Source organism: Pseudozobellia thermophila (assembly GCF_900141855.1).
GTDB classification, from domain to species: Bacteria; Bacteroidota; Bacteroidia; order Flavobacteriales; family Flavobacteriaceae; genus Pseudozobellia; species Pseudozobellia thermophila.
Map to the genome: position 1 here is coordinate 749,729 of NZ_FQYU01000001.1, position 115,343 is coordinate 865,071.

At 47.4% G+C, this 115,343-nt stretch carries 81 protein-coding genes and 1 tRNA gene (2 of these 82 running past the window's edge); 52 read left to right on the plus strand and 30 right to left on the minus strand.

The features are described from left to right. From BUB37_RS03255 to aspS, 3 genes are all read right to left on the minus strand, one after another. A protein-coding gene (locus BUB37_RS03255) for a hypothetical protein (RefSeq protein WP_072988411.1) crosses the window boundary here: on the minus strand, positions 1-85 show its 5' portion. 173 nt of this gene lie to the left of the window's left edge; only the first 85 of its 258 coding nucleotides appear in the window; its start codon is at positions 83-85; the stop codon falls past the left edge of the window. A 63-nt stretch (positions 86-148) separates the two neighbouring features. Then, positions 149-1,849: a chloride channel protein gene (locus tag BUB37_RS03260; protein WP_244526710.1), complete on the minus strand. Its 1,701-nt coding sequence runs from the start codon at positions 1,847-1,849 to the stop codon at positions 149-151. A gap of 139 nt (positions 1,850-1,988) precedes the next feature. Further along, a complete protein-coding gene (aspS, locus tag BUB37_RS03265) occupies positions 1,989-3,743 on the minus strand; it encodes an aspartate--tRNA ligase (protein WP_072988418.1) in 1,755 nt (584 codons plus the stop codon). Between the two features lie 190 nt (positions 3,744-3,933). Here aspS and BUB37_RS03270 point away from each other — a divergent pair, with 190 nt between their 5' ends. The 3 genes from BUB37_RS03270 to BUB37_RS03280 all read left to right on the plus strand — a co-directional run bounded on the left by BUB37_RS03270 (position 3,934) and on the right by BUB37_RS03280 (position 9,181). Further along, positions 3,934-6,909: a SusC/RagA family TonB-linked outer membrane protein gene (locus BUB37_RS03270; protein ID WP_244526711.1), complete on the plus strand. Its 2,976-nt coding sequence runs from the start codon at positions 3,934-3,936 to the stop codon at positions 6,907-6,909. A 10-nt stretch (positions 6,910-6,919) separates the two neighbouring features. Beyond that, positions 6,920-8,248 carry a RagB/SusD family nutrient uptake outer membrane protein gene (locus BUB37_RS03275; RefSeq protein WP_072988425.1) on the plus strand — a complete coding sequence of 443 codons (1,329 nt, stop codon included), beginning with the start codon at positions 6,920-6,922 and terminating at the stop codon, positions 8,246-8,248. A gap of 156 nt (positions 8,249-8,404) precedes the next feature. Next, positions 8,405-9,181 (plus strand): DUF4184 family protein, encoded by a 777-nt coding sequence (locus BUB37_RS03280; protein ID WP_072988429.1) that lies wholly within the window; start codon positions 8,405-8,407, stop codon positions 9,179-9,181. Positions 9,182-9,308: 127 nt separating this feature from the next. Here the strand turns inward: BUB37_RS03280 and BUB37_RS03285 are convergent, their stop codons facing one another. The 6 genes from BUB37_RS03285 to BUB37_RS03310 all read right to left on the minus strand — a co-directional run bounded on the left by BUB37_RS03285 (position 9,309) and on the right by BUB37_RS03310 (position 17,019). After that, positions 9,309-12,806, minus strand: a complete 3,498-nt coding sequence (locus BUB37_RS03285; protein ID WP_072988433.1) for an efflux RND transporter permease subunit — start codon at positions 12,804-12,806, stop codon at positions 9,309-9,311. 6 nt (positions 12,807-12,812) lie between these two features. Then, positions 12,813-13,979 (minus strand): efflux RND transporter periplasmic adaptor subunit, encoded by a 1,167-nt coding sequence (locus BUB37_RS03290; protein ID WP_072988437.1) that lies wholly within the window; start codon positions 13,977-13,979, stop codon positions 12,813-12,815. Positions 13,980-14,001: 22 nt separating this feature from the next. Further along, a complete protein-coding gene (locus BUB37_RS03295) occupies positions 14,002-15,360 on the minus strand; it encodes a TolC family protein (RefSeq protein ID WP_072988440.1) in 1,359 nt (452 codons plus the stop codon). A gap of 1 nt (position 15,361) precedes the next feature. After that, a complete protein-coding gene (locus tag BUB37_RS03300; protein WP_072989739.1) occupies positions 15,362-15,967 on the minus strand; it encodes a TetR/AcrR family transcriptional regulator in 606 nt (201 codons plus the stop codon). Between the two features lie 66 nt (positions 15,968-16,033). After that, positions 16,034-16,468, minus strand: a complete 435-nt coding sequence (locus BUB37_RS03305; protein WP_072988443.1) for a magnesium transporter — start codon at positions 16,466-16,468, stop codon at positions 16,034-16,036. An 11-nt stretch (positions 16,469-16,479) separates the two neighbouring features. Continuing rightward, positions 16,480-17,019, minus strand: coding sequence for an RNA polymerase sigma factor (locus BUB37_RS03310; RefSeq protein WP_072988446.1), 540 nt, complete (start codon positions 17,017-17,019; stop codon positions 16,480-16,482). Positions 17,020-17,166: 147 nt separating this feature from the next. Here BUB37_RS03310 and BUB37_RS03315 point away from each other — a divergent pair, with 147 nt between their 5' ends. Continuing rightward, on the plus strand, positions 17,167-18,141 hold the full coding sequence (locus BUB37_RS03315; RefSeq protein WP_072988448.1) for a polyprenyl synthetase family protein: 975 nt from the start codon (positions 17,167-17,169) through the stop codon (positions 18,139-18,141). Between the two features lie 117 nt (positions 18,142-18,258). On the opposite strand, the gene BUB37_RS03320 is transcribed toward BUB37_RS03315, so the two are convergent. Both BUB37_RS03320 and BUB37_RS03325 read right to left on the minus strand, forming a co-directional pair. Next, on the minus strand, positions 18,259-19,416 hold the full coding sequence (locus BUB37_RS03320; protein ID WP_072988451.1) for a lycopene cyclase family protein: 1,158 nt from the start codon (positions 19,414-19,416) through the stop codon (positions 18,259-18,261). 56 nt (positions 19,417-19,472) lie between these two features. After that, positions 19,473-21,740, minus strand: coding sequence for a TonB-dependent receptor (locus BUB37_RS03325; protein WP_072988454.1), 2,268 nt, complete (start codon positions 21,738-21,740; stop codon positions 19,473-19,475). Positions 21,741-21,841: 101 nt separating this feature from the next. Here BUB37_RS03325 and BUB37_RS03330 point away from each other — a divergent pair, with 101 nt between their 5' ends. The 3 genes from BUB37_RS03330 to BUB37_RS03340 all read left to right on the plus strand — a co-directional run bounded on the left by BUB37_RS03330 (position 21,842) and on the right by BUB37_RS03340 (position 24,748). Further along, the gene (locus BUB37_RS03330; RefSeq protein ID WP_072988457.1) at positions 21,842-22,498 is read left to right on the plus strand and encodes a metal-dependent transcriptional regulator; all 657 of its coding nucleotides are present in this window, start codon (positions 21,842-21,844) and stop codon (positions 22,496-22,498) included. Position 22,499: 1 nt separating this feature from the next. After that, a complete protein-coding gene (locus BUB37_RS03335) occupies positions 22,500-23,321 on the plus strand; it encodes a ZIP family metal transporter (RefSeq protein ID WP_072988461.1) in 822 nt (273 codons plus the stop codon). Between the two features lie 197 nt (positions 23,322-23,518). Beyond that, positions 23,519-24,748 carry a sensor histidine kinase gene (locus BUB37_RS03340; RefSeq protein WP_072988465.1) on the plus strand — a complete coding sequence of 410 codons (1,230 nt, stop codon included), beginning with the start codon at positions 23,519-23,521 and terminating at the stop codon, positions 24,746-24,748. A gap of 20 nt (positions 24,749-24,768) precedes the next feature. On the opposite strand, the gene BUB37_RS03345 is transcribed toward BUB37_RS03340, so the two are convergent. Continuing rightward, positions 24,769-27,402: an MGH1-like glycoside hydrolase domain-containing protein gene (locus tag BUB37_RS03345; protein WP_072988468.1), complete on the minus strand. Its 2,634-nt coding sequence runs from the start codon at positions 27,400-27,402 to the stop codon at positions 24,769-24,771. A gap of 193 nt (positions 27,403-27,595) precedes the next feature. Here BUB37_RS03345 and BUB37_RS03350 point away from each other — a divergent pair, with 193 nt between their 5' ends. From BUB37_RS03350 to BUB37_RS03360, 3 genes are all read left to right on the plus strand, one after another. Continuing rightward, positions 27,596-28,027, plus strand: coding sequence for a hypothetical protein (locus BUB37_RS03350; protein ID WP_072988471.1), 432 nt, complete (start codon positions 27,596-27,598; stop codon positions 28,025-28,027). A gap of 115 nt (positions 28,028-28,142) precedes the next feature. Further along, positions 28,143-28,505 (plus strand): nuclear transport factor 2 family protein, encoded by a 363-nt coding sequence (locus BUB37_RS03355; RefSeq protein ID WP_072988474.1) that lies wholly within the window; start codon positions 28,143-28,145, stop codon positions 28,503-28,505. 91 nt (positions 28,506-28,596) lie between these two features. Then, on the plus strand, positions 28,597-28,983 hold the full coding sequence (locus tag BUB37_RS03360) for a DUF423 domain-containing protein (protein WP_072988478.1): 387 nt from the start codon (positions 28,597-28,599) through the stop codon (positions 28,981-28,983). On the opposite strand, the gene BUB37_RS03365 is transcribed toward BUB37_RS03360, so the two are convergent. From BUB37_RS03365 to BUB37_RS03380, 4 genes are all read right to left on the minus strand, one after another. Then, on the minus strand, positions 28,980-30,533 hold the full coding sequence (locus BUB37_RS03365) for a carboxypeptidase-like regulatory domain-containing protein (RefSeq protein ID WP_244526712.1): 1,554 nt from the start codon (positions 30,531-30,533) through the stop codon (positions 28,980-28,982). The two genes, BUB37_RS03360 and BUB37_RS03365, sit on opposite strands and share 4 nt — an antisense overlap. Before the next feature lie 331 nt (positions 30,534-30,864). Continuing rightward, the gene (feoB, locus tag BUB37_RS03370; RefSeq protein WP_072988481.1) at positions 30,865-33,102 is read right to left on the minus strand and encodes a ferrous iron transport protein B; all 2,238 of its coding nucleotides are present in this window, start codon (positions 33,100-33,102) and stop codon (positions 30,865-30,867) included. Further along, positions 33,099-33,344: a FeoA family protein gene (locus BUB37_RS03375; RefSeq protein WP_072988484.1), complete on the minus strand. Its 246-nt coding sequence runs from the start codon at positions 33,342-33,344 to the stop codon at positions 33,099-33,101. The genes feoB and BUB37_RS03375 overlap by 4 nt, the downstream gene beginning before the upstream one ends. A gap of 147 nt (positions 33,345-33,491) precedes the next feature. After that, positions 33,492-34,166, minus strand: a complete 675-nt coding sequence (locus tag BUB37_RS03380; RefSeq protein ID WP_072988487.1) for an SCO family protein — start codon at positions 34,164-34,166, stop codon at positions 33,492-33,494. A gap of 159 nt (positions 34,167-34,325) precedes the next feature. On the opposite strand from BUB37_RS03380, the gene rseP reads away from it, so the two are divergent. From rseP to BUB37_RS03405, 5 genes are all read left to right on the plus strand, one after another. Further along, on the plus strand, positions 34,326-35,681 hold the full coding sequence (rseP, locus tag BUB37_RS03385) for an RIP metalloprotease RseP (RefSeq protein WP_072988490.1): 1,356 nt from the start codon (positions 34,326-34,328) through the stop codon (positions 35,679-35,681). A 78-nt stretch (positions 35,682-35,759) separates the two neighbouring features. After that, a tRNA-Asn gene (locus BUB37_RS03390) sits at positions 35,760-35,833 on the plus strand. A gap of 234 nt (positions 35,834-36,067) precedes the next feature. Then, positions 36,068-36,964 carry an ATP-binding protein gene (locus BUB37_RS03395; protein ID WP_072988493.1) on the plus strand — a complete coding sequence of 299 codons (897 nt, stop codon included), beginning with the start codon at positions 36,068-36,070 and terminating at the stop codon, positions 36,962-36,964. Between the two features lie 65 nt (positions 36,965-37,029). Then, positions 37,030-37,308: an STAS-like domain-containing protein gene (locus BUB37_RS03400; RefSeq protein ID WP_072988497.1), complete on the plus strand. Its 279-nt coding sequence runs from the start codon at positions 37,030-37,032 to the stop codon at positions 37,306-37,308. A gap of 471 nt (positions 37,309-37,779) precedes the next feature. Then, positions 37,780-38,163, plus strand: coding sequence for a hypothetical protein (locus tag BUB37_RS03405; protein WP_139278061.1), 384 nt, complete (start codon positions 37,780-37,782; stop codon positions 38,161-38,163). 237 nt (positions 38,164-38,400) lie between these two features. Here the strand turns inward: BUB37_RS03405 and BUB37_RS03410 are convergent, their stop codons facing one another. Next, positions 38,401-39,789, minus strand: coding sequence for a tetratricopeptide repeat protein (locus tag BUB37_RS03410; RefSeq protein WP_072988503.1), 1,389 nt, complete (start codon positions 39,787-39,789; stop codon positions 38,401-38,403). Then, a complete protein-coding gene (locus BUB37_RS03415) occupies positions 39,789-40,526 on the minus strand; it encodes a beta-ketoacyl-ACP reductase (protein ID WP_072988507.1) in 738 nt (245 codons plus the stop codon). The genes BUB37_RS03410 and BUB37_RS03415 overlap by 1 nt, the downstream gene beginning before the upstream one ends. A gap of 482 nt (positions 40,527-41,008) precedes the next feature. Here BUB37_RS03415 and BUB37_RS03420 point away from each other — a divergent pair, with 482 nt between their 5' ends. From BUB37_RS03420 to BUB37_RS03445, 6 genes are all read left to right on the plus strand, one after another. Beyond that, positions 41,009-42,511: a sodium:solute symporter family transporter gene (locus BUB37_RS03420; RefSeq protein ID WP_072988511.1), complete on the plus strand. Its 1,503-nt coding sequence runs from the start codon at positions 41,009-41,011 to the stop codon at positions 42,509-42,511. Then, the gene (locus BUB37_RS03425) at positions 42,501-43,427 is read left to right on the plus strand and encodes an alpha/beta fold hydrolase (protein ID WP_072988515.1); all 927 of its coding nucleotides are present in this window, start codon (positions 42,501-42,503) and stop codon (positions 43,425-43,427) included. Before BUB37_RS03420 ends, BUB37_RS03425 begins: the two co-directional genes overlap by 11 nt. Positions 43,428-43,487: 60 nt before the next feature. Then, the gene (locus tag BUB37_RS03430) at positions 43,488-45,944 is read left to right on the plus strand and encodes a TonB-dependent receptor (RefSeq protein WP_072988518.1); all 2,457 of its coding nucleotides are present in this window, start codon (positions 43,488-43,490) and stop codon (positions 45,942-45,944) included. A 20-nt stretch (positions 45,945-45,964) separates the two neighbouring features. Then, positions 45,965-46,951, plus strand: coding sequence for a 3-oxoacyl-ACP synthase III family protein (locus BUB37_RS03435; RefSeq protein ID WP_072988522.1), 987 nt, complete (start codon positions 45,965-45,967; stop codon positions 46,949-46,951). A gap of 8 nt (positions 46,952-46,959) precedes the next feature. Then, entirely contained in the window at positions 46,960-48,453 is a 1,494-nt protein-coding gene (gene menE / locus BUB37_RS03440; protein ID WP_072988525.1) for an o-succinylbenzoate--CoA ligase, read from the plus strand. A gap of 142 nt (positions 48,454-48,595) precedes the next feature. Beyond that, on the plus strand, positions 48,596-49,258 hold the full coding sequence (locus tag BUB37_RS03445) for a hypothetical protein (protein ID WP_072988528.1): 663 nt from the start codon (positions 48,596-48,598) through the stop codon (positions 49,256-49,258). Between the two features lie 73 nt (positions 49,259-49,331). On the opposite strand, the gene BUB37_RS03450 is transcribed toward BUB37_RS03445, so the two are convergent. Further along, the gene (locus BUB37_RS03450) at positions 49,332-50,360 is read right to left on the minus strand and encodes a LacI family DNA-binding transcriptional regulator (protein WP_072989743.1); all 1,029 of its coding nucleotides are present in this window, start codon (positions 50,358-50,360) and stop codon (positions 49,332-49,334) included. Positions 50,361-50,529: 169 nt separating this feature from the next. Here BUB37_RS03450 and BUB37_RS03455 point away from each other — a divergent pair, with 169 nt between their 5' ends. From BUB37_RS03455 to BUB37_RS03470, 4 genes are all read left to right on the plus strand, one after another. Then, positions 50,530-53,205 carry a TonB-dependent receptor gene (locus tag BUB37_RS03455; RefSeq protein ID WP_072988531.1) on the plus strand — a complete coding sequence of 892 codons (2,676 nt, stop codon included), beginning with the start codon at positions 50,530-50,532 and terminating at the stop codon, positions 53,203-53,205. Positions 53,206-53,291: 86 nt separating this feature from the next. Next, positions 53,292-54,602 carry an amylo-alpha-1,6-glucosidase gene (locus BUB37_RS03460; RefSeq protein ID WP_072989745.1) on the plus strand — a complete coding sequence of 437 codons (1,311 nt, stop codon included), beginning with the start codon at positions 53,292-53,294 and terminating at the stop codon, positions 54,600-54,602. Positions 54,603-54,692: 90 nt separating this feature from the next. Further along, positions 54,693-56,297 carry a sodium:solute symporter family protein gene (locus tag BUB37_RS03465; RefSeq protein ID WP_072988534.1) on the plus strand — a complete coding sequence of 535 codons (1,605 nt, stop codon included), beginning with the start codon at positions 54,693-54,695 and terminating at the stop codon, positions 56,295-56,297. 8 nt (positions 56,298-56,305) lie between these two features. Continuing rightward, positions 56,306-57,436 carry a glycerate kinase gene (locus tag BUB37_RS03470; protein ID WP_072988538.1) on the plus strand — a complete coding sequence of 377 codons (1,131 nt, stop codon included), beginning with the start codon at positions 56,306-56,308 and terminating at the stop codon, positions 57,434-57,436. Positions 57,437-57,485: 49 nt separating this feature from the next. Here the strand turns inward: BUB37_RS03470 and BUB37_RS03475 are convergent, their stop codons facing one another. The 6 genes from BUB37_RS03475 to BUB37_RS03500 all read right to left on the minus strand — a co-directional run bounded on the left by BUB37_RS03475 (position 57,486) and on the right by BUB37_RS03500 (position 67,616). Further along, positions 57,486-59,294: a prolyl oligopeptidase family serine peptidase gene (locus tag BUB37_RS03475; protein ID WP_244526713.1), complete on the minus strand. Its 1,809-nt coding sequence runs from the start codon at positions 59,292-59,294 to the stop codon at positions 57,486-57,488. A 184-nt stretch (positions 59,295-59,478) separates the two neighbouring features. Continuing rightward, positions 59,479-60,756 carry a mechanosensitive ion channel family protein gene (locus tag BUB37_RS03480; protein ID WP_072988542.1) on the minus strand — a complete coding sequence of 426 codons (1,278 nt, stop codon included), beginning with the start codon at positions 60,754-60,756 and terminating at the stop codon, positions 59,479-59,481. 158 nt (positions 60,757-60,914) lie between these two features. Further along, positions 60,915-62,033 carry a glycoside hydrolase family 88/105 protein gene (locus tag BUB37_RS03485; RefSeq protein ID WP_072988545.1) on the minus strand — a complete coding sequence of 373 codons (1,119 nt, stop codon included), beginning with the start codon at positions 62,031-62,033 and terminating at the stop codon, positions 60,915-60,917. An 11-nt stretch (positions 62,034-62,044) separates the two neighbouring features. Then, on the minus strand, positions 62,045-64,801 hold the full coding sequence (locus tag BUB37_RS03490) for a glycosyl hydrolase (protein WP_072988548.1): 2,757 nt from the start codon (positions 64,799-64,801) through the stop codon (positions 62,045-62,047). Positions 64,802-64,994: 193 nt separating this feature from the next. Continuing rightward, positions 64,995-66,494: a rhamnogalacturonan acetylesterase gene (locus tag BUB37_RS03495; RefSeq protein ID WP_072988551.1), complete on the minus strand. Its 1,500-nt coding sequence runs from the start codon at positions 66,492-66,494 to the stop codon at positions 64,995-64,997. A gap of 75 nt (positions 66,495-66,569) precedes the next feature. Next, positions 66,570-67,616, minus strand: coding sequence for a GntR family transcriptional regulator (locus BUB37_RS03500; RefSeq protein WP_072988554.1), 1,047 nt, complete (start codon positions 67,614-67,616; stop codon positions 66,570-66,572). 247 nt (positions 67,617-67,863) lie between these two features. Between BUB37_RS03500 and BUB37_RS03505 the strand changes: the two genes are divergently transcribed. From BUB37_RS03505 to BUB37_RS03540, 8 genes are all read left to right on the plus strand, one after another. Beyond that, positions 67,864-69,960, plus strand: coding sequence for a bifunctional aldolase/short-chain dehydrogenase (locus tag BUB37_RS03505; protein WP_072988557.1), 2,097 nt, complete (start codon positions 67,864-67,866; stop codon positions 69,958-69,960). A gap of 27 nt (positions 69,961-69,987) precedes the next feature. Beyond that, positions 69,988-71,268, plus strand: a complete 1,281-nt coding sequence (locus BUB37_RS03510) for a sugar isomerase (protein ID WP_072988560.1) — start codon at positions 69,988-69,990, stop codon at positions 71,266-71,268. Positions 71,269-71,284: 16 nt separating this feature from the next. Further along, complete coding sequence (locus BUB37_RS03515) at positions 71,285-72,664, plus strand: FGGY-family carbohydrate kinase (protein ID WP_072988563.1); 1,380 nt, start codon at positions 71,285-71,287, stop codon at positions 72,662-72,664. Beyond that, the gene (locus tag BUB37_RS03520; RefSeq protein WP_072988566.1) at positions 72,654-73,811 is read left to right on the plus strand and encodes an alpha-hydroxy acid oxidase; all 1,158 of its coding nucleotides are present in this window, start codon (positions 72,654-72,656) and stop codon (positions 73,809-73,811) included. The genes BUB37_RS03515 and BUB37_RS03520 overlap by 11 nt, the downstream gene beginning before the upstream one ends. A gap of 3 nt (positions 73,812-73,814) precedes the next feature. After that, a complete protein-coding gene (locus BUB37_RS03525) occupies positions 73,815-75,233 on the plus strand; it encodes a purine-cytosine permease family protein (protein ID WP_072988569.1) in 1,419 nt (472 codons plus the stop codon). Between the two features lie 205 nt (positions 75,234-75,438). Further along, positions 75,439-76,272, plus strand: coding sequence for a 5-dehydro-4-deoxy-D-glucuronate isomerase (gene kduI, locus BUB37_RS03530; RefSeq protein WP_072988572.1), 834 nt, complete (start codon positions 75,439-75,441; stop codon positions 76,270-76,272). Positions 76,273-76,348: 76 nt separating this feature from the next. After that, positions 76,349-77,815, plus strand: coding sequence for a tagaturonate reductase (locus BUB37_RS03535; RefSeq protein ID WP_072988576.1), 1,467 nt, complete (start codon positions 76,349-76,351; stop codon positions 77,813-77,815). Then, the gene (locus tag BUB37_RS03540; protein ID WP_072988580.1) at positions 77,805-79,421 is read left to right on the plus strand and encodes a UxaA family hydrolase; all 1,617 of its coding nucleotides are present in this window, start codon (positions 77,805-77,807) and stop codon (positions 79,419-79,421) included. The genes BUB37_RS03535 and BUB37_RS03540 overlap by 11 nt, the downstream gene beginning before the upstream one ends. 9 nt (positions 79,422-79,430) lie before the next feature. Here BUB37_RS03540 and BUB37_RS03545 read toward each other — a convergent pair whose 3' ends face one another. From BUB37_RS03545 to BUB37_RS03560, 4 genes are all read right to left on the minus strand, one after another. Beyond that, positions 79,431-80,450, minus strand: a complete 1,020-nt coding sequence (locus BUB37_RS03545; protein WP_072988583.1) for a LacI family DNA-binding transcriptional regulator — start codon at positions 80,448-80,450, stop codon at positions 79,431-79,433. A 521-nt stretch (positions 80,451-80,971) separates the two neighbouring features. After that, positions 80,972-83,092, minus strand: a complete 2,121-nt coding sequence (locus tag BUB37_RS03550; RefSeq protein ID WP_072988586.1) for a RagB/SusD family nutrient uptake outer membrane protein — start codon at positions 83,090-83,092, stop codon at positions 80,972-80,974. Positions 83,093-83,112: 20 nt separating this feature from the next. Further along, on the minus strand, positions 83,113-86,409 hold the full coding sequence (locus BUB37_RS03555; RefSeq protein WP_072988590.1) for a SusC/RagA family TonB-linked outer membrane protein: 3,297 nt from the start codon (positions 86,407-86,409) through the stop codon (positions 83,113-83,115). A gap of 913 nt (positions 86,410-87,322) precedes the next feature. Next, a complete protein-coding gene (locus BUB37_RS03560) occupies positions 87,323-88,345 on the minus strand; it encodes a LacI family DNA-binding transcriptional regulator (RefSeq protein ID WP_072988593.1) in 1,023 nt (340 codons plus the stop codon). Positions 88,346-88,809: 464 nt separating this feature from the next. Between BUB37_RS03560 and BUB37_RS03565 the strand changes: the two genes are divergently transcribed. The 7 genes from BUB37_RS03565 (at position 88,810) to BUB37_RS03595 (ending at position 98,908) form a co-directional block, all read left to right on the plus strand. Then, a complete protein-coding gene (locus BUB37_RS03565; RefSeq protein WP_072988597.1) occupies positions 88,810-91,932 on the plus strand; it encodes a SusC/RagA family TonB-linked outer membrane protein in 3,123 nt (1,040 codons plus the stop codon). Between the two features lie 11 nt (positions 91,933-91,943). Beyond that, a complete protein-coding gene (locus BUB37_RS03570) occupies positions 91,944-93,599 on the plus strand; it encodes a RagB/SusD family nutrient uptake outer membrane protein (protein ID WP_072988601.1) in 1,656 nt (551 codons plus the stop codon). 156 nt (positions 93,600-93,755) lie between these two features. Then, positions 93,756-94,751 carry a DUF4861 family protein gene (locus BUB37_RS03575; RefSeq protein WP_072988605.1) on the plus strand — a complete coding sequence of 332 codons (996 nt, stop codon included), beginning with the start codon at positions 93,756-93,758 and terminating at the stop codon, positions 94,749-94,751. Positions 94,752-94,781: 30 nt separating this feature from the next. Next, the gene (locus BUB37_RS03580) at positions 94,782-96,023 is read left to right on the plus strand and encodes a glycoside hydrolase family 88/105 protein (RefSeq protein WP_072988608.1); all 1,242 of its coding nucleotides are present in this window, start codon (positions 94,782-94,784) and stop codon (positions 96,021-96,023) included. 128 nt (positions 96,024-96,151) lie between these two features. After that, on the plus strand, positions 96,152-97,153 hold the full coding sequence (locus BUB37_RS03585) for a pectinesterase family protein (RefSeq protein WP_212635247.1): 1,002 nt from the start codon (positions 96,152-96,154) through the stop codon (positions 97,151-97,153). 1 nt (position 97,154) lies between these two features. Continuing rightward, positions 97,155-97,895: a rhamnogalacturonan acetylesterase gene (locus tag BUB37_RS03590; RefSeq protein ID WP_072988617.1), complete on the plus strand. Its 741-nt coding sequence runs from the start codon at positions 97,155-97,157 to the stop codon at positions 97,893-97,895. Continuing rightward, the gene (locus BUB37_RS03595) at positions 97,892-98,908 is read left to right on the plus strand and encodes an alpha/beta hydrolase (RefSeq protein ID WP_244526715.1); all 1,017 of its coding nucleotides are present in this window, start codon (positions 97,892-97,894) and stop codon (positions 98,906-98,908) included. The genes BUB37_RS03590 and BUB37_RS03595 overlap by 4 nt, the downstream gene beginning before the upstream one ends. 54 nt (positions 98,909-98,962) lie before the next feature. Here BUB37_RS03595 and BUB37_RS03600 read toward each other — a convergent pair whose 3' ends face one another. After that, the gene (locus tag BUB37_RS03600; RefSeq protein ID WP_072988620.1) at positions 98,963-100,264 is read right to left on the minus strand and encodes a nucleoside hydrolase-like domain-containing protein; all 1,302 of its coding nucleotides are present in this window, start codon (positions 100,262-100,264) and stop codon (positions 98,963-98,965) included. Between the two features lie 287 nt (positions 100,265-100,551). Here BUB37_RS03600 and BUB37_RS03605 point away from each other — a divergent pair, with 287 nt between their 5' ends. From BUB37_RS03605 to BUB37_RS03665, 12 genes are all read left to right on the plus strand, one after another. Continuing rightward, positions 100,552-101,997, plus strand: a complete 1,446-nt coding sequence (locus tag BUB37_RS03605; protein ID WP_244526717.1) for a DUF1593 domain-containing protein — start codon at positions 100,552-100,554, stop codon at positions 101,995-101,997. 6 nt (positions 101,998-102,003) lie between these two features. Beyond that, the gene (locus BUB37_RS03610; RefSeq protein ID WP_094766510.1) at positions 102,004-103,467 is read left to right on the plus strand and encodes a DUF1593 domain-containing protein; all 1,464 of its coding nucleotides are present in this window, start codon (positions 102,004-102,006) and stop codon (positions 103,465-103,467) included. Positions 103,468-103,486: 19 nt separating this feature from the next. After that, entirely contained in the window at positions 103,487-104,950 is a 1,464-nt protein-coding gene (locus tag BUB37_RS03615) for a glycoside hydrolase family 140 protein (RefSeq protein ID WP_072988623.1), read from the plus strand. Positions 104,951-104,982: 32 nt separating this feature from the next. Next, positions 104,983-107,484 carry an exo-alpha-sialidase gene (locus BUB37_RS21570; RefSeq protein ID WP_170863106.1) on the plus strand — a complete coding sequence of 834 codons (2,502 nt, stop codon included), beginning with the start codon at positions 104,983-104,985 and terminating at the stop codon, positions 107,482-107,484. Between the two features lie 81 nt (positions 107,485-107,565). Continuing rightward, positions 107,566-108,900, plus strand: a complete 1,335-nt coding sequence (locus BUB37_RS03630) for a pectate lyase family protein (protein WP_072988626.1) — start codon at positions 107,566-107,568, stop codon at positions 108,898-108,900. Between the two features lie 284 nt (positions 108,901-109,184). Beyond that, positions 109,185-109,952: a DeoR/GlpR family DNA-binding transcription regulator gene (locus BUB37_RS03635; RefSeq protein ID WP_072988630.1), complete on the plus strand. Its 768-nt coding sequence runs from the start codon at positions 109,185-109,187 to the stop codon at positions 109,950-109,952. Positions 109,953-109,987: 35 nt separating this feature from the next. Then, on the plus strand, positions 109,988-111,406 hold the full coding sequence (locus BUB37_RS03640) for an L-fucose/L-arabinose isomerase family protein (RefSeq protein ID WP_072988634.1): 1,419 nt from the start codon (positions 109,988-109,990) through the stop codon (positions 111,404-111,406). A gap of 1 nt (position 111,407) precedes the next feature. Continuing rightward, on the plus strand, positions 111,408-112,232 hold the full coding sequence (locus tag BUB37_RS03645) for a transketolase (protein WP_072988637.1): 825 nt from the start codon (positions 111,408-111,410) through the stop codon (positions 112,230-112,232). A 6-nt stretch (positions 112,233-112,238) separates the two neighbouring features. Next, a complete protein-coding gene (locus BUB37_RS03650; RefSeq protein ID WP_072988641.1) occupies positions 112,239-113,207 on the plus strand; it encodes a transketolase family protein in 969 nt (322 codons plus the stop codon). Positions 113,208-113,217: 10 nt separating this feature from the next. Then, on the plus strand, positions 113,218-114,180 hold the full coding sequence (locus BUB37_RS03655) for a D-ribose ABC transporter substrate-binding protein (protein WP_212635249.1): 963 nt from the start codon (positions 113,218-113,220) through the stop codon (positions 114,178-114,180). A gap of 10 nt (positions 114,181-114,190) precedes the next feature. After that, entirely contained in the window at positions 114,191-114,802 is a 612-nt protein-coding gene (locus BUB37_RS03660; protein WP_170863107.1) for a DUF2291 family protein, read from the plus strand. A 4-nt stretch (positions 114,803-114,806) separates the two neighbouring features. Continuing rightward, on the plus strand, positions 114,807-115,343 hold the start of the coding sequence (locus BUB37_RS03665) for a sugar ABC transporter ATP-binding protein (protein WP_212635250.1). 981 nt of this gene lie beyond the right edge of the window; the window shows 537 of its 1,518 coding nt (coding positions 1-537); its start codon is at positions 114,807-114,809; the stop codon falls past the right edge of the window.

The window sequence follows — 115,343 nt, forward strand, 5'->3', positions numbered from 1 at the left end:
AGGGGGGGTCTTCCCCTTGAATGCTAAATCCATAAACTATAGACGCGAATGAGGCGGCGACTATAAATAGGATGAGGTATTTCATATGACGTTTTGTTTTAATTTATAAATAGAAGATGTAGGTCGACACATGATGTCGCGGTATACATCAGCCGGTAAAGTTAATCAACTGCCGGCGGTAGGCGGTCAACAATTTCGATTTCGAGATAAAACCGATGTATTTCCCGTTTTTGATAACCGGAAGGTTCCATGCACCACTGTCCTGAAATTTTTGCATTACCTCTTTCATGCTGTCCGTTTCATAAAAGATATGCTCGGGGGCATTGTGCATAAAGGTCTCGACCTTGGTACTGTCGTAAAGGGAGGTGTCGAACATAAACTCCCTGATGTCGTCGAGCAAGACAATACCGACCAAAGCTTGTTTCTCGTTTACCACGGGAAAAATATTTCTTGTTGATTTGGCCACCGAACGGTGCAACATGTCCCCTAAAGTCATATCCGGACGCACCTTTTTAAAGTTGGTCTCCAAAACGTCGTCCAGGCGCATCAGGGTTAGTACCGATTGGTCTTTATTGTGGGTCAGCAAGGCCCCGCTTTTGGCGAGTTCGCGGGTGTAGATGGTGTAGTCTAGGGCATTTCTTGCAATCAAATACGATATGGAAGCCGTTATCATCAAGGGGACGAAGAGTTCGTATCCGCCCGTTATTTCGGCAATCAGGAAAATGGCGGTCAGGGGGGCGTGCAGTACCCCCGCGATAAGGCCTGCCATGCCGATTAGGGTAAAGTTGCTTTCGGAAACGGCAAAACCGAGTCCGCTGTTGTTGATTACCTTGGCCATTACGTTGCCTAGGGCACTTCCCATTACCATGGTGGGTATGAATATGCCGCCCGCCCCGCCGGCGGCCAAGGTAGTGGTCATCGCCACCGCTTTGAAGATGGTAATGCCAAAAAGAAGGGCGATTACCACCCAGATATTCGACGTGTACGTGTCAAAGGGTGTTTTGCCCAGGGCCTTGATGTGGTCGCCGTGCAACAGGTTGTTGATAAAGCTGAAACCCTCGCCATAGAGGGGCGGAATAAAGTACAGCATGATCCCAATGGCCAGACCACCTACCAGTAACCTGTATTTTGGACTTTTGAGCGGTTCGAAGAGTTTTAGGATTTTGTAGTACATTTTTGTAAAATAGATGGAGGCAAAGGCGGTCCCAACGCCTAAAACAATATAGAACAAAGTGTCCTTGACTTCGAAGTTTTGGGTGATGGTAAAGTTGAAGAGCACCTCGTTGCCCAGAAAAAAATAGGAGGTAAGGACACCGGAAATGCTTGCCAATAAAAGAGGGAGCATCGAAAGCATCGTAAAATCAAGGCTAAAGACCTCTACCGCAAACACAATAGCGGCGATCGGCGATTGGAATATCGAAGCTATGGCCCCCGCAGAGGCACATGCGATCAGCAACGACCTGGTTTTGGGGTTGACATGTAGAAAACGCCCCAAATTGGAACTGATGGCGGCCCCCGAGGCAACGGCGGGCCCCAGCAGTCCGGTAGACCCCCCGAAACCAACGGTCAGGGGGGCGGCGATCAACTGGGTGTAGATATGTTTGGGCTCTATGATGCCCTTCTTTTTTGAAAGGGCGTACAATATGGCCGATACGGCATGGCCCAATTTTTCCTTATGGATAAACTTTACATATAAATATACCAAGGTAAGGCCTATAATGGGCAGGATAAAATAAAGGCCATAATTGGAAATCAGGACACCCCGTTCCAATGATGACTCAATAAAATACACAATGTTCTTAAGGGTAACCGATGCGAGCCCCGCCAACAATCCCACCACAACGCTCATAATGTGCGTAAAGGTTTTGTTGGAGATATTTTTATATCGCCATTTTAAAAATTTGGTAGATATACGTGTTAATCGATTGGGCATCTAATGACAATCCTATTAATGGAATTAAAAAAAGCCCTCTCGCCTTACCTATGGGTTAAGAGGGCTTGTTCAATTTAAGGTTCAACTCATCAAGTTGTTCTTGGTCTATCGGCGCCGGGGCATCGATCATTACGTCGCGGCCACTGTTGTTCTTCGGAAAAGCGATAAAGTCGCGAATGGTTTCCTGTCCGCCCAAGATGGCGACCAATCGGTCTAGCCCGAAGGCGATACCCCCGTGTGGCGGGGCGCCATATTGAAATGCATCCATAAGGAAGCCGAACTGCTCCCTGGCCTCTTCGGGGGTAAAGCCCAAGTGTTTGAACATGGTGGCCTGTACTTCCTTATCGTGGATACGGATCGAACCGCCCCCTATTTCGTTGCCGTTCAGCACCAGGTCATAGGCATTGGCCCTCACCGCCCCGGGATCGGTTTCCAAAAGTTCGAGCTGTCCGGGTTTTGGCGATGTAAAGGGGTGGTGCATGGCATGGTAGTTTCCGGTTTCCTCGTCGAGTTCCAACAAGGGGAAATCCACGACCCAAAGCGGGGCGAATTCGTCGGGCTTCCGCAGGCCCAGACGATTGGCCATTTCCATGCGAAGGGCACTCATCTGGGTTCTGGTCTTGTCCTTGTCACCCGAAAGCACACAAATCAGGTCGCCGGGCTTGGCACCCGTGGCCTCGGCCCATTTGGCGAGGTCTTCTTGGTCGTAGAACTTGTCGACCGAAGATTTATAGCTGCCATCTTCATTGCATTTTACATAGACCATGCCCTTGGCTCCGACCTGGGGCCGCCTTACCCAGTCGATAAGGGCATCGATTTCCTTCCGCGAATAACCGGCCGCCCCGGGTACGGCAATCGCCACTACGAGTTCCGAAGAATTGAAAACCTGAAAATCTTTGTGCTGGGCAATGGCGTTAAGCTCGGCAAACTCCATTCCGAAACGGATGTCCGGTTTGTCGTTGCCGTAGATACGCATGGCGTCATCGTATGTTATTCGGGGAAAAGCCGATATTTCAACTCCCTTGATTTCTTTGAGCAGGTGCTTCGTGAGTCCTTCAAAGACATCTAGAATGTCTTCTTGTTCCACAAAGGACATTTCGCAATCTATTTGGGTGAATTCGGGTTGGCGGTCGGCCCTTAGGTCTTCGTCGCGAAAGCATTTGACAATCTGAAAATACTTGTCCATTCCCCCTACCATCAAGAGTTGCTTGAAGGTCTGCGGTGATTGGGGCAGGGCGTAAAACTGGCCCTCGTTCATCCGGCTTGGAACCACAAAGTCGCGGGCCCCCTCGGGTGTCGATTTTATAAGGTAGGGGGTCTCTACCTCGATAAACCCGTTGTCCGACAGATATTTGCGGACTTCCATGGTTACCTTGCTCCTAAAGATAAGGTTGTTCTTTACCGGATTTCTGCGGATGTCGAGGTACCGGTACCTCATACGAAGGTCTTCGCCCCCGTCGGTATCGTTTTCTATGGTAAAAGGAGGTGTTATGGATTCGTTGAGAACGGTAAGCTTTTCTACCAGAACTTCTATGCTCCCAGTGGGTATCTTGGGGTTTTTCGAGGTTCTTTCGATTACCTCGCCCTCTACTTGTACCACAAACTCACGGCCAAGGTGTCTAGCCTGTTCTAGAAGCTTTGAAGAGGTTCTGTCTTCGTCGAACACCAATTGGGTCAGGCCATATCTATCACGTAGGTCTACCCAAACGACAAAGCCTTTGTCCCTCGTTTTTTGTACCCATCCCGCCAGGGTAACCTTAGTATTTATATCCGATTCGCGCAGTTCTCCGCAAGTATGACTTCTATACATCGTAATGTTAAATTTTAAAGAGCAAATGTAAGAAGATAACATGGTTTCATCTAACTATTCGCTGAAATCGACGGTTTTTAGACCGCCTTGAAAACATTTCTTAAAGACATTAAAATTTAACATAAAATTTAAGAATGTGATATTTATTGTATAAATTGCTTTTCAAATAGCTAATTCAACACTTATGAAAATGAAACGTGCAATACTTAGGGGGACATATTTTTTTATGTTTCTTTTGGTTCCGATTGTGGCTGTTTCCCAAGAAACGGTCAGTGGAGTTATATCGGACAACAACGATCTGCCAGTGCCCGGTGCCAACGTGGTGATAAAGGGTACGACGAACGGAAGCACTTCCGATTTTGATGGTAACTACGAAATTGTGGTCAACGAATTTCCGGCGACTTTGGTCTTTTCCTCACTCGGCTACACGACAAAAGAAGTTCAGGTAACCGGCGGGACGATCTTGAACGTAACCATGGAAGAATCGGTCACCGGCCTTGAGGAAGTAGTGGTCACGGGTTTGGCCACTACCATAAAAAGAACCAATGCGGCGAACGCCGTTGCATCGATATCGGCCGAGGCACTTACAGGAACCACACCGCCCCCGACCTTGGACGGGGCCCTATACGGCAAATTTGCCGGGGCCATAGTCAATTCCAATTCAGGGGCACCGGGAGGAGGAATCTCCGTAAAGCTCCGGGGTGCCACATCGTTACAGGGAAATGTGCAACCCTTATACATAATCGATGGGGTCTATGTCGACAATTCGGCAACGGCGGCAGGCTTGAACGTGGTTTCCGGCGCTGCGGGGCAGGGCAGTTCGTCCAATCAAGACAATCCTTCGAACCGTATCGCCGACCTTAATCCCGAGGATATTGCCAATATTGAGATCCTGAAAGGAGCTTCGGCTGCCGCAATCTACGGGTCCCGTGCCGCCGCGGGTGTGGTAATCATAACCACAAAGAGAGGTAAGGCGGGCAAAACCAAATTTAAGTTTTCGCAATCGACGGGTTGGTCGCAGGCCATTAACCTCTTGGGGGTTAGGGATTACAACGAACAAAGGGTTCGCGATACCTTCGGCGATGCGGCCGCCGATGAATATAATGCCGCCTTGAGCTCGGGGAATCTGGTCGACTATGAAGATGAGATTTATGGCGAGAACGGTGTAATAAGCATTACCAATTTCAGTATGAGCGGTGGTGGCGACAAGACCAAGTTCTATGCCGGGGTAACCCATAACAATGAAGATGGCATCGTTAAGAATACCGGTTATGAAAAAACTTCGGTACGATTGAACCTAGACCACAGACCGGCCGATTTTGTTCGGTTCTCCTTAAGTTCGAACTACATCTATTCGTCTGCCGATCGGGGTTTCTTTAATAACGACAACACGGGTACCACTATCGGTATCGCCCTAACCGCTACCCGGCCTTGGGACAAATTGTATCCCAATGAAGACGGAATTTACCCTGACCATCCCAACAACACTTCGAACCCGTTGCAAACCCGCGATTTGATAACCAATAACGAGAAGATCAACAGGATCATCATGGGAGGGACAACCAATTTGGACATATACCGAAGCGACAGGTCGAACCTCGAACTTATATTAAGGGGCGGATTGGATTTTTACGGGCAGCAGACGCGGGCTATTTTTCCCAAACCACTCCAGTTTCAGAAAATAGCCAACGGAGGACTGAACGGTGTGTCGTCCCAAGGCGATATACAGAACAAAAACTACAACCTCTCCGCATTTTTGGTACACGGGTATACCACCGAAAACAACCTGAACTTTAGGACCCAGGTGGGCATTACAAGGGAGTATTTTGACCAAAACGTGGAACTGATTACCGCTACCGGGCTAGTGGCCTCTGAAACCAACGTAGACCAAGCGGCCAATACGGGGGTCAATCAGACCAGGCTCCTGCAACAGGATTCCGGTTTTTTTGCTCAGGAAGAGCTGAATTACCAAGACAAAGTTATTGCTACCGTCGGCGTGAGGGGAGATAAAAGCTCCAACAACGGTGATGCCAACAAGCTTTCGTACTACCCCAAAGCCTCCTTGGCGTTGAGCCTCAACGAATTTGGTTTTTGGAAGCAAGATTCGGTATGGGACCAATTCAAGTTGAGAATTGCTTATGGCGAAGCCGGAAACTTCCCACCGTTTGGGGCCTTGTTTACCTCCTACAACGCGTTTTCCACTGATGGAACGCTGGGGATCAGTTTAATAGGTGTTCGGGGCGATGCCGATCTGGAATCCGAAAGGCAGAAGGAACTTGAATTCGGAACCGACCTTTCCTTTTTCGATAGAAGACTGAACCTTTCGGCAACCTATTATATCAAGAACATAGACAACCTGATCCTGCAGGCGGCACTTGAACCCTCCACGGGCTTTACCCAGCAGTTCGTCAATGCCGGGGAGCTACAGAACAAGGGAATTGAACTGTCGTTGGATGCCATACCCGTTCAAACCGAAAACCTCAGTTGGAACCTGGGCATCAATTTCTTCAAAAATACTTCCGAGATCACAAGGCTCGATATCCCGGCTTTTAATATCGGCGCCTTTGGTGCAACCTTGGGTACCTTTAGAATTGAGGAGGGTTCGAGTCCGACCCAAATCGTGGGGATCGGTCCAAATCCAGGGCCTAACGGATTTCAAACCTTCGGAAACTCCGAGGCCGACTTTCAAATGGGTTTCAATAGCAACTTAAAGTATAAAAACATCGATTTTTCAATGGTCTGGCAGTGGAAGCAGGGAGGTGACAATATCAACCTTACCACTTTGTTGTCCGATTTGAACGGTACTAGCCACGATTACGATACCATCGACCTTGATCCCGATGGGGTATTGGGCAACGGTGACTACAGGGTGAGCCAGTTAGGACAATCGGCACGGGTCTTTGTGGAAGATGCCGGCTACGTAAGGTTACGGGAATTAGGAGTGTACTATACCTTAACATCGGAAATGCTGTCAAATGTTATAGGTGGGGGAATCGACTCGATACGTCTAGGATTCTCCGGTACGAACCTCATCAATATTTTTGACTATAATAGCTATGATCCGGAGATATCGAATTTCGGGGGGAATACAATTTTTACCGGGGTCGAGGTAACCCCCTTTCCGTCCTCCAAGCGATTTTTGTTTAATGTAGCCGTTAATTTTTAAAATTCACACCATGAAAGAATATATATATAAATTTTTGGTTTTTGCCTCGGTTGCCGCCGTAATGGTATCGTGTGAGGTACAAGAATTCTCAGACCTGAACAATGCCGAGGTCGATGCCTTTGAGGACAATCTCACCAGGGGCGATCTGCAAGACCTGGTCGGGGGGCTTTTTTACAGCTCTCGCGTGAATATCGGAACTTACTTGGACGATACCGGTGTCATCGGTAGGGAGTGGTTTCGTTTCTCCGGTTCGGATCCGCGTTTCACTACGGATCTGCTGGGCGGGGGCAGTGCTATCTTGGATAACAATACCTTCTATATCACCAATCCGTGGAGTGCACGTTACCGAACGGTAAAGAACGGCAATTTAATACTCGATTTTTTGGGTTCGCAAGACCTTTCGGCTCAGTTTACCGATCAGGAGGTGTCCGCCGCCAGGGGCTTGGCCAAGACCTTTATTGCCTATGAATTATTGTTGAACCTTAATTTGACCGATGAAAATGGAATTCGCCTTGACGTCTCGGATGCCAACAATTTGGGGCCCTTCGTTTCCAAAACTGAGGCCTTGGCCGGTATCCGTTCTTTTCTCGAGGAGGGAGCGACCGACCTTGCCAATGGGGGGGAAGCCTTTTCCTTTATATTTCCATCGGGGTTCGCGGGCTTTGATACGCCTTCCACTTTTTTACAGGTGAACAATGCCATAGCCGCCCGGGTGGCGGCCTATCAAGGAGACAATGAGGCGGTACTGTCCTTTCTCGAGGATTCTTTCCTGAACTTGGACCCGCAAGATATGGATACGGGAGTCTATTACAACTTTAGTGAAGATCAGAATAGCCTCGTAAACCCCATGTTTATTTCGGCGAACGGAACTACGGCGGCCCAGGCACGTATCGTGGAGCCTTCATTTATTTCCGATGCAATGGCCGGGGATGGCCGTCTTTCGAAAATCGTACAACTGGAAGCTCCCGTAACCTTGGACGATTTGGTGGGCGACCATATCGTGTTCAGGTATCAATCGAATTCGGACGTCATACCCATTATCAGAAACGAGGAGCTGATTTTACTGTATGCCGAGGCCAATATTGCCGTTGATCCGACGGAAGCGGTGAATGCCCTGAACATTATCAGGGAAAGTGCCGGTTTGGGGGCCTATACCGGGGCAACGGATGAAAATTCATTGACCGACGAAATGTTGATGCAAAGAAGGTATTCGCTCTTTGCCGAAGGCCATCGTTGGATCGATATGCGCAGGTTCGATAGGCTCGACGAACTACCACTGGCACGACCCGATGACGATGTCTTCGCGATGTTCCCGATTCCCTTGACAGAGAACCAATAATTAAAAGGGCAGACCTCAAGCTGACGGCCTCAATAGACCGGATAAGGGCGTTTTAGTTCTTAATTTTTTAATAAAGATAGCTTTCTGCATATTAATTTTGGAATACCTAACGTTGTAGTCTTGACAATGTTAGGTATTCTTGATTAATTTAATGCTATGCCCTTTACTGGATCACATCCCGCACTGATTATTCCGCTTCTGAAAAATCGTTATTTTTCGGCATCGGGACTCATTATGGGAAGTATGGTTCCTGATTTTGAGTTCATTCTTTTGATGAAGACCAGCGTAGTATATGGCCATGACATTTCATCCATGTTCTGGTTGAACCTGCCCTTGTCCATTGGCCTCCTGTTCCTGTTTCACAATGTCGTAAGAAAGAGCATGATCTTGAATCTGCCGGGGTATTTTGAAAAACGCCTGAGGTCTTACCTGTACTTTAATTGGAACGGGTATTTTAGAAAAAATATCGTCAAGGTAATGCTCTCGATCCTGTTGGGCAACCTCGGCCACTTGTTCTGGGATGCCTTTACCCACCAACACGGTATTTTCGTTGAATGGATAGGCTTTCTCGCAACCCCGGTAATGGGCGTTCCCCTGTACCATGTCTTGCAGTATGGCTTTAGCCTTTTGGGCGCTTGGGCCCTATGGCTCTTCTTTCGAAAATTGCCCTTTAAAGACCTTTATCCCTCCGATAAAAGGAAGATGGCCTATTGGGCGATAGTGGGGGCCGTAGCCGTCGTTGTTTTGTTCTTTAGGTTTAGGGAAGTTCAGCGATTCTATTTCGAAGAATGGGTGGTGTGCTCCTTAAGCGCATTTATGATTGGCTTGGTGGCGGCCTCAGTTCTTGACAGGTTGAATGCATTTAACAAAGGTAGGGCGCGTCAGGTGAAGCCGGTAAACGTAGAAGTAGGGCACCACAGTGGCAAGCGGTAAAAAGCTCGGTAGTTGGCCCCCGCCTAAAAATTGGACGAACTTCGGTCAGCTTACCTTTAAGGTCTGGTCCAGAAGCGAAAAAGCCCCGAAGTTAACTTCGGGGCTTTTTCGTGGATTTGCATCCCGTTTAAACGACAGCTTCCACGGGTTCTTCTTTAGGACCTTCTTTTTTGGTGCCCCTAAGGGCTATCTTGATCCGGTATACAATGTTGAAAAGTACGGGTACTATGATCAAGGTAAGGAACGTGGCCACCAATAGGCCAAAAATGACCGTCCACGCCAAGGGGCCCCAGAACACGACATTGTCTCCTCCCATATAAATATGGGGGTTGAATTCGGAAAAGAGCGAAAAGAAATCGATGTTCAGCCCAATGGCCAACGGAATCAGGCCTAAAACGGTGGTAATGGCGGTCAATATTACGGGTCGCAACCTCGCTTTGCCTCCCCTGACAATGGTATCGGTAACCTCATCGAGGCTGAGTAGGTCGCTGTCGTCCATACCGAGCTTCACCTTTTTACGGTCTACCAAGATCTGGGTATAGTCCAACAAGACCACCCCGTTGTTCACCACGATTCCGGCGAGGGAGATTATGCCCATCATGGTCATCATGATAACAAAGGACCAACCTGTAATCATCAATCCACCAAAAACACCGATGAAACTCAAGAAAATGGCGATCATGATGATGAGTGGCTTGGATATGCCCCCGAACTGAAAGATCAATATCAACATGATTAGTCCCAAGCCCGAGAAAAACGCCCCGATCAAGAACATTTGCTGTTTGTTCTGTTCCTCCAATTGACCGGTATAGTCGATTTTAATGGATTGGGGCAGCCCGCTAAAGTTTTCCATTTCTTTCTGGATCTCGGAAACAATGGCCCCGGCATCGGTAAAGCCGGGCTTGAGTCCCGAATAGACGGTAACGACCCTTTTGCCGTCCCTGTGTTTTATGGCGCTGAAGGCCGAGGTGTTTTTCTCGATGGCCACGGCGGAAACGGGTATTTCCTTGATTTGTCCGGTGGCCGCATCCCTAAAGATGATGTTCTGGTTGAACAGCGCACTTTTGTTGTACCTCAGTTTTTCATTAAATCGGACGTTTATGTCGTAGTCGTCGCCATCCTCCTTGTACACCCCGGCTTTTTCACCGAACAAGGAGCGCCTTAATTGGCTCCCTACCTGGCCCACGGAGACCCCGAGCTCGCCCGCCTTTTTCCTGTCGACGACGACCTCCATCGAAGGTTTGCCCTTGTTTACATCGATCTTCAACTCTTCGATGCCCGCAATGTTCTTGGTGTTGATAAAGTTCCTGATGTTTTCTGCGGTGTTGATCAGTTCGTCGTAATCGTTTCCTTCGAGTTCGATGTTGATGGGATAGCCCGCTGGCGGGCCGTTTACGTCTTTTTCGACCGAAATGGCCACCCCGGGGTAAATGCCCTCCAAGGCAGACTGAACCTCGGCACGGATGTCCTCGGTATTGATGCCTTCGCGGTATTTGTATTCGCTAAAGTTGACGGTGAGTTTTCCCTTATGCGGCATTTCCGCCGATGAACCCCCGTCGGTCAAGGGGTTTCCTGCTCCTTCACCGACTACCGACACGGCCGAGGTGACCATAAAGTTTTTCCCGTTCTTCTTGTAGCTCGGGTCGTCCAAAACCTCGTAGACCCGGTTTTCTATTTCCTTGGTAATCTCGTTGGTTTTTTCAATAGAGGTTCCTTGCGGGTATTCGATATACACATAAATTTCGTTGGGCTTGTTGTCGGGGAAAAACTCAACCTTTGTGCGGCCGCTTCCAAGAGACCCGCCGAACAGCATAAATACCCCGATGAGCATTAAAAACGTAAGGCCAAAATACCAGTAGACATTGCTGCCCCTTAAGGCGTGCTTGAGCCTCTTTTCATACCAATTCTCAAAACGCGCCATGGTTTTTCGTTGGAAGGTTTGAGCCGCGCCCTTGATTACGTATTTGTAGACCCAGAACATAATGCCCGTTAAGATCAGTACGGATCCAAGACCTCGTAGGGCCCCGCCAAAGAGCAAGATTAAAATACCGAACCCGCCCAATATCAACGAGAGGCGAATCAGCTGCTTTTTGGTCAGCTCCTTTTCGTCGGTACTCATAAATTGCGAGACCAACATCGAGTTCATAAAGATGGCCACGAAAAGCGAGGAACCAAGAACTACCGAAAGGGTAATGGGGAAATAGATCATAAACTGCCCGAAGATACCCGGCCATAGGCCAAGCGGGACGAATGCCGCTACGGTGGTGGCCGTAGAGATAATTATGGGAAAGGCGATTTCACCTATACCTTTTTTGGCAGCTTCGGCACGCGACATGCCCTCGTCCATTAACCTATAGACATTTTCTACGACCACGATACCATTGTCTACCAGCATCCCCAATCCCATGATCATTCCGAAAAGGATCATGGTATTCAAGGTGTAGCCCAACCACGATAGGATCACGAAAGACATGAACATCGACATGGGGATGGCGAATCCTACGAAAAGGGCATTTCTAAAGCCCAAAAAGAACATAAGTACGGTAACTACCAAGATAATCCCGAAGATGATGTTGTTGACCAAGTCGTCTACTTGGTTCAAGGTTCGTGTCGACGAGTCGTTGGCTATCGAGATGTGCAGGTCCGGGGGAAAATAATTTTCCTGTTCTTTCTTGACTATTTCCTTGATCTGGTCGGCTGCCGATATGGCGTTCCTTCCGGCCCGTTTTTTTACGTCGAGCATCACCACGTTGTTGCCAAACTCACGGGCGTACGTGGTTTTGTCCTGCTCTTCGAAGCTTACGGTGGCAATATCTTTCAGGTATACCGCGCCTCCGTCCGATTTTACGACGAAGTTCTCAAGCTCCTTGGGCTCCTCGATTTCGCCCAGAATGCGAATGGTTCTACGCTGGCCGCTTGTCTTCAGGTTGCCGGCGGACATGGTCATGTTGCCGTTGGAGATGGAGTTGATTACATCCTGAAAGCTGACCTTTGCCGCCATCATCTTATAAATGTCGACGGCTACTTCCACTTCTTTTTCCTGGGCACCGCGGATGTCGGCCTGTTTGATCTCGGGGAGGTCTTCTATTTCGTCTTGGAGGTATTCGGCGAATTCCTTTAATTTTTCTACGGGATAATCTCCGGTAAAATTGATGTTCATTATAGGAACCTCCTCCGAAAAGTTGAGGTCGAAAACGTTGGGTTCTACCTTGGCTCCGTTAAAGGTGGGCCAGTCTTCGCTCGCCTTTTCGGCATCCACTTCGTCCTTGACCTTTTGCTTGGCCTGTTCAACGGTGATTTCCTCGTCAAATTCAACCGTAATGATGGCATAATCCTCTTGGGAGGTGGAGGTAATCTCTACCACGTTGCTCACGTTCTTAAGGCGGTCTTCGAGGGGGTCGGTGATCAGCCTTTCGATATCTTCGGCGGTATTGCCGGGATAGGGCGTACTGATATAGATCTTGGTTTCGACGATTTCGGGGAAATCTTCCCTGGGCATGGCCATATAGGCGCTAAAACCTAGCCACAGAAAGATACCGATCATTACATAGATGACCGAGGGATTGTCGATGGCCCAGGAAGCCATCTTAAATTCCTTGTCGGCGTTTTTCTTTATTTTGCTCATCGATCTCTAGTTTATGATTTTTACTTTCTGGCCGTCTTTTACGCTCCGTGCGCCTTCCATGATAATTTGGTTTCCGTCCTCGAGTCCGGTGAGCACCTCTACCGTTCCGTTTTGGGTTTTTCCGGTGGTAATGATGGTTTTTCTTGCGACCGCCTCGTTTTCGGATCCGGTCGATTCGGCAACGAATACATACTGGTCGCCCTCGGCATTCTCCGAGATGATACTCGATGGGATGAGAATGGCGTTTTCGTTGGTGTAATCGTTGAGGTTGACCTTGGCCGTCAGATTGGGCTTGATTTTGCCCTCTTTGTTCGGTACAGGGATTTCTACACTGAACGATCGGTTTGCCGGATTGATGAAGTTGCCCGTTTGGCGTATTTTCGTAACGACACTATCGCCGAGCACCGGAAAATAAACGATGGCTTCCTTGCCTTTGGAAATTGACCCTAGATAGGTTTCGGGCACATCTACCTCGATGTACATATCGGAAAGGTTGACTATGCGGAACACCTCTGAACCCGGGCCAGGCGAAACTACGGTGCCCTGATCTTTGATCACATCGTCGATGATGCCCGAGAAAGGGGCCCTTATGGTAGATTTTCCCAGTTGGCTTTCGGCTTGCTTTATGGCATCTTGGGCGGCCTCGTATTCGGTCTTGGCGGCCAAATATTCGATTTCGGAACCTATTTTTTGCTCCCAAAGCCTTTTTCTACGCTCGTAAGTGGTTTTGGCCAGTGCGGCTTGGGTCTTTAGTTGGGATAGTTGACTGCTCATGCCCCCGTCGTCGATGGTGGCCAGAATCTGTCCCTTGGAGACCCGCTGCCCCTCTTTAACATAGACGCGTTGAAGGGTACCAGCCATTTCAGGATATATCAATACGTTTTGTTTGGTGCTGACATCGCCTTGGAGCTCCAAAAAATGGTCGAATTTTTGGGCCGATGCCTCGATGGTACTCACCAAGGACAGTTTTTCGCTGCCACTTTGGGTGGCGATGGCAGAATCGAGCAGTCTGATCTGGGCCTCTATCAATTTTTGCTGTTCCGAGATTTCGCTCTTCTTCGCTCTTAGGGCATTGAGGTCGCCCTGTGCTATGAGGCTTTCTACGGACTGTTCTTTGCTGCCACACGCGGAGACGGTTAAAATGGCGGCGGCGATGTATAATATTTTTTTCATCTTTAAAGGTTGTTGTGTTGTTCTAAAGTTTCGATTTTGGGTCGTTCAAGATAAGCTCCAAGGCGGTTTTTTTGTTGATTACCTCCACCATGGATTGTAAATAACCTTGTTGGGCGTCGTATAATTGGGTTTGTGCCTGCCTTAATTCAAAACTACTGGCCAGGCCCTCGGAATATTTCACTTGGTTTTTGTTCTCTATACGTTCGGCAAGACGGAGGTTCTCCTTGGCGGTATTATACTCTTCGATGGCCAGGATATACTCGCTTTTGGCCGACTCCAACTGAAGCCTGATTTGTTCCTCGGCCTCCGATAATTGGGTTTGGGCCTTATCGAGGGCTATTTTTGCCCGTGCGGTACCGGCACTTCTTTTTCCGGAACTGAATATGGGGATGGTAAGGTCGAGCCCCAATATGGACGAATCGTACCACTCTTGGTCGCCGTTGAAGAAGTCGAAGGAATTGGAGTAAGAGGCGCTGCCGTAGTTCAAAAAGGATGTGAGTATCGGCAGGGCGCGGCTTTTGGCCAACTTCAATTCAAAAAAACGCTGTTCGGTCAGGTTGATGGCTATTTTGTAGTCGACGTTGTTCTCGATGTTAAAATCGGTTTCCATCAGCTGAAAATCGATTTGCCTTACGGCCAGGTCGTCTAGGTTTTCTTCCAATTGGGTAGGGGCATCAATGGCCAGGCCCATAACCAAGTTCAACATTTGGCGGGTAATGTTTTCCAAACGTTTGGCGTTTTTTAACTGATTGTCAACCGATGAAAGGGTAATTTGCAATTGCTCAACGCTCTCCTCATCGGTAAGGCCGTTCTCGAACAACTTCTGCGTCTCAAAGAGGTTTTCTTCGAGGGTGGCCTTGTTCTTTTCGAAAATAGCAACACTTTCTTGCGCAAGAAGAACGTTTCCATAGGCCTCGACCACTGCCTTTCTTACTTCTTGGTCCGTCTTTTCCTCGTTGTTGGCACTGTAGCTCAAAAAGGCCTTGGTTGCCTGTACCCCTACAATGTAGGAGCCATCGAATATTTTTTGGGTCAATGTGGCCGTTGCGGTAAGTTGTTGGGGTTGGCTGAACACTACGGGGACAAACTCGCCCGATTGACCGCCGATAAACTCTGCGGGCAATAATGAGACCGGCTGTTTCAATTGGTTTTGATAGCTGACCGACCCGTTGATTTGGGGCAGGCCATCGGCAATGGTTTCCCATTTTTGTTTGCGGGCATCGATCAGGTCCCTGTTGGCATTGATGGCGCTATAATTGTTTTCCAGGGCAAAATCTATGGCTTCGTCCAAGGTAAAACTATAGGTTTGCTCGACCTGTTCTTGCGAAAATGCAGTTAGGGCTGCAAAGAATGTGAAGCATGCGAGGATATATTTTTGCATTCTATTCTTGATTTGAGTTGATGATTTCATTTAGGATCTTTCGGCCTTTGGGCGTAACGATGCCCCGAAGGTGGTATTCGAGAAAATCGTCCATAAGGGACGATGGCGAAAATTCACTGGGCGGAAACAACCTGTGGTCTTTAATGCTGGTACCGCATACATAGTAAATCCGGGAAATGAACTCTACGTTCAGGTTCTCACGGTAAATACCCTGCTCCAAACCTCTTTTGATATTGTCGACTACGCAGTCTTTCATGACTTCGTATTGTTTTTCGCGCATGTCGGAGAATATGCGGGGATAGTACTTCTGAAGCTGGTATTGGGGCGATGATTTTTCGTCTTTTAGAAAGCCCATCACAAATTTTTTGATGTCGTAGAGTTCTTCTATGGGGTTTTTGTTGAGTGCGCATATCTGGTCAATACCCCTTGATATGTTACACCCGAGTTGATGGGTACATTCCTTTACCAATTTGGTCTTGTTCTCGAAATTGGCATAAATGGTTTTTTTTGATATTCCCATTTCATGGGCCAGGTCGTCCATGGTAACGCTTTTGAAACCATAGGTCAAAAACATATTGGCGGCCTTTTCTAAAATTTTTTCCTTCATAACGAGGGGCAAAGATAGATCTGGAAACTTTAGAAACATAAAAAGTTTCTAAAGTTTTACATTTTATTAACATTGTTGGCGGGGTTGGCCTTGGTCCCCGGTTTGGCCCATCTTTCTCGAAACGTAGTCGTTGTAAGCCTTTTCTCCCTCTTCTTCCCAAAAGCTTTCATAGTGTTTCCATTTTGAGAAATCTCTTCCAAACTTCAGTTTGTCGGGGCTTTTACATCTTTTTCCCTTGTTCTTGCCTTTTTTTCCAGAGCCGCTGTTTCCGAAGCCCCCGAATAGGATTTTGGCGAGAACCAAAATGCCGACGGCTTGCCAGTAACTAATAACGGTGAGTCCGAATATATCGGGCATTAGCCAGTTCCAGAGCCACATAAACCCGTAGCCGAAGGCCAGCAGAAAGGCGATGATCAATATTCCGACAAAGAATACCTTGACGATTTTCTTCAGAATTTTTTCGGTGGTCGATTTTACCTGATGTTCCATATAATTTTTCATGATCAAAATTTTTAATGAATATTTTGTTTTTTCTTTTCAAGTGCCTTGAACAAGAGGGATAGGGCCCTGTGCCTTCTCGACATCAGGGTACCTTCGGGAATACCGGTTTCAAGGGCGATTTCCTTATAAGTATAGCCCTCAAGGTCTATGGCGACGATGATCTCCCTGTATGCGGGTTTGAGATTGGCAATGGCGGTTTTAAGCTCGTCCGCCATTTGGTCCGAAAAGACCTGTTCCGTTTCTTCGTACAGGTGTTCGCCCAGGTTCGTGATCAGTTTTTCAGGATCGTTGTGGTCACGTACCTTTTTTTTATTTCTCATGATGTCAACCACCTTGTTTCTGATCGATCGGTATACGAAGCCCGCAATGTTTTCAATGGGCAGGGTGGTACTGGCCCTCGAGAAAATATTAACGGCAACTTCCTGAACGATATCCTCCGCGTCGCGGTCGACCGTATCGTCGATACGGGATTGCGCGTAAACCTTGAGCGAGCGGTATTCTTCGCTGAAAAAGCTGGCCAATTTATTATAGTTGTCTGTCTCTGAGCTCATTTACGGACATTTGTTCGGTCGATCTCCATATCTATAGACGAAGGTTTTCAAATCTATTGCATTTTTACATGTATTTTTTTTGGGATAGGAGGAGAAAGCAAGGTCTGGAATTCATAAAATGGATGTATTTTTGGAAAAAACCGCCTGATGCAGTCCATCGATTTTTACCGAAAAGAGTTTATATCCTATCTTGGGAACAAGACCATTGACAGGGAGCCTCAAAACCTCTATGCACCCATATCGTATATATTGGGACTTGGGGGTAAACGCTTACGGCCCGTCCTGACCCTGGTCGCTACCGAGGTTTTCGGAAAGGATTACAACAAGGCCTTGGACGCGGCATTGGCCATCGAGATCTTTCACAACTTTTCATTGGTGCACGACGATATCATGGACGATGCGCCCCTTCGAAGGGGCAAGGCGACCGTTCATGAAAAATGGGACGTAAATACGGGAATCCTATCGGGCGATGCCATGCTCATTACGGCCTACCAATTGTTCGAGAATTACCCTTCCGATATTTTTAAGGATTTGGCGAAGTTGTTCAGTGAGACGGCCCTAAAGGTTTGCGAGGGACAGCAGTACGATATTGATTTTGAAAGTAGGGATGATGTAACCTTGTCCGAATACCTTACCATGATAGAGTACAAGACCGCAGTTTTAATTGCTGCCGCCTTAAAAATGGGCGGAATAGTTGCCGGGGCCGACCAAAGCGACCAAAATGAAATTTATCGTTTTGGCCTGAACCTGGGGATTGCGTTCCAGCTTCAAGACGATTACCTCGATGCCTTTGGCGACCCTGAGACCTTTGGCAAGCAGGTAGGAGGGGATATTATAGAGAACAAGAAAACATATCTCTACCTCAATGTATTGTTGCACGGGACCGCACAACAGAAAAAGGAGTTGTTGGACCTGTTTTCGATCCAACCTAAGGACCCTTCGGCCAAAATAGCCACTATAAAGGATATTTTTAAGGAAAGCGGTTCGGCGCAACGAACGCAAAGTGCCATTTTTGACTATTCCAATCGGGCCTTTGCTATTTTGGACAAACTTAAAATTTCGGCCGATAACAAGTCGCTGCTGCGAAGTTTTGGGGAAAGTTTAATGGTCAGAAAGGTGTAAACGGGAGGTGTTCCCATTCGACCGATAAACCCCCTAAGCGTCTTGCTGCTTAGGGCCAAAACGAATTGCCTTTTTCCCTTGGCCTGAGGGATATGAGATTAGCCATGAATCGTTATGTTATTGCCGATATTGCAATCTAGCACCCAAGATTCTAATAAAAATAGGCTTCGGGCAGCCCCAGATTACCCTGAGGTCTTCGAGCAAGGTGGTTTCTTCGTCCAGGAATTTAAGAATTGATCGGGGCGAAACGTTTTTGAAGAGGGACTCGAAAACCAAGTGCCCTTTTTGATTGTGGTGGAAGAGAACATCCAATAGAAGCAGGTCGTAGTACCAAAAACGGTTTTTAAAACGGATCGAGTTTAGGGGTTTGCCCCTCTTTAAATCTTCAATAACAATCGGTATTTTTTTTGCAGTGGGCATAAAGGCGTAGCCGGTACTGGGCTTGGCCCATCCCCCAGCCGTGCCTATGTGTAAGATATGCCGGGTGTTATGTTGCGCAAAGTCGTAGCAGGTCATGGGGATACGACCTTCCTCCCTTTCGATTATTTCATATTGGGGGCGGCCGAGCTTGTTGTCGATATAGGTCTCGATGGCCTGTTCGTACACTTTCCTTGGCAATAGGTCTTTCGAGAATAGGGTGTATTCTACCAAGGCTTCGTTGTTCGATAGGGGCAGTAGGTACATAAAACGGGTGTTCCCTTTTTGAGGCACGGAAAAGTCCATATAGGTAACGGTTTCCGAATTAAATACCGGTCGGTCTGTTTTGATGCGCCAACCGACGAAATGTTGTTGGAGTACAGGATATTTTGTTTGTTTTTTCGCTTCTTTCAGGTTGAATATGCTGTTGAACACCTTTGAGGCGGTGTAGTCGTTTTGGTCCGTTTTAACCGTTACGGATGTGCCCGTGTCATTCACCTCGATTACTTCCTCATACCTTAGGTCAAGGTTGTGTGTGTTCTTTAGGGCCTTTAAGTATTCCGTATAAAAATCGATTCCCCTGACCATCTTATAGCGGTAAGGGGCTATATTAAATTGCTCCGAGGTTTTTCGGCCCTTAAAACAGATCTGGTCCCAACTGCGGGACACCAATGGATCGAACTGTCCCGGCCCTTTTTCCCAGAAACACCAGGTGCGGTCATTTTCCTTTTTTTGGTCTTTGTCCAACACCAGGATGGACATGTTCGAAAAATAGGCATCTTCCGCCATGGCACGTGCCAGCATAAGGCCGGCCGCACCGGCACCTATGATGATGTAATCGAAATGAAGCTTGTTCATGTCAGGGTCGTGGTGTATTATTTCCAAAAGTAGGTAAACTAAAGAAGACCACGGTTTTAGTCGAGGCGGTATCTAAGGCCGAGAAACCCCCTTAGTCCTTGGTTGGGCCCATAGACATACGAAGGGTCGAAGGTTAGGGCGTAGGGATTATCGGCGGTGGCCAACACATCCCCGTTGGGCCCGTAGTCGACATTTTTGTCAAAGGGGTCGTTCGCCCTGGCGATGATAAAGGGGTTGCCCCGGTTGGGTGTCCAATCCAAAAGGTTTTTAATACCTCCATAGATTTCGAAATTATCCAGTCCCGAATAGGTAAACTGTATGTTTTGAATGCTCCAGGTAGGGGATTGGTCCTTTCTTGGATCCTGCTCGCCAAGAACGGGCAATCGCATGGGGCCATAAAGATTACCGGTGTAGTCGATAGCCAGTTGTATGGAACGAAAACTGTAGGTAACGCCCCAGGTTCCTGTAAAGCTTTCGGTCAAAATTTGCCTTTGCTTTGTGCCGTTTTCTGTTTGGCTTACATCTTGTACGGTGGCCCCAAGAAGAAATTTGAGCCCATTGGGGAATACCCCGTCTATGTTGGCACTAATCCCTTGTGATATGGATCGGCCCTTTAGGTTGTCGTAGATGATTTGATCGGGATGGGTATCGTAATCGGGTAGGATGGCGTTGCTGAAGCGGGTGTGGAAGAGCGAGGCATCGAGGCTGAAAAAGGCACCCTTGTCGGTATATATCTTTTTTAGGTAGTTCAGGTTGAAGTTGATCGAACGTTCGGGCTTCAGTTCTTCGGTAACCACCACGTCGCGGGCTCCGGTAAGGGCCGCATGTTCTTCGGTGAAGAGATTGACCACCCGAAATCCGGTGCCGGCGTTAAAGCGGAGGATGTCGTTGTCGCCCAAGCGCCAGCGATAGGCGGCCCTAGGGGTAAGGATGTTTCCGTGTCGCTTATCGTGATCGTATCTAAGGCCGAGCAACAGCGAGTGGTTTTTCGACAACTCCATTTCATCCTGAAAAAATATACTCGGAATAAGCACTTCGTCGGCCACTTCGGTGGCCGGGGTGTTGTCGTCGTAATAATTGTAGCGCAAGGAAGTGCCCAGCAGTAGGTCGTGGCCCTTGATGGTCCTGTCCCAGGTAAGTTGGCCGAAACCGATACGTTGATCGGCCAGATAGGGTACATCGCCGTAGACGGAATTCTGGTTGTGATCGTTGTAGGAAAAGGAGAGCATGAGTTTTTCGTCGAAGGGGAGTTGGTATTTGCCCAAGACTTCCCAGCGCCGGGTGTAGATACTTTCGCCGTAAATTTCGTCGCCTCCCCTGTATTCGGGTATCCATTGGAGTTCCCCTCCCCACCGGTCTTCGTAAAAATAGCGTCCTGCAAGCGAAAAGATGCGCGATTTGTTGCGGTGAAAGCTCCACTTTTGGAAAACGGAAACCCGGTCCTGCAAGGTCAGGTCGGTAAAGTTGTCCCCGTTGTTGTCGATTCTTTCATCGTAGTTAAAGTAATTGACGCCGAGCAGCATGTCCGTCTTGGTGCCGAAATTGATTTTGGCCCCTGCATCAAGGTTATACTCTCCCCAACCCGTTGCAAAGGCGTCTATCGAAAGATCGGGCGCGTCCAAGCTGTTTTTTGTAATGATATTGATGAGGCCCCCAACAGCTTCGCTTCCGTATAGGCTCGAGGCCGGACCCTTTACGATTTCGATCTGTTCAATAAGGGAATTGGGGATGCCCGACAATCCGTAGACCGTTCCCAGGCCACTTACGATGGGCATCCCATCAATGAGAACCAAGGTATAGGGCCCTTCCAAACCGTTGATGTGTATATCACCGGTATTGCAAACGTTGCAATTGATCTGGGGGCGAACCCCGTTGACGTTCTGGAGGGCCTCAAAAATATTGGCGGTCGGGTTTTTCTTAAGGAAGGTAGGGCTGTAAACTTCCACGGGAACCGGACTTTCGGAGCGGCTGACCGCTTTTAGCGTACCGGTCACCACCGTTTCCTCCAATTGTTCCGCAGTTGCGTTCAAAACAATGTCCAGTTTTAGAAGGCCAGGTCTTCTCAGGTCGATTGTTTCCTTGTAGGGCCGGTAACCCAATACCTTTACCCTGAGTTGGTATTCGCCCGGGGGGATGTGGTTTAAGGTAAAGGTGCCCGCTTCGTTTGAAGTTGTTCCAAGGGCGGTACCGACCAAATAGATATTGGCAAAGGGCACGGGAAACGCCCCATCCGTTACCGTTCCCTTTATCCTTCTTTCTTGGGCCTCAAGATCGAAGCCAAACAAAAAGGGGATGGTCAATAGCATAAAGGTTAGGTTTCGCATAATCAAAATAAATATTTTACTTGTCTTAAATAAATTTTTAGACAAAACTAAATATTTGTTTTTATTTATAAAAATGTATTTTTGTGTATTTATAAATTGGTATGACGCTTTCAGAAGAGGATTACATAAAGGCCATTTACCATTTGGGCAAGGGAGAGAACCACACGGTCTCGACCAACGAGGTGGCCGAAAAGATGGAAACAAAACCCTCGTCGGTAACCGATATGGTAAAGAAACTTTCGGAAAAAGGCCTGGTCAATTACAGGCCCTACAAGGGAGTGAGCCTGACCGGGTTTGGCCAAAAGATGGCCTTGACCCTGGTGAGAAAGCACCGGTTATGGGAGGTTTTTTTGGTAGAAAAACTCGATTTTTCGTGGGACGAGGTGCACGAAGTAGCCGAACAGCTGGAGCACATCAAAAGCGAAAAGCTAATCGACCGTTTGGACAAACACCTGGGTTTTCCGCAGGTCGACCCGCATGGCGATCCCATTCCTTCCAAGAAGGGCGAGTTTAAGAAGGCCATTAAGAAGTTGTTGAGCGAGGTACCCATTGGCGTCAACGGCATTTGTGTAGGGGTGAAGGATTCTTCGGCTCCCTTTCTCAAGTTTCTCGATAAGAACAATATTGCCTTGGGCGATACCATTGCGGTCAAGGATAAGGAGGAGTTCGACGGGTCGTTGCACATCCAGATAAAAAATAGGGATATACATATTTCACAGCAGATAGCGGCTAACCTATACTTGAAAATAACAGAATAATATGCAGCAGATAATCGATTATTTTGAGTCTATAGACCCTGTCCTTGCGGCCTTCTATGCCACGGTCTTTACCTGGGGCCTTACCGCTTTGGGGGCGGCCTTGGTCTTTTTGTTCAAAACGATGAACCGTGCCGTGCTCGACGGCATGTTGGGCTTTACGGGGGGGGTGATGGTGGCGGCCAGTTTTTGGAGCCTTCTTGCCCCGGGCATCGAAATGAGTCCGGGCGAGGGCTTTGTGAAGGTTATTCCTGCCGCGGTCGGTTTTCTTTTGGGGGCGGCCTTTATCTTTGGACTCGACAAGATTTTGCCCCACTTGCACATCAACTTTAAGGAAAGTGAGGCCGAAGGGGTGAAGACCCCTTGGCGCCGTACCACCTTGTTGACCTTGGCGATTACCTTGCACAATATACCCGAAGGCTTGGCCGTAGGTGTGCTTTTCGGAGGTGTGGCGGCAGGTTTTGAAGGGGCTTCCATAGGCGGGGCGGTGGCCTTGGCCCTGGGCATAGGCCTGCAAAATTTTCCCGAGGGCTTTGCCGTGGCCATGCCCTTGCGCAGACACGGCCTTAGCCGAACCAAAAGTTTTCTTTACGGGCAGGCTTCGGCCATCGTCGAGCCCATTGCCGCAGTTTTGGGGGCTTGGGCCGTCCTTACCTTTCAGCCCCTTTTGCCCTATGCCCTGTCGTTTGCCGCTGGGGCCATGATCTTTGTCGTGGTCGAGGAGGTGATTCCCGAAACCCAACAAGACCAGTATACCGATATCGCCACCATGGGGTTTATCGGGGGGTTTATAATCATGATGACCCTCGATGTAGGTCTGGGTTAAACCAGGGCCATGGCCTTGGGAGTTGACATGGGTACCCAAAGGGCCATAGCCGTAAACGGAAGATTCTTCCGGCCAAGGGGCGAAGGCCCCCGTTTGCTACTTTTGGCGGCCCAATACAAGATATCGGTAAAGTTGACGTTTTATCTCTATAATCAAACGGGATATACATTTCTGCGGTTTGCTCAAAATTATATCTTATGATTGCTCCCGAGAAACATAAAAGAGAGACGGAACGGCTCGCATTGCTTCAATCGTACGCTATTCTTGACACACCTTCCGAGGAAGACTATGAAAACCTGGTCTTGTTGGCCTCTGAAATCTGTGGTACACCTATATCGGTGATAACCCTTTTGGACGAAGATCGGCAATGGTTCAAGGCTTCCCATGGTATTGATGTAAATGAGACCGACAGGGAATATTCATTTTGTGGGCATGCCATAAATTTTTCCGATCCTGTTTTCGTGGTTCAGGATGCCCGTAAGGACAAGCGTTTTTACGACAATCCCATGGTCGCACAAGACCCCAAGGTTGTTTTTTACGCAGGGGTACCCCTTAGGGGTGCCGACGGACTGCCCTTGGGCACCTTATGTGTATTGGACCGCAAGCCCAAAGTGCTTACGAAAAGCCAAATCGATGCATTGCGAATATTGTCGGATCAGGTTATGAACCTGCTCGACCTTCGCAAAAAGAAAAGGGAACTGGAAAAGGCCAATGAGCGATTGGAGGTAGCCAACCGTGAGCTTGACAATTTTGCGTCCATTGCCGCACACGACCTTAAATCGCCTTTGAACAACATTATTTCCATGTCGAACTACCTTTATGAAGATTATGTGCATTTGGTAGGCGATGAGGGAAAACAGATCATCGAATACATTAGAAGTTCTTCGGAGACACTTAAAAAGCTGATCTGTGGCCTTCTTGACTATAGTAAGTCGGGAGAGTTTAGCCCTGATGATAAGACGACCATAGTTTTGTCCGATTTGCATAAAAGCATCGTGGAACTTTTTGGTGCGCGTGACAACTGCACGATCAAAATGCATAGCGACCTAGATGCTATTTACGCCAATAAAGTGGCCGTTGAACAGATATTGATCAATTTAGTGGGCAACGCCATAAAGTACAACGACAAGCCCAATATCGAGGTAGACCTCAATATACGCGAAAATGAGGGCGTTTACGAATTTTTGGTTAGGGATAACGGCCCCGGAATCAGTGAAGACGACCAAGATAAGATCTTTAAAATTTTCGAGGTCGTATCGCAAGAGGATAGATATGGGGAGCGGGGTACCGGCATAGGCTTGGCTACCGTCAAGAAGGTAGTGGAAGGCCTCGGGGGCGAGGTCAAGGTAACTTCCAAAGTGGGCGAAGGGGCTACTTTCGCCTTTACCATTAAAGGTGCCAATACCTTATCTCCGTCCATGGCCTGACCTAGGGGGCGAGTGGCCGCTTATCGATTGGTTTCCTCTATGAGGTTGGCCACCAGGGCCGTCCACCCCGTTTGATGCGAAGCACCCACCCCGCGACCGTTGTTGCCGTCGAAGTATTCGTAGAACAGGATCAGCTCCCTAAAGTGGGGATCGGCATATTTTTGCCGGTGCAGTGCGTTTACGGGTCTATTCCCTTCCGCATCCTTGGCAAAAATGGCAATCAAGCGCTTGCTGATTTCAAAGGCTATTTCCTTTAAATTTAGAAAATTGTCGCTTCCCGAAGGATAGGCGTACTTGAGCTTGTCCCCAAAATAATTGTGGTACTCCTTGAAAGTGCTGATGAACAGGTAGTTCATGGGCATCCAAATGGGACCGCGCCAATTGGAGTTGCCCCCGAAAAGATCGGTCATTGATTCGGCATTTTCGTAACTGATACTGTACGAACCCCCGTTGATTTGAACCGTGTAGGGCCTTTCATGGATTTTCGATAAGGACCGAATGCCGTAATCACCTAAAAATTCCGATTCGTTCAACACGCATTGGATCAGCACGTTTAGGCGCTCACGCGGAACCAATGACAACAGCACATCGTCGTCGGTACGGTATTCTTCGAGTATCTGGTATTTCCTGTTTTCCAACCGGTATTTCCGGTACCATTCCATACTTGATCGAAAGCGGGGCAATTGATCCAAACTTTCCTTTCGGATGTTCAATACCGCCGTTAATGACAAAAGGCCTGAGATGGATCGGACCTTGATCGGTATTTTTTGCTTGCTGGGCAATATTAGGGTATCGTAGAAAAAGCCTTCCTGTCCGTCCCAAGAACCCAACGAATCTTCCGATATTTTGTTCAGGGCTTCGGTGATAAAGCAAAAGTGGCCAAAGTATTTGATGCACATATCTTCGAAGGTGGGGTCGTCAATGGCTATTTCTATGGCCATTTCGAGCATGTTCAGGCAATATAGGGCCATCCAAGAGGTGCCGTCTACCTGTTCCAGTATCCCTCCGCCCGGTATGCCGTTGCTCCTATCGAAGACCCCGATATTGTCCAGTCCCAAAAAACCGCCTTCAAAGACATTGTTGTTCAGGCTGTCTTCCTGGTTTACCCACCATGTAAAGTTCAGGGCCAGCTTGTTGAACATCCGCTTTAAAAAAGAGAGGTCGCCCTTACCGGTCTTCCGCTGCTCCATCTGATATATTTGAATGGCGGCCCATGCCTGTACCGGCGGATTTACATCGCTAAAGTTCCATTCATAGGCAGGTATCTGTCCGTTGGCGGCCATATACCACTCCTTGGTGAACAAAAGGAGTTGCCTTTTGGCGAATTCGTGGTCTATCATTGAAAAGGTAACGCAGTGAAATGCCGAGTCCCATGCTGCGAACCAAGGGTATTCCCAGGCATCGGGCATCGATAGTATGTCGTGGTTGCGAAAGGTGGTCCAGCTGCTGTTACGGCCGTAGAGGCGTTCCTTCGGGGGCGATGTGCCGGGGTCGCCCTTCAACCATTGCTCTATTTCATAATTGTAGTATTGCTTGGTCCATAACAAACCTGCAAAGGCCTGTTTTTGTATTTCGCGTTGTTCTGGACTCGATTTTGCGGTGACCGATTCGAGAAATTCCTGTGATTCTTTTTCCCGTTTCGAAAAAATGGACTCAAAACCTTGGTCAAGGGGAGAGGCGTGTTCGGTATCGGTCAGCCGAAGTTTAATGGTATGGGTTTCGCCGGGTTCGATTTCCAGTTGGTACAAAGGCGAAAACTTGGTGCCTTCGTTCTTTTTTTCGGCCAGCTCAAAATCGTTGTTTATTACGGCCCGGTGAAAGAGGTCTTTTTTATAGGGGTGGTCGTTGGTACCATTGAATATCCTTTCTACGTTGGTCTCGTTCTCGGTAAATAAATATTTTAAAGGTTGGTCGAAATACATCCGGTACCGGCCCACGTATTCGTGGTCTATGGTAACGTTCGCCACCCCGGTATCGCCTGCTTTTTTTATGACAGGTTTTTCGTTCATGCCCAAAAAGCTCCAGTAATTGCGTATCCATAGGGTGGGAAGAACGCTTAATTCGGCCTTTATGGGGCCGCGGTTGGCAATGGTAATTTTTATCAGCACGTCCTCTTCGGCTCCCTTGGCGTATTCGGTGTATACATCAAAGTATTCGTCGTTGTCGAAAATACCCGTATCCAACAGTTCGTATTCGGTTTCGTGCTTTCCCCTTTTTTGATTCTCGGAGACCAGTTGGCGGTACGGATATTCGTTTTGGGGATACTTGTACAAGTGTTTCATGTACGAATGGGAAGGGGTGTTCTCCAAATAGTAGTACAGTTCCTTGACGTCTTCCCCGTGGTTGCCCTCGGGACCCGAAAGACCGAACAAGCGCTCCTTTAAAATAGGGTCTTTGCCGTTCCAGAGGGTAAGCGCAAAACAAATGTTGCAGTAACGGTCGGATATACCGGCGATCCCGTCTTCGCCCCAACGGTAGGTTCTGCTTCGGGCGTGGTCGTGGGGAAGGTAGTTCCAGGCATCGCCGTTGGCACTGTAGTCCTCGCGTACGGTACCCCATTGGCGTTCGCTCAGGTAGGGGCCCCATTTAAGCCAGTCCCTTTCTTTGGAATAATGGGCCGTCAGCCTTTTGTCCTCTTCCGTTTTGTCTCTCATATGCCGAGTCGCAAATTTTAGCTTGAAGATATAAAAACTTGTTCGGGGGCGATGTGTTTTTGGGTTTTAATTAAGGCCATTGCCCATATGGGACATTCGCCCAAACGAAAAGAAATTTTTGTGACGGCCTGGAAATTTTCTGCGCTTTTGTACGTTTGCATAGTGAGGTACTTTTAAAGGGAGCGAGAAGAATATGAATAAAAACGGACATGGATTGTGGAACTTTTTGGTCGTATTGACGGTCATTGTGTGCCTTTTGGCCTTTGTGCTACACTCTAAAAACTGGACGAAGGTTGACGACCAAGGCCTGAAGATTATCTCCGGTTTCTACTACCAAAACATTGATTTTTCCGAACTCGACAGCGTGGAACTGTTGGAAAGGATTCCGCCTATGGAACGCCTTAACGGATTTTCGGCCTTTGAGAAGGAAAAAGGGATTTTCAGGGAATTCAAGGATTCGCTGACCGACAAGAAGGTCTATGTATTTGTAGATAATCTCGATCACTCGAAAATCAAACTGGTTCATCACGATTCGCTAAAACTTTACGTGAACCTGAAAGATTCGCTCGATACCGAGCAATTGTACCAAACCCTTTCCGGCAAACTGGAAACCCCACCTGACTAACAGTGTTCGACCCTAGCTTTTGACTAGATTAACATATCTTTAAATTGTTGTCCAATCTATTGTGGTTCAAATCGATAAATTGTAAATTGTTCGTGTAATCAATTAAAAAACGAACATGAAAACAAGTGAGATTGCCACTAAATTGGTGGCCTGGTGCAACGCGGGCGATTTTGAGAAGCCCTATCAGGAACTGTACAGCGAAAATATTGTCAGTATCGAGAACGACGGTAGTGCCGAAGGTGCCCATGTCGAAGGTTTTGAGGGAATAAAGAAGAAAGGCGAATGGTGGCAGGAGAACTTTGAGGTGCACAGTAGCCAGGCCTCGGAACCCTTGGTCGCCGACAATTGGTTTTCGGTACGGTTTACGATGGATACCACCCATAAACCCTCGGGGCAGCGTTCGACAATGTCGGAGATTGCGGTTTATGAGGTTAAGGACGGAAAAATTGTAAAGGAGCAATTCTTTTACGACGAGTAAATTTGAAAGATACCTAGCGAGGCCGACCGGATACCGATCGGCCTTTTGTTTTTGCTAGGGATGTGGCTTACTTTTGCCCTAAAATCGATTTATGGTAGTCCTTTCCCAAATTTTTGGTGCCCTTTTCGGCCTGTTGGCGGTGGTTTTTGGCGCTTTTGGGGCCCATGCCCTTAAGAAGTTATATTCGCCGGACCAGCTTAAGAGTTTTGAGACAGGGGTAAAATACCAGATGTACCACGCCGTTTTGCTCTTGGTCATCGGCTTTAACCTGAACCTCGAAACAGGCCACGAGAAGCTTATGGTCTTCAGTCTTGTTTTAGGAACCTTTCTGTTCTCCTTTAGTATTTACGCACTTACCTATAGTTCGGCAAAGGGCAGGAAATTGCGGTTTTTGGGACCCGTGACCCCGCTTGGCGGAAGCTTGCTCGTTATCGGCTGGGGGCTGTTGCTTTACACATTTTTGCGTAATTGGGTCTAATTCGAAAATTCTACGTCCGAACGAAATGCCTTGATGGCCTTGTTCGGTTCTATAATGTTGTGTCCTTTCCAGAAATCAGGGTCGTAATCGGGCATGTATGTAGGCAGTACCTTGTTGCTCTCCTTATAAGATTCGAATTGGTCCTCGCTTATCGGCACTTCGTCAAAAACGACCAGTTCGTAACGGTTGACATTGCCGAAAGAGGCGTCTACCTTTAGCCGGAGCTCGTTCTGCTTTCGTCTCCCCCTAACATTCTTGTTCTTTTCTATGATGGCCAAGGGTCTTTTGAACCCGACCCTGACCCCTTTCACTATGTCGTAATACCGAAGGTGGTATTTTTGGTCGGAGCCCTTGGAAAAGATAATGCTGCCCTTGGCCAAATACTCGGAGAACGATACGCCCAATAGCCTAAGGTTTTTCAAGGGTTCCGTGTTTTCAAAATCCATTCGGATAAGGGCGAAGTCATCGGAATTGATAAAGAGCTTTCCCTTGAATTCAGGAGATCCGTCGGGTTCGAAACCGATAACATATACGGCCTGGTCGCCGAGGTAGGTAAAAGACTCCAAGCTTAGGTTATATCGTCTTGGCCTAAAGATTACGTCGTAGTCGGTGCCTTTAAAAATGGGTAGGTTTTCGAACAGGTTGCCCAAGGTTTCCCTTTTGTATTTTGAGAAGAACTTTCGGCGTTCTTCCTTCCTTTTTTGTTCTTCCCTTAATTTTTTGTCGAGGGCGGCCGCATCCGTAGAGTCAATTTCATCTTCAAAAAGGCTACCCATGTCGTCTGCATCGATCTTGGTGCCGAATAGCCCCGACTTCACCTTAAAATAAGAATCCGTTTTTATGTTCTCCTTGACGATTTGATTAAACTTTTTCTCTAGTAGCTCCAGGTCGAGGTCCTTGCTTTTGTCGTAGAGTTCCGAAGCTTTTATCAAATTCAGTTTCTGGCGGTCGGCATCGCCCGAACCGTATAGGTCGCCCAACATTTCGGTGTAATAGGTGTTGGATTTGGGTATGGTCTGCACCACACTGTCCAAAAAGTTTTTATTAAAGGCATCGATCGTACTTTTTTTGATTTGGTAGTCCGTTCGCAAAATCTCGTTTTGATAGGTCTCCCTTAGAAAAAGCCTTTTTTGGGTGAAAGAGGTCAAATAGTTTTTTTCGATGTTCTCCTCGACCAGTTGCAACAGTTCCTTTGGGGTGTACTCCTTATTGGATACAATAACTTCCCTGAGTTCGATGGCCCGGGGGCTCAGGTAGATCAAGGTGTCGGTAAATTGTTCGATGGGTCTGCCGATGCTTTTGTACCCGATACACGATATAAAAAGGGAGTCGGTCGGCCGAATGGTTTCGTTCAATGAAAATGTGAAGCGACCCTCTTCGTTGGTAATCATGCCGCGGTCTTTCAGTTGAACGCTTGCGTATGGAACAGGTCGTTGGGTGGCCGAATCGACAACCACCGAAGAAAGCGATTGTGCCTTGCCCAAGGTGGTCAATAGAAAAAAGAGTAAGAAAACGGGTTTCGGCACTTGGGTCGGCTTGATGGGTTCCACATTTCAAAAAAAGGAATAGCAATCGAACTTACGTCTTAATTTTAGATTTTGTTAGTACCGATTTATCCTTTTTTTAACTCAAAAGGCAGGAAACCGAACTTATCGATGTCCGGGAGTGGACTTTTTCAAAGGAAAAAGAGCCTGACTGGGGTCTAGGGAGATTAACTGCATCCGCAACCGTCTTGCCCACAAGTCTTTGTGTTGTTTTTCTTGGACGCGAACAAGTGCTTTGGCAGAAGAAATTTCTTGACCAGATATGCGACGGATACGATAAGTACGATATAGACCAATACGGTTTGAAACATGTGTCCTGGTTTTTAGATGTGTCTATTTATTTCAGTACTTGATAGGCGATTAGGGCTACAATGTAGGCAAAAGAGCTCATAAACACCAATTGTACGGTAGGCCATTTCCACGAGTTGGTTTCCCTTTTTACTATGGCCAGGGTACTCATGCACTGCATGGCAAAGGCGTAGAACAAAAGTAGTGAAATTCCCGAAGCCAAATTGAACAAGGGTTGATTGGTATAGGGATTTACCTCGGCGGCCATCCGGTTTTTTATGGTATCTTCCTCATCGCTGCCTACGCTATATATCGTGGCCAAGGTACCCACGAACACTTCCCTGGCGGCGAAGGAGGTGAGTACGGCAATGCCGATTTTCCAGTCGTAGCCCAGCGGTCTTACCACCGGCTCGATGGCCTTGCCCATGTTCCCAATGTACGAATTCTCAAGTTTATGGCTCGAGATCTCTTGGTGTAGGGCCCTTTCAAAAAGCAATGTTTTTCGAAGTTGCAGCGAATCGGCAATGGACGATTCGTTCAAGGCATAGGTGTTTTGGGCGATGCTGTCCCGTAAGGCATTTTCGTAACTCGTAAGGTTCTCGCTTATACTGGCTTGGTTGAATGGCGAAAAGCCTTCGCTTTCGATGCGTTGGGCCACGATTTGCTCCGCATTTTTAAATTCTTCGGAATGGCCGTTCGAACCCAAAAACCAGAGGACCACCGAAATGGCCAGGATGATCTTACCGGCGCCAAGGACAAAACTTTTGGTCTTTTCCCAGACGGTATACCCTACGTTTTTAAGCAAGGGCAACTTGTAGTTGGGCATTTCAACCACAAAGAAGGTACGGCTCTTGAACTGAAGTATCTTGTTCAATACCATGGCCGAAATAATGGCCGCCCCGAAGCCTATAAGGTACAACAGCATCAAGGTAAGGGGTTTGTAGCCCAGACCCAAAAAACTTCCTTCGGGGATGATAAGTGCTATAATAATCAGGTAGATGGGCAAGCGGGCCGAACAGGTGGTAAAGGGGGTGACCAGAATGGTGATCAGCCTTTCCTTCCAACTTTCAATGGTACGTGTCGCCATTATGGCCGGAATGGCACAGGCCGTTCCCGAAATCAAGGGAACAACGCTCTTGCCGCTAAGTCCGAACGGTCGCATGACCCGATCCATTAAAAAGACGACCCGGCTCATATATCCCGATTCTTCCAAGAGCGAGATAAAGAAAAACAGGAAGGCGATCTGAGGAATGAAAATTACGATTCCACCGATGCCCGCAAGAATGCCCTCTGCAAGTAGATTGGTAAATACCCCGCTGGGCAAGGTATCCTTTACCCATTCGCTGGCCGAGGCAAAAAGTTCGTCTATGAGATCCATCGGATATTCGCTCCATGAATAGATGGCCTGGAAAATCAGGAGAAGGATCAAAAAGAAAATCAAGTAGCCAAAGACACGATGGGTCAACACCTTGTCGAAGGTAGCCCTGAGCCCCTTGGCGGCTGCAAGGTCTACTTTATAGGTTTCCTTGAGGATGCCGTTGATAAACTGGTATCTAAGAATGGTCTCTTTTTGTTGTAGCCTCTTTAGTTCGGATTTTGATTTGGTCGAAAAGGAAGCGTCGTCGGCAATCAGCTTCTTTTCTATCGGCATAAAATTAACGTCTTGGGTAATGACCAGCCACAATTTGTAAAGGTCTTGTTTCGGAAAGGTCTCTTTGAGCCTTTTGAAATACTCGGGAGCTATGACCGTAATGTCGACGTTTTTGGCTGTGGATATGTTCCTGTAATCGGCAATCAGTTCCTTTAACCTTTCGATTCCGGTACCTTTTCGCGTGCTTATCAAGGCGATTTTGGTGTCGAGTTTTTCTTCGAGCAGTGGAATGTCAAGAGTGATGCCCTTGCGTGACATACGGTCCGCCATATTGATGACAAGAATGGCCGGAATGTTCAGGTCCTTTATCTGTGTAAAGAGAAGCAGGTTGCGCTTTAGGTTCTCTACGTCCGAAATGACCACGGCCACATCGGGGTGGTCCTTGTCGTTTTTGTTCAGCAACAGTTCAACGGCGACACTTTCGTCCAACGAAGTGGTGTTGAGGCTATAGGTACCCGGAAGGTCTATGATGTGGGCCTTGACGCCCCGTGCCAATTTACAGACGCCTTCCTTTTTTTCAACGGTTATGCCAGGGTAGTTCCCTACCTTCTGTTTGAGGCCCGTAAGTTGGTTAAAGACCGAGGTTTTTCCCGTATTCGGGTTTCCTATGAGGGCAACGTTGATCTGTTTGCTCATAGGGCAGGGGTGTCATCGATAAGCTCCAATTCTATTAGGTTGGCGGTTTCGCGCCGAATAGCAATATGCGAGCCGTTAACATTGATGTATATGGGGTCGTTGAGCGGTGCGATCTGCACCATTTCAACCTCGTTGCCGGGCAAACAGCCTAACTCCAATAGCTTAATGGGCAAGGTTTCGTCGGCAAATTCCTTTATAATTCCTTTTTGTCCTCTCCGTAACTGTGCGACTGTTGCTTCCAATATTTATTTAGATTCAATATAAGTAAGGACAAATTTAAAGTAAAATTACCGAAAAAGCAGGGCTTTGGTTAAAAAAGAAGCCTTTACCAAGGGAGGGAACCACGTTGATTTTTGTGGTCGGTATGGCATGTAAACTTGGCATAGGCCTTAGTCTTTATACGAATTCTTTAATAGGGCCAGGTCTTCAAGCAATTGGTCGACTTCCTCTTTCTTTGTTCCATCATAGAATCCGCGTATGCGGCGTTCCTTGTCCACCAAGATGAAGTTCTCCGTATGGATCATGTCGTAGGGGCCGCCGTCGCCATCGTCCTTCACGGCCAAATACGATTTTCGGGCCAATTCGTAAATCTGTTTTTTGTCTCCGGTGACCAAGTTCCATTTGCTGTCGTCGACCCCTTTTTCAATCGCGTACTTTTTTAGTTGCGCTACCGAATCGATTTGCGGGGTGACCGAATGCGATAAGAGCAATACCTCGGGGTCGTCTTTGATCTGCTCCTGTATATCGGCCATGTTCTTTGTCATTATCGGGCAAATGGTAGGGCAGGTGGTAAAGAAAAAATCGGCCACATAAATTTTTCCGTCATAGTCGTCTTGGGTAATCGTATCACCGTTTTGGTTGACCAGCGAAAAATCGGCAATGGTGTGGTATTTTTTTACATACTGTATGGTAGTGTCGACCAGTTCGGGGTTAACCATTGACGGTTGGTATATGGCAAGGGTCTTTTTCGGTTGAAGGGCGTTAAAGAAGAGATAGACGATTACCGCCGACAACCCGAACAGGGTGAGAATAAAAAATTTATACTTGCCAAAAATCGAGCGCATAATCTTTTTTACAAAGATACGTTAGTAGACATAAGCATTCAAGGTCAAGGTACTTAACGACGTACTAAAAGTTTCTTAAAAACCATTTCGGTTTAAACTTTCCTTTTTTTAAGACTTGTTAAAAGCGTACTTTTGTGCGTTTAATTTTAGAAAACTCAGATGAGTCCATTACTGATCAAGACGATACAATTTTTTTTAAGCCTTTCCCTGCTCATCGTACTCCATGAGCTTGGACATTTTATCCCAGCCAAGCTGTTCAAGACCCGGGTAGAGAAGTTTTACTTGTTTTTCGATGTTAAATTCTCCCTTTTTAAAAAGAAGATAGGTGAGACGGTATATGGTATCGGATGGCTTCCGTTGGGAGGCTATGTGAAGATTGCGGGAATGATCGATGAGAGTATGGATACCGAGGCGATGAAAGAGGAGCCCAAGGAATGGGAGTTTCGCAGTAAGCCGGCCTGGCAGCGTTTGATCATCATGTTGGGCGGTGTAACGGTAAACTTTATACTTGCCCTGGTCATTTACATAGGAATGGCCTTTGTTTATGGAGAGCAGTTTATACCCGCCGATAGTTTGAAAGATGGGGTACATGTGGTCGAAAAGGAGATCGGTGACAAGATAGGCATCCAAACCGGTGACAAGATCTTGGCCGTAGACGGTAACAAAATCGAGGATTTTCAAAGCGTTTATATGGAGATCATCAATGGCAATACCATTACCATTGAGCGCGACGGAAAGGTAATCGAACAAGAGATTCCGGTCGATTTTATCTCGACCCTTATCGACGATATGGACAAGGCCCGCTTTTTGAGTTTGAGGCGGCCGTTTATCGTAAAGGAAGTCGCCCCGGGTTCGCCCAATATGGGGGTTGATTTACGGGAGTACGACTTGCTGATGGCCATCAATTCGAAGCCCGCTACTTATATGGACCAGGCCGTACCCCTTCTGGAGGCCAATAAGGGTAAGGAAGTGACCATTACCGTAAAGCGATTGAACGGCGACTTGCAAGACCTGAAGGTAAAGGTGAACGATGAAGCCAAGATCGGGGTGGCCATCGCCACGAGTATAGAAGATTATGAAAAACTCGGCTTTTACCGGATTGAGACCAAAAATTATACTTTTTTAGAGTCGATTCCCGCAGGAATTAATAAAGGGGTATCCACTCTAACGGGCTATTTGAAGCAACTGAAGAAAATCTTTAACCCCGATACAGGGGCCTATAAGGGTGTCGGCGGTTTTGCGGCCATTGGGGGGCTTTTTCCCGATGCGTGGAACTGGGAAGTCTTTTGGAGTACTACGGCCTTCCTTTCCATTATGTTGGCCGTGTTGAACCTGTTGCCCATACCTGCCTTGGATGGCGGGCACGTCATGTTCTTACTGTATGAGATCGTGACCGGAAGAAAGCCAAGCGACAAGTTTTTGGAGTATGCGCAAATGGTCGGCTTCTTTTTGTTATTGGCCCTTATACTCTTTGCCAATGGTAATGACCTGTACAGGTGGTTGACCGATAAATAGTATAAAAAATTTGTTGGGTGCAAATAAAAAAACATTTATATTTGCACCCGCTTTGAGTAATTAAAGCGCAAGATACCTTCCTCCTTAGCTCAGTTGGTTAGAGCATCTGACTGTTAATCAGAGGGTCCTTGGTTCGAGCCCAAGAGGAGGAGCAAAAGCACAAATCCAATCTATTAGTTTAGGTTGGATTTTTTGTTTGTTCAGGGCAACGGGCCTTGGGCGAGAAGTCCATCCCGCTGCGGCGGGAAGCCCAAGAGGGGGGGTAAGTAAGTCGAGCAAGACACTGATTTTACTGGGTTTTCCTATTTTTGTTTATTGGATTATCTAACACTTTATCAAAAATTTCAATTAGTAAAGTATTCTTTTGTTGCTTTACCGAAATAATTATGGGGCAGTTTGTTTTCAAAATGGGTGATTCTGTTTCCAGTCATGAAGAAGTCTTAAAACGAACTCATGAAATGGTTACATATTTTATAGAGAAACCTGATTCCACAATTCTAATGGATTTCAGTGGTTTAAAATTCATATATCCTGATTACGCCCTAATGATTTTATGTTCTATTAAACATTTGGAAGACTTAGGTATCAAGGTTTCGGGGACAATAAGATATTCTGATAATGAAGCAGTGGGTTACCTGTCAAGAATGCGATTCTTTTCTAGTTTGTCAGTAAAAATCCCTCAATCATTAAAAAGAGAATACCCAGATAGTTTTGTACATATTCAAGAATATAACGAAGGTAATCAAGTTGAGGTACTTGAATCAATATTGAGAATATTGAGGGCAAACAGTGACATGGAAGATGATGTATATGCATCCTTGGATTATTGTTTTAATGAAGTTTTAGATAATGTATTAAATCACTCGACAAAAGATAAGGGGTGGGTAGTTGGTCAATATTTTCCAAATCTTAACTCTATTAGATTAATGGTTTGTGATTATGGTATAGGAATAAGAGAGGCTCTAAAGGAAAAGTATAATTTTAGTGGAGAAAAGGCGTTATTGAGTTGTATAGAAGAAGGAGTTACAAATGGAAAGGGGCAAGGTCATGGACTTTTTGCTACGTCGGAATTTATAAAAATGAATAAAGGATGGTTGAGTATAATAAGTGGAGAATACAAACTGGACTATAACGAGAATAGAATCATTGTCACTCCATGCTCGAATTGGCAAGGAACTTGTGTTTACATGAGGATAAATACGAATATCAAGGTAGATTATAAAAAATTTACCGGAAAGTATTACGACTATAAAGAGCATTTATTCGGTAAAATGTTCACTTAAGTATTGTATTTATTAAAAATAATTGTATTTTTTACAAACATTTGTATCATTGCATTGTGGAAATAATGACTGAAAACATCAAAGTAATTAAGTTTGGAGACATTGCTTCAAGTCTAGGAACTAGAAATCTTGCATCCAAATTAAGGGAAGATGTTCTTTTAGATTTGGAAACAAGAGATAAAATCTTTTTTGATTTTTCTGGAGTAGAAGTAGTTACTAATTCGTTTGCAAATGAATATTTTGGGAAGTTAATTGAAATTGTTACGGTAGAAAAGTTCAAAGAAAAATTTGCATTTACCAACGTTAATGATTTTATACAAAGAGTTTTAATATCTTCATTTTGATATTAAATTAACGAAACAATTAAACGCCTTAATGAAAGGCGTTTTTTTTTACTTATCTTTTGTATTTAGAGTGTTAAATGGAGTCCTTCATAAGTGCACCTCATTAGGAAGCAGTGATTAAGATTGTCAAAAGGTTGAAACTAAGTTTAAATTTAGTGCTGATTTCTAATCCACAATTTAAAACAAGTGAATGTTTCGCCTTAAAATCCAACCAGTTATCCTTTCGCTAAACATAAAAAATGCGTTTCAAGGGGGCTTATATGATTTAATCATGTACTAAATCTATAGCTCAAATGTTTTTCTGAGTGATTCTGTTTGAGAGAGGTTAAATAGCCAATTGTAATGTCAACTTGGGGAAAGGGTGTTATAGTGGTAAATCCCTGTTAGTAAGGTGTATATGTTTGCTTTTTAGGTGTTGGTGGTTTAATACTAAATAGTTTAAACTTGGTTCTCTTTACAATATTCTTTAAAATGAAAACTAAATTTCTGTTATTGATTTTCTTTTATTCTTTCCTGCGATTTTCTTTTGCTCAAAATTATTCAATACCATTGGGTGGTGTGGGTTATTTGGCATGTGATAAACTAGAAGAAGCGATTGTTAGTAAAGCGAAACTTGTAAAAGGTTGGGATGATTACGAATTAAATTCACATGCGCTTAAAAGAGTGAAGTTCTATAGTACGCGGCTTTATTACAATTTTGCTTTAGTGCAATTTAAGAATTCTAAAGAAACATATGTCTTTTGTGGTATATCTAATAATGATATTGTTTTGTTTGAAGTAATGATAGAAACCGGAGAAAGCCCTGGGAAAATGTTCAAAAAGTATATTTCGCCTTATAAGTGTGATTGCAATTAGTTTAGACCATCTTTCTCAATGGGATTTATGGTATCATTTTTTCTATTAGATTTGGTTATACTGGTGGTTACTTAGTGGCTTAAAATAGAACGTTTTTGATTGTATTTAAGGAGGTTTGATTTTATGAGGTTAAAATTACACCAAGAGGGGGCAAAATGAAAGGCTCTACAGAAATGTAGGGACTTTTTGGTGGTAAAAAAAAAAGGGGGTTGCATTGTCAGTGCAGGCAGGTGCAAGTCACTCCTTCAGCGCATCTTCCAGTAATACCATTACGCTTTCAGAGGGCTTTATGTTGTGTGACTGCACCAAATGTTCCCTTTCTCGAAGAATTAGTTTTCTAAACCGTAGGTTACTGATGTTTCCTTGCTTAAAATCGATCAAGGCCATAAACCATTTGAAATAGGGAAAGCCTATGTAGGTCTTTAGTTGGGCGCTCTCCCGGTCTAAAAGTCCGTAGCGTTTTATGGTCTTTTTGGCGTGCTTGTAATCGCCCAAATGCAAGAGGGTTTCCAAATAGGTTCTAAAAAATTTGTTCCAATTGTGCTCCAAAATATCCTTTTCGTACTGGACCAGTTGGTTTTCGGCGTACTGACGGGCATTTTTAAACTGCCCGTTGTCGTTATAGCACTTCACTAATGAAGAGATAAAGAGCGATTTGTTGTATTTGTTCGACATTTGCCGGGCAAAGGGCAGGGCATCCTTCAGCAATTGCAAGGCCTCCTTTGCCCGCCCCAACTTTAATAGGTTAAAGCAGTAATTATTGAGGTACATGATGTAATCGTGCCCTTGCTCGCTAATGGACAAACGCCCATAATAGAGGGCCTGGTCGTATTTGTGCAGTTTCATTAGTATCAACTGCCGGTTGCCGTAAAAATTGAGCAAGAGCTTTTTGGAGTAGTACGACCCGTCCTTTAACCGTGCTTCGAGCTGATCGTAATACCCAATGGCGGGTTCCAATAAATCGCTCTTTAAGAGGGCCAGGTACGATAAAAGAATCAAGGTTTGGTAGCGGTTGAATCCGTCTATGGACTCATCCTGAAAAAGCCGCTCCAGCCAAGGAGACCATTTAAGCGAATTTTCGGTAAGGCGACCGCTATGATAATCGGTAACGATGTCCGAAGTCGCCTGGGTCATTCTGTCACCAATGTTCTTGCTTCGGATATAGTCGTCGTGATAATTGTGTACAAACCTATTGATCAACTCGTAATCGTTTAACCGTACCCGTACCAACAGAAAGTTCAGGTAGTTTTTGACCACCTCGTAAAACCGGATAAAATGAAAATGGTGGGGGCTGTAGTTCTTAATGAGCTTCAGCAAGATGCGCTCCTCTTCCGATGAGAGGGTATCGGTCTTTATCTTGTTGTCGAAATAGTTGAGGCGTTCGTAGTAGTTATCGGTACAATGCTCGTCGAGGCGGGCCTGCATCCAATTCATCATATGCGAATATTTTCGCTTGTCGCAAGTCAGCGAAAACGCTTTCTTTTTACCCTTGGAAAGGATGTTGTGTTTGATGGTTTCAAAAATTTCGATGCGGTCAACATCCTGAAATTGGGCACAACGCTCCAACAACAGTACCTCGTGGGGTAGAAGCGAGTCGACAAACCTCGAAAATTTTTTTAGTTTCATCACATTACGAGTCCCCCGTCAACGCTCAGGGTGGTCCCATTGATAAAGCTGGCCTCTTCCGACGATAGAAAGACATAGGCATTGGCAATATCTTCAGGTTTTCCCAAACGGCCTAAGGGCGTTTTTGTTTCTAGATCTTTGATTACTTTTTCTGGAATGGTCTCTACCATTTCGGTAGCGATAAACCCGGGCGCCACCGCATTTACATTGATGCCCTTGCGGCCCAGTTCCCTGGCCCATACCTTGGTAAGGCCAATTACCCCCGACTTTGTGGCTACATAGTTGCTTTGGCCAAAATTACCGTACAACCCAACTACCGACGAGGCACTGACGATTTTCCCACTGCCTTTCTCCACCATGTGTTCCGATATGGCCTGCGTACAATTAAAGACCCCTGTTAGGTTGACGTCCAAAACCGATTGCCATTGTTCTTGGGTCATTTTTCTCAGGGTGGCGTCCCTGGTTATGCCTGCATTGTTGATCAAAATGTCAATACAGCCATATGTTTTGATAATGTAGGCCACGGCTTGGTCTACTTCGCTTCTGTTTACGGTATTTACCTGTTGAAACTCTAGGCTTTTTCCCTTGTTCTGCTCCATCAATTTCTCACCGGCTTCCTTGTTGATGTCCCAACAGATGACCTTGGCTCCTTCTTGCAGGAATTTTTCAACGGTTATCTTTCCTATGCCGTTGGCCCCTCCGGTAACTACGGCAACTTTGTCCTTTAATCTGTTCATATTGTAAGTTTTATGGCCAAAGCTATCGTTTTATTTATAGCATGAAATTATAAAAATTGAATTAATTGCTATTGACTATATTTTAATAAGTGGGTGTTTAATATTTTATATTATTTACAATCAGTGTTTTAAATATATAAAATTAGATATTGACTTTTGATTAATATTGATGTTCAGGTCACTCTTCGAAATCCGTATTTCATCCATTTGATTCTTCATCCGTAGTGTCACAAAAATTTTTTACTGTTTCCGGTATTGTATGTAACAACTGTTTTTTCAGTAGTTTACGGTAAATTGAAGCCTTTTCTTCCCTTTCTAAAACCCTTTTTATTCTTCACGAAACGTTGTTAGGCCAATTTAAAAATCGAAAAAAGTCCATATCATAAAACTGAAATATAAAGACGAATAGTAAATTTCTTTGTTTCTATATTTAGTCAACCCTTAAATATCGATTACGTAAAAAATAGGTCAATATATTACGAATGAACGAATATTACCCACAAATAACACTTATATCGCTGCTGGCCTTTTTGGCCGTATTATGTTATTTGGTCATAAAGTCAAGAATAAAGGACGAAAATATAGAAACCTACGCCTTGGGGAGTAAATCGTTTTCTTCGTTCTCGGTAGCCCTTTCCTTGGCGGCTTCCTTGACCAGTGCAGCCACGTTTATCATCAATCCGGGCTTTATTTCTCTGTACGGACTAAGCGCCTACCTTGCCTTTGGGGTCGTGATGCCCTTGGCCATTTTTGTAGCCTTGGTAGTACTCATGAAAAGGTTCCGGCAATACGGCATTAACGTTAAGTCGCTGACCATTGCCGATTGGGTGGGCAAACGTTATGGGTCTTCTTTTCTGAAATTGTTTTTCGGGCTTTTAAGCACCCTTTTGATAACGTTTATTGTATTGATCTGTGTTGGGATCACCAAGGTAATTGCCAAGGCCGTGTCGGCCGATGAGCTTACCATTTTAATTATTCTGGTGGCCGTGGTGTTTTCCTATATGTTGGCCGGCGGTGCCAACTCCATGGTCTATACCAATTCGCTGCAAGCCATCATGATGGTCGTTGTTGCCGTATTGTTGTTGGGCTCGGGTGCGGAATACTTTTTTGCGGGTGGCGGGGAGTCGATACTTTCCAGGTTGAACGCAATAGACCCCAACTTGACCAAAACCTTTAACGGGTCCAGCCCCCTTTTTCGCGATTTCTTTGAAGTGGTCGTCTGCAATGCCATCGTAGGGATCGCCATTGTTTGTCAACCTCATATTTTGACCAAATCGCTACTCATTAAAAAAGACAAGCAAGTAAATCGGTTTTTGGTTTATTCAATCTTGCTATTGGTCATCTTCTTTTCGGTCGTGATTACCGGGTTTTACGCCCGTCTAAATTTTCCCGACCTCATGGATGGCGGCCAATTATTGACAATGGACGGCATCATCCCCGCCTACGTGGTAGACCGTTTTCCCATCTACGTAGGTATTCTTGTGATTTTGGGATTGATCGCTGCGGGGCTCTCCACCTTAGAGGGATTGATACAGTCCATTCCCACCACCTTGACCAACGATTTGGTCATGCCGATCGTGGGCCGATACAGAGAGGGCATCAGCGCCATCCATGTAAATAGGGCCATTACTTTTTTGGTGGCGATTGCGGCCATTATACTCTCTTACGGGCAATTGGTAAACCCCAGTTTAAGTGTGGGCATTTTTGCACAAAATGGGGTATATGCCTTTTTCTCGGCCGCCTTTGTACCCGTGTTTTTCGGCATTTTTACAAAGACCACCAACAGATATATCCCCATTGTTTCCTCTATTGTGGCGGTAGTCGTCCATTTTGGTATCTATTATCTGGAATTGACGCCCTATATGGAAGGGGCCACGGTAAAAAACCCCGCCATCGCATCGGCTATTGCCTTGATGGTGTCTACGGCGGTGGGCACGGCCATTTATCTAGTCAAACCTATGAAAACCATGTCCCATGAAAGTTAAGTATTTGTTTTCGGCCCTCATTTTTCTAACCCTTTCTACGCTTATGAGCCAAGAAATAAAGTCATCGGAACTATTGTTGCCAACCAGTAATATCACCCTAAGTTACCATGAAGCCGGCACTGGAGACCATACCGTGGTTTTGATCCATGGTTTGGGCAGCAACGCCAAGGCCTATCAAAAGAACATTCCGGCCTTGTCGGAAAAAGCAAGGGTGGTCGCCTTGGACCTTCCCGGTTTTGGGAATACCACATTGGGAGACTTTGTACCGGGTATGGATAATTATGCCAAGGTTGTTTCAGAATTTATCACTCTAAAAAAATATAGCCATGTAACCTTGGTAGGACATTCCATGGGGGGACAAATAGCCTTGCAATTGGCCGCTTCACAACAACCCGAGTGGTTGAAAAATGTGGTATTGTTGGCCCCCGCCGGTCTGGAACAGTTTACCCAAGAGGACAAAAACTGGTTCCAAGCCGTGGTCAACGATCAGCTGTACCTTAATCTTACAGATGCGCAGATCCAACAAAACTTCGATATCAATTTTTATGGAGCCAAGGTTCCCGATGACGCCCAATTTATGGTCAACGATCGGTTCAAAATCAAAGAGGACACCGAAAAATACAAGACCTATGTATCTACCGTCGTACGCAGTATCCATGCCATGCTAGCCGAACCGGTATACGATAAGATAGCGGATATAAAAGTGCCGATACAGGTCATTTATGGCAAGAACGACATGCTGATACCGAACAAGATGCTTCATCCCCAACTTAGCTTGGATGACCTCTTGGAAAAACTACGCACAGATTATCCAAAAATTAAAATACAACAGTTGGACGAAGCCGGCCATTTTGTGCTCTGGGACCAAAGTGATGCCGTAAACACCTGTATTATCGAAACAATAGACGACAAGTAATCTAAAACAGAAATACAACAACAAAATTTAAAATCAATTAACTCATAAAACCAAACGAAAATGAAACATTTAGCTGTAATGATGCTGTTCTTTGTAGGCTGTATAGCCCTGAACGCACAAGAAGTCACGGTTACCGGAAAGGTCACCGATGAGGAGGGCATAGGTTTATCGGGTGCCACCGTATATGCCATTGAACTCGGGGTGGGAACCACTGCCGATATGGATGGTAACTACGAACTTTCACTGCCTACGGGAAAGGTCTTGCTCGAGGCTTCGTACGTCGGTTTTTCGGCTTCCTCAAAAAATGTGGAGGTCTCCGGGGCCACCACGATAGATTTTGTACTGTCCCCTGCTAGTTTTCTCGACGAGGTAGTAGTATATTCCGGATCAAAGAAGGCCGAAAAATTGACCAGTTCCATCGCCACCGTCATCACCATCGGAGCCCGTGAAATAGACCGTTATGCAGGTAATCCTGCAGAGCTGTTGGCCCGCAAAAAAGGGGTCGATTACTTTAGGGCGGGTATTGCCGCACCGGCCTTTAATATTCGAGGCTTTAATTCCAATTTCAACTCCAAAAACCTTCAGGTGGTAGACAATCGTTTTTCGTCCTTGATCGCTACGGGGCTTCCCATGGGGCCTTTGACCACCACGATCAAGGAAGATACGGAGCAGGTAGAACTCATCTTGGGCCCGAATGCCACACTTTACGGTCCCAATGCCCATAACGGACTCATCAATACCATTACCAAAGACCCTCGTAAACACGAAGGGCTGACGGTTGCCGGCAACCTTGGGGTTACCGGGGATGGTGACGCCTATTATTCGGGAAGGTTGCGATTTGCCAAAAAGTTTAACGATAAATGGGCCTTCAAGGCCACCGGTGAATACACCAAGGCCAAGGAATTCCACTATGCCGATTCGGTTTACATCGACCGTAAGTTGGCCGATGGAAGTCCGGGAATGGACGGTGTTAAAGAGGCCTATGAAGAATTTGAACTCGACAACAACGTCGAATTCTTTAAGACCGAGGCAAGTGCCTATTTTACCCCAAAGGCGGGTACCGACCTTATCGCTACCTACGGCCATAGCAACAGTACCTACCTTTCACCTACCAATGTGGGTAGAAACCAGATTATAGATTGGCGCATCAATGTCTTTCAACTGCGGTTCAACACCAAGAACTTCTTTGCACAGACCTATTTTACCACGAGTAAGACCGATGATACCTATTCCATAGACGACCGTACAAAGCAATATTATGTGGGTATCGATTCAGGATTGAGTCCCGAGGAAGCTGCAGGTGAATTTTCCTATCTCAGTGGAGCCCGCTTTAAGGACGATTCAAAACGATGGAACGCGGAAGTGCAATACAGCAATACCCTGTTCGAAAACCTGGAACTGATTACAGGTATCCAATACCAAAAGGATATGGCCAATAGTTTGGGCACCTATCTTTTAGACGAGAACGAAGACGACACCATCGATGTGGCACAGCTTGGCGGCTACCTGCACCTGAATTATGATTTTGGTAGCGGATTCAAGGCGCTTGCCGCCGCACGGGTGGACAACCACGATATTTACGGCACCAATTTTATTCCCAAACTCGGACTTTCAAAAGAGATGGAAAAAGGAAGCTTTAGGCTTACCTACGGGCAGGGGATCGCCGCACCTACCATTCTGAACATGTACGGAAACCTTTTTGGGGGACTTATTCTGGGTAACGCCGAGGGCTTTACCTTGGCCGATGGCTCCAAGGTAGATCCCCAGGACGTAGAAAAGGTAAGCACCTATGAAATTGGTTACCGCGGTGCCCTTGCAGATAAACTGTATACCGATATCAATGCATACTACAATGTAAACAAAGACTTTTTGAGTCCCGTTACCGTCGTGGGCGTTACCACCCATCGTGGCGATACCCAGATAGAAGAGGTACAGGCCGCCTATGGGGTGTATAACGGATTGGTGGCTACCTACATCAATTTTGGGGAAGTGAATACCTACGGGGCCGACCTTAGCCTTACCTATTCCTTTTCCCCGGAATGGAGCATGACGGCCAATTATTCCTATTTCGATTATTCCTTTGACGAGGACAATATGGAAAACGACTTTAATAACGATGGTGAGGTCAACTTCCTCGATTTCTTGGTCAATGCTCCGAAAAACAAGGGCGGACTCGGTATCAACTATTACGGTTCGCGCTTCTTCGGTTCCGTTTTCGGAAGGGCCGTACAGAAGTACAATTACTTCTCCAGTTTCCAGATCGCTTCCGAGACCCTTCCGGGGATGACCTACAGAGGGGTTCCCATTGTTGAGGATGCACCTAGTGGAGATGCCTATAACTACGGCCCCTTGGGCGGCTTTGTTACCATGGACCTGAATATCGGGTACAAGGTAAGCGACAAGGTTACCGTTTCCTTGGCAGCCACCAACCTGTTCAACAACGAGCTGCGCGAGTTTACCGCTGCACCTCCCACACGCGGACTCTATGTTCTGGAAACAAAAATTCATTTGGATTAAGCCCCTTACAAATAATATTTATGAAGAACGCAAAGATCATTGCCTCGGGGATGTACGTTCCCGATCAAATACTCCCCAATGCCTATTTTAACGAGTTGTTGGGCGAGGATGTGGATACCTGGTTACGAGAAAACGTACAGATTTACGAACGTAGATGGTGCAAAGAGAACGAGTCTACGGCCGACCTATGCCACGGTGCCGCTTCGGAAGCCCTGCAGAATGCGGGACTGAAAGCAACGGAAATAGACCTTATTATCGTAGCCACCGATACCCCGGAATACATTTCACCGTCAACGGCCGCAGTATTGCAACACCGTTTGGGGGCCAAAAACGCAGGTACTTTTGACCTAAATGCCGCCTGTGCAGGTTTTGTGACGGCCACCGAAACGGCCACCCACTACATCCGCAGCGGATCGGTAAACAACGTACTGGTCGTAGGCGCCTATGCCATGAGCAAATATTTAAACAAGACGGACAAGAAGACCGTAACCCTATTTGCCGATGGCGCCGGGGCCGTGGTACTCACGGCCACCGACGAGAAGAACAAGGGGCACCAAACCGGAAAGCTCATCTCGCAAGGGCAGTATACCGATTGGATGGGCATTTACGGTGGAGGCACCAAAAACCCCATCTCGGACAAGGTATTGCAACAAAAGGACCACAAACTGAAGTTCGTGAAGAAATTTCCGCCCGAACTGAATCCCAATATGTGGAGCGGCCTGGCCAAAGAGCTTGCCGGCAACATGAATATCGACATAGGGGAAGTAGCTCAATTTTTTATTACCCAAATCAATATCAATGCCATTAAGGAAACCCTTCGTATCTTGGATGTGGACCAGAACAAGGCCCATACCGTGATGCACCATTATGGCTATACGGGTTCGGCCTGTATACCGATGGCCTTTCACGAGGCATGGGAACAGCGAAAAGTAAAAGAGGGCGACACCCTGTTTTTTATCGGATCAGGAGGAGGACTGGCCTTTGCGGCAAATGCATTTATACTATAAGAATACCCATGTTCAATACGTTTGATTGGTTTAACAAGTGGGCGGACTACCACCCCAATAAAACGGCGGTCAAAGACCCCGTTTCGGGTAGGAGCCTCACGTATAAAGAAATAGATACGGCGGCGAATGCCTTGGCACAACACCTACGGGAACGTTACCAAATGGCCATGGGCGACCGGGTGGCGATTATTGCCGAAAACCACCTGGCCCAAGTGATTCTTTTTGCCGTCGCCCAAAAGACGGGCATCATCTTGGTGCCCATAAATTTTAGATTGGCATCCAAGGAAATGGAGGCGCTGCTGACCGACTCGCAGTGCAAATTGGCCTATACCGATGGTTGTGTCGACCTTAAAGACCTTACGACCAAGACCGAATTCGCAGACCTGGCATCGGTGTATAATTTTACGGAGAAAGAGGCGCCTTTGGCCTTCGAGCCGCAACTCACCGAAGACGCGCCCCTATTTATACTGTACACTAGTGGCACTACGGGCCTTCCCAAAGGGATTCTCTATACCCATAAAATGCTTTTTTGGAACAGTATAAACACCACCCAGAGCCTATTGATCAATAACGACACCGTTACGCTCAACTGCATGCCGCTGTTCCATACCGGCGGTTGGAACGTACTTTTAACGCCCGTGCTGCATCGTGGCGGTACGGTAATCATGTTCAAAAAGTTTGATGCCCTTGCCGTGCTCAACTGTATTGTAGAGGAACGGCTAGACCTGTTCATGGCCGTGCCCACCATGCTAAAAATGATGGCCGAACTACCGGAATTTACAAGGGCCGACATAAGCTGCCTGCACTATATTGTGGTAGGCGGGGAAAGTATGCCACTGAACCTTATCGAAACCTTCCACCGTAAAAACGTACCTATCAGACAGGGTTACGGACTTACGGAAGCCGGCCCCAACCTGACCTCTTTGCACCAAGACGATGCCCATAGAAAGCAGGGCTCTATCGGTAAGCCCAATTTTTATGTGGATGTAAAAATTTTAGGGGAAGACGGAAACGAAGCCCCTACCGACACCCCCGGTGAAATATTGATCGGTGGCCCTATGGTCATGCCCGGATATTGGAAGAATCCTGAAACCACCAAGGCGGCAAAAATGGGCCATTGGCTGCGCACCGGCGACATTGGAAGAATGGATGATGAGGGCTTTATCTATATTATGGACCGCAAAAAGAACATGTACATCAGTGGTGGTGAAAACGTATACCCTGCCGAAGTGGAACGGGCCTTGCTACAGCACCCGAACATACGGGAAGCCGTTGTCATCGCCGGGCCGCACAAAAAGTGGGGCGAATGCGGCGTGGCCTTTCTGGTAGCGGAGCCCCAGCCCGACAAAGAGGAGCTTAAAAGCTTTTGCAAAACGCATTTGGCCAAGTTTAAGATTCCCTCGGAATTCTATTTTGTGAAAAACATCCCCAAGAACGAAACGGGCAAACTGGACCGAAAAAGGGTCAAGTCCGACTTCCTAAAACAACAGCTTACCCCATAGTTCATTAAAATATATATCCCCCGACAAACGTCGGGGGTTTTTTAGCTTATGAATGCCCAATTATGGAACAATCGTAAAAGGATAGGGGCTATGCCCCACGTTTATTTGGCAGGGCAATGTTTATTCGTTACCTTGAAATACGATGAAAACAGGTGCATTTTTTTTACTCTTGTTGTTGGCCGTGCCACAAGGGTTTTGCCAAAAAGGAATCGACCTAGGTGGCGATAAACTTTTGATCGAAATTTTTAACCCAAGCCAGATACAGGGCTTGGAATCCATAGTTAGGTACGTTGACCATAGGGTTTTAGAAGGAAGGGATACGGCCGATGCCAATGAGGCCTATCATCTTTTTTTGGAGGAAATGGCGCTTTTTAATGATAAGGCCGCAAAGCCTCCAGGGGATAAGGTGCCTTTTCAGGAGGAGGAAAAATATAAATTCTTGGAAGCTGTGGATGCCTCTCTCTTCAATGCTGTCTGGAAATTTGAAGACCACAGTGGTGTACTACGCTATAAGGATACCGTCTATCGCAACCTTAAAAACTTCAAATCCCTCAAATTAAGGCCGTTTGGTAAGTACATGGACTATATGGGCGAAATTGGAAAAAACGATCCGTATTTTCTATCCCTACGAAAGCAAATGGGCGATGTTGGAAACCTAAGTGCGGGCTCTGCATATGGCTTTGTCAAAAACCACGCAAATTTTGATTTTAATGTTCCGAAAAACAGATTATGGGCGGCAATCTATCTCATAAGTATAGAGGAAGATTATGAAACAAAGCTCGACAGGTATTTTAAGGCCCAATAAACCGATTGCCCACCATGGGTCCGTAAGTATGGGTCGAAAATAGCAAAGACTTTCATTTTTTTAGCAGTTGCTGTCAATTGGTGCCTAGTGAAGAATCCCTTACAATAAGATTGGTTTTTATTTCTACCGTTTTGGTAACGATTTCGTTTTTGGGGTTTTTGATTTCGTCGATCAAGAATTTTACGGCGGTGCGGCCAATTCTATCCCCTGGTTGGTCTACGGTCGTTAGGGCAGGCTGTATGATCGTTGAGTTGACCGAGTTGCTAAAACCGACTACGGCCACTTCATCGGGTATTTTAATGTTGAGTTTATGCAGGGCCTTGATGGCCCCGATGGCGGCGTTGTCGGTAATGGCAAAAATGGCATCCGGCCGTTTTTTTAGGCTGAGCAGTATGTTGGTCAAACGCCGGCCATTGGCTATGGATATATCCTCGGTACTTTGAATGATCTTTTTGCGAATGGGAAGTCCGTGATGGTTGAGGGCCCTCAAATAACCGGCGTAGCGTTTTTCCGAATTATAGGAATTCTCGGTTTCCTTAATTATGGCAATTCTTTGCTTACCTAGTTCGATCAGGTGCTCAACGGCATTAAAGGCAGCTTCCTCTTCGTTGATTACTATTTGAGTGCAGGGCACCTTGCTCGACACCTTATCGAACAAAACGATGGGTACCCTTTCCAAAACGTTTAAGACTTCATCTACCCTGGTGGTTTTTCTGGCCAAAGACATTAAAATACCGTCTACCCCGAACTGGTTCATGGTCCGCAGCATCTCTATTTGCTTGGTCTCACTGTTCTTTGATTCCGATATGATTACCCGATAGCCCCTAAGCTCCGCTTCCTCTAGAATGCCCTTTAAGATGGTCGAGGTAAACATATGGGAGATATTGGGCACGATTACTCCCAACATATAGGTTTCATGCGATCGAAAGCCCCTGGCGAACAAGTTGGGGGCATAGTGCAATTGCTTGGCCAACTTCTGTACGCGTTCCTTGGTTTCGATACTGATATCGGGGTGGTCGTTCAACGCACGCGAGACGGTTGAAATCGATAGGTTCAGTTCTTGGGCGAGTTCTTTTAGGGTGATGTTTCTCTTTTTGCTCACATTCAATCAATTATAAAATCAAAAATAATCTTTTTGCAAACGTTTGCGGTAACGTTTGCATACGAAATGCGCAAAAATTTTGTCATATGGTTATGGTATTCGAATAATTTCACCCCTCAATTTATTGTTTAATGAATTTTTAACTCAACTCACTACAAATTTTAACATTATGAAAAAAATTATTTTTGCGGTAATGGGGCTATTGACCGCAATTCATTCCTTTGCCCAGACCGATATCAGCGGTAGCGTTACCGACAGCGCTGGCGAACCGATTCCCGGAGCGAATATTTTTATCGTGGGAAGTACTTCGGGTACCACCTCCGATTTTGATGGAAATTTTACATTTACTACCGATCTTATGGGTAGCCAAGTACTTAGGGCTTCTTACCTCGGTTTTACCACTGTAGAGCAAACGATCGACCTTAACGGTAGTCCGTTGACCGTTGAATTTGTCATGCAGGAAGGCGGGCAGCAGTTAGATGAGGTTGTTCTTACCGCTTCGAGTACCTTTCGTTCACAGAAACAGGCGCCCCTTTCGATAAGCTCCGTTAAAATGAAGGAAATAACCAAATTGTCGGCCAATAGCCAAGCCGATATTTTAAGAAGCGTACCGGGCATTACCGCGGAAGGTGGTGGAGGTGAAACGGCAAGTAATATATTCGTAAGGGGACTTCCCTCTGGGGGGCAATACGTTTTTAACCCCTTGCAATACGATGGTATGCCCTTGATCAGTTCTTTCGGACTCAACTCTTCGGCCCACGATGTCTATGCCAGGCCCGATATCGGTTTCAAGGGTGTGGAATTCGTTCGTGGGGGTGCAGCTGTACTGTACGGTGCCGGATCTGTGGCCGGAATCATCAACTATACCAGTAAAACCGGGGATACCAACCCCGGTAATGTCATTAACCTAGAGGTGGCCGACCAAGGAAGGATAAAAACCGATTTCTATAGCGGAGGCCAACTGGGTGGTGAAGACTCGAACACCTACTATGCGTTTACAGGTTTTGTTCGACATGATCGCGGGCCCATCGATGTCGGTCTGCCTACCAAGGGTGTACAGTTTCGCGGCAATATTAAAAAGAAATTTGATAAGGGGTCGTTTACGATCCATGGCCAGTTTATAAATGACAATGCCCAATTCTATCTGCCCATACCCCTTTCGGGAGGAAGCCGCGAACGGATCAATGGCAACGATGGCGAGCCGGTAGAGCAATTACTTACCGGAGCATTGGCCAATACCTCCTTTAATACCCCGGGGGGAATGTATCAGAGTCCCATTGCAGACGGGGTATCGACTACGGGAGGTTACCTCTTGGGCGATTTCAACTATCGCTTCAACGACGACCTTAAACTACAATCAAAAATAAGGTACGCCAACTACAAACATAACTTCGCGCTCTACGTGGCAGGAAACGGAAACAACGGTAACCCGATTAGCCTTGACAACTATGTAGAGAGTATCGCTCCGGCCAACCAAGGGTATACGGCCACATATCAAAGTGGGTCCGGAGCCCAGATCAACGGTTCCGATTTGGTAATCGACAACCTACATGTAGATCGCTTGCGACCCATGACCGACTATTCTGGTGAAATCAATCTTACAAAAACGATCAACACCTCCAACGGTGGAAGCCATAACATTACCCTGGGTTCATTTATAGCGCGAAGTGAGGCCGAAGACGTAAACTATCAGTATCGGGTATTGACCGAGTTCAACAACAACCCTCAATTGGTGAACTTGAGTTATGTCGATGCCGACGGCAACAATGTTATCTATTCGCAGGGAGGCCTTTACGACCGTATTGGCCAGACCTCAAACAACTTCTTGTCGCAAAACAGGGTCGCCCTGTATCTGACCGATGAGATCATTGCCGATAAATGGCGCTTTGACGTAGGCTTTCGTTGGGAACATACCGATGGCGAAAATAGCCGCGGCGGCATCTATTCCGAAACCGTTTATACCGATGCCGATATCACCGCCGAACTAAGTGATGTACAATCGGCCGACGGTACTTTTTTAAGAACAAAGGTAAGTGCCGATGCTTGGGCCCTTTCCTTGGCGGGTCTTTATGAACTGACAGAGACCACGAATTTGTACGCCAACTTTTCAAAAGGCTATTTCTTTCCGCAACTTAGAGGTTTTACCCCCGTTCCCGGTATTGATGAAAGTAAGTACGACCCTGAAAATATAATCCAGTTCGAAGCGGGGGCAAAATTTGGAAACGAGAGGTTTTCGGGGTCAATTGCGGGGTATTACGTGGGGCTGACCGACAGGGTTTCCATTCGTCAGGCCATTGTTGGCGGCCAACTGATCGATGAGACCAGGGCAGAGCAAAACACACGGACCATAGGTTTGGAGGCAACGTGGGATTACACCCTTGTCGAAAACCTAAACCTACGGGGTACCGCCACCTATCAAGCCCATGAAATAACCAAAAATACCAATTTTGACCTGGTGAACGGTACATCTACCGAAGCCAACGTGGGCAATGAGCTGGCAAGACAGCCCAACTTTTTGGGAGGCCTGGGCCTTTACTACGATAATTCTGTAATCGATGCCAACTTCGGTGTCAACCATACCGGTAAAAAATTTACCGACGACACCAATAATATTGAGCTCGATGCGATAAATATTGGACGCTTGGGAGCTGGGTACACTTTTGGGGAACTCGAAAACAACCAGTCGCTACGCCTTGGTTTCTCGGTTTTCAATCTTTTCGATAGCTCGGGTATTACAGAAGGTAATCCGAGAGCGGGCGTTGCCGGGCAGAGCGAATCGGAATTCTTTGTCGGTCGGCCGATCCTGCCCAGAAGGTTCTTCTTGACCGCTACCTTTAATTTTTAAGACAAATAGAGTTAGAAAGTTAGTTTACTCAAAAAAGACATTGGCGAATCAAAGGGCCGCCAATGTCTTTTTACCAAATAAAAATTATGATCGAAAATTTGACACAGCGTGCCAAGGAAGTTTTGAATGGCAATTTTCAGGCCGAAGGCTTTACCATTCCCAGTAAAGGTTTGTATCCGTTTCAATGGAAATGGGACTCGGGCTTTATCGCGATAGGTTTTGCCCATTACGATATGGAAAAGGCCAAAGCGGAAATCGGAACCTTGCTAAAGGCCCAATGGGACAACGGATTTATACCGCACATTGTTTTTCATACCGAGAATGACTCCTATTTTCCGGGGGCTGATTTCCATCAGTCGAATTTACACCCGCAGTCTTCTAAAAAATATAGGTCTACCGGTATGACCCAACCCCCGGTAACGGGCTTTGTGCTTCAAGAAATGTACCGGATCGCGGATGATAAGCAAGACCTGCTAAGGTTTATCGAAGAACATATCGATAAGGTCTACCAGAATCACGCTTACTTCTATACCCATAGAGACCCGAACAACGAAGGCTTGATGTACATATATCACAATTGGGAGTCGGGAACGGACAACTCGCCCGTTTGGGACGCTATTTGGGAAACCATGAACCCTCCGCATTACGACGTAAAACGAAAGGATACTACCCACGTAGATGTTTCCCAAAGGCCTTCCAACAGGGAATACGACCACTATCTTTACCTTATAGATATTGCCAAGGAACATCGATATGACGATGCCAAGATAGCCGAGTTGTCACCCTTCTTGGTACAAGACCCTTTGTTCAATGCCATGCTGATCAAATCGAACGAGGCCTTGATCGAACTGTATGGGCTTATCGGAAACAATACCGAAAAAATAAGGCAGCTCAAACAATGGCAGGAAAAAAGCATACGGGGCTGTAACGAAAAACTTTTTGATGAAGCCTTAGGGGCCTATGTACACTATGATCTTAGAAATGACCGTCCGATCCGGCATGTTACTTCGTCTTCATTCTCTCCCCTGTTCGCTAAAATACCCGATCAAGACCGAGCGGCTATTTTGGTGAAAACCATGCTCGAAAGGTTTGGCGGCGACGATAAATATTTATGTGCTTCCTTCGACCCGACGGATGAACGGTTTGATCCGCGAAAGTATTGGAGGGGCCCCGTTTGGATCAATATGAATTGGATGCTGTACTACGGACTCAAAAATTACGGTTTTTTAAAGATCGCCGAGCGTATGAGGAAGGATTCTATAGAATTGATCGAACGCGACGGTTTTTATGAGTATTTTGATTGTCGAAAAGACAATGGTGAGCCGAATCGAAGGGGATACGGCGGTAGTAATTTTTCATGGAGCGCCGCCTTGTTGATCGATCTTTTGAAGAATTGATTTGGGTGTAGATACCTGTAAAAATCCTAGTCTGTATTTTCCCGATTGAAATTGGAAGGGGGGCTCTCGTATAAAAAACAAGCTTGTTGTATGAACTATTTAGATTATATCGTAATTGTCGTTTATTTGGCCGGGTTTCTGGGCTTGGGCTTCCTGTTCAAGGAAAACAACTCGGGGGGCGACTATTTTTTGGGAGGACGCAAAACCTCATGGCTGCCTTTGAGCCTGTCGGCCATGGCGACCCAACTTTCGGCCATAAGCTTTATTTCCGCACCCGCCTTCGTAGGCCTTAAGGACGGTGGCGGTATGCAATGGCTCACCTATGAGTTTGGGGTGCCCCTGGCCATGGCTTTTTTATTGATCGCCCTCTTGCCCACCCTTTATAAGTCGGGGATCGTTAGCGTTTATGAATACCTTGAGAAACGCTTTGATGCCTCTTCGCGCTTGTTGATCAGTTTTGTCTTTCAGATAAGCCGTTCAGTGGCGACGGGGGTTATGGTCTATACAATGGCCTTGATCTTACAGGCTACCATTCAATTGGATTTTTGGATTTCCATTCTGATCATCGGCCTTATTACCATGGTCTACTCTTTTCAGGGCGGCATGAAAGCAGTGATATGGGGCGATGTAATACAAATGGGCATTCTCTTTTTGGGCATAGTTATCTGCCTTTACTACGGTTTTGGCGAACTCGGTGGAATAGATAATTTCCTTACCCATGTAGACCAAGATCGTATTACAGCTGTAGATTTTGGTAAATGGGGCTTTAATAATGCCGACGGAAACGACGAATTCGGATTTTGGCCCATGGTCATCGGTGGTTTTTTTCTTTATGCCTCCTATTATGGAACGGATCAAACACAGTCGCAAAGACTGCTGTCTTCAAGTAGCATGTCGAACCTGAAGAAACTGATGATGGCAAACGGACTCCTTCGTTTTCCCTTTACGTTAACCTATTGTATCATGGGGCTTGTACTGGGCACACTGTTACTACAGGATGTAAGCTTTCAAGAACAAATGGAAACGGTCTACCAGGCCAATATCGGTTCCTTGCAAGGAAAGAAAGCGGATCTAATGGTGCCCGTATTTATTATCAAGTACCTGCCAAACGGGGTAATCGGAATATTGATCGTGGCCATTATGTCGGCCGCCATGTCGACCTTGAGCTCAACGGTAAACTCCCTTTCCGCGGTAACTATGGAAGATTTCGTAAAACGTTTCAATCCGGGTATGTCCGATAAAAAATATATGGGCTATTCTAGATTGTTGTCTATTTTTTGGGGACTTGTTTGTCTGTTCTTTGCCTTTTTTGCGGGCAATATCGAGGGTACCGTAATTGAGGTGATCAATAAGATCAGTTCGGTTTTTTACGGACCGATTTTGGCAGCCTTTATCTTGGCCATTTTAACTAAAAGGACACACGCACTGGGGGCCAACATAGGTATTGTTGTAGGCGTATTGTTCAATATTTACCTCTGGCTCTACGTTCCGCAGATTTTTTGGTTCTGGTGGAACGCCTTGGGCTGTCTGGTCACCATTCTGGTGGCACTTGCGGTAAGTTTTACAATCAAGCGAAAGGCCAACGAAGGCCTTGAGGTAGTCTATTATGCAGGTAAGAAGGAAGTGGCGATTTTGGCCGCTTATTTTATTGCAATTGTCTTGTTCAGTATATCTTTACCTAACATCCTTAATTGATCAAATCTATGAAATTCGTAATCGCTCCCGATAAATTTAAGGGCTCGTTGACCGGTTTTGAATTCTGCAATGCGGTCGAGGAAGGACTTCGTATGGTCTTTCCTGATGCGGAAATAGTAAAAATGCCCTTGGCCGATGGCGGTGACGGTACCATGGAGGTCATTAAGCACTACCTCAAGGGAGAAACGGTGGCGGTAAACGTACACGACCCCTTGTTCCGAACCATCGAGGCCCCTTACCTATATGCCGGGGAAAATGGAGTGGCCTATATAGAGATGGCCGAGGCATCGGGACTTAAATTACTGAAGGACGATGAAAGAAATTGTATGCAATCGACTAGTCTGGGAACAGGGGAGCTTATGGCGCATGCCCTGGATAGGGGTGCTAAAAGCATTATTTTGGGTATCGGTGGCAGTGCCACCAACGACGGGGGCATGGGCGTGGCCTCGGCATTGGGATATCGGTTTCTCGATGACAAGGGTGCCGAATTGAAACCGATAGGCCGTAGCCTGTCGGCTATTAAAGGCATAGATGCCTCAAAGGTACATTCCAAGCTTCGGGAGGTTGAGGTAAAAGTGGCCTGTGATGTAAACAATCCGCTTTACGGCAAGGAAGGGGCCGCCCATGTTTTTGCCGCCCAAAAAGGGGCTACCGATAAGGAAATAGAACAGTTAGACGCGGGCCTGCGCAACTATGCGGAAGTCGTATTGGGGCAATACGGCATCGATCTGCAAAACATAAAGGGAGCCGGTGCCGCCGGAGGAATCGGAGGGGGTGCCATGGCCTTTTTAAACGGACAATTGACGTCGGGGATCGAATTGATCAAGGAACTGGCACATTTTGATCGGGCCATCGAAGGGAGCGATTGGGTCATAACCGGGGAGGGCCGCTTGGATGCACAGACCCTTACCGGAAAAACGATCCAAGGCGTAGTGGTGTCGGCCCAAAGGAAAAATATACCGGTAGCGGCCCTTTGTGGTTCGCTTGAAATTACGGTAGAACAGCAAGAGGCCCTAGGGCTAGACTACGTAACGGCCATCGTACAGGGTATTACAACACTACAAGAGGCCATGGAATCCAGTTATTCGAATTTGGTCAAGTCTACCTATAACTTTGCAAAAGTTTTGGGCGCCCCATGAGTATGGAAGAGGACCAAAGGGGGTATGTCGAACATCTTGGCTTTGCTTTTTACTCCTTTTTCAGCTGCTCGATCAATTTTGGGGAAACTTTAAGTACCGTTCCGTGTCGGGTTCCTTCGGGAAAAACGATTTGGTCTGAAATATCTTCCCAGTTTTCTAGGTCTTTTGAACGAACGGCCCCGTATTTATGGTCCCTATATTTGTCAAAGTAGACTACCCACTCGTCGTTGATCTTGATAGCGGTCGGCCCTTCGGCCCAATAGTCTCCCGTAATGGGCTCGCTTGCGGCCGTGTAGGGGCCCTTTAACCTATCGGCGTAGGCAATCTTAATGTTTTTCTGGGGAGGGTCGGGGGTCTCGTCCTTTAAGAACATGATGTACTTGTCGTCCAATTTTTGAATGGAGGCATCTATTACGTTGAATCCGGGATCGTACAACAATTCGGTAGGCGTAAAGGTTTCAAAGTCTTTGGTCGTAGTGGCGTACATACGGTGGTTGTAGCCATTCTCCTTTTTTGATTTGGTTTCCGGAAAACGGCCTTTGATGGTGCTGGCCCAATAGATCATATAGCTTCCGTTTTCGGGGTCGTAGGTAATCTCGGGTGCCCACGTATTCTTGGTGTCCGGTTCATGGGCCATTACGGGAATGAATTTTTGTTCCGACCAATGGATCAGGTCTTTCGAACGCGCATAGCCAATGCCCTTGTCCGTCCAGCTTACCGTCCATACCATATGAAAATTCCCGTCCCTGCCCTTGATGATACAGGGGTCGCGCATGAGGGAATCCTTGCCTACCCTTGGGGTTAAGAACGATTGGTCGTTTTTTAAGGATTGCCACTTATAACCGTCTTCACTGTAAGCAAAATGAAGTCCGTCTTCACCGTTCCCTTTAAAGTACGAGAAGAGATAAACGTCTTTGTTCGGCAACCAATCGTTGGCCCTTAGCCAGTTTTCACAATCGGTGGGCCAATGTTTGTTGGTGCCAAAGACACCGAGGCCCATACCGTGTTTTCCTTTTTCGTACAAATGCATTTCGGCGGGCACTTTGTTTTCCTTTAGGGCCAAGTAGTAGCGTATACTGTTTTCGACCGGTACGGCCTGGTCTTCGGTAGTGTGAACAAGAAATGCCGGCGGGGTGTGCTGGTCTACCTGCTTTTCGTTGGAAAATTTTGATAGGTCGGAAGGGCTGGGGCTTTCGCCCAAAAGCTTGGTTCTGGATCCCATGTGGGTAATGCCTTCTTCCATAGAGATGACCGGATAGATCAGGATCGAGAAATCGGGTCGGGCACTGGTTCCGTCCTTTACCTCATAGACCTTGTCGTTATAGTGGGTAGAAAGGGTAGCGGCCAGATGACCGCCTGCCGAAAAGCCCATAATGCCCACTTTGTTCGGGTCGATATTCCATTGGGCGGCATTTCTGCGTACCGTTCGCAAGGCTTCCTGGGCATCTTGCAAGGGTCCGACGGACTTGTTTTTCATGGTGCCGTCATAGGGCATCCTATACTTGAGTACCAGGGCCGATATTCCTAGGGAATTGAACCATTTGGCCACTTTATACCCTTCTTTGTTGATGGCCAAATGCGAATAGCCCCCACCTGGGCAGATGACCACGGCAGTGCCCGTAGCAATTTTTTCATCCGCCTGAAAAAGGATGAGCTCGGGATCCGATACCTTGCTGTAGCCCCGTACGGTGCCCGTTGGGTCGTATTGAACCTGCTCTTTGTACGAGGCATCGTTAAGGGCGTCGGGCGCACCGTTTGGCCAAAGGGGCAGGGTCTTTTCTTGTGGGTAGACGAATTGGATTGTTGTTAACAGTAAGGCTAAGGTTCCCAGGAATGGGGCACGTCCCATTTTTTTCATTTGTATCATTGTTTTGTTCGGTACACTTGCTTGGGTCAAAAAAGCATTCTAAGGCCCTGCTTTATGGATTTTTGGAAATAGGACGACCTTAACGACCCCTTTTTCGCGGGATTGAAGATAGCTAAAAATCCGAATCCGTAAAAACCATTCCCGGATCAGGGACATGTATTGACGACTATTGCGATCAAATTGCGGTACCCGGTCCGATTTTGCTTTTTGGGGTTACCGATAAAGAGGAGGGAAGCTCAAAGACCTCCAGTCCGAAATAGGGCAATGCGGCCAAGAGATGGTCAAAGATATCGGCCATGATGTATTCGTAGTTTTCCCATCTCTTGTCTGAACTAAAGGCATAGACTTCCAAGGGAATGCCCTGGGATGTAGGAGCCAATTGACGGACCATTAAGGTCATGCCCTTGTTGATGACCGAAAGGTTTTGCAGGTAATCGTTTACGTACTTTCTGAATATGCCGATATTGGTAAGGTTTCTGCCGTTGACGGGCAAGGCTTTGTCTATGCCGTTCGAGGTGTTGTAAGACCGTATTTGGTCGGTTCGCGTGACAAGGTATTGTTCTATCAACTGTACCTTTTTGAGGTTCTCTACATCGTCATCGCTTAAAAAACGGACGCTTTTTTGGCTAATGACCAATGCGCGTTTTATACGTCGCCCTCCCGACTCTTGCATGTTGCGCCAGTTCTTAAAGGAATCCGAAATCAAAGAGTAAGTGGGTATGGTGGTCACCGTCATGTCAAAGTTGCGCACTTTTACCGTGGCAAGGGTAATTTCGATAACATCGCCATCGGCCCCGTATTTTTCAAAAGTGATCCAATCGCCGATACGCACCATATCGTTGATACTCACCTGTATGCTGGCGACCAGGCCAAGGATGGAATCCTTGAATATCAACAGGATTATTGCCGAACCTGCGCCCAAGGCCGTAAAGAACTTCCAGATCTGAACATCGGTAATTATGGCAACGATGGTCAACGAACCAATGAACCAGGCAAAGATCATGAATACCTGTATGTAGCTATCCATGGGTTTGTCGCGAAACCTCGGCTTGGTCTTCAGGTAGTCGTTCGTACTTCTAAAAACGCTCTTGACCACAATAAGGGTCAAGATGACGAAGGATATGCGCAGTATTTTAAAGGCGATGTTGCCGGCGTACTCAAAATCGACGAAGGCAAAGGGCAGCAACTCGTACAATAGGCCTAAGGGCAGAATGTGGGCAACATATCGGGGTACTTTGTTGGCCACCAAAAAATTGTCGTAGTTGGTTTTCGATTTTCGGGCCAATCGGACGGATATGGAACGCAGGACTTTCCAGACCAATATGTCTAGAAACCAAGCCAAAATCAGTCCTCCGATCAATACAATCGCTAGGTTGAGGTATGCGGCCACGTCTTCGCTCAAACCTATTTCCAACAGGTATTTGTAGAGTAAACGAGATAGTCCGGGTTTCATTTTTTGAATCGTTTTGAACGAAAGAAAGCAAAATTACATCTTGCAAGGTAATTTTGGGACAATAACCGAAGTTATAACAAAAAATTATAGAAAAGGCAAGGTGCGGAAAAGCACCTTGCCTATACATACCTACGCCGAAGGGGTATTGACTGCCGAGTTTACTTCATTTTATAGACCTCACTGCCCGCCAGGAGAAAGCAACCCAAGCCATAATCTTCAAAGTCGGGAATTTTGTCGTACGAAAGGGGTTGTCCGTCTTTTGGCTCTTTTCCGGTGGACTGAAGGTAGCCCAAAAACCCTGATTCGTGCAAGCCTTCGGTTACCATGGCGTTCCATGCCTTTTTGATTACCGGTAGGTAGGTGGCCCTGTCCAACAGTCCGTTGTTTACGCCATAGGCCATGGCATAGGTAAATAGGGCCGTACCCGACAGTTCTTTGCCCCCGTAATTTTTTGGGTCGTGTAGGCTAACGTTCCAAAAGCCGTCCTTTCTTTGAATGGGTACCAGGGCTTCTGCCATGGCCCTTAGATCGGCCACGTATTGTTGGCGATGGGGCGCATTCTCGGGAATGATCGAGAGTACCTTTGCGAGGGCTGCAATAACCCATCCGTTGCCACGGCTCCAATAACAATCTTCCCCATTGGGCTCGGTGTACGGGGGGTCGAAGTCCGCATCGCGCCACCACAGGCCGTCTTCGGGGTTAAAAAGCCCGTTGTCGCCGTGTTCGTTGCGGGTATACATATACATTTGGTGCATTTTTTCGTAATAACGATTGTCGTTTTCAAGGACGCCCATTTTGGCAAATACGGGCATGCCCATTTGTATGGCATCGATCCACGACCAGTCGTCAAGTTGCGGGGTGTTGAGCAGCATGTTCATGGTGGCCCTTGTGCTCTTGAGCTTTCGGGGGTCGGGTTCTAGGTTGTACAGGTCGATATAGGTCTGCGCGGCGCAATAATCGTCGGCATTTCGATTGGCGGCGCCATACCTGAAGCTCCACTTGTGAAATTCGGCCCAATCGTAGGCATATTGGTAGTATTCTTCCTTGGGCCATATTTCGTACAGGGCCATTAGTCCTTCGTAATAGACGCCGCGGGTCCAGATGTTGCTGGGCCTCTCCTTATTGGTGATGATCGTCTTGCCCACATCGGGCCATTTTTTCATGAAATAGGCATTGGCGGTCTGCATGTTTTCCAGCACCTTTTCCCGATCAAAGGGTTGTGCCTGGAGCAATGTAATACCAAATAGGGCAAAAATTAGCAATGTAAATGATTTCATAGGGTCGAGTTTTAGTTGTTTTGTTCAAGTTTTAGGGGTACGAGGGTCGGGGTTTGCAAAAGCCCGGAAGGCATGGGGCGCCACTTGGTGGCGTCGAATTTTTCATAATCCTTGTTGACCATGTTGATTTCATGGAAGATTTTCCATTCTTCCCCCCGAAGTTCTTTGGCACGGATTCTATTGGCGGGCAAGTTGGTCACCTCGATCCTAAGCTTGTTCTTCCCTTTTTTTAACGAGCCTATATTTAAGTTAAAGGGAGCGGACCAGACGGTGCCGATATACTTTTCGTTTACAAATATCTTGGCGCTTTCGCGAACATCGCCCAATTGTAGCTGCCAATTTGTTATTTCTTCGGATGGATTGTCGAATGTTATTTCGTAGCTGCCCGTTCCGGAAAAATACTCGGCGGCCTCCGAAAGGGCTGTCCATGAGCCGAATTGCCTGACCGTCGCGGCTTCGGGAAGCTTTGGACCTCCCTTTAAGAACGAAAGTTTCCAGTCGCCTTCAATGGGGTACTCGATGTCCATTGGGCGAAAATAGGGCCAATCCTGTAGCCCTTCGTTTGCACCCGTTTTTAGGAACAAGGCCCCTCCTGATGGAATGGAGACCTTTACCATGGTCCGGTTGCTTTCCCTTTTGATTTTCGCTTTGCCGTAGTTGCCGTCCAAGGGGTCGAGAAGGGTGACCCCTTCCGTTGTATGTGTGATGGGAATATAGGAGTCGATGTGCTTGGCGGTATGGTTGACGAGGTAGTATATTTTCTCTTTCCCGATACGCCTTCGAATAAATTTGAGACCTGTTTCTACCAAGGTTTCGGCCTGTACGTCGGCATCTTGTAGGTCGTGCAAAAGGTTTTGGGTTTCTTTGGTTTCAGGTATATTCGAAACAAGTTTCGTCAATTCTTCGTTTCTTGTTTTATACCTATAAAAGCCGGGTACACTTTTTGGAAGCCCCTCGAATATGACGGAAGCCCCTTCCTGTTTTAGTGCAATCAGTTTCTTTAGGGTCGACAAAGGCATGTTATCGCATTTGGGAACCACTAGGCTTTTGTAGCTTCCGCCGGGCAGAACGATTTTATTGTCGACAACCTCGGCCTTTTCTATAAAGCGATCCGAAATAAAATCGGTGCTTATGCCTTGGGACATCAATTTTTGTGTTGTCCGATAAAATGGGGTGTTCAACAACCATTCGTCCAATGAGTGGATCTTGAATTGAAAGAACAAGGTGCCCTTTAGGTAATCGTCCCAAACATCGTAAATGGGCCAATAGATAAGGGTTTCATTATCGGGTTGGCCCGTTTGGAGCATGCTTTGGCAGCGGGTGATGTACGAAAAAAGTGCGGGGGCATCTTCCCAAATGGTATTGTTCGCATTAAAGTTTACCGAGGCGTAGAATTTCCAGCCGGGCCACTCGGCATGGGCCGGGGAATAGGTCGATCCGTGCAGAAAAATGTGGTTTACCCCGTTCAACAATAGGTCTTCGGCTTCCGGTTTGCATTGTGAAAGCGCTGTTTTAAAATGGTCTCGAAGCCACGTAAAGGTTTCCGAAGAGGTTAGGGGTTTGCCCGAAATATGCGCCGCCGAGGAGGAAAATTTTAGCATTACGGGATCGGCATCGCCCTGTCTAATGTCTTCATGTTCCCTTCTAAAGCCTTTGATGTCGTAGGGCATGGAGCCAAAGGTCTCACACTCGGGAATATCGGCGGAGGCATACATGTCGATCAGGTTTCCCGGCGAACCGTGGGCCTGTAAACGTGTTTTAAAACCCTTGTTGTTGGCCCACGCCGTCCATGGTTCGTCAAATTGGGTCAACAACAGATCCGATAGGGTCTCCCTGTAATCGCTACGTATGCGGTTTCCTTTGGGGTTTTTGTCTTTGTCGAACAGCAAGTGCACATAGGGCGCCAGGTCGTAGCCCCTGAGTTTTTCGAATGCCTCGAAGAAATCGGGGGTAAGATCGGTGTGGTATACCTCATAGCTATCGTTAAAGATGCTCCTGATTTTTTGTCCGTGGCTCTCAAAGGCTTGGTCGAAGGGTTTTACATAGTTGTCGAAGGCTTCCTTTGAGTAGTGGTCTACGGTCGGGCCTTGTCCCCCGGGGGCGGCCCTTTTGACTTGTTGTCCGGTTTTGCCGATATATAGAATGTACAAGGTATGGTCGCTCTTTTTGGCCTTCCACTTTAGAAAGGAGTTCTCAACAAGTGGGGTAAGGTTTTTAAAAGTGCCCGATGCATCGTAGGCAAGTACATATTTTAATTCGGCCTGGGGCCGGTCTTTTTTGTTGGAGGGGTGCAGTCTCCTTTCGATTTTGGTACCTTTCTCGAGGCGAAGGGTATCTACCACTAGTTTTGTCGCCGCATATTCTTGGGTTACCTGCGGACCGCCATAGGGCCAACCCGTTCCCAAGGTCATGTCGACCTGCATCCCTAGGCTGTCGGCAAGGGCTATGGTTTTGTCGAGGGCCAGAAGCCATTCTTCCGAAAGGTAGTCCAAGTAGTTGGCCTCTTCGCCCTTTACCCCGTATATGGGTTGTATCTCTACCCCGCCGAGGCCCGCCTTGCCCATAGATACCAAGGCTTTTTCTATGCCGGCGCCATCGACGGCATTGCCCATCCACCACCAGCGGGTCCACGGTTTAGTAATATTCGTGGTTTGCGGCCACGGGTCGTCCGTTTGGTACTGAGCAAAGGAGGCGTGGTGCGAACAAAGTACGACCACAGCAAATACAATCGATTGCACAAAAGAGGCGGACAAGGGTGCTTTTATCATTGGTTCCATAGTGTTGTTCGGTCGATCGGGACCTAAAATACAGGTTAAAGGTACAAATTCCATCCTGTGCTGTACTGTTTCTCTCAAGCAGGACGTTTGCCGAATGGGGCATTGTGCGGCACAGCGGATTTTCTTGGTTAGGGCCTGGTATAGGGCTATAAAAAACGAAATAGGCTAGGCTGGTTTTTGATGGTTAAAAAAAGATGTAGTCGTGCAATCCTGTTTCCTTATTGTTCCTCAATGCTGCTGCTGCGGCTTTGGCATTGAACAGGGCGCCTTCGCTGTTGGTATGGGTGTGGTCTTTTGGAAAGAAAAGGTCTACCTTCTCTTTGCCGATAAGTTCATACCGCTTCGCTATGGCGGCACTTAAATCGATAAAGGGCACACTTTCGCTTTCAGCTATTTCCTTGGCCCATTGTACATAGGTGTCGTGCCGTTGGTCTACGCTGCCTTGGCTCCATTCGTTACGGGGCGTAAGGCTGAGGATGATGGGGTTGGCCCCCTTTTTCCGGGCATCCGAAACCATCTTTCTTAGGTACCATCCATAGGTGTGTACCGTTTCGGTAATGCTATCGTTTCGTATAACATCTTTGGTTTCGTAGCCGACCCCCTCGAGGGATCCCTTGTACTTTTCCTTACCAATAGTGCCTTCGTCGTTGTGTCCGAATTGAATCAAGACGAAGTCGTCGGGTTGCAATTCCTGTAGAACATCCTTCCAAAGACCGTCGGTAATAAATGTTCTACTGCTTCTGCCACTACGGGCGTGGTTGAAAAAGTTTATTCGTGTGGTATCGACAAACTTCTCGAAGGGAACGCCCCACCCGATCGCATTTTCATTGGCATTGTCGGCCATGGTCGAATCGCCTACCAAATGAAGGTTTCTCTTTTTGGGCAGAACGATCTGTGGGTAGTCGATGAGATGGTCTTCCAGGCCGGAGTCTTGGGCGCGCAGTTCACTCGAGATCACCGAGGCGGCCAAAACCGCTCCGCGGGCCGTAGTGTGGGTGGGGTCCCTTTCGTAAAAGTGGTTGCCCGTAACCCCCATTTCACCCATTTTCTCCATTTCAAGGGCCATTTTTTCATTTAGATCGACAAAGCTGGCCCCTTCTTGCTCGGCAACCTGCTTGGCCCATAAGGGGTAGGATTCGGGTTCGCGGACCACTTTGCCGTTTCTCCAAAGGTTTCTGGGCATGGGCGACAATACAATGGGAACGGCCCCCTTGTTTTTGGCTTCGGCAACCATTTTTTTTAGGTACCAACCATAGCTGTGAACGGTTTCGTGTTTGCCGGTAAGAATGTTGTCTATTTCCTTTGCTTCATCGCCTATTCCCTGTAGGCTTCCCCTGGCCCGAAAATTGTCGTTTATGGGGCCGTCGTCGTTATGCCCGAACTGTATCAAAACGTAATCGCCCTTGTTCAGTTTGAGATAAACACTGTCCCATAGGCCCTTGTCTATAAACGTTCTGCTGCTGGTACCTCCCATGGCATGGTTTTCTACACGGACTTCGGTACTATCCAAAAAATGTTGAATAAAATCTCCCCATCCCCAAAGGCCGTTGGCACCATCGCCACGGCCACTTTTTACAGTGGAGTCACCTACGGTATAAACGACGGGTTTTACATTTGGTGCGTTGGAACAGGAATAGGCGAATAGTCCGATCATGACTATCACAGTGGGTATGCGTAATCTCATTGTGTGGGGTTAGGAGGATAAATACTGGAGTGCAATATACAACCTATCTTGCACTATTCTAAGCGAATAAAAATTTCAGACCGAATTCCGCTCGATATACCTAAAAACATTTTTAACGCGTTCTTTTTTGTTTTTGAGCACCATATAGGCTGCCGTTTCGCCCATGGCATTGAAGTCGGTACTGATAACGGTTATTCCCAGGAGCTCCTTTAACGGGGTCTCGTTGTATGAAATTATTCCGATATCGCTGCCCAAGGTTAAATTCTTCTTCCGAACTTGTCGTACGAGATTGACCAAGTCGGACTCTTCAATTATGATATAGGCATCGCGACTTTGCAACTCCATATCTTCATAGATTTCCCCTAAAATCTCAAAATCAAAACCTTGCTCGCCACAAAACCGTTTAAAGCCCCGCATAATGCGCATGGGATAGGGGTATACCTTTTTTTCAGGGTATACCAAGATCAATTTATCGTATTTCCTCAAGCGTTCCCGGCCCTCAAGGAGGGCTTGGTAAATGTCGTTTTCAAAATCTTGGTACAAAGCGGCGTAATTGCCCTTGATCTCAACCTGTGAATTGTCGAGGATAATAAGCTTGTTGTTGGGTATCTTGTTCAAGACCGAGGTAACCTTGTCCGTGGCCGAGGTATGGTTGAGGTTTTCATCCTTAAAATGGGGCATGATCACGTAATAGTCGTAAGCCCCTAGATTGCGCTCAATGTAATGGGTAAACAACGACTCCTCGCAATGGTAGATAAAAAGATTGACATGGCCGTTTACCCCGAGTTCGTTTACAAAGGAATTGTAGATGCGCATTTTATAGGAACTGGGCTTGTTGACCAAAAAGAACACATTTATTTTTGAGATCAGTTCCGTCTTGGCGATGTAATACCCCTTGCCCTTTACCGATATAATGGTTTTCTGGACCTTGAGCTGTCTGTATGCCTTTTCAATGGTGTCCCTGGAAAGCAGAAGGCTTTCACTTAGTTCGTTGATCGATGGGATTTTGCTTCCAATGGGTAGATTGCCCATGGCTATACTATCCACTATAGAATCGACAACCTGCATGTATTTGGGAATACGGGAGGCTTCGTTAATCTTTATGTTCAAGGTCTCTGGCATAGGTCTTTCAAATCAATATTCGCGTTCCCGATTTGATACCTTCAAATCTCCGCTTCGGCTTTTGGAATCCTCTACGTTCAAACAGGCTCTAAAAGTAAGCAAAAATTGAGGCAAGGCCATAGGGCTGGGTACTTCTTTTGTAAATTTTAAAGGGCACAGTACAGCACAGGATAGTCGCGGGAAATGGAATATGTATTTTTGGTGAAAGTGAAAAAACAATCAGAAACCACTTTATAAGATATACGTTATGCAAAAGACATTTCAACATGTAAATTATCTATGGGACGAAAAAAAGGCAAATGAACTGGGCGACGACCAAGTGGCCCTTTTTCTTTACCGCTCCAATATCTTGGGTGCCGATTTAAGGATTACCAATTACGGAGGGGGCAATACCAGCTGCAAGACCATAGAGAAAGACCCTTTGACCAATGAAGAGGTAGAGGTAATGTGGATCAAGGGTTCCGGGGGAGATATCGGTACCTTGGACAGGGCGGGAATCGCCGGCCTTTATACCGAAAGGTTGAGGAACTTGAAGAACGTTTACGAGGGGCTGCATGACGAAGACCGTATGGTCGGGCTGTTCAACCACTGTATTTACGATCTTGACAGCCGGGCCCCTTCAATAGATACTCCTTTGCACGGCTTGCTTCCTTTCAAGCACATCGACCATTTGCATCCCGATGCGCTGATCGCCGTGGCGGCGGCCAAGGACAGCGAAAAAGTAACCAAGGAAATCTGGGGCGATACCATGGGCTGGGTACCTTGGCAACGCCCCGGTTTCGACCTGGGGCTGCAGTTGGAGAAATGTTTGAACGACAACCCCGGAATTCGCGGCATTGTCTTGGGCAGCCATGGGTTGTTCACCTGGGGAGACACCTCCTACGAATGTTATATGAACAGTTTGGAAGTCATTGAAATGGCTTCGGAGTATATTGCCAAAAAAATAGAGGAACAAGGGGAAGTGTTCGGAGGACAAAAGGTACAAAGCCTGCCCGCCGACGAACGCAAGGATAAGGCTTCGCAGCTAATGCCTTTGTTGCGCGGACTTTGCTCTTCGGAGAACAGGATGATCGGTCATTTTACCGATACCGATGTGGTGCTCGAATACATTAACAGCAACGACTTGGAGCGGTTGGCCCCGATGGGGACCTCTTGTCCCGACCATTTTCTGAGGACCAAGATCCAACCCTTGGTATTGAAGCTCGATGCCAATGAAGACCTGGGCGACCCCGAGGCCATTTTGAAAAAATTGGAACCCGAGTTCGAACAGTACAGAAAAGAATATGCACAGTACTACGAGTCGTGCAAAAGGGACAATAGTCCCGCGATGAGAGACCCTAACCCGGTTATTATCATTTATCCGGGTGTAGGAATGTTCAGTTTCGCCAAGAACAAGCAAACGGCCAGGGTGGCCAGTGAGTTTTATGTCAATGCAATCAACGTGATGCGCGGGGCCGAGGCCATTACCGAGTATACCTCTTTGCCAAGGCAAGAGGCCTTTGATATTGAATATTGGTTGCTCGAAGAGGCAAAACTGCAACGTATGCCAAAGGAAAAACCCCTGTCGCGCAAGGTAGCCTTGGTTACCGGTGGCGGTGGCGGAATCGGGAAGGCCATTGCCGACAAGTTGGCCGCCGAGGGGGCCAATGTGGTATTGACCGATATCGCCGAAGATCGTTTGAAGGAAGGGGTGGCTACGTATAAAGGCGATACGGCATCCTATGCAGTTTGCGATGTGACCAAGTCCGAATCGATCGCTGCCGCCTACAAAAAGGCATGCTTGGATTTTGGAGGGGTCGACATCGTGGTGCACAGTGCCGGTCTGGCCATTTCAAAACCGTTGACCGAGACCACCGAGAAAGATTGGGACATCCTTCAAAATGTATTGGTCAAGGGACAGTTCGAATTGGCAAAACAGGCCGTAAAGATCATGAGGACCCAAGGTTTGGGCGGCGATTTTATAAGCATCGCCAGTAAAAACGGATTGGTCTCAGGACCGAACAACGTAGGCTACGGCACCGCCAAGGCGGCGCAACAGCACATGGCCAGGTTGTTGGCCGCGGAGTTGGGAGGCGATAAGATCAGGGTCAATACCGTCAATCCCGACGGTGTGATCGTCGGTAGCAAGATTTGGGAAGGCGATTGGGCCGAAGGCCGTGCCAAGGCCTACGGCATTTCTGTCGAAGAACTGCCCGCCCATTACGCAAAAAGAAATTTGATGAACGAAATTATATACCCCGCCGATATCGCCGACGGTGTATTCGCCTTTGTCGGATTGCTGAACAAGAGTACCGGCAATATCATCAATGTGGATGGCGGAATGGCCAACGCTTTCGTGAGATAGTACCAATACGGATTTCAACCACTAATTATGCAGATCAATAAAGAAGAGATACGGTCGGGCAACGAAAACTTGAGGGAGGCCCATAAGGCGGGCTTCGACTTTCTGGCGAACACCTTGTCAGGACAGGGGGTAGACGTCAACGCCATAGTACAAAGGCTGGCCGATTTTCAAGTGGCCATCCCGAGTTGGGCCTTGGGTGCCGGAGGTACCCGTTTTGGTAGGTTCTCTTACTATGGGGAGCCATCGTCGCTCGAACAAAAGATTCAAGATGTCGGCGTCTTACACGCCCTGACCCAAACCGCCGGGGCCATATCGTTGCACATACCATGGGACGTTCCCGAAGATTACAAGGCCATCAAAGAGGTGGCCGCCCTTAACGATATCGTTTTTGACGCCGTCAACTCGAATACCTTTCAAGACCAGAAAGACGCGGTCCATAGTTATAAGTACGGTTCGTTGAGCAACGTTGACAAGGCCGTAAGGGACCAAGCGATCGCACACAACATCGAAGTAGTCGAGATCGGTAAGAAATTAGGTTCCAAGAGCCTGACCGTATGGTTGGCCGACGGCTCCAATTTCCCGGGTCAAAGTAACTTTCAAACCGCCTTGCGTCATACCGAGGACAGCCTTAAGCAGATCTATGGCGTTTTGCCTGAAGATTGGAAGATGTTCATCGAGTACAAACCCTACGAGCCCTATTTTTACAGTACGGTGATACAGGATTGGGGCACTTCGTTTATGCTGGCCAATGCCTGTGGCGAGAAGGCCTTTACCTTGGTCGATCTGGGCCATCATTTGCCCAATACCAACATAGAGCAGATTGTTTCGACCTTGATGATGAAAGGGAAATTAGGTGGTTTTCACTTTAACGACAGCAAGTACGGCGACGATGATAGTACCGTTGGCAGTGTCAAGCCCTATGCTTTGTTCCTTATTTTCAACGAGCTCGTCTACGGTATGAAGAACAATCCACAGAACCCGTATCCGGCCTGGATGATCGATGCGAGCCATAACGTCAAGGATCCCTTGGAAGACCTGATACAATCGTTGGAGGCTATCCAGGAGGCTTATGCCAAGGCCTTGTTGGTCGATCAAGACCGGTTGAAGGCCGCACAGCTCGAGAACGACGTGGTACAGTGCCAAGAGATACTTCAGAATGCCTATCGTACCGATGTCAGGCCGCTTTTGCAACGGGCGCGTTTGGAAAGGGACGGTGCCTTGAACCCCATACAGGCCTACCGATCAATGGGGATAAGGCAAAAACTGGTAGACGAACGGGGCAGGCATAGCGTTGCCTCCGGATTATAAACTAGAATGGATTCACATGAAGGTAACCGCTGTATTTGACATTGGTAGAACCAATAAAAAGTTCTTTCTCTTTGACGGGAATTTTAAGGAGGTGTATAGGGAATATACCCGTTTTGAGGAAATTACCGACGAAGACGGATATCCTACCGAAGATTTGACGGCACTTGAACATTGGGCGAAAAGTGTTTTTGACAGAATGATCGCTTCGCCCGATTTTGATATTGTAGCGCTTAACTTTTCGTGTTACGGGGCGAGTTTGGTACATATCGACGCCAACGGCAAGGTCCTTGCCCCACTATACAATTATATGAAACCTTTAAAGAGCGAGGTTGTCGACAGCTTCTACGAAGCCTATGGCCCGGTAGACGAATTCTCGCGGGTTACCGGTTCACTGAACATGGGCATGCTCAACACCGGAATGCACCTGTTTTGGTTAAAGCGCGAACGGCCCGAGGTTTTCAAAAAAATCAAATATTCCCTGCACCTGCCCCAGTACCTGAGTTACTTGTTCACGGGTATACCCGTAAGCGAGTATACGAGCATTGGCTGCCATACCATTTTGTGGGATTATGAAAAAAACAAGTATCACGATTGGGTTTTTCGGGAAGGGGTCGATAAGAAGCTTCCGCCCATTGTCGATTCGAACCGTACGGTAAGTGTGGCCTTCGGAGACAGGAATATTGAGGTGGGTCCCGGGATCCACGATAGTTCTTCGGCACTTTTGCCCTATGTGCGAAGTATCTCCGATCCGTTCTTATTGGTGTCTACCGGTACTTGGAGTATTTCCATCAATCCGTTTGCCAAAGGGATGCTTACCCTCGACGACATTAAGAGGGAAAGTATGTTCAACATGCGTATCGATGGGAGCCCGGTAAAAGTGGCCCGGCTTTTTTTGGGTAACGAATACAAGCTTCAGGTGAAGGAACTGACGGCCCGTTTTGGGGTACCTGCCGATTATCACCGAACAGTGAGGTTTGACGGGGAAACCTTTTTTGAGATCAACAAAGACTTTGAGCCCATGTTCAAGTGGAAGAGCATCGAGGGAAGGAACGAGCCCCGGGCCACTACCATTCCGTACGATAAATTTGAACATGCATACCACCAGCTGATGCTTGAACTGGTAATGCTTCAGGTAGAGAGTATTAAATCGGCCATTGGCGACCAACCGATTACAGATCTGTACATCGACGGAGGTTTTAGTGATAACGATGTTTATATAAATCTATTATCTTATTACCTTCGGGACATGAAATTGCGAACGACCGATGCTTCGTTGGGTTCTGCGCTAGGGGCGGCCATCGTTATCTCAGGTACAGCGCTCGACACTGGTTTTTTGGCTCGTAATTATGGCTTAAAAGATTATTCCTCCCTTAAATCGATTAACAATGAAGAGTGAGATAAACTCCCAGTACCCTTCCGTTGATGCTTTGCGTGAAAAAGCAAGAAAGAGAGTTCCAGGCTTTGCCTTTGAATACTTGGACGGGGGTTGCAATGAAGATGTGAACATTACCCGAAACACTTCCGAACTAAGGGAAGTCCAACTGCAACCACGTTACCTTCAAAATTACGGGACAAGTTCTACCAAGACCAAGGTCTTGGGAATGGAATTCGACGCCCCCTTTGGTATTTCCCCTGTAGGTCTACAGGGCTTAATGTGGCCCAATTCGCCCGAAATTTTGGCGAAATCGGCCCACAAGCACAACATTCCCTTTATTTTGAGTACGGTTACCACCATGAATATTGAAAGGGCAAGCGAGCTTACCGAGGGCAAGGCATGGTTTCAGTTGTACAACCCGGTCGAGGATGCCGTTCGAAACGACATCATTGATCGGGCACAGGCCGCCGGATGTCCCGTATTGGTCCTGTTGTGCGATGTGCCCACTTTTGGGTATAGGCCCAGGGATATTCGAAACGGATTGGCCCTACCGCCAAAAATGTCGGTGAGAAACATACTCCAGATATTGGGCAAGCCTACCTGGGCGATCAATACCCTAAAGTACGGCCAGCCCACGTTCGAGAACCTAAAGCCCTATACGCCCGAAGGACTCAACCTAAAACAATTGGGACAGTTTATGGACCGGACGTTCTCGGGAAAGCTTAACGCCGAAAAAATTAAGCCCATCCGCGACCGGTGGAAGGGCAAACTCGTGCTCAAGGGGGTGGCCTCTGAACAAGACACCGAAGATGCCATAAAAATGGGCTTCGACGGTATTATCGTTTCCAACCACGGGGGCAGGCAGCTCGATGCCGCACAATCGACCATCTCCTCTTTAAAGGATATCGCACCAAAGTATGGCGACCAAATCGAGGTGATGATCGATAGCGGACTACGTTCGGGTCCCGATATTGCACGGGCCATGGCCAGTGGGGCCAAATTCACCTTTATGGGGCGCTCTTTTATGTACGGGGCCGCCGCCTTGGGGAACAAGGGGGGAGACCATACCGTGGCCATGCTGAAAAGGCAGTTTCAACAGGTAATGGACCAACTGTGCTGCGAGCGGGTCGAGGATCTTCCGAAGCACTTGATAAACGATCAAAAGTAATATATGACACTTTACAGCCAGGAAGAAGAAGTAATTGAGGAGTCGGCCAGCGGCGAATTTGAAAGACAGCCCGTGCCCCAGTCCAAACTGAAAAGTTGGAAAAGCTTTTTGGGCATGTACGCGGGCGAGCACGCCGCCGGTACCGAGTTTGTTATCGGTCCGTTATTTCTTACCACCGGGGTGAGTGCCTTCGATTTGATCATCGGCCTACTGGTGGGCAACCTTTTGGCCGTGCTCAGCTGGAGGTTTCTTACGGCCGAGATTGCCGTTAAGTACAGACTTACCCTTTACTACCAACTCGAGAGGATATGCGGTAAAAAACTGGTCATTGGGTACAACTTGGCCAATGGGATATTGTTTTGTTTCCTGGCCGGGGCCATGATCACGGTTTCCGCTACCGCGGTCGGCATTCCTTTTGATATGGAAATGCCCAAACTGACCGATACCGTGCCCAACGGCCTTACGTGGGTGCTCATAGTAGTGGCCTTGGGTGCCGTTATTTCCCTGATTGCTGCCAAGGGCTTCAATACGGTTTCAAAGGCTGCCAATTGGATGTCGCCGATTATTGTCCTGGCTTTTTTGGCTTGTGGCATCGTTTCGCTCCAACAGTTGGGCGTTACCAGTTTTTCGGAGTTTTGGGATATCTGGGGCGAGGGCTCCGACCCCTTTCCAGGACAGATCAAGTACACCTTCTGGCACGTCGTGCTCTGGTCGTGGTTCGCCAATGCGGCCATGCACGTGGGTATGTCGGACCTTTCGGTCTTTAGGTTTGCCAAAAAGGCCAGTGCGGGCTGGACCACCGCGGCCGGTATGTACGTCGGCCATTACATGGCCTGGATCGCGGCCGCCCTCTTGTATGCCGTTTATTTAAAGACTCCCGAGGCGCAGGTTTTAATAGGTAATGGCGAGGCGCCTACCGTGGCCCCCGGGCCCTTGGCCTACAATGCGCTGGGCTTTTTCGGGATTTTGGCGGTAATCTTGGCGGGGTGGACCACCGCAAACCCGACCATTTACAGGGCAGGCTTGGCATTTCAGGCCATCCTGCCGAAAACTTCCACGTTTTGGGTAACCATTATAGCAGGTACCGTGGCGACCGTGGCGGGACTGTTTCCGGCCTTTGCCATGAAGCTGCTCGATTTTGTGGCCCTATACGGCTTTATTTTGGCACCCGTGGGGGCCGTGATCGTATTTGAGCATTTCTTTGCGAAGAGTGCGGGGATTATTCCCAACTACGCCGAGTTCGGACATATAAGGTTCAATAAGGCCGTTCTCTTGGCCTGGGCCATTAGCTTCGGACTCTTTTATTTTATTTCGGTGCAGTTCGATGTCTTTTTGTCCTTCGTTACCTTGCCCGCTTGGTTGTTATGCGGAATACTGTTCTTGGTCTTTAGCAGGTATTTCCAGAAAAGGCCTAAGACATAACGGGCCCGATCCATTCTTCTTCCTTAAGAAGAGACCGGGCTTTTGATGGTCCCGTGGTCGGTTCGTATGCGCCCTTATTTCTTTGGAGGCATTGTTAAAAACTTCCAATAGGGGGCCCTTGGGGTAAAATTAAGGGAAGGTCCTTTCCGCCTCGTTTTAAAAAGTAGTATATTTGCGCAATCGATTACATTTAAAAAAAGGTAAAATGACAAATTATGAGTTCAGGTATGCATCCCATCCCGAGGATGCCAAAAAATACGGTACGGAAGAACTTCGGGAGCATTTTTTGATCGAAAACCTCTTTCAGGACGATGCGATAAATTTGACCTATTCGATGTACGACAGGTATATCGTTGGTGGTGCCAAACCGGTGGGCAAAGACCTTCCGCTGGAAACCATTCCCTATCTTAAATCCGATAATTTCTTGGACCGAAGGGAATTGGGCATTGTCAACGTCGGGGGCAAAGGTAGCGTTTCGGTCGATGGTACCGTTTACGAATTGGATAAGAAGGAAGCCCTCTATGTCGGCAAAGGGACCAAGGAGGTCACCTTTCTGGCGGGTGGTACGCAGCCCTTGTTCTATATCAACTCGGCACCGGCACACCAAAGTTTTCCGACGACCAAGGTAGGTAAGGACAAGGCCGAGGTTCTCGAACTGGGGGAAACCAAGTACGCGAACAAGCGGATTTTGAACAAACTGATCGTCAACAGTATCGTCGAAACATGCCAGTTGCAAATGGGCATCACCGAATTGGTGGAAGGCAACGTGTGGAACACCATGCCCGCCCATACCCACGAGCGGCGTATGGAGGCCTATTTCTATTTTGACCTTGAAGAAGGCCAGACGGTATGCCACTTCATGGGCCAGCCCCAGCATACACGGCATATTTTTATGAAGGGCAATCAAGCCGTGCTATCGCCCGAATGGTCGATACACTCGGGGTCGGGAACAAGTAACTACTCCTTTGTATGGGGTATGGCGGGTGAAAACCTTGACTATGGCGATATGGACGTGTGTCCGCCCGACCAGTTAAAATAAGACGGCTGTCTTGTGCTACCCAAACGGGATAGGGAAGAAGGCTGTAATTAATAACCTAAAACAACCCAATAAATAGATGAAAAGACTAAATAGGGGGAATGTGGCGGCGACCACCGACCTGCCGATAAAAATTCTTCAGTTCGGGGAGGGCAACTTTTTAAGGGCCTTCGTCGATTATGCCTTTCAAAAGTTGAACCAAGAGGCCGATTTTAATGCGGGAATAGCCGTCGTACAGCCCATACCCCAGGGAATGGTTTCCGTACTCAACGAGCAAGAAGGGCTTTATACCCTTTTTTTAAAAGGAATTAAAGACGGCAAGGAGGTCGAGGAAAAGGAACTTATTACCAATATCGTCAAAGGTGTCGACCCCTATTTGGATTTCGATGCTTATTTGGATTTGGCCAAGGAAAAGGAGCTGCGGTTCGTTATTTCGAATACGACGGAAGCGGGCATTGCCTACGTTGCATCCGATACGATGGATATGGCCCCGCCATCTTCCTTTCCGGCAAAACTGACAGTGCTCTTGCACCGTCGGTTCGAACATTTTAAAGGGGCCGCTGACAAGGGCCTTGCCATCATACCCTGTGAGTTGATCAACTATAATTCCGATACACTTAAGAAAATCGTGTTCGAGTATATCGATTTGTGGAATCTATCGGAAGAATTCAAGAATTGGGTGAATACGGCCTGTAGTTTTCACAACACCTTGGTCGACCGCATCGTACCAGGCTACCCAAAGGACCAAATCGACGAGTACAACAAACAATTGGATTATCAAGACAAGCTGATAGTCAGTGCCGAAACCTTCTTTCTATGGGTAATAGAGGGGGATGAAGCGCTAAGGAAAAAACTGCCTTTTGATAAGACCGATCTCGATGTTAAGATCGTTGCCGATATGCAGCCGTTCAGGACCCGAAAGGTGCGCATTCTTAACGGGGCCCATACCTCAATGGTGCCATTTTCCCTACTCTATGGAAATCAGACCGTTAAGGAAAGTGTGGATGAAGGCTTTACCGGGACTTTTATCCGTTCGCTGGTTTTTGATGAAATTATCCCTACCTTAGATATGGATAAGGAAGAGCTGGAGGCTTTCGCCCACGCGGTTTTCGATAGGTTTAAAAACCCCTTTGTAAAGCACAGGTTGGCCAGTATCGCCCTCAATAGCATATCCAAGTTCAAGGTACGGGTCTTGCCCAGCCTTTTGGCGTATATTAGCCGCAAGAACGACCTTCCGCCACGTTTGGTCTTTGCCTTTGCCTGTTTGATCCGCTTTTATAAGGGAAGCTGGAAAAACCAGGCACTTCCGGTGAACGACGATGCAGGGATAGTTGATGATATGGCGCGGATATGGAAATCGGCCTCCTTTGATAGTGTGGCCCAGCAGGTCTTGCAAAACGTACGGTATTGGGGAGAAGACCTAACGACCGTTCCCCATCTGAAGGATGCGGTGGCAAAAGGCCTTCGGTATATAGAGGAAGATGGTATACAAGAAGGATATATCAAATTTGAAAACGATTTAAAAGCAGGCAGATATGCAAACTAAATTGATCAAGGTTCATGCGGAAGACAATGTGGCCATAGCCCTTGTGGACCTGGTCCAGGGAGATCGGGTGCAGTTTGAAGGACAGGAGATCATCGTTCTGTCCGATACCCGGGCCAAGCATAAGATCGCCTTGGTCGACTTGGCCCCTGAAGACGAAATCTTTATGTACGGCGTGTTGGTGGGCAAGGCGGTTGCCGAAATAAAAAGAGGGGATGCCCTTACCGTGGAAAATGTCAGACACCAAAGCAGTCCCGTAGAGAAAAAGACCGCTTCGGTAAGCTGGACTCCGCCCGACGTGTCGAAATGGAAGGATAGGACCTTTATGGGCTATCACAGGCCCGATGGTCAGGTGGGTACTGCCAACGTGTGGTTGTTCTTTCCCCTGGTGTTCTGTGAAAACAGGAATATCGAAATTCTCAAGGATGTTTTTGAAAAAGAACTTTCCATCGGCAAGGTCAATAAGCAAAGGAACTTGTTGCGAAACCTGATTAGTGGCAACCCCGAAGATACTGCGGGTGAAAAGGAGCAAGAATCCTCACAGACCTTCGATAACATCGAAGTAAAATTTATCACCCATCAAGGAGGATGCGGCGGTATCAGACAAGATTCTGAGACCTTGGCCAAGTTGTTGGCCGGATATGTCAAAAACCCCAATGTGGCCGGCGCGACCGTATTGAGTTTGGGATGCCAGAACTTGCAGATAGAAATATTGAAGAAGGCCTTGGCGGCCATAGATCCCGATTTAAAAAAACCTGTCCTTATTTATGAACAGCAGCAAATGGGCACGGTCGATAACATGCTCAATACCATTATCAAGGAGTCTTTTGAAGGGATTAAGGAGGCCAATAAGATCCAACGTATGCCGGCACCGATCTCCAAGTTGAAAATGGGGCTTGAGTGTGGTGGATCTGATGGTTTTTCCGGTATTTCCGCCAATCCCTCCCTCGGCTATGCCTCCGATATTTTGGCGGCCGTAGGTGGTTCCCCGATATTGTCGGAATTTCCCGAATTGTGTGGGGTAGAGCAAGAATTGGTGAACCGATGTGTCAACGATGAAGATGGCGAACGCTTTATAAGCTTGATGAAGGCTTACGAAAGTGCAGCGGAGGCTGCCGGCTCGGGCTTCGATATGAACCCATCCCCCGGAAATATAAAGGACGGCCTGATCACAGATGCCATGAAATCGGCGGGTGCGGCCAAAAAAGGGGGTACTTCTCCGATCGAGGCCATTTTGGATTATGGCGAGTACGTTACGAAACCGGGCCTTAATTTGGTTTGTACCCCCGGTAACGACGTCGAAAGTACCACAGGAATGGTGGGCTCGGGAGCCAATATCGTCGTCTTTACCACGGGCTTGGGTACGCCTACGGGCAACCCCATCGCACCGGTGCTCAAGGTATCGTCGAATACCGTTTTGGCGGAACGTATGCCCGATATTATCGATATAGATACAGGGGCCGTGATCCGCGGGGAAAAATCGATAAGCGAGATGGGTGAGGAAATCCTGGACTACGTCATCAAGGTGGCCAGCGGTGAGATAACGGCCAAGGCCGATGCCTTGAACCAAAACGACTTTATACCCTGGAAAAGGGGCGTTTCTTTATAGAAACCGGATTTATCCAAGGGTTTTCTGGGAAGATTTACGGATCTCGAGCGAAGGGCTGAGCACCACGTTTTTTTCTATTTTGACGTCATTGGATTCTATTTGCTCCAAAAACACCTTGGCCGCCGTTTTGCCCATAAGAAGGGGCGATTGGTCTACCGAAGAAATAGGAAGTTCCATAAACTGGGTAAACGGTTCGTTACTGAATCCGACGACACAGAAATCTTCGGGAATTTTTTTCCCTATTTCCCTGAGGTATTGAATGGCTCCCAAGGCCCCTAGGTCGGTAGCCGAAAAGATGGCATCGGGCGGTTCAGGCAAGCCCATAAGCTTTTTGGCGGCGTCTTTTCCCGCGACGATTTCACTTTGTAGCGCGATGACATAATCGGGGTTGAATTCCATCCCGTGGTCGGCCAGGGCCTGCTTGTATCCCGCCAAGCGGTTTTGGTAAATAAGCAAGGATAGATCTATGGTCATATGGGCTATATGCTTGCAGCCCTGTTCGATGAGGTGCTTGGTGGCCTGGTAGGCCCCTTGGGCATCGTCCAAAGTAACCGAGCTTATCCCTTCTATTTCTTTTTTTCGGTCGAAAAAGATAAGGGGCACGTTTTTGGAAAGTACGTATTTGAAATGATCATTGCCCTTGCTCTGTCTCGAAGCGGATATGATTATCCCGTCGACCTGGGCATTAAGAAGGTTTTGTACGATATCGATTTCCTTTTTGCCTTCTTCATGCGTCTGGGAGATGATGACGTTGTAGCCTTTGGGGTTCAATTCTTCTTCAATACCCCTGATTACGGTAGAAAAGAAATTCCGGTTGATATAGGGAACCACCACTCCAACATTTTTACTTTTGCCGCTTTTAAGGGCCAAGGCAAGCTTGTTTTGCTTGTAGTTCAACTTTTTTGCCGTTGCCAAGACCAGTTTTTTTGTGTCTTCACTGATCCTTGGGTTGTCGTTGAGCGCTCTGGATACGGTTGCCGCAGTGATATTTAATTCCTTGGCAATGTCATAGATGGTTGTTTTTTTCATCTACATGGTTTTGGTAAAATAGGGTGGTAGGCCGAAGATGCTCTTCTTTTACCTGAATAACCCATTTATTGAAAATGAGATTACAATAGTATTATGTTCCATTTAATGCGAATCGACTTCTTTTATCTAACGTTAGCCTGTAACCGGATTAAAGACGTTTGCACAAACCAATGGCACATATGTTAAAAGGGGCTCAATTTAATCAAAAGAATCCAATAAACCCTAGATAGTTGGAATTTAGATGGAAAGCCCAGGGCACATTGTTTGGGCCTATTGGAGTCCATTCCCTATTATCGAAAATGGAATTAAGGAATGGGTCGGTTTTCAAAGGATGATTTTGATGGTCTGAATAAAAAACAAAGGGCAATTCAGGTTATCGCCAGCAACTAGGAAAATAGGGAACATTTCTTTGGTGCCGTTGCGAAATTCCTTGTGATTGCCCTTTGTAACCAAACTAACTCAAAAAAAACTAATCCTAAGAATACCAATTGCTTCCAACAATTGATTTTTTTAATTCGGTACTATTCCGAGGCATGTCCATATCCTTGGGTAATCAAGCCCTTCGACTTCGATAGGGTTTCAAAAGGTATGGCCCTCATATAACGCGGTGGTTCACCGGCGTTGTAATACGAGTCGGGGTATCCCTTGAATATATCGGAAGTGTATTGACTTTCATTGGCTATGATGTTGGCTCCCCATGGGGACTTTTCATATCCATCTGCCTCCAGGGCGGCGGCCACCGGACCATCGGGGTCGATGTACTCATATAGTCCGCGAATGGCCAGGTTTACCTTGTCGCTTTCCAATGTGTTGATGTAATCGATCCACAGGTCGCTTGTACCTCGCCATCCGGGCACCAGTACGGGATAGGTCGGGTCATCCGGGGCAAGGCCTTCCGGGGTTTGTGTGGTGAGCAGGTTCAACGACGGATCGATATCTTCCTTGATGTTGACATATTTGGTCCATACGTAGTTGGAAATGGTCATGCCGGTTTCGGGAAAGGTATAGTAACCATCGCTTTTTAAGCCTTCTACCATGGCAATTTGCCTATCCCGTAATTTTTTGATCCGCTCGGGCATCTTTCCATATAGGGTCATGTCCCATCGGGTTTTGCCTTCGCCCGCCAATTCCAGTTTTCGCTCAAAGGCGATGGCATCCAACAAGGCTTGGCCGGACAATGCCCCGATATAGCTGGTTACATGCTCGGCTTGGTCTGCCTCGGGAAAAGCCCGGCTTCTTACTTTGGTCAAGTAGGTCTTTGCCGTTGCCTCGTCACCGGTGGCCGCCGATGCATAGGCCAGGTCCAACATAACATCGGCCATGCGCAATTGCTGCCAGTTGCAACCCGACTTTCTTTGGGCGACGGTGTAGGGATCTTTAAAACGTGCTTCGTCCAATTTGTTTAGGGCCAGTCCGCCTTTTTCCCTACTGCCTGGCTCAAAATTGATAAGGCGCTCGGAAGCCGCTCCGGAGTTGGCCGTTACACAGGCCGTTACGTCGCGTCTTTTGTCATTGGGTAAAAAATCCCCGTAATAGAAGCTGGCATAAATTCTGGCCTGTCCGTAATTCTTCGGGGGATAGGCATTGGACCCACCACCACCCGATGGGCGCCCGAAAGAATAGGGGAAATCTGAATTGAAGCCCCTGGTATATCCGGATTCGTAAATGGATTCGGGGCTTACTTCCAAATCCATCAAATATTGAAAGTTGCGCTGAAACGGATTGTTAAAGCCCTCCCCCCTTTCATCGGATTCTATCAAACGGGCGGAGCCGGGGTTGTTCACCACGTTGAGGTAATGCTCTTTGGCAATAAGCATATAGGTTTCCCAATCGGTACGTCTTACGTATTTGGCCTGCCATGTGCTGTTTTCGACCCCAATTTGCTCAAAGGTCACATTGCCGTAATCGAAATCGGTTCTACGCAGTTGATAGCCAGCGGCGTCGAAGGCCAGCCTACCGATCAGGGCATCGCCATAGGTGCCCGAAAAGCGCTCGGCGTTTATGCCTCCTTCGCCCAATCGGTACATCAATGGAACGGCCTTCTTAAGGGCCGCTATCTCCTTGTCGTATATCAAATCCCTTGAACTTAGTCCCAGGGTATCCGTCTGTTCGGTGCTTTTGATGGCATAATCGAAGTAAGGCACATCGCCGTAATACCTGACCAGTAGCTTATAAGCGGTAGCACGGGCCGCGGTGGCCTCCCCGTAAAGTTGGGTCCATTCCGTGGGTTGTCCCTTGGAAACGGCCTCCTGGTATTCTTCCTTCTCCTCAATGGCCTCTATCATTATATTACACCTGTTGATCACGGTATAGCATTCCTTCCATGTCGTGGCCGAGTTTCCGTCGTTGATATTAAACTCCGACGCAAAGAGGCCTTCAGGGATATGCCTGCCTTGGGAGGCATAGTTTTCAGGGTGACACTCCGAATCCGAACCTACCACTTCCGTTTCATAAAAGAGTAGGCGGTCAAGGTCGTACCAGATTTCGTAAATACCCGCCATCACTTTTTGGGCATCCCCCGTAGACACGAATACGGTATCTTCATCAACACTCGATGGGGCGGGCGCATCCAAAAAGTCGTCTTCGCATGCCGTGCCACAGACAAGAAGGGCAATTAGCGTTGTGTATATAAACTTTTTCATAATCTATAAATTATTAAAAATTAAAATTCAATGTTAACCCCTAGGGTGAAGGTACGTGGCCTTGGGTAAGAGCCGTAATCGAGCCCTGGTGTAGGGTAGTATCTACCGCTGTCGGGGTCGGGATCCGGATTTACATTGACTTCCGGATCGAAACCGCTATAGCTGGTCAAGGTAAAGACATTAAACACGGAACCGTATATGCGCAATTTGTTTAACCCTATGTTACCGGAATTGGGTACGGTATAGCCCAAGGTTAAGGTGTTCAGTCTTAGGAAGGAACCATCTTCGATACCAAAGGTGGTGTTGATACTGCTCTCGGGATAGGGCAAGAACGTTGTGGCGTTGGCATTGAGCGCATCCAGTGCGTCGGGATCGACCACGGGAGTGAGCTGACCGTCGACCACATCGTAAATTTTATAGTGGCCTGCGAGTTCTTGGAACCGGTTTCTGAAAAGGCCTGCCTCCTTGTTGCCCAAATAGGCCTCTACATGGGTGGCATTGTAGATGTCGTTGCCGTAGCTCCACACGAAGTTCAATCCGAAATCGAAGGCCTTATAGTTTCCTGAGAAACTAAACCCTCCCGTATGAACGGGGTTGGCGTTTCCTATTACACCGAGGTCTTCCTCGTCAATGGTTCCGTCCCCATTGGAATCCTTTACCTTTTGAACGCCCGGATAGGCGGTCTGGTCCCCTGGCTTATTGCTGAAGGTGCCATAAATATTGGGCAAGAGTCCACTGGCGTAATCGGGAATGCTTTCTTTTAGGGTATATATCTGCGTAGCCGGGTCGTAGTTGAAATCGTCGGTTGTATACCAGCCATCGTGTTCCCATCCGCGATAGAGTCCTACGGGCTCGCCTACGGTAAGGTAGTAGTCTCCCGAACCGGGGGCATGCCTGACTCCGCCAAACTGCGATTTGTACTCGCCGTTTATTCCTTCGTCCAGTTCGTCTACGTTACCTCTGTTTAGGTTAAAGTTTATACTTCCGTTCAATGTAAAGTCTTCGGTATCGACAAGGCCTCCGCTAAGGGATATTTCTATACCCTTGTTGCTTGTCGATCCGATATTGTCTTGGGTAAATTGAAACCCGGTCAAGTCGGATACAGGGGTAACCAATAAGAGATCCTTGACGGTGTTCTTGTATACCTCGACGGTACCCGACAACCTGTTGCTGAACAAGGTAAAATCGAGACCGATGTTCCTGGTTATGGTTGTTTCCCATTTTAGGTTCTCATTGGCTATAAGGCTGGAAGCGGGCCGGTATTGGGGTTGGAGTTGCTCGTTGATGGAGTAGGTGCCTTTTTGTGAGGCCCAGCTTTGTTTCCATAGTTCGGCGCTTATGGCATCGCTTCCCACCGAACCATAGGACAACCTTAATTTAAGGTCGTCTAGCCACCCGGCATCCTGTAAAAAGGATTCTTCCGAAATCCGCCATGCGAAGGCGGCGGCAGGGAAGTACCCCCAGCGGTTGCTCGGCGCGAACCTCGACGAACCGTCGGCCCTGAACGTGGCCGTCAATAAATATTTGTCCAACAAGGAATAGTTGGCTCGCCCGAAATACGACTGCAATCGGTTGGCCGGGGCAACATAGGTTCGATAGAAGTTCAGGTCGGGGAAGTCGCTGTTCGAATCCCGCATATTCGCCCAGGCACGTTCCGAATCGTAGGCTTTCGGATACCGTACACCCACGGCCTCTACGTATTCAGACCCTGAGTCGGCGATTTCCATACCGGCCAAAAAGCTTAAATCGTGATTTTCGCCTAGTCCTTGGACTTCGTAATTAAGTGTGTTTACCAAACGTAGGTTCCATCCTTGGCTAGACCTGACCCTGGCGTCGCCACCAAAGGTTTGCTCGCCATCACCGGTGAAATAGTTGTTTACATAGGCCCCGGTCCATTCCTTTTCGGAGCCCCAGTTTGAACTTAGGCCTAAATCGGCCTTGGCCGTCAGGCCGTTCAGCACCTTCCAAGTCAATGCGGTGTTGAGCACCAGAGATCTCGATTTTGTCTCGTCATCCGAATCGTTGAGCAATGATACGGGGTTGAAAGTGTCTTGTAGCACCCTGTTGTAGTCTCCCAGTTGGGTATTGCTCGTTACGTCCGAATCGCCAAGGATATCGGCAGTATCGACCGGTCTGAACCAATAGGCGTTTGAGTTTCCGTCGTTGTTGCCATTCTGTACTTGGGAAAACCGGGTATTTAGTGAAAGGTCGAGCTTATCGTTGATTTTTTGATCGAGCTTTAGCTGTAGGTTGGTCCTTTTATAAAACGACCGTACCTTGTTTCCCTCTTGGTCTATATGGTTTAACGATAGAAGGTATCGGGTGTTTTCGTTACCGCTCGAAATGTTTATGTTATGGTTTTGTGAAATGGCCGAGTTGTAGAGCTCTTTGGTAAAATCACGGCTATTGACGTTTTTGTAATAGTCGATTCCGGCGGTATTGCTGCCTTCATATCGGCCTATTTTCCACAATTTCTCCCAAGCATCCGCATATTGGTCCCCGATTGCCGAGCCGTAGGCCCAGTTGAATAGGATGTAGTCGTAACTGTCCATTACGGGAATGTATTCGGGAATGTAGCTGTATTGCGTGTAGCCGTCATAAGAGACGGTGGTTTTTCCTATTTTCCCCCCTTTTGTGGTCACGATGATTACCCCGTTTGCACCCCGGGCCCCGTAAATTGCGGTGGAAGATGCATCCTTAAGAACGTCTATGCTCTTGATTTGGTTGCCGGGAATGTTGCTAATGGAACTTACCGGAAAGCCGTCTACGATAAACAAGGGCTGGTTGCTTTGTGAAATGGAGCCTCCCCCACGTACCTTAATGGATACGTCGGCGCCTGGACGCCCGTCTTGGGTGGTGACGCTTACACCTGCCAATTTACCTTGTAGGGCCTGGGCGGCATCGGCAACGGGCACTTCCGCTATTTCCGCTCCGGAGACGGAGGCAATGGAACCGGTTACGTCCCTGCGGGTAGATGTGCCGTAGCCTACCACCACTACTTCATCCAATACACTGGCATTTTCTTCCATGGTGACAATAATGTTGCTTTGTTGCCCTACGTTGATTTCCAAGGGCTTATATCCAATATAGCTGAAGGATAGAACATCGCTTGGGGCGGCATCAATTGAAAAGTTTCCGTCAAAATCGGTGGCGGTACCGTTCGTTGTGTTTTTGATGATTACCGATACTCCCGCGAGGGGCACCCCCGATTCATCGGTTACCGTACCGGTGACCTCATTGCGACTCTGGGCAGAGGCCAGCGAAACGATGAGGAAACAATTGGTAAAAACCAATAAAACCTTTAAGAACTGTCTCATAAGTTGTAAGTATTAATAAATATATTGTTGTGTAATCGATTGCCTAAATTTATGATAATTTTTTATTTTTACTAATTTTTTCTTAAAAAATTCGTTTTTTTTCGATATTGATGCTTCTAAATTGAGCATATGGTACCTGTTGAACTGCCTTTCGACCCGTAATGTTTTCGGCTATGGGGTGCCCAAGCTTGTTGGTTGCTGTTCAGGTAATTTTTTTGATATTTTACGTTTTTCGGACATTGGTATATAGAAATTGGCTGGGGAAGCCATGGTCGATGGTAGCTCAAAATGCTTTTTGGACCCGTTCCTTTTTGTGGTCTTTTATAAATGATAATCAGTGGTATGTATTGGTTTTGTTGGTATTTTTTGCTCTTTTGAGGAGAAGGTGAAATATAATATAAGTGGTTTTTCAAAGCTTGTGCATTTCCTGTTGTTGGGATTCGGGAATATACCCTAGGTTTTTGGGCACGGTGTTTATTTGAATCCTTTAAATGGTTGGGTTCGCCAATTTTTTAATATCGGAATTGGCTTTTAATTATGTTGCGGTACCTGCTGTAAAAGGAAGCTCCAATATTTAACACCCAATTTTTTGTTGGCTTATTCATGTAGGGTTAAGATTTTAGTAATCGATTACCTAAATTTTGATTACCCGTGTGCACTATGGGTCGATGTTGTTGGTGTATGAAACCTTATATACGGCTTCTAGTCCTATTGCCTGTGGTTTGTCTGCCTGATCGATATGCCAACGATCAACATGCCGAATGCTTTATAAAATTGATGAGGACCTGTGGGAAGGCCGCAAGAGGTTTCTGGTTCTGGATTCGGGTCTGAGTCTCATGGGGAAACATCAAGGGCCTATGCCCGGCATTGGCCATATCGATACGGAGCGGTAATCCGTTGGAAAGAGGGTTGCTTATTTGCCGTTTTTTAGCGAAGATTTTCGAATTTCCAATGTTGGGTCGAGTACTACGCTTTTCTCTATCTTAACTCCTTTGGAGTTTATCTGTTCAAGAAACACCTTCGCCGCTGTTTTGCCCATAGGCAGGGGCGATTGGTCTACCGATGAAATGGGCGGTTCCATAAACTGCGTAAAAGGTTCGTTACTGAATCCGACGATACAGCAATCTTCAGGAATTTTTTTTCCGATTTCCTTGAGGTATTGAATGGCACCCAAGGCGCCCAGGTCGTTGGCCGAAAAGATGGCATCGGGCGGTTTGGGTAAGTCCATAAGCTTTTTGGCGGCGTCTTTTCCCGCCACGATTTCACTTTTTAGGCCGACTACATAATCGGGGTTGAATTCCATTCCGTGGTCCTCCAAGGCTTGCTTGTACCCCGCCAAGCGGTTTTGGTAGATAAGCAGGGCCAAGTCTATGGTCATGTGGGCAATGTGCTTGCATCCCTGTTCTATAAGGTGTTCGGTAGCCTGATAGGCCCCTTGGAAATCATCGAGGGTTACCGAGCTTACACCACCGAGTTCCAGTTTGCGGTCAAAGAAAATTAGAGGTATGTTCTTTCGTAAGACCTGTTTGAAATGTTCGTTGGTTCTTGTGTTTCTCGAAACGGAAATTAAAATACTCTCGACCTGTGAGTTCAATAAGTTTTGAACAATGTCGATTTCCTTTTTTTCGTCTTCGTGGGTTTGGCTTATAATAACGTTATACCCCTTGGGGTTGAGTTCCTCCTCGATGCCGCGAATGACCGAAGAGAAGAAATTTCTGTTGATAAACGGTACAACAACCCCGACGTTGTTGCTCTTGCCGCTTTTCAGGGCCAAGGCAAGCTTGTTTTGTTTATAGTTTAGCTTTGCTGCCATTGCCAAGACCAATTTTTTGGTTTCTTCACTGATCCTTGGGTTGTTGTTAAGTGCTCTGGATACGGTTGCCGCTGTGATGTTCAGTTCTTTGGCAATGTCATAGATTGTGGTTTTTTTTTTCATGAAATGGAAGTGTTTTGCCCAAAATGTACGGACAACCGCAAATCTTAAGGTAAAGAAATGTGTGTTATCGATTGCAATATCGTTTATATAATGTCAAAAATGGAATATATATCGATTATTTGTCGATTTTAGGGGTGTATAATTGAGATTATACGGTAAAATTAACTCATTTTTTGTTAAATATGGATATAAAATGGTTGAAGTATTGGGATGGATCAAAATTTTTAGTAATATTGGGTAATCGATTGCGCAATTGTGTGGGTAATCGGGTGTTACTATGTTTTGGATTTTAAATAGCTCATAATCAGTATTTGAATGATTTTGAAAGACCGTTTTAGGAGATTTTTATAATTCATTGAAAGGCTATTTGTTCGTTCTGATGGGCTATTTGGACTCGAAATGCAAAGATATTCGACAATCACGGATCAATCGGAATGATTAACTAACTAAACTCCATTTACATTATGACTGAATTCAAATTATTAAAATCGAGGCCTCCGAGATGGTTTTTTGGCCTTGCGATGCTAAGCTGTTTTCTGCTATCGGGAAACCTATTGGCACAAACCGGGAACACGGTATCCGGTATTGTACTTGACGGCGCCCTTGGCGAACCCCTTCCAGGGGCTACCATTTTGGAAAAGGGAACCAATAACGGTACCCAAACCGATTTCGACGGTAATTTTTCCTTGACCCTGACATCCGAAAATGCGGTGTTGGTATTTAGTTACGTGGGCTTTGCCGCCCAAGAAGTCCCCGTAAACGGAAGAAGCCGGATTGACGTGACACTTGAAGAGGATGCCCAATCCTTGGACGAAGTGGTCATTGTGGGCTATGGCTCGGTAAAAAGGGCCGATGTAACGGGGTCGGTTTCAAGTGTGACTACCGATGAAATTACCCAAAGAAGTGTAAACAACCCCCTCGAAGGCATACAGGGTAATTTGCCAGGCGTGGTCATAACGACCAACACGGGAAGGGTAGGCGATGGCTTTAGTGTGAATATAAGGGGTAACAATTCCTTCAGTGGGGATGCCCAGCCTCTTTTTGTCGTGGATGGGGTGCCCACCGATGGCATCGATTTTCTCAATCCACAGGATATCGACCGGATTGATATTTTAAAGGATGCTTCCTCGGCGGCCATTTACGGATCTAGGGGGGCAAATGGGGTGGTTCTCGTAACTACCAAAAGCGGGGCCACGGCAAAGGGCGGTGTTTCCGTATCCGTTGAAAGCTCCTATGGTATTGTGCGCAGGGCGAGGTTTCCCGACTTTATGAACGGTCAAGAATGGTGGGCCTACCATCAGGTGGCCTACCTGAACCAAGATGATCCATTGGGCGATACCCCGGAAAACAACTTTTCACTTGCCAGTAACAATAGCCCCGAATTGGTAAAACGGGCCAACTCCGGCTTTAATTTTGACTGGGCCGATGCCGTCTATCGCGATGGGGAAATCCAAAATAACTATGTTTCCGTCAACGGAAGGGCGAATAACGGCATGGCCTACAATATCGCCCTGGGCCTACAAAAAGACAAGGGCTTGCTCCCCAACGAACAATTGGACAAATACACTTTTAAGGGAGGGATTACGCACCGTTTCAATGACAAGTTCTCCGCTGGGGTCAACCTTACCATGACCCATGAGATCAACGACCTGGGGAGTGAACAGGCGGCCAGGGATGCCGTAAGGCTCAGTCCCTTGGCTTCTCCTTGGGCCATCGATGAAAATGGGAACCAACTGGAAGGGGAACTGTACTTTCAGCCGGGCAAGCTGGTCTATCCCAACGGGGATTGGGCCTTTAACAAAACGAGCACCTTGAATCCGTTGGTGGAAATAGCCAATTCCAACCAGCAAAAAAGAAGGTGGAGAACACTTGCCAATATGTTTCTGGAATACAAGGCCGTGGATTGGTTGTCGTTCAAGACCACCTTTTCGGCGGGCCAATTGAACAGAAGGCACGGACAGGCCTATTCCGCCGAGTCCTATGTCGGGCAGTCCAACGGCGGAACCAATACCGCCAGTTTGGACAAGTTGGAAAATTTCAACTACACCTGGGACAATCAGTTCAATATCAACTATACCCTTGATGATGATCATTCGTTCAGCTTTTTGGGACTTCAGAGTTTTTATTCGAACAGAACCGAGGAGTCCTACGCCTTTTCAAGTGGCCAGCCCTTTGAAACCTTATGGTATAATTTAGGCTCCGGGGCACAGAATACCTTCAACATGTCCTCAGGGTTCAGAAAAAATACCCTGCTGTCATATGCGGGCCGTTTAAACTATGCGTTTCGGGATAAATACTTGGTAACGGCCTCTATTCGTTGGGACGGTTCCTCGGTACTTTCAGAAGGCAATAAATGGGAAAACTTCCCGTCCGTTGCCTTGGCATGGAAACTCTCGGAGGAAGGCTTCCTAAAAGATAGTCCGGTTGTCAGTAATCTTAAACTGCGGGCAAGTATTGGCTACACGGGCAATGATAATGTCGATCCTTATTCCACCCTTAACGGGGTCGACAACCAAAGATATTACGATTTTAACGGCAATGCGGTCAATGGTTTTATTTCCGATGAACTGGCCAATAGGTTGCTGTCGTGGGAACGCACGAGGGAACTCAATTTTGGTTTGGACTTTGGACTCTTGAACAGTCGAATTTACGGTTCTGTGGATGTGTACGACCGATTGTCCGAAAATCTGATCGTTAGGCAAGATTTGCCCATAGAAACGGGAATACCCAGTGTAAACAATAATGTTGGGTCCCTAAGTAATAAGGGAGTGGAAGTCGCCTTGGTCACCAGAAACGTTCAAACCGAACGCGTTTCTTGGGAAACCAACTTTACCTTCAGCAAGAACACCAACGCCTTGGAATCGGTCTATGGCCAAAGCGAACAAGACGACCCGGGCAACGGTTTCTTCATAGGGGAACCCTTGAACGCCCATTATAACTATGTGTTTGACGGGGTGTGGCAGGCGAGTGAAGCGGCCGAGGCGGCTTCCTATGGCATGAAGGAAGGCGAGGCAAAACCTAAGGACATTAACAATGACGGGGCGTTCGACCCCGATGACGATCGGGTGATACTGGGAAGTACCCAACCCGATTGGATCGGTGGCATAACCTCGAATCTAAAGGTGGGCAATTTTGATTTTACCGTATCGGCCATCGCCATGCAGGGTGTTCTTGTCAAGAGTGATTTTCTTCAGGATTCCTTTGGCAACCCGAGCGATAGGGGACGTAACCACTTGGCGTGGGACAGCTATTATGTGCCCGCCAACGGGGCGGGCCTACCGACCCAAGTATCCAACGAAATACCCAGACCTAGGGGCGAAGGGCAGTTCTGGGGTACCGGTTTCGGCTATTATCGCGATGCCTCCTTCGTCAAGGTGAAGAATATTGCCCTTGGCTACTCGTTCGATCAAAGCGTCTTGGATCAATTGAAGATCAAGGGCTTTAGAATTTACGCCAATGTTCTCAACCCCTTTGTGTTCGCCGCGAGTGAATTTGAGGGATGGGATCCCGAGTGGGCCGATGCGGATCAGAATTTGGCCAGGCCGAGTTCTATAACATATCAATTAGGGTTAAGCTTAAAACTTTAAAAAAAAGAGAGATGAAAAGAATATATATAATAGGAATTATATTCGCTGCCTTAACCTCATGTAGCGACTTCATAGAGGAAGAAAATTTATCCAGCGAATCAGCCGAAACATTTTATGTAACGCCCGAAGGCTTTAACTCGCTGGTAAATGCCAATTATTCCCAATTGCGGGACATATATGGCGACACGCCTTGGTTGTATATCGGGGGCACCGACCTCTATTCAAAGGGCAGGGGCCGAGGCCCCCTGGGTTTGGCGGAATATACCGATTTAAACTCTACATCTTCGGATGTAGACCATCTGTACAACGAATGCTATGAAGCCATACAGCTGGCGAACAGGGCCCTGTACTATTCCGAAATAACCGAACAGACCGCGGAACTATCTACTTTGGTGGGTGAAGTAAAGTTTTTAAGGGCCTTGTCATACTTCTTGTTGGTGCAGACCTATGGAGGGGTCGCCATTACCGATTACTACGACACCCCGGTCCTGGAGTTTGACAGGAACAGTGCCGAGGAAGTGTACCAGCAGATTATAACGGACCTCGAGGATGCCATTGCCAATACGGCCGATGGGGCCTATACGGGCAGGGTCAACAAAAGGGCGGCAAGAAATTTATTGGCCAAGGTATACCTAACAAGGGGGTATGAAGATTTTGGTACGCCAAGCGATTTTGACACGGCCGCTTCCTTGGCCGATCAGGTCATTGGGGGGCAGGCGTTGAACCTTCCTTTTGAAGAGGTCTTTGCCCCGGGGAACGATATGAACGAAGAGGTGATTTTCTCGGTACAATTTAGCCCAAATTCCATCAGTGCCGATCCCGATGGACTGGGGAGCAGGCAATATGCCTATTTTGGATCGTACTTAGGCGGTTCGGAGGTGCAGGGCCAAGCCCCGGCAAGGGATTATTCGGCCTGTCCTACGAATTTTGCCTTGGGCTTGTTTTCAAAAGAGGATTCCCGATGGGAAGGCACCTTTATGACCGAGATTTTTTATATAAATACGGATGATTATACGGGGCCTTCCTACTTTACCTATTATAGGGTGCCCAAGGAGGATCACGATAACCTCGTGGTCAACGAGTTCTATGAGCCGCAATGGTTCACCGAAGCGGATAGCTTAAACTACGTGAGTACGAATCTATTGGCTCCGGACTTTAAGTATCACCGATGGGGCGAGTATTCCTCCGAATGGACGGACCAGGTTTCCTTGGATTATGAGGTGATATGTGTAAAGAAATTCGACGACCCCGACCCCGAGACCGCTTTTGGGGGGCGGTCAAGTACCCGGGATATTTTCTTGGCCCGATTGGCCGAAACCTATCTAATGGCGGCCGAGGCCTACCTCAAGGCCGGTGACCCCGCCACAGGCCTGCAGCGCTTAAATGTGGTAAGGCAACGCGCCGGCGTGGCAGATGCCACCCTGGCCGAGTTCGATATCGATTTTATTTTGGACGAAAGGGCACGCGAACTGTTCGGTGAGTACCACAGATGGTTCGACCTAAAACGTACGGGAAAACTGGTAGAAAGGGCGTCGCTGTACAATGCCCAAATAGATGAAGCCAATTTTAATGGGGTGAACGCCTTGAAAATTTTGCGTCCCATACCGCAACAGGCATTGGATTTGAACCAGAACAACGATTTTCCCCAAAATCCGGCTTATAACTAAAGGCGTAAAAACAAGATTTGAACTCTTTAAACTTAGTTTCTTTAAGTTAGTTTAGTTTGGAATTTGGCAAAGTTTCCTTTGCCAAATTCCTTTTTTAAATTGATCATATCCGTTTAAATAAGTGGTATCTTTTAACTATAAAACAATCTAGAATTCATGGTCGTAAATAAAACTATTTTTCTTGCCGGCGTATTGATCTGGTCGATGAGCTCCTGCAAGCAAAACACCAAAGAAGGGACTGCGGAGGCCATCGCTGAAAAAGAAGTCGTCGCTCCGAAAACCTATGCCGAAATATCTATTAAGGAAGGGGGGCAATGGGTCGGCACAAAGTATGTGGGCGAAAACTTTACCTTTAAGAATGTCGATTACTTAAAGGCGCCGGACAGCCTTACCGACCATTCGTATTATGTTCGCTATGAGGGCCCCGGATGGGAAAGCAATAAGGTAGGCTACCGTATTTACTTCGACTGGCGCAATGCCATCGATATTTTTGGCAAAAAGGTTGATACCATGGTGCTTTCAAAGGTCGGGCAAGATAATTATGATTCGTATCACGAGGATAGTCCCTGGGGCATGGATATCTTAAAAGCGGGCAGCTCCTTGGGTATCGGTTCTTACGGAAGGTTCGACGGCAAGAATACGGTCGAACATTTCAAGCAGGTACGTTCGCGCGACGTACGAATTCACAACTCCGACAAAGGCTCTGGGGTTGTTATCAATTACCTTGGATGGACCGCCCTTGATAAAACCATAGACCTAAAATCTGAACTTTTTATTGAGCCCGACTCCCGTATGACCAAGGCTACACTAACTCCCTCACAGGCAGGGGAAGGGCTTTGTACCGGAATGGTCAAATTCGATGGTATCGATTTAATGACCAAGAAAAGCGAAGATGGCCAATGGGGCTATATGGCCACCTATGGGGAGCAAAGCCTGGTACCCGATAATTTGGGCATGGTTATCTTCTATAAGACGGAAACCGTTGATCAAATGGTCGACTCGGAACACGATCATTTGTTGGTTTTCAAACCAACCGCCGAACCGATCACATATTATTTTGCCGCTGCTTGGGAGCAGGAAAAGGACGGCCTCAAATCCAAAGAAGAATTCATTGCCTATATTGACGGGCGTTTGCAAGAACTGGCCCGGTAAATTATTCCAACAACGATTAAATTTTAAATAATGACAAGACAAAAAGGAAAACTAAGGGCTGTTGCAGCCTTGCTATTGGTAGCATTGGTATCACTTAATTGCAAGACGGAAAAAAAGCAGGAAAAACCCGCGGATACCGTTGAAAAAGTGGTGCCGGAAGATTTGAAATGGTCCGAACGAATGGCCCTTTCCGAAATCCATCGTTTCCCTGACCCGACTTTATTGGATTTTCAAAAAAAACCGCGTTGGAGCTATACCAACGGTCTGGTGTTGCAGGCCATGTCGAGGGTTCACGAAAGTACCCCCAATGAAAAGATTTATGGTTATATCTACGAATACGCCGATAGGATGGTCAATGCAGATGGATCGATAAAAACCTATAAACAGGATAATTACAACCTGGATATGATCAAATCGGGCGATGTGCTTTTTTACTTGAACCAAAAAAAGGAAGAGCCCAGGTTTAAAAAGGCCATGGATACCCTTCATCGGCAATTGCTGGATCAACCTTTGGTTGCCGAGGGAGGCTATTGGCACAAAAAAAGATATCCGCACCAAATGTGGCTGGACGGCCTTTATATGGCCGAGCCTTTTCATGCCAAATATGCCGCCCATTTTATGAAAGGTCTAGACGCTGAAGAGACCTTCGACAAGATCGTGCTGCAGTTCGACCTTATTGAAAAGCACAGTAGGGATCCCGAAACGGGACTTTATTACCACGGATGGGACGCGAGCAAGGAACAGCGTTGGGCAGATAAGGAAACGGGGCTTTCGCCACACTTCTGGTCACGAGGTATGGGCTGGTACGGGATGGCCTTGGTAGACATTATCGAACTGTTGCCGGAAAACCATCCGGGAAGAGCGCGAATTATAGGGTATCTCAACCGGTATGCCGAGGCCATTGTAAAGTACCAAGACAGTACGGGTACATGGTACCAAGTGCTCGACCTGCCCGAACGGGAGGGCAACTACCTAGAAGCTACGGGTACATGTATGTTTACCTATACTTTGGCAAAAGGGGTCAATAAAGGTTACCTACCGGAAAAATTTATGGACTACGCCAAAAAAGGATACGAGGGTATACTAACCGAATTTGTAAGTGTCGAAGATAACGGTGTCGTCAATCTGAACCGCTGCTGTGGCGTAGCCGGACTCGGTGGCGATCCCTATCGCGATGGGTCTTTCGACTATTATGTAAACGAGATCATCCGCTCTAACGACCCCAAGGGTACAGGGCCTTTTATGATGGCTTCCTTGGAACTTGACAGATAGCTTACGGATAGGAAATAGGGCCGCCGAGTTGGGAAGGTGTAGGCATTGCGTACTTCGGCGGAAAGCAATGAAAACCGAACCCAAAAGACTGTGGTGGTCGATTATGAACGTTAAATCAATGGTATAGAATGATGCGCTTTTCCCGTACCGTCCTCTGTGTGTTTTTAATGGTCGCATGTTTTGTCAACGGGCAGGAAAAACCGTCGAAAAAAATAGATATTCATAATATGACGGTTGCCCTGGATGGTTCGGCCGATTTTACCTCCATTCAGGAAGCGATCAACAGTGCCAAGGCCTTTCCTGACAAAAGGGTGGTCATTAAGGTGAAGAACGGGGTCTACCGCGAAAAAATTGAAGTCTATGGGTGGAACACGCAAATGAGCATTATCGGAGAAGATCGTGAAAAGACCGTAATAACCTATGACGACTATTTTGATAAGATAAATCGAGGAAGGAACAGTACGTTTCATACCCCTACTTTTTTGGTCCAGGGCAATGATTTTTATGCGAAGAACCTCACTATACGGAATACCGCGGGAGCAGTAGGCCAAGCCGTGGCCTTGGCCGTGGATGCCGATCGCGTACGTATTGAAAACTGTACCATTACGGGCAATCAAGATACCTTGTACGTTACGGGTGAAGGTTTTAAGCAGTACTACAAGAACTGCCATATCGAGGGTACTACCGATTTTATCTTTGGGCAGGCAACCGCACTTTTTGAAGACTGCGACATACACAGCAAATCAAATTCTTACATTACCGCCGCCTCGACGCCCAAGGGCGAAAAATTCGGCTATGTTTTTAAAAACTGTAGGCTTACTGCGCCCGAAGGGGTCGATGCCGTGTATTTGGGAAGGCCTTGGCGTACTTTCGCCAAGACGGTCTTTATCCAATGCTACATGGCCGGACATATTATTTCGGCCGGATGGGACAACTGGTCGAACAAGGAGGCGGAAAAAAACACGCTGTACGCCGAGTATAAAAACCAAGGTCCGGGTTTTAGGCCTCATGAGCGGGTCGAATGGTCTTATCAGTTGTCTGATTCCGAAGCGGGGGAATATACCCTCGAAAATATCCTGGCAGATGGACCTGCCGACGGTAAAGGGGCATGGTACTTAAAATTCGATTAACATGAAAGTGAGGGCAGTATTGATTTTGTTTTTGTTGATGGCACGACCCTGCGGGGCACAAGAAACAACCATCTATTGCATTGGCGATTCGACCATGGCAGACAAGAAAGATCCGGGGCGCAACCCCGAATACGGCTGGGCCCAGGTCTTGGATTCCTTTTTTACGGAAGAGGTTTTGATAGATAACCGTGCCGTTAACGGTAGAAGCTCCAAGAGTTTTATGGCCGAGAATCGATGGGATTCGGTATACCATTCCTTAAAACAAGGGGATTACGTATTTATACAATTTGGCCATAACGACCAAAAGGTTAAGGATTCCAGTAGGTTCACCAATCCGCATACGACCTATCGGCACAATTTGATGCGGTTCGTGACCGAAACCCGGGAGAAAGGGGCCACCCCGATTTTGTTTACGTCGATAGTGCGAAGAAATTTTAACGAGTACGGCACCTTGGTCGATACGCATGGTGAGTATCCCGTGGTTACACGACAGGTAGCCAGGGAGATGGAGGTTCCATTGATCGACCTTCAGTACTTGACCGAAGTACTCGAAACTTCCTACGGGCCCGAGCGCTCCAAAATATTGCACTTGCACTTTAAGCCCAAGGAACACCCTTACTATCCCGAAGGCAAGGAAGACAATACCCACCTCTCCAAAAAAGGGGCCTTGTTGGTAAGCGGTCTAGTGGCCGATGAACTCAAAAAGTTGCCTATTTCCTTGGCAAAGTATGTAAGGCGATGAAGTTGTGCAGAACCAAAAAACGGGCATGGGCATGGCGGCGCATAGGGTCGTTTATGGCTTTATTGCTTCTTTTTGTAAGGGCCTACCCCCAGTCAATGGCCGGGCTTACCGGAGTTAGGGATACCTCGTACACCACGGCATCTGCCTTTGCCCGCGATGTAGTGGGGCACCCGCAGATAAAGATGGTTGAGGAATTCAGCTTTCCGTCGGTTCGCGAAGAGCGAAATATTACCTATGCCGCTTTGGGTAAACGCGAACTAAAACTCGACATCTTTAAAAACACGGGAGAAGGAAACTTGGGAATCGGGGTAATCATCGTCCATGGCGGGGGGTGGCGTTCCGGAGACCGGTCGCAGCATTATCCTTTGGCCCAAAAGCTTGCCAATCTTGGGTATATCTGTTTTACCCCTGAATATCGACTCTCGACCGAGGCCCTGTTTCCTGCGGCCGTGTATGATCTTAAGGCAGCGGTACGTTGGGTCAGAAGCCATGCCGGGGAATATGGACTTGACCCGGAAAAGATTGCGGTCTGTGGTTTTTCGGCAGGCGGTGAATTGGCCGCCTTTCTGGGTACTACGGGTAATATGCCCCTGTTCGAGGGGGTAACGGGCGAAACCCGCTACAAATCACATGTGAATGCCGTCATCGATATTGATGGTACGCTGTCGTTCGTGCATCCTGAGAGTGGTGAGGGCGATGATAGTAAGGGAACTTCCGCGGCAACCTATTGGTTCGGATATCCCAAAAAGGAAAATCCCACGTTGTGGGAGGCGGCATCACCTTTGGGCTATGGGGGGCCGAATACCCCGCCGACCTTGTTTATAAACAGTTCGGTAGACCGAATGCACGGTGGCCGGGACGATTATATAAGGATATTGGACCGCTACGGCATTTATTCAAAGGTAGCCGTGTTTGGTAAGGCTCCCCACTCTTTTATATTGTACCATCCTTGGTTCGACCCTTCGGTAAAAGTGATGGATGACTTTTTAAAAAGGGTATTTACCACGCGATAATGTTGCTCCGGCCCAGATGTCTAAAACACCCTTTGCCCCTTTGTGGCTTAGGGGTTATTCAAGCCATTTCCACCGTTCGGCCCAATCCATTAAAAAGGCCTTTCTGTGTTTTGCGACGGTTCGGGCCCCTTGCTGTTCGCCGATGAAGAGTTCGGGCTCCCTACGGTCTCCGTACCAGTGTTCTCCGAGTATATAGTCGTCTGTTGAGGGCTTTCCGGGCCAAGGGGTGATACTGGTGTACTGTCCGGTAAGTCCGTCTAATTCAGGTATTTCACTGGAGGTGGTATAGGTTCCCGTTTCGGGCTTTTTGGAGGAATATCGGACCCCGTAGGTGCCGGCACCTAGATAGTATCCGTTCCAGGTCTGCCCCAAAATTTTAAAGGTGAAACAAACCGAATCTTTCGGAATGGACTCCACCGGACCCTTAAAACGCCACTCGATTACGTCGTAGGCCGCCACCGTATCGTTCTTTGTGCTTGGTCGTTCAAATACGGACCTCGAGCTTCTATCGATCTTGGTAAAGCTTCCGCCCCAGCTTTCACCCATAGGGTCGTTGGGGTCTCCGTTCATCACATAGGCCAATGACGGGGTATCTCCCATTTTGATCTGGCCATCGTAATAGTTTTTAAAGTCTTCGCCCATGTGGCCCCGACCTTTGATAAAGGTATCGTAATAGCCGTTTAACATGGAGTTGTCCGGTGTGCCGTCATCAATAAACCAACCCCGATAGGTGGCATTGGCTTCGATCATCCACAGGTCAGGGTGGTTTTGGGCGATATAGGAATAGGCATTGACCCCCCATTTTTTGTTAGGTCCCCCGATCCAATACACTCGAATGTTCTCTTTGATTTCCGGAGCGTCGTGGAGTGCTTGGGCAATATCTTCCAATCCTCCCCATACGAGAATCCATAAGGGGCGGTCGCTTTCTTTTTTTGCACGGGAAATGATCCAGTCCGAACCTTCGGTGGCCTGCCTAAATCCGCTAAATGGGGCAATTTCGGTCTCTCCCTGTTTGCAAATGGATCGTAAGGAATCGGGGTGGGGAAAACCTTGCGAACGAAGCTGAAGATTGGGCAGGTCCTTTTCATAAAGGTCGATGATGTCCAAAAAGTCCTTTTTTCTACCAGGGCCATAGGGTGAAGCGACCAGGCCCTCTATTTCAAATAGGTCGGAATACATCAGAAGATGGATCATCGATTGAAAGTCGTCGGGATCGGTACCGCCGATGTCACTGCTAATTAAAACTCTCGGTTTTGCTTGGTCTTTAGACTTCGGGATACCCTTGCATCCAAAGCAAAGAAAGGGAAGTGCCAAAAACAGCAACCCCTTCGTGAACACGAATATGGATTTTCTCATTTTGAAATTTTATTAAAAGGCCGGTCAGGGCTTTATGCCTTGTAAAACTAAAACAAAAAGAAAATAAACGAAAGGTTAAAATGAAAAAAATCGTAAATTTAATTTTGTCCGTTCTAAACTAACCCCTATTTTTGAACAATATCAAATTCATAAAATAAATAATGTATTTCTGATTTATCGATTGTTTATTAAGAATAATTCAATCAATAAAGAAACGGAATTATAAATATTCTTCTGGTTAAGGAAGGATGTCTTTAAGTCGAATAATAACAAATGGTATATAGAATATGGACTGGATTCGTCAATTTTTGGGTAAGGTAGGCCATACTCCTTTTTATTTTTTCGTTTTTGTAATGTGCTTTTATGCGGAGTCGGTAGGCCAGGACAAGGAGCGTATAATCGTATTGACCGATATTGAGAACGAACCGGACGACGCCATGTCGCTGGTGCGGTATTTAACCTATTCCAATCAATGGGATACGGAGGCTTTGATTGCCACTACCTCGGTACACCAACAAAAAGAGATCGCCACATGGCGGATCTTCGAAATTTTGGATGCCTACGAAAAAGTGTGGCCCAATCTTTTGAAACACGAAAAGGGCTATCCCAGTGCCGATTATTTGAGGTCGGTGGTAAAGGAAGGTAGAAAGGATTATGGGATGAACGCCGTGGGTGAGGGCATGGATTCGGATGGATCTGACCATATTATAGAAGTTGTCGACAGGGAAGATTCCCGCCCGGTATGGGTTTTGGTATGGGGAGGTCCCAATTGCTTGGCCCAGGCCCTTTGGAAAGTAAAAAACACCAGGACTCCGGAAGAGGTCAAAAAATTCGTTTCGAAAATCAGGGTGTATACCATTTCAGACCAAGACGATAGTGGCCCGTGGATCAGAAAGACCTTTCCCGACCTCTTTTATATTGCAAGCCCCGGCTTTCATAGGTATGGGGGGTATCACCATGCCACATGGACGGGTATCAGCGGAGATAGGTTTCACGGCCGGTTTGCCGGGGGAAATTTCGAGATTGTCGACAACCCTTGGTTGGATGAGCATATTAGGAGCAAGGGACCATTGGGTGCGGAGTATCCTCATATGGATTATTTGATGGAGGGCGATTCGCCTAGTTTCATGTATTTGATCGATGTGGGATTGGGAGACCCGGAACGCCCGGATTGGGGAAGTTGGGGAGGTCGTTACGAGTTCTATAGGCCAAGGACCGAAAAATGGTTTTTGGAGCCGGAAACAAGGCCGCTGTGGACCAACGCCGAAGACGAGGTGTTCGGATCGGACGGAAGCTGGCATACCAGCAATTACGCTACGATCTTTCGTTGGCGCGAAGCGTACCAGAACGATTTTGTGGCGCGAATGGATTGGACGATCAAACCCTATGAAGAGGCCAATCACCCCCCTGTGCCCCAATTGGGCCATAGCGACCGGATGACCGCCAAGCTTGGTGACAGAATCGAATTGAATGCCGAAGGTTCAACGGATCCCGATGGTGACGGACTTTCTTATAAATGGTTCTATTATGGGGAGCCCGGTACCTTTACCCTTTCTACGAGCAGAAGTGGCAATCCCCTTAAAATTAAAAACGCAGACCAGTCCAAGGCGTGGTTCACTATACCTAAAAAAGTGGGCCGGGTCGGGACCATGCATATAATTTTGGCGGTAACCGATAACGGGAGCCCTGCCCTTACCCGGTATAAGAGGGTGATCATTAATGTGCAAGAATAGTCGATCATGGTCAAAGTAATCAAACACCTTCTGTGGCCTATGGTTGCCTTATTGGGGCCTGTGCCTAACTGGGCTCAAGGTCAGGCGGCCAAACCAAGGGTAATCGTAACCTCTGACGGGGAAATAGACGACGAGTGCTCCATGGTGCGTTTTTTATTGTATAGCAATGAATGGGATGTAGAGGGGATCATTACCTCAAGTTCCCAATACCACTGGCAGGGCCATAGATGGGCAGGAGACAACTGGGTAGACCCCTACCTCGATGCCTATGGGGAAGTGTACCCTAGTTTGCTTGGGCACGACAAAGGATATCCCTCGCCCGAATATTTGAAATCGGTAAAATTTTTGGGCAATGTCGCGGCTGAGGGAGAAATGGATTCCGTTTCCCCCGGATCGCGGCATATCGTTAAAGTACTTTTGGACGAATCGGACAATCGGCCCGTTTGGCTTCAGGCATGGGGAGGCACCAACACCATTGCCCGCGCCCTAAAGACCATAGAAGAGGAATATCCGTCAAAAATGGGGCAGGTAGCCAAAAAAATACGCTTCTTTTTTATTTGGGAGCAAGACCCGACCTATCAAACTTACATTCGGCCCGTTTGGGGCAAATACAACATCCTAACGATTATTTGCGACCAGTTTTGGGCCATGGCCTACCAATGGGACAAAATAATGCCGGAAAGCAAAATAGGCTATTTTAAAAACGAATGGATGAAATCCAACATACTGGAAGACCATGGTGCGCTTTGTTCGCTATATAAGGCCTATAAAGGCGATGACGACAATGAAGGATGGAGTGCCGGCAGCCCCAAACAAAAGGGTTCCTTTCGTTCGGAGGGCGACTCGCCCGCATTTATCCACGCCATTCCAACAGGTCTACGCTCATTGGAATCGCCCAGTTATGGCGGTTGGGGCGGCCGTTACACGAAAGTCAGGGAAAATACTTGGCTAGACCCCGTTCCGGAAGCGGACTATGTTTATCCGGAAGGAAGATGGTATACAAAAACGGCATGGGGCCGTAATTATATGCGCAAAACCTATCCCGAAAACCAAGACCTGATGCACGAATATTTTAAGCCGATCACCCGTTGGGCCGATGCCCTTCAGAACGATTTTGCGGCGCGGGCAGATTGGTGCGTAAAGGCTTTTCAAGATGCCAATCATCCACCGGTGGTGAAATTGGATACACCCTTGGACATTACGGCGAAACCGGGAGTTGAAATTAAGCTAAACGCCAGTGGTTCCTTCGATCCCGATGGGGATGAACTGTTTTTTAAATGGTGGCAGTATAAAGAGGCCGATACGTATAAGGGCAGTATTGAAATGACACGTGATAGCGGAAAGGAAACCGCTTTTGTAGTACCTGTGGATGTTCGGCAAGGCGAAACCATCCATGTGGTTTGTGAGGTAACGGATAGCGGTGCTCCGGCATTGACAAGATACCAAAGGGTAATTGTCCATATAAAATAATCAACTTAAACCCAAAAAGATGAAATTAGGTTATGCCTTTATGGTTTGGGGCGCCTCCTTGGCTTTGTCCTTCGCCCAGCCATCTTGGGAAAAACACGGCCGGCTTGAGGTTTCCGATAACGGTCATTTTATTCAGCACAAAGACAAAACCCCCTTTTTATGGATAGGCGATACGGGTTGGGGCATGATACAACAATTGACCCGCGAAGAAGTGGACCGATATCTCGACAATAGAAAGGAGTTGGGGTTTACGGTTATTCAAACCGTGGTGCATTGGTCTCCCCATGGGGGAGGTCTAAAAAGAAGTCCCGATAATGCGGCCAATGCCTACGGGCACCATCCGTTTACGGGCGATGAAGAATCGCCCAATACGGCAGAACCGTTGACCGTTAGGGGAGGTGGCCCACAATCGCCAAACGACTACTGGGACCATGTCGACTATGTAATTGAGGCGGCAAAAAAACGCCATCTGTATCTGGCCCTCCTGCCCTGTTGGGCGTCGCAATTGGTTACCGGAACCGGCGAATACAATGAGGATGAGGCCAAGGCCTTTGGAGCCTTCTTGGGTAAGCGTTATGCCGATGAACCCCATATTATCTGGGTGCTCGGGGGCGATACCAAAGCGCAGTTCAAAGGCTACGACAAAAACCAAAAATACAGTGAGTACGACCATCGCGAGGTATATCGGGCCATGGCCGAAGGTATTGGAAACGGGGTCACGGGAAAAAAATTAAAATGGAACGAAAGTCACCCGGCATGGGACGAGGTTTTCCTTACTTACCATCCTAACGGGGATTACCCCTACGGTTCATCGCAATGGTTTCACAAAGATGTATGGCTCGATGCCAATGGCATTGAGGTTTGGAAAGAGGTAGACGATGTATATCGGACGGTTTTGGACGATTACCAATTGGTCGATCCGGTTAAGCCGACCTTGTTCCTGGAAGGTTCTTATGAATATGGTTCCTATCGGCATGAGTGTGGATGGATAACCCCTCTCAGGGTCCGCAGGCAGGCTTATCAAACCTTTTTTGCCGGCGGTGCGGGCCATACCTATGGCGCGGGGCCCATATGGGCGATGCGAGGGGATGAAGGCGATTACAATTGCGGATACACTTGGCAGCAGGCCTTGGATTTTCCGGGGGCCATGCAGGTGGCGACCGTGGCCAGGAAATTTTTAATTGACCAAAAATGGCATGAATGGATGCCCAATGGGAATGTTCTTTCGGGTACGGGTCTAGGCGATGGCTTGAAAACGGCCGTTACCACCCATTCGGGCGATAGGGCCTTGATCTATTTCTCCAATAATTCCTTTGCACGGGTGAACAATGTCTTTGGCAGGGAGGCCAACTCGTTTTGGTTCGACCCCAGAAATGGTGAAATGGTGGAAAACGGACCGTTTCGGGCCAATGAATCGAAAATAGTGGCTCCGCCCGGTAAATGGGAAGATGCCGTTCTAGTACTTAAAATCGATAACCGCTAGGGCACTGCCCTGGCAACAAAAAATGTTGAGGTATGAAACAGATAGTCCTTTCTGTGATAATCGTATTGTTTACAACTGCCAATTCCAGTGCCCAACAATTGGCCTTTCCGACCGCTGAGGGTTACGGAAAGTATACCCGGGGAGGTAGGGGCGGACAGGTTTACGAGGTTACCAATTTAAACGATAGCGGCCAAGGTAGCCTAAGGGCGGCCGTAGAGGCTTCGGGGCCGCGGACCGTAGTGTTCAGGGTTTCGGGAAACATCGAATTAAAAAGTCCGCTTAGGATCAAGAACCCTTACATTACCATTGCGGGGCAAACCGCTCCGGGAGAAGGTATCTGCCTTAAGAACCATCCTTTGAATATCGATGCCGATGAGGTGATCGTCCGTTATATTAGGGTGAGGCCCGGCGATGTTTCGGGCGAAGACTATGATGCCGTATCGTCGAGGTACGTAAAAAATATCATCCTAGACCATATCTCGGCGAGCTGGAGTGTAGATGAAACCATGTCCATTTACCATTGCGACAGTATTACGGTTCAGTGGAGCCTTGTTTCCGAAAGTATGTTCAAGTCGAACCACGTAAAGGGTACCCATGGCTTTGGAGGTATTTGGGGGAGCAATCACGGCACTTACCACCACAACCTATTGGCACATCATACCAGCCGAAATCCGCGAATGGCTTCGGGGGCCGGAAATACCGATTACAGAAACAATGTAATATACAATTGGGGCTACCAAAGCCTTTACGGTGGTGAGAAACAGCAAAAAGGCAACGATAAGTTCAACTTTTCAACCTTCAACATCGTTGGCAATTATTATAAACCCGGACCGGCGACCGCGCCCGGGGAGGTTTCCCATAGAATCGCGAGTCCCTCTTCGCGAAGCGATGAAGATTATGGCAAATGGTACATCGCGGATAATTTTATGGAGGGAAGTCCAAAGGTATCCGAAAACAACTGGAACGATGGGGTACACACCGATATTCCTTTGGAAAAAGTAAAGTTGGACGAGCCATGGGCTTCGATGCCCATACGCCAACAACCTGCTGAAGCGGCTTATGGAGCGGTTTTACAGGAGGTAGGGGCAAGTTTGCCCAAGCGGGATGCCATAGATTCCAGGATCATTGAAGAGACCCTTGGCGGTTTTGCCACCTATGAAGGCGAGGCCTATAAAATGCTGAAAAAGGTAGGCGACAAATCGAAAATAACGGGAATCATCGATTCGCAAAACGATGTGGGCGGTTGGCCGGAACTAAAGTCGCTTCCGGCACCCAAGGATTCGGATCACGATGGAATGCCCGATGCATGGGAAAGGAAAAATAAACTGGACCCCAATGACCCATCCGACGGAAAGGCCGATCAAGACAACGATGGCTATACCAATCTGGAAGAGTATCTAAATGAGCTGGTGGTTTTGGGCAATGCTAAATTAGCGGCGCAATCCCCATCAAAAAAAGCGATCGTTTCGGAAGCGTTTGTCTTTACCGAGCAGCCGACGCGCGATTGCCATGCATCATCCATTTTGGAACTGGAAAACGGAGATTTGCTGTGCGTGTGGTTTGGTGGAACCCGGGAGGGGCATCCTGATGTCAAGCTCTGGATGTCGAGAAAACCCAAGGGGGCAGCCTGGCAAGCCCCAGTTGTTGTTTACGATGGGGATGGGAAGACCCTCTTCAACCCGGTGCTCGTCCAATTAAAGGGGGGCGATATACAAGTGTACTTTGTTGGTCCCACAATTAACGATGGCCAGGTAATCACATCCAAGGACAAGGGGCAGACCTGGGGCAGGCCAAAAAAATTGCCCAAGGGTTTTGTGGGCCCTATTGTTAACAAACCTATTTATCTGAACGACGGAACCATTATTGCCGGGGCGAGCCTACAGGACGGCCCGGGACGACGGGTTCATGTTGAGCGAAGTGTCGACAACGGTAAAACTTGGACGAAAACAAAACCCATCAACGACCCCGTAAACACCAAACATCAAATCATTCAACCTACTTTTTTAGTGCATTCGCAGAAAAAAATACAGATGTTGGCTCGATCTAATGGCAGTGGCGAGGACACTAAAATTGCACAATCTTGGTCTGGGGACGGGGGGCTGACCTGGTCTCCGGTCTCGGACACCAATTTGCCGAACAACAATTCGGCTATCGATGCCATTACCTTGGCGGATGGCAGGCATCTATTGGTCTACAACCATTCGACAAGGCTGGATCCCCTGGGAGGGCGAAAAGGGCGGGGTATTCTAACGGTGGCCATTTCCGACGATGGTATCAATTGGAAGGCTGCCGCTGTCTTGGAATACAGAACGGGGGCGGTGCAGTACTCCTACCCGGCCGTCATCCAGACCAAGGACGGCTTGGTCCATATTACCTATTCATGGCACCGGAAGCGAATAAAACACGTGGTTTTGGACCCCACAAGGTTTGAGCCCTACCCCATTGAGGAAGGCCAATGGCCAAAGGATAGGATGCCTTGGATACTTAGCAGGGAGGAGGAAAATGCCAGTACAAAATCAGAGGTTTTGAACTAATGGCAATAAAGCGTAAGTCGATGCGATCGGGTAATCATCGAAGTGGCGGATCAATAAAACCAAAATTTAAAACCCTACGTGATGAAGGTATTCAATTTTATGGTTATTTTTTATTTCTTGGGCTTTAATGCCTTAATGGGACAGCAACTTGCCTTTCCCGGGGCGGAAGGCTTTGGAGCCTATACCCGGGGAGGGCGAGGGGGCAAGGTTCTCTATGTGACCAACTTAAATGATAGCGGTCCCGGGAGTTTGCGATGGGCAGTTGGGGAAAAAGGCCCGAGGACAGTGGTCTTTGCCGTTTCCGGAACCATAGAGCTCAAAAAACGATTGACCATCGAAAACCCCTATATTACCATTGCGGGCCAAACGGCGCCCGGTGACGGGATATGCCTGAAAGGGGAAACGTTTTTGATCGCCGCCGATGAGGTTATCGTTCGCTATTTGAGGGTGCGCCTTGGCGATGGTATGCATGGCAAGGGCAGTTTGCAGGGTAAGGACGCCATCAGTATTTCCAAGGGAAAAAATATTATAGTAGACCATTGTTCCGCTAGTTGGAGTTTGGATGAGGTTCTTTCCGCTTCCACGCGAAGACCGACGCTCACCAACGTTACGGTGCAATGGTGCTTTATTACCGAAGGGCTGAACCCCAGCAATCATGGCTACGGGTCTTTGATCCGGGGTACGGGAGGGGCGAAGTATAGTTTTTTGAAAAATCTTTACGCCCACCACAGGCGACGTAGTCCGAGACCGGGCAACTATAACTCGAATCCCCATACCGAAGATCCGGAGGGCCTGCTCTTGGATTTTAGAAATAATGTTATTTACAATTGGGATGGGGGGTATGCCGGCTATAATGCCGATAGTATTAGCGTTACCAGGTTGAACTATGTGGGTAACTACCTGATTCCCGGTGCCGATTCCAAAAATAACGGGATTGCCTATGCCACCGGTTCGCCCTATAACCGGTCTTTTTTTGAGGGGAATTATTATGGGGGGGAACGGCCCGCCGATCAATGGCAACTGGTAGATTTTAATGAATCGTGGACAGACGGGGATATTGAGGCATATAAACAAAACGAACCTTTTGAAACAGGGCCGGTGCATACTTTGGAGGCCGGGCAGGCCTATGCCCAGGTACTTGAAACGGGAGGTGCAATACTGCCGAAAAGGGATGGGGTGGATAAGCGAATAATCTCGCACGTAAAAAATAACCAAGGGCGAATAATCAAAAGTCAGGAAGACGTCGGAGGGTGGCCCCCATTGAAGTCGACGCCCCCTCCCGTGGATTCCGATGCCGACGGTATGCCCGATGCCTGGGAAAAGGACAAGGGGTTAGACCCCTATCGGGCTTCCGACGCCAACCTGGTCGGTGCCAATGGTTATACCATGCTCGAAAATTATTTAAACGGACTTTAGGTGCCATTTTCAGCTTGGTACCCCAATACCGCGGTAATCTTTCGTGTTTAATAAAGTTGATCTTCAAAGAAGTTCGTAAGTGAATGGTGGCATGAACCACAAGAAACACTATCTTTTATGCGTATTTTAAGGTTGTACCGAAGAATTTCGGGTTCTGTCTATACGGCCGTTTAGATGGGGCCGGCAATCCTTCGTGCCGTCGATATATCAATTGATCGTCCTTAAAGTATGTTATTTTTGTTTTGTTTTTTTTATTTACGAATTTTTACTTTTATATTTGAACTATGGCTTTATTAGCAACGAAAAGGCGCGAAAAAATTATTGAATTTTTAAAGGAAGATGGGTCGGCCAAGGTAATAGACTTGGCAAAACTTTTTAAGGTTACCGAGGTTACCATTCGTCAAGACCTGGAAAAACTGGAAAAAAAGGGTCTTATCGTAAGGGAGCATGGCGGGGCTTTTCTAAAGGATATGGAAAGCAAGGTGAAGAATTTTTCCCTGGTAAACCAAGAAAACCTGGAACTGAAGGAGACGATTGCGATCAAATGCCTTGATTTTATTGAGAGTGGGGATACGATTATTCTTGACTCGGGCAGCACCACGACCGAAATAGCAAAAAAATTGATCGGGTATAAGAACCTTACCGTAATCACCAATGCATTGAACATCGCTATGATGTTGGGCCCTGAGCCCGGTATCGAGGTGATTATGACCGGTGGGGAGTTCAAACCGCCCACCTTGTCTTTGACGGGGCAAAAAGCGGCCGATTTTTTTAAGGGACTGAATGTACAGAAGTTGTTCTTGGCAACGGCAGGTATTTCCTTGAAGTCGGGCTTGACCTATCCGAGTATCAGTGATTTGGTCGTCAAGAAAGCAATGATCAACGCGGCTGATATTACCTATTTGGTCGCCGATAGCACTAAAATTGGCAAGAATGCCTTGGCAAGCCTGGGTGCCCTTTCGCTTATCGATTACATCATTATGGACAATGGCATCGAAGAAAAGGACAAGCAGATGTTCAAGGACAATGAAATAGAAATCATTTTCGCATAACAAGCATTATAAATATAAACCGGTAACGAGCAAAAATGTCGAAATCAAAACTTAGAATAGGCGTAATCATAGGTAACCGCGACTTCTTTCCGGACAGTTTGGTGGAAAAGGCCCGCAATGAGATACTTGAGGTATTCCGGAAGTTGAAGCTCGATCCGGTCCTGTTGGAAACTACCGATACCAAGCTTGGGGGGGTAGAGACTTTTAAGGAGGCGCAAAAGTGTGCCGAACTTTTTAGGAGGCACCGCGACGAAATAGCGGGCGTGCTGGTCTTACTTCCCAATTTTGGGGACGAGAAAGGCGTTGCCGATACCCTGAAATTGGCAGATCTTAATGTTCCGGTACTTGTTCAGGCCTATCCCGACGAGCTTTCAAAAATGAACGTGGTCAATCGCAGGGATTCATGGTGCGGCAAAATTTCGGTCTGTAACAACCTGTACCAATACGGTATAAAGTATTCGCTGACCACCTCGCATGTATGCTCGCCTTCCGAAGCGGCCTTTCAGCAAGACCTGCTTGATTTTGTATCGGTATGCCGAGTGGTCATGGGGCTCAAGAATGTTCGTATTGGGGCCGTAGGCGCCCGCCCGGGAGGCTTCAATACGGTGCGTTATTCCGAAAAGATCCTGCAGCGCAATGGCATCACCGTAACCACGGTAGACCTGTCCGAAATTTTAGGTAAGGCCAATAAACTTACCAAGGACGATGCCGTCGTTAAGCAGCATTTGGAGGCCATCAATTCCTATGCCCCAAAAGGAAAGACCCCGGATGACGCCATGGTGCAAATGGCCAAACTGGATGTTGTGCTCAACCAGTATGTTGAGGAATATGCCTTGGATGCCACGGCCATTCAGTGCTGGACATCCTTACAGCAAAATTATGGGTGCAATGTTTGCACCAGCATGAGTATAATGTCCGAAAATATGTTGCCCTCGGCCTGCGAGGTCGATGTAACGGGCACCTTGAGTATGTACGCCATGCAACTGGCATCGGGGTCGCCGAGTGCCTTGGTCGATTGGAACAATAACTATGCGGATGATCCAAATAAATGTGTGCTTTTTCACTGCGGCAATTGGGCCAAGTCCTTTTTACCGGATATCGAAATCAGTAATGCGCCAATATTGGGTACTTCGGTGGGTGTGGAAAACACCTATGGCGCCCTCGATGGAAGAACCCCTGCCAACCCGCTTACCTACGGCAGAATAAGTACCGACGACCCCAAGGGGATCATCAAGGCCTATGTGGGTGAGGGCGAGTTGACCGATGACCCGCTAAAAACCTTTGGCAATAGGGCCGTAGCAAAAATTAACGACCTGCAAGGGCTGATGAATTATGTGTGCAGAAACGGTTTTGAGCACCATGTGGTGATGAACGCCTCCAAGACCGGGGCGATTCTCGAAGAGGCACTTGGCAATTATATGGGCTGGGAGGTATACCGGCACAATTCAAAATAAAATGACGGATAAGGAACTACAATTAAAATCGGTGCACTTGAGAAAAAATATTCTCAAGTACATCTATATGGCCAAGGCCGGCCATACAGGTGGTAGCCTCTCTTGTGTCGATATTTTGAATGTACTCTATAACCGTGTGCTCAATGTCGATCCCCACGAATTCAGAAAACCGGATAGGGACAGGTACATACAGAGCAAGGGGCACAGTGTCGAGGCCTTATTCGTTACCTTGGCCGATCGGGGTTTTTTTCCGGAAGCCGATTTGGAGACCCTTTGCCAGCACGAATCGCATTACATTGGCCATCCTACCAAGAAGGTAAATGGTATAGAGCAGAATACAGGGGCCTTGGGCCATGGTTTGTCCATTGGCGTAGGAGAGGCGATTGCGGCCAAATTGGATGGCAAGACGCACCGAATTTATACGCTTTTGGGCGATGGGGAACTTCCCGAAGGCTCCAATTGGGAAGCCTTTTTGTCGGCGGCCCATTACAAGTTGGACAACCTTTACGCCATCTTGGATTACAACAAACAACAGATTACCGGAAACAACGAGGAGGTAATGAGCCTCGATTCGGTACGTGATAAACTGGAGTCCTTCGGTTGGGCCGTAAAAGAGGTTGACGGCCATAATTTGATAGCGCTTGAAGAGGCTTTGAACAAGGGGCCTTTGGTAGCGGGCAAGCCCAGTTTTATTATCGCCCATACGGTTAAAGGCAAGGGCGTGAGCTATATGGAAGGAAATATAAAATGGCATCATGGGGTTCCTACTGCCGAACAGTATCAATTGGCAATGTCTGAACTACAGGAAGCGGAAGCTTTGATTTAAAGGGTTATGGAGACAGGAAAAATCAAAAGTAAGGATTTGAAAATGGGTCTTGCGAATCAAGTGGTGTTTGCAAATACCCTCGAGGAGTTGGCCGAAACCAATAAGGATATCCTAGTGGTTACCAGCGACTCAAGGGGGTCGGGAAAATTGGTCCCCTTTGGGCAAAAGTATCCAGACCAAATCGTTGAGGTGGGCATCGCGGAGCAAAACTTGGTGGGAGTGGCGGCCGGCCTGGCATCCGCAGGCAAAAAGCCGTTCGCGGTTTCTCCCGCATGCTTTATCACGGCAAGGTCTTTGGAGCAGATCAAGAACGATGTGGCCTATTCCGATAACCCGGCGGTTATGGTAGGCATAAGTGCGGGGGTCAGTTACGGGGCCCTGGGCACCACCCATCATAGCTTGCACGATTTCGCGGTCTTGCGCGCAATTAACAATATTTCGATTATCGCCCCGGCAGACAACTATGAAACCGAACAGGCCGTCCGGTATGCGGCCGATTCAAATAAGCCGGTATACATCAGGTTGGGCAAAAAACCCATGCCCTCGCTCAAAGAAGACGATTTAAACTTCGAATTTGGCAAGGGCCGAAAGATTACAGAAGGCAAGGATTTGGTGTTTATAGCCTCCGGAGAGACCGTATATCCGGCCTGGTTGGCCGCCAAAGAGCTCGAAGACAGGCACGGTATCAAAGCTACCGTGGTCAGTATGCATACCATAAAGCCCTTGGATACCGATCTGTTGGATAGTCTTGCGGAATACGGGGCTCCCATTATTACCGTGGAAGAGCACATGGTCAATGGGGGACTGGGGGAGGCTTGTGCATCCCACTTGATGCAAAAAGGACATCGCAATGCCTTTGTTATGGTCGGCATTCCGGATGAATACACCGTTACGGGGTCTCAAGTCGAGATTTTTAATTATTACGGAATCTCAAAAGAGGGCTTGTACAGCCTAGGAAAGGAAATGCTCCTATAAAACGATGGTGATGGATCGACAATCAATGGTGTGGAAAATCAAACAATTGCTGTTCGTATGCATCTTGCTTACGGCATGTGCTTGTGGCGACAATAAAAAGGAAGGGCCCAAAAAAATGGCCGTGGTCATATCGACACTCAATAACCCGTGGTTTGTGGTGCTCGGTGAGTCGGCCGCGGCAAGGGCGCGGGAACTGGGCTATGAGGCTACCATTTTCGATTCGCAAAACAATACGGCCAAGGAGGCCGAGCATTTTGAGAATTTGATCGCAGCCGGTTTTGACGCCATTCTTTTTAACCCTACCGACGCCGATGGGTCGGTAAGCAACGTCAATAGGGCGAAGCAAGCGGGTATCCCCACTTTTTGTATGGATAGGGAGGTCAACTCCCTTGATGGCCCCGTTACTCAAATAATTTCGGATAGTTTTTCGGGATGCGTGGCCCTCGGTCAGTATTTCGTGAGGCAACTCGATAAGAAAGGAAAATATGTCGAACTATTGGGGCTGGTGGGGGATAACAACACGTGGAACCGATCAAAGGGATTTCACAGTGTGGTGGACCATTTTCCCCAACTGGAAATGGTTGCCCAGCAAAGCGCCGATTTCGATAGAAGCAAGGCCATGGAGGTACTCGAGTCGGTATTGCAGTCCAATCCCGATATAGATGCCGTCTTTTGTGGCAATGATGCCATGGCTATGGGAGCGTACCAGGCTTTGGTCGCCGCAGGAAAAGCGGATAGTGTAAAGGTCTTTGGCTTTGATGGTGCCGAAGATGTGATGAATGCCATCGGCGACGGAAAAATTGCGGCCACGGCGATGCAGTCGCCAAAATTCATGGCGAGAACTGCGGCCGAATTGGCCGATAGGTACTTGAACGGAGAACGGGACATGGGCAAGAAAATGCCTATTGCCGTAGAAGTAGTGACCCAGGAAAATATTTCTGAATTTGGTGCATATGGAGGGACTACCGAATAAAACAAAAAAATTGCTCAAGAATTTTGCCTTGATAGGGGTATTGGCCATAGCGCTTTATAATTCCGTCTACTTCAAGCCCTTGGATGAGGTGGTGAGCGCCCGGAACAGTTTGGATTTCGACCCGGCTTTGGTGGCCCGAAACTTTGTCGACAAGGGTTTAAGCGAAGTTGGTACAACCCATGTATCGGAGCTGCTTGCCCAATTAAAGACTGACTTGGAGGCCACCTTGGAGGAAAAGGGCAACAAGCTGGGTATTGGCAAAGACTATTACTTTATGGTAGAGGGTAAGGCACAAGTGCTCGACATTCTGGAAGAAGAGGTAGTGGTAGGTCTAGACAACGCCGCGGCGGATAAAATATACATAGCGACCGACTTTATTTTCGGAAACGCGATCAGGGAGGCATCCGGTGTTTTCGATATTGGCGATTATCAGAATACTATGGATTTTAACAACATTTCCATCGAACTGAACAATATCGTTCGTGAGGAGGTTATTCCTCCATTTTTAAAAAATATAAAGCAAGGCGACCATGTGTATTTCAAGGGGGCGGTCAAGGTCAATAAAAAAAATCCAAATTTGGATCGGATGCGTGTGGTTCCCTTGGTCTTAAAAATCAATTGAACTCTTGTCGGATAACCATCACATACTAACCGCACGGGACATCACCAAAAAATTCGGTGGTATTACGGCGTTGGACCATGTTACCATCGATGTCCATAAGGGCAAGGTCAATGTTGTTGTCGGGGAGAACGGGGCGGGTAAATCGACCCTGATGAAAATTCTGTCGGGGGTTTATCCTGAATATGGGGGCGATCTGTTCGTGAATGGCGAAAAGGTGAATTTTTCCAACCCGAAAGAGGCTATGCAAAAAGGAATAGCCATCATCCATCAAGAGTTGAACCTTGTCCCCTATTTGAGTGTTGCGGCAAATATTTTTTTGGGTCGTGAAATCGTGAATGCCATGGGGATGCTCGATTTCAAGAAAATGAACGGCCTGACCCGATCCCTCTTGCAACGCTTGGATTGCGACATATCGCCTACGACCCTGGTATCGGATTTAAGGGTAGGGCAACAGCAGCAGGTAGAAATAGCAAAGGCCCTTTTGGAAGAGGCGAAAGTCGTGATCATGGACGAGCCCACCTCGGCCATTACCGACAGTGAG

Excerpts from the sequence above, each read along its gene's own strand:
- BUB37_RS03290 (WP_072988437.1), bottom strand. The coding sequence starts at position 13,979 with ATGAAAAAAATATTATACATCGCCGCCGCCATTTTAACCGTCTCCGCG.
- BUB37_RS03525 (WP_072988569.1), top strand. The coding sequence starts at position 73,815 with ATGACACTTTACAGCCAGGAAGAAGAAGTAATTGAGGAGTCGGCCAGC.
- BUB37_RS03435 (WP_072988522.1), top strand. The coding sequence starts at position 45,965 with ATGAAGAACGCAAAGATCATTGCCTCGGGGATGTACGTTCCCGATCAA.
- menE (WP_072988525.1), top strand. The coding sequence starts at position 46,960 with ATGTTCAATACGTTTGATTGGTTTAACAAGTGGGCGGACTACCACCCC.
- BUB37_RS03280 (WP_072988429.1), top strand. The coding sequence starts at position 8,405 with ATGCCCTTTACTGGATCACATCCCGCACTGATTATTCCGCTTCTGAAA.
- BUB37_RS03295 (WP_072988440.1), bottom strand. The coding sequence starts at position 15,360 with ATGCAAAAATATATCCTCGCATGCTTCACATTCTTTGCAGCCCTAACT.
- BUB37_RS03430 (WP_072988518.1), top strand. The coding sequence starts at position 43,488 with ATGAAACATTTAGCTGTAATGATGCTGTTCTTTGTAGGCTGTATAGCC.
- BUB37_RS03520 (WP_072988566.1), top strand. The coding sequence starts at position 72,654 with ATGAAGAGTGAGATAAACTCCCAGTACCCTTCCGTTGATGCTTTGCGT.
- BUB37_RS03495 (WP_072988551.1), bottom strand. The coding sequence starts at position 66,494 with ATGAGATTACGCATACCCACTGTGATAGTCATGATCGGACTATTCGCC.
- BUB37_RS03515 (WP_072988563.1), top strand. The coding sequence starts at position 71,285 with ATGAAGGTAACCGCTGTATTTGACATTGGTAGAACCAATAAAAAGTTC.
- BUB37_RS03560 (WP_072988593.1), bottom strand. The coding sequence starts at position 88,345 with ATGAAAAAAAAAACCACAATCTATGACATTGCCAAAGAACTGAACATC.
- BUB37_RS03590 (WP_072988617.1), top strand. The coding sequence starts at position 97,155 with ATGAAAGTGAGGGCAGTATTGATTTTGTTTTTGTTGATGGCACGACCC.
- aspS (WP_072988418.1), bottom strand. The coding sequence starts at position 3,743 with ATGTATAGAAGTCATACTTGCGGAGAACTGCGCGAATCGGATATAAAT.
- kduI (WP_072988572.1), top strand. The coding sequence starts at position 75,439 with ATGACAAATTATGAGTTCAGGTATGCATCCCATCCCGAGGATGCCAAA.
- BUB37_RS03425 (WP_072988515.1), top strand. The coding sequence starts at position 42,501 with ATGAAAGTTAAGTATTTGTTTTCGGCCCTCATTTTTCTAACCCTTTCT.
- BUB37_RS03635 (WP_072988630.1), top strand. The coding sequence starts at position 109,185 with ATGGCTTTATTAGCAACGAAAAGGCGCGAAAAAATTATTGAATTTTTA.
- BUB37_RS03645 (WP_072988637.1), top strand. The coding sequence starts at position 111,408 with ATGACGGATAAGGAACTACAATTAAAATCGGTGCACTTGAGAAAAAAT.
- BUB37_RS03360 (WP_072988478.1), top strand. The coding sequence starts at position 28,597 with ATGGTAGTCCTTTCCCAAATTTTTGGTGCCCTTTTCGGCCTGTTGGCG.
- BUB37_RS03260 (WP_244526710.1), bottom strand. The coding sequence starts at position 1,849 with ATGAGCGTTGTGGTGGGATTGTTGGCGGGGCTCGCATCGGTTACCCTT.
- BUB37_RS03545 (WP_072988583.1), bottom strand. The coding sequence starts at position 80,450 with ATGAAAAAAACAACCATCTATGACATTGCCAAGGAATTAAATATCACT.
- BUB37_RS03380 (WP_072988487.1), bottom strand. The coding sequence starts at position 34,166 with ATGCGCTCGATTTTTGGCAAGTATAAATTTTTTATTCTCACCCTGTTC.
- BUB37_RS03445 (WP_072988528.1), top strand. The coding sequence starts at position 48,596 with ATGAAAACAGGTGCATTTTTTTTACTCTTGTTGTTGGCCGTGCCACAA.
- BUB37_RS03355 (WP_072988474.1), top strand. The coding sequence starts at position 28,143 with ATGAAAACAAGTGAGATTGCCACTAAATTGGTGGCCTGGTGCAACGCG.
- BUB37_RS03475 (WP_244526713.1), bottom strand. The coding sequence starts at position 59,294 with ATGAAAAAAATGGGACGTGCCCCATTCCTGGGAACCTTAGCCTTACTG.
- BUB37_RS03275 (WP_072988425.1), top strand. The coding sequence starts at position 6,920 with ATGAAAGAATATATATATAAATTTTTGGTTTTTGCCTCGGTTGCCGCC.
- BUB37_RS03285 (WP_072988433.1), bottom strand. The coding sequence starts at position 12,806 with ATGAGCAAAATAAAGAAAAACGCCGACAAGGAATTTAAGATGGCTTCC.
- BUB37_RS03270 (WP_244526711.1), top strand. The coding sequence starts at position 3,934 with ATGAAACGTGCAATACTTAGGGGGACATATTTTTTTATGTTTCTTTTG.
- BUB37_RS03575 (WP_072988605.1), top strand. The coding sequence starts at position 93,756 with ATGGTCGTAAATAAAACTATTTTTCTTGCCGGCGTATTGATCTGGTCG.
- BUB37_RS03630 (WP_072988626.1), top strand. The coding sequence starts at position 107,566 with ATGAAGGTATTCAATTTTATGGTTATTTTTTATTTCTTGGGCTTTAAT.
- BUB37_RS21570 (WP_170863106.1), top strand. The coding sequence starts at position 104,983 with ATGAAACAGATAGTCCTTTCTGTGATAATCGTATTGTTTACAACTGCC.
- BUB37_RS03420 (WP_072988511.1), top strand. The coding sequence starts at position 41,009 with ATGAACGAATATTACCCACAAATAACACTTATATCGCTGCTGGCCTTT.
- BUB37_RS03300 (WP_072989739.1), bottom strand. The coding sequence starts at position 15,967 with ATGAAGGAAAAAATTTTAGAAAAGGCCGCCAATATGTTTTTGACCTAT.
- BUB37_RS03570 (WP_072988601.1), top strand. The coding sequence starts at position 91,944 with ATGAAAAGAATATATATAATAGGAATTATATTCGCTGCCTTAACCTCA.
- BUB37_RS03415 (WP_072988507.1), bottom strand. The coding sequence starts at position 40,526 with ATGAACAGATTAAAGGACAAAGTTGCCGTAGTTACCGGAGGGGCCAAC.
- BUB37_RS03505 (WP_072988557.1), top strand. The coding sequence starts at position 67,864 with ATGCAAAAGACATTTCAACATGTAAATTATCTATGGGACGAAAAAAAG.
- BUB37_RS03650 (WP_072988641.1), top strand. The coding sequence starts at position 112,239 with ATGGAGACAGGAAAAATCAAAAGTAAGGATTTGAAAATGGGTCTTGCG.
- BUB37_RS03585 (WP_212635247.1), top strand. The coding sequence starts at position 96,152 with ATGATGCGCTTTTCCCGTACCGTCCTCTGTGTGTTTTTAATGGTCGCA.
- BUB37_RS03555 (WP_072988590.1), bottom strand. The coding sequence starts at position 86,409 with ATGAGACAGTTCTTAAAGGTTTTATTGGTTTTTACCAATTGTTTCCTC.
- BUB37_RS03315 (WP_072988448.1), top strand. The coding sequence starts at position 17,167 with ATGCAGTCCATCGATTTTTACCGAAAAGAGTTTATATCCTATCTTGGG.
- rseP (WP_072988490.1), top strand. The coding sequence starts at position 34,326 with ATGAGTCCATTACTGATCAAGACGATACAATTTTTTTTAAGCCTTTCC.
- BUB37_RS03465 (WP_072988534.1), top strand. The coding sequence starts at position 54,693 with ATGAACTATTTAGATTATATCGTAATTGTCGTTTATTTGGCCGGGTTT.
- BUB37_RS03600 (WP_072988620.1), bottom strand. The coding sequence starts at position 100,264 with ATGAGAAAATCCATATTCGTGTTCACGAAGGGGTTGCTGTTTTTGGCA.
- BUB37_RS03320 (WP_072988451.1), bottom strand. The coding sequence starts at position 19,416 with ATGAACAAGCTTCATTTCGATTACATCATCATAGGTGCCGGTGCGGCC.
- BUB37_RS03350 (WP_072988471.1), top strand. The coding sequence starts at position 27,596 with ATGAATAAAAACGGACATGGATTGTGGAACTTTTTGGTCGTATTGACG.
- BUB37_RS03480 (WP_072988542.1), bottom strand. The coding sequence starts at position 60,756 with ATGAAACCCGGACTATCTCGTTTACTCTACAAATACCTGTTGGAAATA.
- BUB37_RS03405 (WP_139278061.1), top strand. The coding sequence starts at position 37,780 with ATGAAAACTAAATTTCTGTTATTGATTTTCTTTTATTCTTTCCTGCGA.
- feoB (WP_072988481.1), bottom strand. The coding sequence starts at position 33,102 with ATGAGCAAACAGATCAACGTTGCCCTCATAGGAAACCCGAATACGGGA.
- BUB37_RS03305 (WP_072988443.1), bottom strand. The coding sequence starts at position 16,468 with ATGAAAAATTATATGGAACATCAGGTAAAATCGACCACCGAAAAAATT.
- BUB37_RS03565 (WP_072988597.1), top strand. The coding sequence starts at position 88,810 with ATGACTGAATTCAAATTATTAAAATCGAGGCCTCCGAGATGGTTTTTT.
- BUB37_RS03470 (WP_072988538.1), top strand. The coding sequence starts at position 56,306 with ATGAAATTCGTAATCGCTCCCGATAAATTTAAGGGCTCGTTGACCGGT.
- BUB37_RS03550 (WP_072988586.1), bottom strand. The coding sequence starts at position 83,092 with ATGAAAAAGTTTATATACACAACGCTAATTGCCCTTCTTGTCTGTGGC.
- BUB37_RS03460 (WP_072989745.1), top strand. The coding sequence starts at position 53,292 with ATGATCGAAAATTTGACACAGCGTGCCAAGGAAGTTTTGAATGGCAAT.
- BUB37_RS03640 (WP_072988634.1), top strand. The coding sequence starts at position 109,988 with ATGTCGAAATCAAAACTTAGAATAGGCGTAATCATAGGTAACCGCGAC.
- BUB37_RS03335 (WP_072988461.1), top strand. The coding sequence starts at position 22,500 with ATGCAGCAGATAATCGATTATTTTGAGTCTATAGACCCTGTCCTTGCG.
- BUB37_RS03395 (WP_072988493.1), top strand. The coding sequence starts at position 36,068 with ATGGGGCAGTTTGTTTTCAAAATGGGTGATTCTGTTTCCAGTCATGAA.
- BUB37_RS03615 (WP_072988623.1), top strand. The coding sequence starts at position 103,487 with ATGAAATTAGGTTATGCCTTTATGGTTTGGGGCGCCTCCTTGGCTTTG.
- BUB37_RS03595 (WP_244526715.1), top strand. The coding sequence starts at position 97,892 with ATGAAGTTGTGCAGAACCAAAAAACGGGCATGGGCATGGCGGCGCATA.
- BUB37_RS03400 (WP_072988497.1), top strand. The coding sequence starts at position 37,030 with ATGACTGAAAACATCAAAGTAATTAAGTTTGGAGACATTGCTTCAAGT.
- BUB37_RS03540 (WP_072988580.1), top strand. The coding sequence starts at position 77,805 with ATGCAAACTAAATTGATCAAGGTTCATGCGGAAGACAATGTGGCCATA.
- BUB37_RS03330 (WP_072988457.1), top strand. The coding sequence starts at position 21,842 with ATGACGCTTTCAGAAGAGGATTACATAAAGGCCATTTACCATTTGGGC.
- BUB37_RS03610 (WP_094766510.1), top strand. The coding sequence starts at position 102,004 with ATGGTCAAAGTAATCAAACACCTTCTGTGGCCTATGGTTGCCTTATTG.
- BUB37_RS03655 (WP_212635249.1), top strand. The coding sequence starts at position 113,218 with ATGGATCGACAATCAATGGTGTGGAAAATCAAACAATTGCTGTTCGTA.
- BUB37_RS03500 (WP_072988554.1), bottom strand. The coding sequence starts at position 67,616 with ATGCCAGAGACCTTGAACATAAAGATTAACGAAGCCTCCCGTATTCCC.
- BUB37_RS03345 (WP_072988468.1), bottom strand. The coding sequence starts at position 27,402 with ATGAGAGACAAAACGGAAGAGGACAAAAGGCTGACGGCCCATTATTCC.
- BUB37_RS03605 (WP_244526717.1), top strand. The coding sequence starts at position 100,552 with ATGGACTGGATTCGTCAATTTTTGGGTAAGGTAGGCCATACTCCTTTT.
- BUB37_RS03340 (WP_072988465.1), top strand. The coding sequence starts at position 23,519 with ATGATTGCTCCCGAGAAACATAAAAGAGAGACGGAACGGCTCGCATTG.
- BUB37_RS03325 (WP_072988454.1), bottom strand. The coding sequence starts at position 21,740 with ATGCGAAACCTAACCTTTATGCTATTGACCATCCCCTTTTTGTTTGGC.
- BUB37_RS03510 (WP_072988560.1), top strand. The coding sequence starts at position 69,988 with ATGCAGATCAATAAAGAAGAGATACGGTCGGGCAACGAAAACTTGAGG.
- BUB37_RS03535 (WP_072988576.1), top strand. The coding sequence starts at position 76,349 with ATGAAAAGACTAAATAGGGGGAATGTGGCGGCGACCACCGACCTGCCG.
- BUB37_RS03490 (WP_072988548.1), bottom strand. The coding sequence starts at position 64,801 with ATGATAAAAGCACCCTTGTCCGCCTCTTTTGTGCAATCGATTGTATTT.
- BUB37_RS03580 (WP_072988608.1), top strand. The coding sequence starts at position 94,782 with ATGACAAGACAAAAAGGAAAACTAAGGGCTGTTGCAGCCTTGCTATTG.
- BUB37_RS03410 (WP_072988503.1), bottom strand. The coding sequence starts at position 39,789 with ATGAAACTAAAAAAATTTTCGAGGTTTGTCGACTCGCTTCTACCCCAC.
- BUB37_RS03310 (WP_072988446.1), bottom strand. The coding sequence starts at position 17,019 with ATGAGCTCAGAGACAGACAACTATAATAAATTGGCCAGCTTTTTCAGC.
- BUB37_RS03485 (WP_072988545.1), bottom strand. The coding sequence starts at position 62,033 with ATGAAATCATTTACATTGCTAATTTTTGCCCTATTTGGTATTACATTG.
- BUB37_RS03455 (WP_072988531.1), top strand. The coding sequence starts at position 50,530 with ATGAAAAAAATTATTTTTGCGGTAATGGGGCTATTGACCGCAATTCAT.